This window comes from Pseudomonas sp. PA15(2017) (assembly GCF_001945395.1).
GTDB lineage: Bacteria > Pseudomonadota > Gammaproteobacteria > Pseudomonadales > Pseudomonadaceae > Aquipseudomonas.
Genome location: NZ_MSXV01000053.1, coordinates 1 through 113,722, shown reverse-complemented (window position 1 = coordinate 113,722; position 113,722 = coordinate 1). Strand labels below are relative to the sequence as shown.

106 protein-coding genes and 1 pseudogene (1 of these 107 cut by a window edge) are annotated in these 113,722 nt (G+C 63.1%); 55 read left to right on the top strand and 52 right to left on the bottom strand.

Features of this window, described 5'->3' with window-relative positions:
* The 6 genes from BVH03_RS19250 to BVH03_RS19225 form a co-directional block, all read right to left on the bottom strand.
* A protein-coding gene (locus BVH03_RS19250; RefSeq protein ID WP_075962685.1) for an EamA family transporter crosses the window boundary here: on the bottom strand, positions 1–520 show its 5' portion. 398 nt of this gene lie to the left of the window's left edge; only the first 520 of its 918 coding nucleotides appear in the window; the start codon lies at positions 518–520; its stop codon lies beyond the left edge, outside the window.
* 117 nt (positions 521–637) lie between these two features.
* Positions 638–1,918, bottom strand: a complete 1,281-nt coding sequence (locus tag BVH03_RS19245) for a TRAP transporter large permease (protein WP_075962684.1) — start codon at positions 1,916–1,918, stop codon at positions 638–640.
* Entirely contained in the window at positions 1,918–2,445 is a 528-nt protein-coding gene (locus BVH03_RS19240; RefSeq protein ID WP_075962683.1) for a TRAP transporter small permease, read from the bottom strand. Before BVH03_RS19240 ends, BVH03_RS19245 begins: the two co-directional genes overlap by 1 nt.
* A gap of 62 nt (positions 2,446–2,507) precedes the next feature.
* A complete protein-coding gene (locus BVH03_RS19235) occupies positions 2,508–3,482 on the bottom strand; it encodes a TRAP transporter substrate-binding protein (RefSeq protein WP_075962682.1) in 975 nt (324 codons plus the stop codon).
* A gap of 82 nt (positions 3,483–3,564) precedes the next feature.
* Positions 3,565–4,458, bottom strand: a complete 894-nt coding sequence (locus tag BVH03_RS19230) for an SMP-30/gluconolactonase/LRE family protein (protein WP_075962681.1) — start codon at positions 4,456–4,458, stop codon at positions 3,565–3,567.
* A gap of 39 nt (positions 4,459–4,497) precedes the next feature.
* Positions 4,498–5,325 (bottom strand): NAD(P)-dependent oxidoreductase, encoded by an 828-nt coding sequence (locus BVH03_RS19225; RefSeq protein ID WP_075962680.1) that lies wholly within the window; start codon positions 5,323–5,325, stop codon positions 4,498–4,500.
* Positions 5,326–5,696: 371 nt separating this feature from the next.
* Here BVH03_RS19225 and kdgD (BVH03_RS19220) point away from each other — a divergent pair, with 371 nt between their 5' ends.
* Positions 5,697–6,608, top strand: a complete 912-nt coding sequence (kdgD, locus tag BVH03_RS19220) for a 5-dehydro-4-deoxyglucarate dehydratase (protein WP_075962679.1) — start codon at positions 5,697–5,699, stop codon at positions 6,606–6,608.
* A gap of 521 nt (positions 6,609–7,129) precedes the next feature.
* Here kdgD (BVH03_RS19220) and BVH03_RS19215 read toward each other — a convergent pair.
* From BVH03_RS19215 to BVH03_RS19205, 3 genes are all read right to left on the bottom strand, one after another.
* Positions 7,130–8,635 (bottom strand): tripartite tricarboxylate transporter permease, encoded by a 1,506-nt coding sequence (locus BVH03_RS19215; protein ID WP_075962678.1) that lies wholly within the window; start codon positions 8,633–8,635, stop codon positions 7,130–7,132.
* A 21-nt stretch (positions 8,636–8,656) separates the two neighbouring features.
* The gene (locus BVH03_RS19210) at positions 8,657–9,154 is read right to left on the bottom strand and encodes a tripartite tricarboxylate transporter TctB family protein (RefSeq protein ID WP_075962677.1); all 498 of its coding nucleotides are present in this window, start codon (positions 9,152–9,154) and stop codon (positions 8,657–8,659) included.
* Between the two features lie 94 nt (positions 9,155–9,248).
* On the bottom strand, positions 9,249–10,217 hold the full coding sequence (locus tag BVH03_RS19205) for a tripartite tricarboxylate transporter substrate binding protein (RefSeq protein WP_075962676.1): 969 nt from the start codon (positions 10,215–10,217) through the stop codon (positions 9,249–9,251).
* 593 nt (positions 10,218–10,810) lie between these two features.
* Between BVH03_RS19205 and kdgD (BVH03_RS19200) the strand changes: the two genes are divergently transcribed.
* The 5 genes from kdgD (BVH03_RS19200) (at position 10,811) to BVH03_RS19175 (ending at position 17,542) form a co-directional block, all read left to right on the top strand.
* A complete protein-coding gene (gene kdgD / locus BVH03_RS19200; protein WP_075962675.1) occupies positions 10,811–11,722 on the top strand; it encodes a 5-dehydro-4-deoxyglucarate dehydratase in 912 nt (303 codons plus the stop codon).
* Positions 11,723–11,872: 150 nt separating this feature from the next.
* Complete coding sequence (locus BVH03_RS19195) at positions 11,873–12,913, top strand: LacI family DNA-binding transcriptional regulator (protein ID WP_075962674.1); 1,041 nt, start codon at positions 11,873–11,875, stop codon at positions 12,911–12,913.
* A 416-nt stretch (positions 12,914–13,329) separates the two neighbouring features.
* Entirely contained in the window at positions 13,330–14,682 is a 1,353-nt protein-coding gene (locus tag BVH03_RS19185; RefSeq protein ID WP_075962672.1) for an MFS transporter, read from the top strand.
* A 74-nt stretch (positions 14,683–14,756) separates the two neighbouring features.
* A complete protein-coding gene (gene garD / locus BVH03_RS19180; RefSeq protein WP_075962671.1) occupies positions 14,757–16,313 on the top strand; it encodes a galactarate dehydratase in 1,557 nt (518 codons plus the stop codon).
* Positions 16,314–16,612: 299 nt separating this feature from the next.
* Positions 16,613–17,542 (top strand): 2-hydroxyacid dehydrogenase, encoded by a 930-nt coding sequence (locus BVH03_RS19175; protein ID WP_075962670.1) that lies wholly within the window; start codon positions 16,613–16,615, stop codon positions 17,540–17,542.
* 252 nt (positions 17,543–17,794) lie between these two features.
* Here the strand turns inward: BVH03_RS19175 and BVH03_RS19170 are convergent, their stop codons facing one another.
* The gene (locus BVH03_RS19170; RefSeq protein ID WP_075962669.1) at positions 17,795–18,472 is read right to left on the bottom strand and encodes a GntR family transcriptional regulator; all 678 of its coding nucleotides are present in this window, start codon (positions 18,470–18,472) and stop codon (positions 17,795–17,797) included.
* Between the two features lie 48 nt (positions 18,473–18,520).
* Positions 18,521–19,255 (bottom strand): SDR family NAD(P)-dependent oxidoreductase, encoded by a 735-nt coding sequence (locus BVH03_RS19165; protein WP_075962668.1) that lies wholly within the window; start codon positions 19,253–19,255, stop codon positions 18,521–18,523.
* A 262-nt stretch (positions 19,256–19,517) separates the two neighbouring features.
* On the opposite strand from BVH03_RS19165, the gene BVH03_RS19160 reads away from it, so the two are divergent.
* The 3 genes from BVH03_RS19160 (at position 19,518) to BVH03_RS19150 (ending at position 23,069) form a co-directional block, all read left to right on the top strand.
* On the top strand, positions 19,518–20,549 hold the full coding sequence (locus tag BVH03_RS19160) for an ABC transporter substrate-binding protein (protein ID WP_075962667.1): 1,032 nt from the start codon (positions 19,518–19,520) through the stop codon (positions 20,547–20,549).
* A 139-nt stretch (positions 20,550–20,688) separates the two neighbouring features.
* A complete protein-coding gene (locus BVH03_RS19155) occupies positions 20,689–21,756 on the top strand; it encodes a phosphotransferase (protein WP_083640120.1) in 1,068 nt (355 codons plus the stop codon).
* Positions 21,753–23,069: an aspartate aminotransferase family protein gene (locus tag BVH03_RS19150; RefSeq protein ID WP_075962665.1), complete on the top strand. Its 1,317-nt coding sequence runs from the start codon at positions 21,753–21,755 to the stop codon at positions 23,067–23,069. Before BVH03_RS19155 ends, BVH03_RS19150 begins: the two co-directional genes overlap by 4 nt.
* A 5-nt stretch (positions 23,070–23,074) precedes the next feature.
* On the opposite strand, the gene BVH03_RS19145 is transcribed toward BVH03_RS19150, so the two are convergent.
* A complete protein-coding gene (locus BVH03_RS19145) occupies positions 23,075–23,614 on the bottom strand; it encodes an RNA 2'-phosphotransferase (RefSeq protein WP_075962664.1) in 540 nt (179 codons plus the stop codon).
* Positions 23,615–23,646: 32 nt separating this feature from the next.
* A complete protein-coding gene (locus tag BVH03_RS19140; protein WP_075962663.1) occupies positions 23,647–24,204 on the bottom strand; it encodes a tetratricopeptide repeat protein in 558 nt (185 codons plus the stop codon).
* A 179-nt stretch (positions 24,205–24,383) separates the two neighbouring features.
* Between BVH03_RS19140 and BVH03_RS19135 the strand changes: the two genes are divergently transcribed.
* The 3 genes from BVH03_RS19135 to BVH03_RS19125 are packed head-to-tail and all read left to right on the top strand — an operon-like array spanning position 24,384 to position 27,606.
* On the top strand, positions 24,384–25,673 hold the full coding sequence (locus tag BVH03_RS19135; RefSeq protein WP_075962662.1) for an FAD-binding oxidoreductase: 1,290 nt from the start codon (positions 24,384–24,386) through the stop codon (positions 25,671–25,673).
* Between the two features lie 14 nt (positions 25,674–25,687).
* The gene (locus BVH03_RS19130; RefSeq protein ID WP_075962692.1) at positions 25,688–26,245 is read left to right on the top strand and encodes a helix-turn-helix domain-containing protein; all 558 of its coding nucleotides are present in this window, start codon (positions 25,688–25,690) and stop codon (positions 26,243–26,245) included.
* 20 nt (positions 26,246–26,265) lie between these two features.
* Positions 26,266–27,606, top strand: coding sequence for a glutamine synthetase family protein (locus BVH03_RS19125; protein WP_075962661.1), 1,341 nt, complete (start codon positions 26,266–26,268; stop codon positions 27,604–27,606).
* 62 nt (positions 27,607–27,668) lie between these two features.
* Here BVH03_RS19125 and BVH03_RS19120 read toward each other — a convergent pair whose 3' ends face one another.
* Positions 27,669–28,280 (bottom strand): Yip1 family protein, encoded by a 612-nt coding sequence (locus BVH03_RS19120; protein ID WP_075962660.1) that lies wholly within the window; start codon positions 28,278–28,280, stop codon positions 27,669–27,671.
* A gap of 432 nt (positions 28,281–28,712) precedes the next feature.
* Here BVH03_RS19120 and BVH03_RS19115 point away from each other — a divergent pair, with 432 nt between their 5' ends.
* From BVH03_RS19115 to BVH03_RS19080, 8 genes are all read left to right on the top strand, one after another.
* A complete protein-coding gene (locus BVH03_RS19115; RefSeq protein ID WP_075962659.1) occupies positions 28,713–29,015 on the top strand; it encodes a hypothetical protein in 303 nt (100 codons plus the stop codon).
* Positions 29,015–29,626 carry a DUF6436 domain-containing protein gene (locus BVH03_RS19110; protein WP_075962658.1) on the top strand — a complete coding sequence of 204 codons (612 nt, stop codon included), beginning with the start codon at positions 29,015–29,017 and terminating at the stop codon, positions 29,624–29,626. The genes BVH03_RS19115 and BVH03_RS19110 overlap by 1 nt, the downstream gene beginning before the upstream one ends.
* 451 nt (positions 29,627–30,077) lie before the next feature.
* On the top strand, positions 30,078–30,974 hold the full coding sequence (cyoA, locus tag BVH03_RS19105) for a ubiquinol oxidase subunit II (protein ID WP_075931744.1): 897 nt from the start codon (positions 30,078–30,080) through the stop codon (positions 30,972–30,974).
* Between the two features lie 3 nt (positions 30,975–30,977).
* Complete coding sequence (cyoB, locus tag BVH03_RS19100; RefSeq protein WP_075962657.1) at positions 30,978–32,951, top strand: cytochrome o ubiquinol oxidase subunit I; 1,974 nt, start codon at positions 30,978–30,980, stop codon at positions 32,949–32,951.
* 3 nt (positions 32,952–32,954) lie between these two features.
* Entirely contained in the window at positions 32,955–33,578 is a 624-nt protein-coding gene (gene cyoC / locus BVH03_RS19095) for a cytochrome o ubiquinol oxidase subunit III (RefSeq protein ID WP_075931742.1), read from the top strand.
* Complete coding sequence (gene cyoD / locus BVH03_RS19090; RefSeq protein ID WP_075962656.1) at positions 33,578–33,910, top strand: cytochrome o ubiquinol oxidase subunit IV; 333 nt, start codon at positions 33,578–33,580, stop codon at positions 33,908–33,910. The genes cyoC and cyoD overlap by 1 nt, the downstream gene beginning before the upstream one ends.
* A gap of 11 nt (positions 33,911–33,921) precedes the next feature.
* Positions 33,922–34,866 carry a heme o synthase gene (gene cyoE, locus BVH03_RS19085; RefSeq protein ID WP_218189553.1) on the top strand — a complete coding sequence of 315 codons (945 nt, stop codon included), beginning with the start codon at positions 33,922–33,924 and terminating at the stop codon, positions 34,864–34,866.
* A 98-nt stretch (positions 34,867–34,964) separates the two neighbouring features.
* Complete coding sequence (locus BVH03_RS19080; protein WP_256574756.1) at positions 34,965–35,351, top strand: 3-phosphoshikimate 1-carboxyvinyltransferase; 387 nt, start codon at positions 34,965–34,967, stop codon at positions 35,349–35,351.
* On the opposite strand, the gene BVH03_RS19075 is transcribed toward BVH03_RS19080, so the two are convergent.
* Both BVH03_RS19075 and BVH03_RS19070 read right to left on the bottom strand, forming a co-directional pair.
* On the bottom strand, positions 35,338–36,276 hold the full coding sequence (locus BVH03_RS19075; RefSeq protein ID WP_075962653.1) for a class I SAM-dependent methyltransferase: 939 nt from the start codon (positions 36,274–36,276) through the stop codon (positions 35,338–35,340). The genes BVH03_RS19080 and BVH03_RS19075 overlap by 14 nt on opposite strands.
* A gap of 146 nt (positions 36,277–36,422) precedes the next feature.
* A complete protein-coding gene (locus BVH03_RS19070) occupies positions 36,423–37,691 on the bottom strand; it encodes an OprD family porin (RefSeq protein WP_075962652.1) in 1,269 nt (422 codons plus the stop codon).
* 532 nt (positions 37,692–38,223) lie between these two features.
* Here BVH03_RS19070 and BVH03_RS19065 point away from each other — a divergent pair.
* Positions 38,224–38,580, top strand: coding sequence for a 5-carboxymethyl-2-hydroxymuconate Delta-isomerase (locus tag BVH03_RS19065; protein ID WP_075962651.1), 357 nt, complete (start codon positions 38,224–38,226; stop codon positions 38,578–38,580).
* Between the two features lie 37 nt (positions 38,581–38,617).
* Here BVH03_RS19065 and gcvT read toward each other — a convergent pair whose 3' ends face one another.
* The 5 genes from gcvT to BVH03_RS19040 all read right to left on the bottom strand — a co-directional run bounded on the left by gcvT (position 38,618) and on the right by BVH03_RS19040 (position 44,522).
* Positions 38,618–39,739: a glycine cleavage system aminomethyltransferase GcvT gene (gene gcvT, locus BVH03_RS19060; RefSeq protein WP_075962650.1), complete on the bottom strand. Its 1,122-nt coding sequence runs from the start codon at positions 39,737–39,739 to the stop codon at positions 38,618–38,620.
* Positions 39,740–39,836: 97 nt separating this feature from the next.
* Positions 39,837–42,689, bottom strand: coding sequence for an aminomethyl-transferring glycine dehydrogenase (gcvP, locus tag BVH03_RS19055; RefSeq protein ID WP_075962649.1), 2,853 nt, complete (start codon positions 42,687–42,689; stop codon positions 39,837–39,839).
* A 9-nt stretch (positions 42,690–42,698) separates the two neighbouring features.
* A complete protein-coding gene (gcvH, locus tag BVH03_RS19050) occupies positions 42,699–43,082 on the bottom strand; it encodes a glycine cleavage system protein GcvH (RefSeq protein WP_075962648.1) in 384 nt (127 codons plus the stop codon).
* 278 nt (positions 43,083–43,360) lie between these two features.
* Positions 43,361–44,164 carry a SirB1 family protein gene (locus tag BVH03_RS19045; protein ID WP_075962647.1) on the bottom strand — a complete coding sequence of 268 codons (804 nt, stop codon included), beginning with the start codon at positions 44,162–44,164 and terminating at the stop codon, positions 43,361–43,363.
* 94 nt (positions 44,165–44,258) lie between these two features.
* Positions 44,259–44,522, bottom strand: coding sequence for a YebG family protein (locus tag BVH03_RS19040; RefSeq protein ID WP_075962646.1), 264 nt, complete (start codon positions 44,520–44,522; stop codon positions 44,259–44,261).
* A gap of 278 nt (positions 44,523–44,800) precedes the next feature.
* On the opposite strand from BVH03_RS19040, the gene BVH03_RS19035 reads away from it, so the two are divergent.
* Positions 44,801–45,274, top strand: coding sequence for a phosphate-starvation-inducible protein PsiE (locus BVH03_RS19035; RefSeq protein WP_075962645.1), 474 nt, complete (start codon positions 44,801–44,803; stop codon positions 45,272–45,274).
* 271 nt (positions 45,275–45,545) lie between these two features.
* Here the strand turns inward: BVH03_RS19035 and BVH03_RS19030 are convergent, their stop codons facing one another.
* The 7 genes from BVH03_RS19030 to yaaA all read right to left on the bottom strand — a co-directional run bounded on the left by BVH03_RS19030 (position 45,546) and on the right by yaaA (position 52,781).
* The gene (locus BVH03_RS19030; protein WP_075962644.1) at positions 45,546–48,179 is read right to left on the bottom strand and encodes a DEAD/DEAH box helicase; all 2,634 of its coding nucleotides are present in this window, start codon (positions 48,177–48,179) and stop codon (positions 45,546–45,548) included.
* Between the two features lie 108 nt (positions 48,180–48,287).
* On the bottom strand, positions 48,288–48,533 hold the full coding sequence (locus tag BVH03_RS19025; RefSeq protein WP_075962643.1) for a hypothetical protein: 246 nt from the start codon (positions 48,531–48,533) through the stop codon (positions 48,288–48,290).
* A gap of 64 nt (positions 48,534–48,597) precedes the next feature.
* The gene (locus BVH03_RS19020; RefSeq protein ID WP_075962642.1) at positions 48,598–50,010 is read right to left on the bottom strand and encodes a diguanylate cyclase; all 1,413 of its coding nucleotides are present in this window, start codon (positions 50,008–50,010) and stop codon (positions 48,598–48,600) included.
* 65 nt (positions 50,011–50,075) lie between these two features.
* Complete coding sequence (locus tag BVH03_RS19015; protein ID WP_075962641.1) at positions 50,076–50,462, bottom strand: ABZJ_00895 family protein; 387 nt, start codon at positions 50,460–50,462, stop codon at positions 50,076–50,078.
* A gap of 63 nt (positions 50,463–50,525) precedes the next feature.
* Entirely contained in the window at positions 50,526–51,356 is an 831-nt protein-coding gene (locus BVH03_RS19010; RefSeq protein ID WP_075962640.1) for an SDR family oxidoreductase, read from the bottom strand.
* Between the two features lie 44 nt (positions 51,357–51,400).
* Complete coding sequence (locus BVH03_RS19005; protein WP_075962639.1) at positions 51,401–51,865, bottom strand: multidrug transporter; 465 nt, start codon at positions 51,863–51,865, stop codon at positions 51,401–51,403.
* Between the two features lie 136 nt (positions 51,866–52,001).
* On the bottom strand, positions 52,002–52,781 hold the full coding sequence (gene yaaA, locus BVH03_RS19000; RefSeq protein ID WP_075962638.1) for a peroxide stress protein YaaA: 780 nt from the start codon (positions 52,779–52,781) through the stop codon (positions 52,002–52,004).
* 386 nt (positions 52,782–53,167) lie between these two features.
* On the opposite strand from yaaA, the gene BVH03_RS18995 reads away from it, so the two are divergent.
* From BVH03_RS18995 to moaE, 4 genes are all read left to right on the top strand, one after another.
* A complete protein-coding gene (locus BVH03_RS18995) occupies positions 53,168–54,559 on the top strand; it encodes a PhoH family protein (RefSeq protein ID WP_075962637.1) in 1,392 nt (463 codons plus the stop codon).
* Positions 54,560–54,670: 111 nt separating this feature from the next.
* Positions 54,671–55,150 (top strand): cyclic pyranopterin monophosphate synthase MoaC, encoded by a 480-nt coding sequence (gene moaC / locus BVH03_RS18990; RefSeq protein WP_075962636.1) that lies wholly within the window; start codon positions 54,671–54,673, stop codon positions 55,148–55,150.
* Entirely contained in the window at positions 55,147–55,389 is a 243-nt protein-coding gene (locus BVH03_RS18985; RefSeq protein WP_075962635.1) for a MoaD/ThiS family protein, read from the top strand. The genes moaC and BVH03_RS18985 overlap by 4 nt, the downstream gene beginning before the upstream one ends.
* Position 55,390: 1 nt before the next feature.
* Complete coding sequence (moaE, locus tag BVH03_RS18980; protein WP_075962634.1) at positions 55,391–55,849, top strand: molybdopterin synthase catalytic subunit MoaE; 459 nt, start codon at positions 55,391–55,393, stop codon at positions 55,847–55,849.
* A gap of 8 nt (positions 55,850–55,857) precedes the next feature.
* Here moaE and BVH03_RS26465 read toward each other — a convergent pair whose 3' ends face one another.
* Positions 55,858–56,022, bottom strand: a complete 165-nt coding sequence (locus tag BVH03_RS26465; protein WP_013790147.1) for a hypothetical protein — start codon at positions 56,020–56,022, stop codon at positions 55,858–55,860.
* Positions 56,023–56,293: 271 nt separating this feature from the next.
* On the opposite strand from BVH03_RS26465, the gene purT reads away from it, so the two are divergent.
* A complete protein-coding gene (gene purT, locus BVH03_RS18975; protein ID WP_075962633.1) occupies positions 56,294–57,475 on the top strand; it encodes a formate-dependent phosphoribosylglycinamide formyltransferase in 1,182 nt (393 codons plus the stop codon).
* Between the two features lie 221 nt (positions 57,476–57,696).
* On the opposite strand, the gene BVH03_RS18970 is transcribed toward purT, so the two are convergent.
* Complete coding sequence (locus tag BVH03_RS18970) at positions 57,697–58,950, bottom strand: CNNM domain-containing protein (RefSeq protein ID WP_075962632.1); 1,254 nt, start codon at positions 58,948–58,950, stop codon at positions 57,697–57,699.
* A 3-nt stretch (positions 58,951–58,953) separates the two neighbouring features.
* Complete coding sequence (locus tag BVH03_RS18965) at positions 58,954–59,754, bottom strand: inner membrane protein YpjD (RefSeq protein WP_075962631.1); 801 nt, start codon at positions 59,752–59,754, stop codon at positions 58,954–58,956.
* Positions 59,755–60,293: 539 nt separating this feature from the next.
* Between BVH03_RS18965 and ffh the strand changes: the two genes are divergently transcribed.
* The 9 genes from ffh (at position 60,294) to thrC (ending at position 68,582) form a co-directional block, all read left to right on the top strand.
* Positions 60,294–61,670, top strand: coding sequence for a signal recognition particle protein (gene ffh, locus BVH03_RS18960; RefSeq protein WP_075962630.1), 1,377 nt, complete (start codon positions 60,294–60,296; stop codon positions 61,668–61,670).
* A gap of 143 nt (positions 61,671–61,813) precedes the next feature.
* Positions 61,814–62,065, top strand: a complete 252-nt coding sequence (gene rpsP, locus BVH03_RS18955; RefSeq protein WP_009403592.1) for a 30S ribosomal protein S16 — start codon at positions 61,814–61,816, stop codon at positions 62,063–62,065.
* Positions 62,066–62,073: 8 nt separating this feature from the next.
* Positions 62,074–62,610, top strand: coding sequence for a ribosome maturation factor RimM (gene rimM / locus BVH03_RS18950; RefSeq protein ID WP_075962629.1), 537 nt, complete (start codon positions 62,074–62,076; stop codon positions 62,608–62,610).
* A gap of 4 nt (positions 62,611–62,614) precedes the next feature.
* The gene (gene trmD / locus BVH03_RS18945) at positions 62,615–63,367 is read left to right on the top strand and encodes a tRNA (guanosine(37)-N1)-methyltransferase TrmD (protein ID WP_075934932.1); all 753 of its coding nucleotides are present in this window, start codon (positions 62,615–62,617) and stop codon (positions 63,365–63,367) included.
* 40 nt (positions 63,368–63,407) lie between these two features.
* Positions 63,408–63,758, top strand: a complete 351-nt coding sequence (gene rplS, locus BVH03_RS18940; protein WP_075931714.1) for a 50S ribosomal protein L19 — start codon at positions 63,408–63,410, stop codon at positions 63,756–63,758.
* 183 nt (positions 63,759–63,941) lie between these two features.
* Positions 63,942–64,838 (top strand): site-specific tyrosine recombinase XerD, encoded by an 897-nt coding sequence (gene xerD / locus BVH03_RS18935; RefSeq protein ID WP_075962628.1) that lies wholly within the window; start codon positions 63,942–63,944, stop codon positions 64,836–64,838.
* 108 nt (positions 64,839–64,946) lie between these two features.
* A complete protein-coding gene (locus tag BVH03_RS18930; RefSeq protein ID WP_075962627.1) occupies positions 64,947–65,672 on the top strand; it encodes a DsbC family protein in 726 nt (241 codons plus the stop codon).
* A gap of 104 nt (positions 65,673–65,776) precedes the next feature.
* Positions 65,777–67,081 carry a homoserine dehydrogenase gene (locus tag BVH03_RS18925; protein WP_075962626.1) on the top strand — a complete coding sequence of 435 codons (1,305 nt, stop codon included), beginning with the start codon at positions 65,777–65,779 and terminating at the stop codon, positions 67,079–67,081.
* Between the two features lie 91 nt (positions 67,082–67,172).
* Positions 67,173–68,582 (top strand): threonine synthase, encoded by a 1,410-nt coding sequence (gene thrC, locus BVH03_RS18920; protein WP_075962625.1) that lies wholly within the window; start codon positions 67,173–67,175, stop codon positions 68,580–68,582.
* A 423-nt stretch (positions 68,583–69,005) separates the two neighbouring features.
* Here thrC and BVH03_RS18915 read toward each other — a convergent pair whose 3' ends face one another.
* A complete protein-coding gene (locus tag BVH03_RS18915; protein ID WP_075962624.1) occupies positions 69,006–69,728 on the bottom strand; it encodes an endonuclease in 723 nt (240 codons plus the stop codon).
* Positions 69,729–70,044: 316 nt separating this feature from the next.
* Here BVH03_RS18915 and BVH03_RS18910 point away from each other — a divergent pair, with 316 nt between their 5' ends.
* The 8 genes from BVH03_RS18910 (at position 70,045) to BVH03_RS18875 (ending at position 81,082) form a co-directional block, all read left to right on the top strand.
* On the top strand, positions 70,045–70,659 hold the full coding sequence (locus tag BVH03_RS18910) for a YjfI family protein (protein WP_075962623.1): 615 nt from the start codon (positions 70,045–70,047) through the stop codon (positions 70,657–70,659).
* 13 nt (positions 70,660–70,672) lie between these two features.
* A complete protein-coding gene (locus tag BVH03_RS18905) occupies positions 70,673–71,368 on the top strand; it encodes a PspA/IM30 family protein (RefSeq protein ID WP_075962622.1) in 696 nt (231 codons plus the stop codon).
* Positions 71,369–71,440: 72 nt separating this feature from the next.
* Complete coding sequence (locus BVH03_RS18900) at positions 71,441–72,067, top strand: OB-fold-containig protein (protein WP_075962621.1); 627 nt, start codon at positions 71,441–71,443, stop codon at positions 72,065–72,067.
* 38 nt (positions 72,068–72,105) lie between these two features.
* On the top strand, positions 72,106–74,157 hold the full coding sequence (locus BVH03_RS18895; protein ID WP_075962620.1) for a flotillin family protein: 2,052 nt from the start codon (positions 72,106–72,108) through the stop codon (positions 74,155–74,157).
* Positions 74,158–74,268: 111 nt separating this feature from the next.
* Complete coding sequence (locus BVH03_RS18890) at positions 74,269–74,508, top strand: hypothetical protein (protein WP_075962619.1); 240 nt, start codon at positions 74,269–74,271, stop codon at positions 74,506–74,508.
* 75 nt (positions 74,509–74,583) lie between these two features.
* A complete protein-coding gene (locus BVH03_RS18885; RefSeq protein ID WP_075962618.1) occupies positions 74,584–79,818 on the top strand; it encodes a DNA repair ATPase in 5,235 nt (1,744 codons plus the stop codon).
* Entirely contained in the window at positions 79,815–80,393 is a 579-nt protein-coding gene (locus BVH03_RS18880) for a rhomboid family intramembrane serine protease (protein WP_256574753.1), read from the top strand. The genes BVH03_RS18885 and BVH03_RS18880 overlap by 4 nt, the downstream gene beginning before the upstream one ends.
* A 2-nt stretch (positions 80,394–80,395) precedes the next feature.
* Complete coding sequence (locus BVH03_RS18875; RefSeq protein ID WP_075962617.1) at positions 80,396–81,082, top strand: phospholipase D-like domain-containing protein; 687 nt, start codon at positions 80,396–80,398, stop codon at positions 81,080–81,082.
* Between the two features lie 349 nt (positions 81,083–81,431).
* Here BVH03_RS18875 and BVH03_RS18870 read toward each other — a convergent pair whose 3' ends face one another.
* The 5 genes from BVH03_RS18870 to BVH03_RS18850 form a co-directional block, all read right to left on the bottom strand.
* Positions 81,432–82,472, bottom strand: coding sequence for a DUF2157 domain-containing protein (locus BVH03_RS18870; RefSeq protein WP_075962616.1), 1,041 nt, complete (start codon positions 82,470–82,472; stop codon positions 81,432–81,434).
* A gap of 77 nt (positions 82,473–82,549) precedes the next feature.
* Positions 82,550–83,974, bottom strand: coding sequence for an ATP-dependent RNA helicase RhlB (gene rhlB, locus BVH03_RS18865; protein ID WP_075962690.1), 1,425 nt, complete (start codon positions 83,972–83,974; stop codon positions 82,550–82,552).
* A 101-nt stretch (positions 83,975–84,075) separates the two neighbouring features.
* Positions 84,076–85,239: a dipeptidase gene (locus BVH03_RS18860; RefSeq protein WP_075962615.1), complete on the bottom strand. Its 1,164-nt coding sequence runs from the start codon at positions 85,237–85,239 to the stop codon at positions 84,076–84,078.
* Positions 85,240–85,342: 103 nt separating this feature from the next.
* Positions 85,343–86,281, bottom strand: coding sequence for a GGDEF domain-containing protein (locus tag BVH03_RS18855; protein WP_075962614.1), 939 nt, complete (start codon positions 86,279–86,281; stop codon positions 85,343–85,345).
* Between the two features lie 207 nt (positions 86,282–86,488).
* Complete coding sequence (locus BVH03_RS18850; protein ID WP_075962613.1) at positions 86,489–87,142, bottom strand: alpha/beta hydrolase; 654 nt, start codon at positions 87,140–87,142, stop codon at positions 86,489–86,491.
* Positions 87,143–87,623: 481 nt separating this feature from the next.
* On the opposite strand from BVH03_RS18850, the gene BVH03_RS18845 reads away from it, so the two are divergent.
* The 4 genes from BVH03_RS18845 (at position 87,624) to BVH03_RS18830 (ending at position 91,777) form a co-directional block, all read left to right on the top strand.
* Positions 87,624–88,652: an amino acid ABC transporter substrate-binding protein gene (locus BVH03_RS18845; protein WP_075962612.1), complete on the top strand. Its 1,029-nt coding sequence runs from the start codon at positions 87,624–87,626 to the stop codon at positions 88,650–88,652.
* Between the two features lie 64 nt (positions 88,653–88,716).
* Complete coding sequence (locus BVH03_RS18840) at positions 88,717–89,895, top strand: amino acid ABC transporter permease (protein WP_075962611.1); 1,179 nt, start codon at positions 88,717–88,719, stop codon at positions 89,893–89,895.
* An 11-nt stretch (positions 89,896–89,906) separates the two neighbouring features.
* Positions 89,907–91,004 carry an amino acid ABC transporter permease gene (locus tag BVH03_RS18835; RefSeq protein WP_075962610.1) on the top strand — a complete coding sequence of 366 codons (1,098 nt, stop codon included), beginning with the start codon at positions 89,907–89,909 and terminating at the stop codon, positions 91,002–91,004.
* A gap of 11 nt (positions 91,005–91,015) precedes the next feature.
* The gene (locus BVH03_RS18830) at positions 91,016–91,777 is read left to right on the top strand and encodes an amino acid ABC transporter ATP-binding protein (RefSeq protein WP_075962609.1); all 762 of its coding nucleotides are present in this window, start codon (positions 91,016–91,018) and stop codon (positions 91,775–91,777) included.
* Between the two features lie 771 nt (positions 91,778–92,548).
* Here BVH03_RS18830 and mmsB read toward each other — a convergent pair.
* Genes mmsB through BVH03_RS18815 form a run of 3 tightly spaced genes read right to left on the bottom strand, consistent with a single transcriptional unit; the run spans position 92,549 to position 96,335 of the window.
* Positions 92,549–93,442: a 3-hydroxyisobutyrate dehydrogenase gene (mmsB, locus tag BVH03_RS18825; RefSeq protein WP_075962608.1), complete on the bottom strand. Its 894-nt coding sequence runs from the start codon at positions 93,440–93,442 to the stop codon at positions 92,549–92,551.
* A gap of 10 nt (positions 93,443–93,452) precedes the next feature.
* Positions 93,453–94,949 carry a CoA-acylating methylmalonate-semialdehyde dehydrogenase gene (locus BVH03_RS18820; protein WP_075962607.1) on the bottom strand — a complete coding sequence of 499 codons (1,497 nt, stop codon included), beginning with the start codon at positions 94,947–94,949 and terminating at the stop codon, positions 93,453–93,455.
* Positions 94,950–94,982: 33 nt separating this feature from the next.
* Positions 94,983–96,335: an MFS transporter gene (locus tag BVH03_RS18815; protein ID WP_075962606.1), complete on the bottom strand. Its 1,353-nt coding sequence runs from the start codon at positions 96,333–96,335 to the stop codon at positions 94,983–94,985.
* 121 nt (positions 96,336–96,456) lie between these two features.
* Between BVH03_RS18815 and BVH03_RS18810 the strand changes: the two genes are divergently transcribed.
* From BVH03_RS18810 to BVH03_RS18790, 5 genes are all read left to right on the top strand, one after another.
* Positions 96,457–97,401 (top strand): LysR family transcriptional regulator, encoded by a 945-nt coding sequence (locus tag BVH03_RS18810; RefSeq protein ID WP_075962605.1) that lies wholly within the window; start codon positions 96,457–96,459, stop codon positions 97,399–97,401.
* Between the two features lie 67 nt (positions 97,402–97,468).
* Positions 97,469–97,975, top strand: coding sequence for a nuclear transport factor 2 family protein (locus BVH03_RS18805; protein WP_075962604.1), 507 nt, complete (start codon positions 97,469–97,471; stop codon positions 97,973–97,975).
* Between the two features lie 104 nt (positions 97,976–98,079).
* Positions 98,080–98,790: a phosphatidylcholine synthase gene (gene pcsA, locus BVH03_RS18800; protein WP_070887523.1), complete on the top strand. Its 711-nt coding sequence runs from the start codon at positions 98,080–98,082 to the stop codon at positions 98,788–98,790.
* 9 nt (positions 98,791–98,799) lie between these two features.
* Positions 98,800–99,114: a GIY-YIG nuclease family protein gene (locus BVH03_RS18795; RefSeq protein WP_075962603.1), complete on the top strand. Its 315-nt coding sequence runs from the start codon at positions 98,800–98,802 to the stop codon at positions 99,112–99,114.
* A gap of 213 nt (positions 99,115–99,327) precedes the next feature.
* Entirely contained in the window at positions 99,328–100,263 is a 936-nt protein-coding gene (locus BVH03_RS18790; RefSeq protein WP_075962602.1) for a glutathione S-transferase family protein, read from the top strand.
* A 164-nt stretch (positions 100,264–100,427) separates the two neighbouring features.
* Here the strand turns inward: BVH03_RS18790 and eutC are convergent, their stop codons facing one another.
* The 4 genes from eutC to BVH03_RS18770 all read right to left on the bottom strand — a co-directional run bounded on the left by eutC (position 100,428) and on the right by BVH03_RS18770 (position 105,735).
* The gene (gene eutC, locus BVH03_RS18785) at positions 100,428–101,237 is read right to left on the bottom strand and encodes an ethanolamine ammonia-lyase subunit EutC (protein WP_075962601.1); all 810 of its coding nucleotides are present in this window, start codon (positions 101,235–101,237) and stop codon (positions 100,428–100,430) included.
* 9 nt (positions 101,238–101,246) lie between these two features.
* Complete coding sequence (locus BVH03_RS18780; RefSeq protein WP_075962600.1) at positions 101,247–102,641, bottom strand: ethanolamine ammonia-lyase subunit EutB; 1,395 nt, start codon at positions 102,639–102,641, stop codon at positions 101,247–101,249.
* A 48-nt stretch (positions 102,642–102,689) separates the two neighbouring features.
* Positions 102,690–104,135: an ethanolamine permease gene (gene eat / locus BVH03_RS18775; RefSeq protein ID WP_075962599.1), complete on the bottom strand. Its 1,446-nt coding sequence runs from the start codon at positions 104,133–104,135 to the stop codon at positions 102,690–102,692.
* Positions 104,136–104,214: 79 nt separating this feature from the next.
* The gene (locus tag BVH03_RS18770) at positions 104,215–105,735 is read right to left on the bottom strand and encodes an aldehyde dehydrogenase family protein (RefSeq protein WP_075962598.1); all 1,521 of its coding nucleotides are present in this window, start codon (positions 105,733–105,735) and stop codon (positions 104,215–104,217) included.
* Between the two features lie 348 nt (positions 105,736–106,083).
* On the opposite strand from BVH03_RS18770, the gene BVH03_RS18765 reads away from it, so the two are divergent.
* On the top strand, positions 106,084–107,175 hold the full coding sequence (locus tag BVH03_RS18765; protein WP_075962597.1) for an AraC family transcriptional regulator: 1,092 nt from the start codon (positions 106,084–106,086) through the stop codon (positions 107,173–107,175).
* Between the two features lie 363 nt (positions 107,176–107,538).
* On the opposite strand, the gene BVH03_RS18760 is transcribed toward BVH03_RS18765, so the two are convergent.
* The 7 genes from BVH03_RS18760 to BVH03_RS18730 form a co-directional block, all read right to left on the bottom strand.
* Positions 107,539–107,841: a LasR-specific antiactivator QslA gene (locus BVH03_RS18760; RefSeq protein ID WP_075962596.1), complete on the bottom strand. Its 303-nt coding sequence runs from the start codon at positions 107,839–107,841 to the stop codon at positions 107,539–107,541.
* The gene (locus BVH03_RS18755; protein ID WP_075962595.1) at positions 107,834–108,076 is read right to left on the bottom strand and encodes a hypothetical protein; all 243 of its coding nucleotides are present in this window, start codon (positions 108,074–108,076) and stop codon (positions 107,834–107,836) included. Before BVH03_RS18755 ends, BVH03_RS18760 begins: the two co-directional genes overlap by 8 nt.
* A 531-nt stretch (positions 108,077–108,607) precedes the next feature.
* Positions 108,608–108,967 (bottom strand): hypothetical protein, encoded by a 360-nt coding sequence (locus BVH03_RS18750; protein ID WP_075962594.1) that lies wholly within the window; start codon positions 108,965–108,967, stop codon positions 108,608–108,610.
* Between the two features lie 3 nt (positions 108,968–108,970).
* Positions 108,971–109,411: a roadblock/LC7 domain-containing protein gene (locus BVH03_RS18745; protein WP_075962593.1), complete on the bottom strand. Its 441-nt coding sequence runs from the start codon at positions 109,409–109,411 to the stop codon at positions 108,971–108,973.
* A 2-nt stretch (positions 109,412–109,413) separates the two neighbouring features.
* Entirely contained in the window at positions 109,414–109,950 is a 537-nt protein-coding gene (locus BVH03_RS18740) for an ATP/GTP-binding protein (RefSeq protein WP_075962592.1), read from the bottom strand.
* Complete coding sequence (locus BVH03_RS18735; protein WP_143486011.1) at positions 109,947–110,834, bottom strand: hypothetical protein; 888 nt, start codon at positions 110,832–110,834, stop codon at positions 109,947–109,949. The genes BVH03_RS18740 and BVH03_RS18735 overlap by 4 nt, the downstream gene beginning before the upstream one ends.
* 560 nt (positions 110,835–111,394) lie before the next feature.
* A complete protein-coding gene (locus tag BVH03_RS18730) occupies positions 111,395–112,165 on the bottom strand; it encodes an SDR family NAD(P)-dependent oxidoreductase (RefSeq protein WP_075962590.1) in 771 nt (256 codons plus the stop codon).
* Between the two features lie 311 nt (positions 112,166–112,476).
* Here BVH03_RS18730 and BVH03_RS18725 point away from each other — a divergent pair, with 311 nt between their 5' ends.
* Entirely contained in the window at positions 112,477–113,094 is a 618-nt protein-coding gene (locus BVH03_RS18725; RefSeq protein ID WP_075962589.1) for a TetR/AcrR family transcriptional regulator, read from the top strand.
* Positions 113,095–113,254: 160 nt separating this feature from the next.
* Here BVH03_RS18725 and BVH03_RS18720 read toward each other — a convergent pair.
* Positions 113,255–113,722: pseudogene (locus tag BVH03_RS18720) on the bottom strand (DDE-type integrase/transposase/recombinase); the annotation flags it as partial.

Below are 113,722 nucleotides of genomic sequence, written 5' to 3'. Positions count from 1 at the left end.
AGGCAGCGAGGAACGACGCGCTCACGCCGACGATCCACTCGGGGCCGACCTGCTCGCTGGCGCCCAGGCGCGCTGGCAAGTCCAGGGCGAAGACCAGGCCCAGCAGAATCAGGCCCATCAGCATTACCGTGCGGCGCGTCGGTGCCGAGCCGCCCAGTGCCCAGGTGAGCAAGGCGAGGAGGATCGGGAAGGTGTTACCGATCAGCAGCGCCAGCGCCACGGGAATGCGCGCCACGGCCGAGTACAGGCAGATGCTCTGGGTGGCGATCAGCAAACCCAGCAACAGTTGCCAGCGCCAGGCACCAGGCGGCATCTGCAGGGCCTGGCGTTGCCACAGCACGATGCCGAGCAGCACCAGCATGGTCACGCCGGAGCGGCAGAGGATGGCCAGCAGCAGGCCGGTCTCGTTGTCGAAGGCGATACGCGCGGCAATGTGGTTGCCGGCAAAGGAGCAGGCCAGCAACGCCAGGAGCATGACGGCGATGTGGCGGGGAAACAGGGCGGGGGCAGGGGACGTCATAAGGTAATTTCCATATCGAGTTGAGCCTCGAGCGCCTGACGGTTGAGCACCGTTCTGGTTGCGCTAAAAAAACGGCGGGTCGCGTCATGAACGCGACCCGCCGCGGGTGGAGCGGTATCAGAGTACGACGCTAGGCAGCCACAGCGAGATTGCCGGGATGTAGGTCACGGCCATCAGTACCATGAACAGGGCCAGGTAGAACGGCAGCAGCGCCTTGACGGTGGCTTCGATGGTCACCTTGCCGATGGCGGCGCCGACGAACAGCACCGCGCCCACCGGCGGGGTGATCAGGCCGATGCCCAGGTTGACCAGCATGATCATGCCGAAGTGCACCGGGTCGACTCCGAAGGAGGTCACTACCGGCAGCAGGATCGGGGTGAGGATCAGGATCAGCGGCGCCATGTCCATGATGGTGCCCAGGGCCAGCAGCATGATGTTCACGCACATCAGAATCACGTAGCGGTTATCCGACAGGGTCAGGAACGCGGTGGTGATCTTCGACGGAATCTGCATCAGGGTCATGATGTAGCCGAACGCGGCGGCGAAGGCGATGAGGATCATCACGATCGACAGCGTGCGCACGGTGCGGTGCATCATCTTCGGCAGTTCACGCCACTTGTAGTCGCGGTAGATGAACATGGTCACGAAGAAGGCCCAGATCACCGCCACGGCAGCCGACTCGGTGGCGGTGAACACGCCGGAGAGAATGCCGCCGAGGATGATGACCATGGTCATCAGGCCCCACAGGGCTTCGACGCAGATCTTGATGGCCTGGCGCAGCGGGATAACGTCGCCTTTCGGGTAGTTGCGCTTCTTGGCGAACCACAGGCACAGCGTGGCCATGGTGGCGCTCATCAGCAGCCCCGGGCCGATACCGGCCATGAACAGCGCGGCGATGGACACCGTGCCGCCGGCAGCCAGGGAGTAGATCACCGAGTTGTGGCTGGGCGGAGTGAGCAGCGCCTGCACCGAACCGGAAACGGTCACGGCGGTGGCGAATTCACGGGGGTAGCCCTTCTTTTCCATCTCCGGGATCAGCACCGAACCCACCGAGGCGGTGTCGGCCAGGGACGAACCGGAGATCGCGCCGAAGAAGGTGGAGGCGGTGATGTTCACCAGCGACAGGCCGCCGCGCACGAAGCCCACCAGCACGCCGGCGAACGCCACCAGGCGGCGCGCCATGCCGCCTTCGGCCATGATCGCGCCAGCCAGCACGAAGAACGGAATGGCCAGCAGGGAGAACTTGTTGACGCCACCGGCGACCTGGATCATCACGGCATGCAGGGGGATCTCGATCCACCAGGCGCCGATCAGCGCCGCGATGCCAAGCGAATAGGCCACGGGGACGCGCAGCATGATCAGGGCAATGAAGCTGCCCACCAGAATGAGGGCATCCATTACACGGCCTCCTTGGCTTCTTCAGCGGCTTCGAAGTTGACGGCGCGGCGTTTGTACTGGTCGCCGTAGAGGATCTGTTCGATCACGAACAGCAGGGTGATGAAACCACCGACCGGAATCGGCATGTAGCTGATGCCGACGCGAACCGAAGGCAGGGTGCTCAGGAACTGGTTCCAGGTCGCCATGCACAGTTTGTAGCCCCAGATCAGCATGAACAGAGCGACGGCGCCCATCATCAGGCGTACGAACAGGGTGATGACGGGCTGCGCGCCCTGCGGCATGCGGTCGGTCAGCGAAGTCACGGCCATGTGAGCCCCGGCACGGTAGCTGGCAGCGGCACCGATAAAGGTGAACACCACCATCAACATGACGGAGATGGGCTCGGGCCAGCCCAATCCTTGCCCCAGCACGTACCGGCTGAAGACGCCCCAGGGGATGATCGTGGCCATGATCACGATCGCGAGACCTGTGACGATGATGCAGGCACGATAAATGGCGTCATTGACGCCCAGAACCAGATTTTTCATGAGACTTCACCGGAAGGTGTGGAGCCGGCAGAGCGCCGGCTCCTTACGCTTGCGCGAGGGGGTTACTTGACGGCTTCGATGCGCTTGATCAGGTCGGCGTACTGCGCGCCGTACTTCTCACGTACCGGAGCGGTCGCGTCGTAGAAAGGCTTGGTGTCGATTTCGATGAACTCGACGCCTTCGGCCTTGAGCTTCTCGTTGGACGCGTTTTCCTTGGCGACCCACAGATCACGCTCTTCCAGCTGCGCTTCCTTGGCCAGTTTCTTGACCAGGGTCTGCTGTTCCGGGGTCAGCTTCTCCCAGGTGGTCTTGGACATCAGCAGCGGCTCGGGCAGGATCAGGTGGTGCGTCTGGGTGTAGTACTTGGCTTCGCGGAAGTGGTTGTGCTCGAGCAGGGTCGGCGAGTTGTTCTCGGCGCCGTCGATCACGCCGCTCTGCAGGGCGCTGAAGATTTCACCGGTGTCCATGGCGATGCCGTTGCCGCCCATGGCGTTGAGGGTGTCGATGAACAGCGGGTTGCCGATCACGCGGATCTTCATGCCTTTGAGGTCTTCGATCTTGCGCACCGGCTTCTTGGTGTAGAGGCTGCGGCTGCCGGCTTCCATCCACGCCAGACCGACCATGTTGAAGTTGGAGTTGGTGATGGCGTCGAGGATTTCCTGGCCGATTTCACCGTCCACCACCTTGCGCATGTGGTCCACGTCGCGGAACACGAACGGCATGTTGAAGACGTTGGTGGCCGGCACCACCGAGCCGACCGAGCCGAGGCTGACGCGGGTCAGCTGTACGGCGCCGATCTGGGTCTGTTCGATCACTTCCTTCTCGGAGCCCAGTACGCCACCGGCGAACATGCGCGACTTGATCTCGCCATTGGTAGCGGTATCGAGTTTCTTGCCGAGGTTTTCCATGGCCACCACGGTCGGGTAACCGGCCGGGTGGATTTCCGCGATCTTCAGGGTGATGTCCGCCTGAGCGAGGCTGGAGAGACCGAATGCCAGCGGGAGTGCGGCGATGAGCAACTTGCGCTTGAAGTTCATGTGAAGCTCCGTTTTGTTGTTGTTGGTTTGCAGCGTTGTGTAGCGGCTGGCGCCCCGCGAATCGCCGGGGCCAGGGTTGTTATCAGTACCCGAACGGGGTTTCTGCCAGGCCACTGACGCCCGGTTGCAGGGCAAAAACGCCCCCGGCCAGTGGTTGATCGTCCAGGTTGCCGCCCGGGCGAATCGAGGTAACGAACAGGGTGTCGAGGTTGGGGCCGCCAAAGGCGCACATGGTCGGCTTCTTCACCGGTACTTCCAGCGAGCGGTCGAGGCGCCCGGCCGGGGTGAAACGGTGAATCAGGCCGGCATCGTTGCCGCAGATCCAATAGCAGCCATCAGCGTCCACCGCGGCGCCATCGGGGCGGCCGGGGTAATCGTTCATGTCGACGAACAAGCGGCGGTTGTGCGGGGTGCCGCTGTCGATGTCGTAGTCGAACGCCCAGATGGCCTGTACCGAAGGGTGCGAGTCGGAGAGGTACATGACGCGGCCGTCCGGGCTGAAACCCAGGCCGTTGGGCACGATCAGGTCGTCGAGCAGCACCGGCAGGCTGGCCTGGCCGGCGCCGTCGTAACGGTACAGCACGCCGACGTTGGCGCCCGCGGCCATGTCCATCAGCATGCTGCCGGCCCAGAAGCGCCCCTGGCGGTCGCAGCGGCCGTCATTGAAGCGCATCTGCTCGCGAGCATGGCTGACCTCGACCAGACGCTCGCCGCTCAGGCGACCGTCGTTGCCGGCAGTCAACTGGAAGATACCGCTCTGCATGCCAGCGACCCAGCTGCCATCGGCACGCTGGGCGATGCAGGCGAGCATTTCGTCGGCTTCCCAGCTTTGCGTGCTGGCGTCCTTGAGGTTCCAGCGGTACAGGCGCTTATTGGGGATGTCGGCCCAGTACAGGGCCTTGTCGCGCTCGCTCCACACCGGGCTTTCGCCCACGGCGTTGCGAGCGTCGAGAATCAGTTCGGCTTGCTTGGGCATGTCCGACCTCTTGTTATTGTTATCGAGGGGCGCGCGGTCTCAGTCGTCGCCGAACGGACCGGCTGCCGTGAAGGCACCGCCGTGATAGAGCGCATTAGGGTCATCCGCCGGCACTGGAGGCTGGGCCTCGACCTTGTCACGGAAAACTTCGGAGGTGTCTTTGGGCTCGAAACCAAGGTGGGCGGCCTTGCTGTTGTCCCACCACAAGGTCTTGTTCGCCGAGGCGCCGTAAACCACGGTGTGCCCGACGTCAGGCGTGGCGAGGCTGCGTTCGATCAACTGCACTAGGTCGTCGTAGCTGAGCCAGGTGCTCATCATGCGGCGGTTCAGCGGCTCGGTGAACGAGGAGCCGATGCGGATGCTGACGGTCTCGATGCCGTAGCGATCGAAGTAGAAGCTGGCCATGTCCTCGCCGTAGGACTTCGACAGGCCATAGTAACCATCCGGGCGCCGCCGGGCGTCGGCATCGATGGTGTCGGTCTGCTTGTGGAAGCCGATGACATGGTTGGAGCTGGCGAAGATCACGCGTTTGACGCCATGGCGACGCGCCGCTTCGTAGATGTGGAACACGCCGCTGATGTTCGGACCGAGGATTTCCTCGAACGGACGCTCCACCGATACGCCACCGAAGTGCAGGATGGCGTCGACGCCTTCGACCAACTGGTGAACGGCTTGTTTGTCGGCCAGATCGCAGATCTGCACCTCGATGTGCGGGCCTTCGGCCGGCGCCATTTCGGCGATGTCGGAAAGACGCAGGATCTCGGTCAGTGGCTGCAGGCGCTCGCGCAGCACCTTGCCCAATCCGCCTGCCGCGCCAGTGAGCAGCAGGCGATGGAAGGGCGGTTGCGCATTGGAAGAGGTAGTCATGGCGGAAGCGGTCTCTGGTTTGTTTTTATGGAGAGCTTGTTATCGGTTGTCGTATGACGTGAGAGGATTATCAACAGCCTCGGATTGTGCTGTCAACGCGACACCAGAAAAAACCTCGGTAATCCATCTGGTATGCCAGAAACCGCAGTAGCGGTGCGTTTGCGCATGGTTTCTCGCCATGCCGATAGCAAGGAAATGACTGTTCGGTCACGGTAATTTCTTGCCCGCTAGCTGCGTCTTCAGCAACGACTTTTGCAGACCCTTGGCGCATAAAAGGTCGCAGAGGGGATGGTTTTAGTTATTGTCGTACGATAACGTATCTCTACAGCCAGCGGCTGCCTCTTTCCACATGCGCTACAGGTGTTCGAAGAATGACCCCACAAGAATTAAAATCCGTCCTCTCCTCCGGTCTGCTGTCTTTCCCGCTGACCGATTTCGATGCCCAAGGCGAATTCAATCCTGAAGGCTACGTGCGCCGCCTCGAGTGGCTGGCCCCGTACGGCGCCACCGCACTGTTCGCCGCCGGCGGCACCGGTGAGTTCTTCTCCCTGGCCGCTGACGAGTATTCGTCGGTGATCAAGACCGCCGTCGACACCTGCGCGGGCAGCGTGCCGATTCTCGCCGGTGTCGGTGGCTCCACCCGCCAAGCCATCCAGTACGCACAGGAAGCCGAGCGCCTGGGCGCCAAGGGTCTGCTGCTGCTGCCGCACTACCTGACCGAAGCGTCCCAGGAAGGCGTTGCCGCTCACGTCGAGCAGGTGTGCAAATCGGTGAAGATCGGTGTGGTGGTCTACAACCGTAACGTCTGCCGCCTGAACGCCGATCTGCTCGAGCAACTGGCCGAGCGTTGCCCGAACCTGATCGGCTACAAGGACGGCCTGGGCGACATCGAGCTGATGGTTTCCATCCGTCGTCGTCTGGGTGATCGCTTCAGCTACCTGGGCGGCCTGCCGACCGCCGAAGTCTACGCTGCGGCCTACAAGGCTCTGGGCGTGCCTGTCTATTCCTCGGCGGTGTTCAACTTCATCCCGAAAACCGCGATGGACTTCTACCACGCCATTGCCAAGGATGATCACGCCACCGTCGCCAAGATCATCGACGACTTCTTCCTGCCGTACCTGGACATCCGTAACCGCAAGGCGGGCTACGCGGTGAGCATCGTCAAGGCGGGCGCCAAAATCTCCGGCTACGACGCCGGCCCGGTCCGCGCCCCGCTGACCGACCTGCTGCCGGACGAGTACGAGAAGCTGGCCGCGCTGATCAAGAAGCAGGGCGCTCAGTAAGCTTCACCTTCGAGCGGCAATACGGAAAGCCCAGGCCTCGTGCCTGGGCTTTTGCGTTTTGGGGTGGCTGTTGCAAGGCAGCAGCCATTGATGCAGTACCTGTGGGAGCGGGCGGGGACGCCCAGTCCATGCCCGCGATTTTTCGCGCGCATGGCGCGCTCCTACAGTGGATCGGTGAACGATCGCTACCGCCACTTGGCGGCCAAAATCGGCGAACCTGAGCCGAAAGATTATGAACAGGTTTCTAGCGCCTGTGCAAAGTCTTGCATGCGCATAAAGCGGCAATCACGAGGCAGAAGCGGACATCGTTGTTTTACCTGTGGGAGCGGGCCATGCCCGCAAAAAAATCACGGGCATGGCCCGTTCCCACAATGGATCGGCGAACGTCCGCTTGCGCCACATTGCAGCCATCGATCCGGCAATTACAGAACGCTTGCCCGCCTGCCGAGCAACAGATTTTCGCGCCCACAAAAAAGCCGCTGCACCCTTGAGGGCGCAGCGGCTTGGTGTTTCCTTGTCGCTTAGCTGCTGGTGATCACCTGCCCGTGCGGCCGGCGGATTTTCGTCCATTCCTTGTAGGCGGTCAGGATCACCACGATCACGGTGGCGACCAGTACCGTGCCGGAGATCGGTTCGGTGATGAAGGGCATGAAGTCGCCCTGGCTGCTCATCAGGCCACGGCGCAGGTTGGTCTCGATGATCGGGCCGAGAATGAAGCCCAGCAGCAGTGGGGTGATCGGCAGCGAGGCCTTTTTCATCAGCCAGCCGAGGACGCCGAACACCAGCATGCAGCCGACGTCGAACAGGCGGTTGTTGATGCCGTAGGCACCGATCACGCAGAGCAGCATGATGATCGGCAGGAGGATGTGCTTGGGCACCGACAGGATGTGCACGAAGCCGCGCATCAGGCCGAACAGGGCGATGATCATCGCCAGGTTGGAGACCACCAGCGCCGCGAAGATGCCGTACACCAGCAGGCTCTGGGTTTCGAACAGCATGGGGCCAGGGGTGATGCCGTGGATCATGAAGCCGGCCAGCAGGATCACCGAGGTGTTGTCGCCGGGAATGCCCAGGGTCAGCAGCGGCACCATGCCGCCGCCGGTGGAGGCGTTGCCCGAGGATTCGCTGGCGATCACGCCGTCACTGACGCCGGTGCCGAACTTTTCCGGGTGCTTGGAGCGCTTCTTCGCCGCGCCGTAGGCGAGGATGTTGCACACCGCGGCGCCCAGGCCCGGCAGTACGCCGATGCCGGTGCCGATCAGCGAGGAGCGCAGCCAGTTGGGAAAGTGGGCGATGGTGGCCTTCACCGAAAAGCCCAGGTTGCTCAACTTGTAGCTGAGTACCTTTAGCTTCTTCTGCGGTTTGCGTGATTCGGCTTCTTCGAGGATCTGCGACACCGCGAACAAGCCGATGAGTGCCGGCAGCAGGGTGATGCCGGCGTCCAGCTCGTGCCAGTCGAAGGTGAAACGTGGAAATGCGGTGATCGGCGCCATGCCGACGAAGGAGACGGTCAGGCCGATACCTGCCGCCGCCATGCCCCGCGCCAGGGAGCCGCCACTCAGGCCGGCGACCAGGGTCAGGGAGAACAGCGCCACGGCGAAATATTCGTAGGGGCCGAACTTGAGCGCGACTTCGGCCAGGATCGGCGACACCGCAAACAACACCAGCAGGCTGAACACACCGCCCAGGAACGACGAGATGATCGCCACCGACAGCGCCTTGCCGGCTTCACCGCGCACCGCCATGGGATAGCCATCGAAGGTCGTCGCCACCGAAGCCGGGGTGCCGGGAATGTTCAGCAGGATGGACGGAATCAGCCCGCCCGATGTGCCGCCGATATACAGGCCCATGAGCAGCGACAGGCCGTCTACCGGGCTCATGGCGAAGGTTACCGGCAGGAACAGGGCCACGCCCATGGTCACCGTCAGACCGGGAATGGCGCCGATGATGATGCCCAGCACCGTGCCGCCGATGATCAGAAACAGGGTCTGGAAATTGAGAATCGACAGAATGCCTTCGATTAACATGATGAAGCTCCTCTCAGCGCGCTAGCCCAACAGCCCGGCGGGCAGGCTGATGTCGAACACATTGACGAACAGGTAATAGGCGGCGATGGCCGTGAGCACGGCGCAGAGGCCGAACAGCCCGTAGCGGCGGTTACCGTCCTTGGTCAGCACGATCATCTGGGCGAAGGCGTAGAGCACCGACGACAGCAGAAAGCCCAGCGGGTCGAGCAACGCCAGGTAGATGAACATCAGCACGATGCTCAGCAGCACCGCCGGCAGGCCGCCAAACACACCCGGCTCTGCGGCGTCGGCCTTGAGCGGCTCGCGGTTGCGGCCACCAGTGCGCCAGGTGGACGCGGCGATCACCAGGCCGACGATGAACAGCAGCAGGGCGGTCAGGCGCGGCATGAACGAGGCGCCCACGCCAATGGCGGCGAAGTCCTTGAGGTTGGCGGAGGCGACGAACATCGCTACGGCGCCGAGCATCACTGCCGAGCCAGTGACCAGGTCGCGGTAATCACGAAGGGTAAATTGAGGCATGCAGACTCTCCCGCGCCGCTCAGCAACGCCGCGCGGCGGATGGAAATAGGCGAGGGCGCCGCCTGGCGACGCCATGGTTGCCGAGCAGGCAGGCCTACTGGCCGCGCAGCAGGCTCTGGTACTGCTGCAGGGTTTGTTGCTGGGCCTTGGCGAACGCGGCACCTTCTTCGGGGCCGAGGTAGGTCGGGGTCACCAGCATCTTTCTGGCTTCTGCCTGGTACTCGGGGTTGTCGACCACCCGCTTGACCGCTGCGGAGAACTTCTCGACCACATCGGGCGGTGTTTGCTTGGGCATGGCGAAGAAGAAGAACTTGCTGAAGCTGGCCGGGAAGCCTTGTTCGGCGGTGGTCGGCTCGTCGGCGATCAATGGGTTGCGCTCATCGGCGAGCAGCCCGAGGCTGACGAAGCTGCCCGCCTTCAGGTAGTCGCGCACCAGGTTGTACTGGACGTTGACCAGGTCCACGCGGCCGCCGCGCAGGGCGACAATCTTCGCGGTGTTGCCGCCCACGTCGATCAGATTCATCTTCACGCCCAGTTCCTCTTCCAGCGCCACGCCCACCAGGTGCGGGTAGCCGCCGGTGAGCATGCCGAAGCGGGTTTTGCCGGGGTTGGCTTTGGCGTAGTCGACGAAGGATTTCATGTCTTTATAGGGCGCATCCTTGCCGGTCACCAGAATGGTGGTGTCGTCTTCCATGGCCACGGCGACCATCTGAAAATCGTCGATATCGATGTCCGACAGGCCGGCCAGCTTCGGCACCATGGCTTCGCCGTGGAAGAACAGCGCGGTGTAACCATCGGGCTTGGCCGACATCACGCGGCGCATGCCGATGGTGCCGCCGCCACCATCGACGTTCACCGCTACCAGCGGTTTGCCCAGCTCCTTTTCCAGGTAGCGGTTGAAGACCCGGGCGTTGACGTCGGTGTCTCCGCCTGGGGCGATGGGCAGTACCATCTGAATGGCCTTGTTCGGGTAGCTGTCATCAGCTTGGACGTGAGTGGCAGCGGCGCTCATGCAAAGCGCGGCGACCAGGCCGAGTGCGGTGCGTAGGGAGGTTTGTGGCATGCAGTGATTCCTTCTCTTGTTGTTGTGCATGATGGAGTTCGGCGCGCAATGAGCTGCCGATTTCGACGCAGCCGGTCAGGGCCGCGTCGGTGCGGGATATCGCGACGAAGAAGGGCGCAGGCTCAGCCGTATGCTGGCGGCGACCTGGCGCAGAGCGCTGGGCTGAACGAGGCGGGCATCCGCAAATGCGTCGCGCCTGCGGGAGAGGGCCGTGGCCGGATGGGGCGGGTAGTGGGTGTCGTCATGTAGCGCACCTTTGTCATTGTTCGAATGTCGACGCCTTTCCAGTGATGTCATCGTACGACTTGGCTGCCAGCCATTCGAGGCAGATTCCTATCCGCGGCAATCTCTCCGGCAGGCTGGAAAGCGAATTTTCTTCAATCTAAAGCATGGAATTAGCCCTGTAATTGGAGAATTATTGAGGTTTTGGCTAATTTTTGGACAATTCGGGGCTTTGTACCCCGAGCCAGCCGCTGGCATCGGTCACGAAGAAAAATACCTCGAGATGCTTGGATTTTTTATAGTTGTACGATAACGTATGACTTCAGTTGCCGATAACGGCCTCCATGTCCTCATCCAAGGGTGTAAGAAGAATGACTCCACAAGAACTAAAAACCGTCCTCTCCTCCGGCCTTCTGTCGTTCCCGCTGACCGACTTCGACGCTGCCGGTGAATTCAACCCGGCAGGTTACGTCCGTCGCCTCGAGTGGCTGGCCCCGTACGGCGCCACCGCACTGTTCGCCGCCGGCGGCACCGGTGAGTTCTTCTCCCTGGCCGCTGACGAGTATTCGTCGGTGATCAAGACCGCCGTCGACACCTGCGCGGGCAGCGTGCCGATTCTGGCTGGCGTCGGTGGCTCCACCCGCCAGGCCATCCAGTACGCACAGGAAGCCGAGCGCCTGGGCGCCAAGGGTCTGCTGCTGCTGCCGCACTACCTGACCGAAGCGTCCCAGGAAGGTGTCGCGGCTCACGTCGAGCAGGTGTGCAAATCGGTGAAGATCGGTGTGGTGGTCTACAACCGCAACGTTTGCCGTCTGAACGCCGATCTGCTTGAGCAACTGGCCGAGCGTTGCCCGAACCTGATCGGCTACAAGGACGGCCTGGGCGATATCGAGCTGATGGTGTCCATCCGCCGCCGTCTGGGCGAGCGCCTGACCTACCTGGGTGGCCTGCCGACCGCCGAAGTCTACGCCGCGGCCTACAAGGCCCTGGGCGTACCGGTCTACTCGTCGGCGGTGTTCAACTTCATCCCGAAAACCGCGATGGACTTCTACCACGCCATTGCCCGCGAAGATCACGCCACCGTCGCCAAGATCATCGACGACTTCTTCCTGCCGTACCTGGACATCCGTAACCGTAAATCCGGCTACGCGGTGAGCATCGTCAAGGCGGGCGCCAAGATCGCCGGCTACGACGCCGGCCCGGTTCGCGCACCACTGACCGAGCTGCTGCCAGGCGAGTACGAGCAACTGGCCGCGCTGATCAAGAAGCAAGGCGCCCAGTAAACGCTTCGCCTTCTCAAGGCATTCAGAAAGCCCGGGCCTCGCGCCTGGGCTTTTTCGTCTGTCGGGCAACACGCGATTACAGCTGTGTCTCCAGTTACCGCCCGGCCGGCTGGTAAGATGCGTGATCCTTCACGCAGCCAGCGGCCCGTCATGGCAAAGAAATCTCGCGCTTCATCTTCTTCCACGCCTGCGAACAAGGGCGCGAGCGTGACGCTGATCGACGTGGCCAAGGTGGCCGGCGTTTCGCCGATTACCGTGTCCCGCGCCCTGCACCGGCCCGACGTGGTCAGCGAAAGTGCCCGCAAGAAGGTGCTCGAAGCCGTGCGGGTGACCGGCTACGTGCCGAACATGCTGGCTGGCGGCCTGGCCTCGAACAAGAGTCGTTTGGTAGCCATTTTTGTGCCGACCATTGCCCACTCGATCTTCGCCGAAACCGTGCAATCGCTGATGGATCACCTGACCACCGCGGGCTACCAGACCATGATCGGCCTGACCGGCTACTCGGCCGAGCAGGAAGAGCGGCTGCTTGGCGCGGTGCTCGGTCGGCGCCCCGATGGCATCGTGCTGACCGGCACCCTGCACACCGAGGAAAGCCGGCTGCGTTTGCAGGCGGCGGGCATTCCGGTGGTCGAAGCCTGGGACCTGGGCGCATCGCCCATCGACATGCAGGTAGGGTTCTCCCACGAGAAGGTCGGCCAGGCGATTGCCGATCATCTGCATGGCAAGGGCTATCGCCGCTTCGCCATCGTTTCGGTCGATGACTCCCGGGCGCTCAAGCGTGGCAGTAGCGTGATCGACCAGCTCAAGGCGCTGGGCATCGACGAGGTGCCCATGGCGGTGCTTGCCGCGCCAGCCACCCTGCAGAGCGGCAGGGAAGGGCTGCGCCAATTGCTTGCCGACGGTCACGCGCCGCAGGTGATCGTCTGCAGTTCGGACACCGTGGCCCAGGGCATCCTGGCAGAGGCAGCGAGCCGGGGTATCGAGGTGCCCGGTCAACTGGCCGTCATGGGCTTCGGGGATCTGTCCAGCGCCGCCCATCTCCATCCTGCGTTGTCGACGGTAAGCATCGATGGTCGGCGCATGGGCAAGCACGTCGCCAGTGCTCTGCTGCAGCGTTTTCGCGACGGTGACGAGCAGCAGCCGGTGCGTCTGGACACCGGCTTCACGCTGATCGACCGCGAAACCACCTGACCCGAACCGGCCTCTCATCAGACAACTGACAACTCAACAAGAAATTGCTTGAATGATTGCGCAATCATAGTAAAGTCGGCCGTGTAGCGAACTGCGTAGTGCCACATCGAATGCTGCATTGATTGCGCAATCATCAATTGCCGATCTGTCAGCCAGGCGCCGTCAGCCAATAAGGATAATAAAACCGTGAAAAACAGTATCCGCACGTCCTCTCCATGCCCCAACACGGGCAGTTTCCGTTCGTCCCTGTCTGCGTCCAACGCCTCGAGACCCTATCCGGGTGTCGCGACGGCTCCTGCCACGAGCTAGCCGGCCAGATACCACTCCGTTTTCAGACTTCACGACCCCGCCCCTGGGCGGCTGGCGTGTCCGCACGCGCCTGTCAGCAATAAAAATAACATTGAGGTGAGATCTCCATGGGAGACAAAAAGAAAACCCACGTCCGTTACCTGATACTGCTGATGCTGTTTCTGGTAACCACCATCAACTACGCCGACCGCGCCACCATTTCCATCGCAGGCTCCAGCATGCAAAAGGATCTGGGTATCGATGCGGTAACCCTCGGCTACATCTTTTCCGCCTTCGGCTGGGCCTACGTGATCGGGCAGATCCCGGGTGGCTGGCTGCTCGACCGCTTCGGCTCCAAGCGCGTGTATGCCGCGGGCATCTTCATCTGGTCGCTGTTCACCCTGCTGCAGGGCTTCGTCGGCATGATGCCGGTGGCCTGGGCCGTGGTGACCCTGTTCGTGCTGCGCTTCATGGTCGGCTTCGCCGAAGCGCCGTCGTTCCCGGGTAATGCCCGTATCGTCGCGGCCTGGTTCCCGACGGGCGAGCGTGGTACCGCCTCGGCGATCTTCAACTCGGCGCAGTATTTCGCCACCGCGCTGTTCGCGCCGCTGATGGGCTGGATCGTCTACTCATTCGGCTGGGAGCACGTGTTCGTGGTCATGGGCGTGCTGGGCATTGTCTTCGCCGGCATCTGGATGAAGACCATCTACAACCCCAAGGAGCACCCGCGCATCAGTGCCGCCGAGGTCGAACACATCGCCAGCAACGGCGGCCTGGTCGACATGGATCAGACCAAGGGCAGCGGCGGGCCGAAGTGGCATTACATCACCCAATTGCTGACCAACCGCATGATGGTCGGCGTTTATCTGGGCCAGTACTGCATCAACGCCATCACCTACTTCTTCCTCACCTGGTTCCCGGTCTACCTGGTGCAGGAGCGTGGCATGACCATCCTCAAGGCCGGCTTCATCGCCTCCTTGCCGGCGATCATGGGGTTCGTCGGCGGCGTGCTCGGCGGGGTGATCTCCGACTGGCTGCTGCGCCGTGGCAACAGCCTGACCCTGGCGCGCAAGCTGCCCATCGTCTGCGGTCTGCTGCTGTCGACCAGCATGGTGCTGTGCAACTACGTGTCGGCCGAATGGATGGTGGTCGGCTTCATGACCCTGGCCTTCTTTGGCAAAGGTCTCGGCGCCCTCGGCTGGGCCGTGGTCTCGGACACCTCGCCCAAGCAGATCGCGGGCCTGTCCGGCGGCCTGTTCAACACCTTCGGCAACATCGCCTCGATCACCACGCCCATCGTCATCGGCTACATCATCAGCGCCACCGGCTCGTTCAAATGGGCGCTGGTGTACGTTGGCGCCAACGCCCTGGTCGCGGTATTCAGCTACCTGTTCATCGTCGGTCGCATTCAGCGCGTGGTGCTGAAGGATGAAAACGGCCAGGCGCTCGGCGAACAGGCTTCGCCCGCTCCGGCAACCTGACCGCTCGCGGCCTCGCCTGGCACCGGCAGGCGAGGCCATGACCGTGCTTCTACAACAAGAAAAGGATTAGCCCCATGGATCTCATTCAACATCAGGACTCCCCGCGATACATCCGCCTGCATCCCGATGACAACGTCGGCGTGGTGGTCAACGAACAGGGGGTGGCGGCCGGTGGCCGTTTCGCCGACGGCCTGGAGGCGCTGGAGGGCATTCCCCAGAGCCACAAGGTGTCGCTGGTGGCGATTGCCGAAGGCGGCAACGTGGTGCGCTACGGGGAAGTCATCGGCTATGCCCTGAATCCTATTGCTGCCGGCACCTGGGTGACCGAGGCGCTGTTGCGCATGCCCGAGCCACCGGTGCTGGACAACCTGCCCAAGGCGACCATCAAGGCTCCGACACCCGAACCGCTGGACGGCTACACTTTCGAAGGCTTCCGCAATGCCGACGGCACCGTCGGCACACGCAACATCCTTGGCGTGACCACCACGGTGCAGTGCGTGGTCGGCGTGCTCGACCACTGCGTCGAGCGCGTGCGCAAGGAAATCCTCCCCAGGTACCCGAACGTCGACGACGTGGTGCCGCTGTCGCACAGCTACGGCTGTGGCGTGGCGATCAACGCACCGGACGCCGTGGTGCCGATCCGCACGCTCTACAACATCAGCCGCAACCCTAACCTGGGCGGCCAGGCGCTGGTGATCAGCCTGGGCTGCGAGAAACTGCAGGCCAACCAGCTGATGGACGGTGACGCCCTGACTTGCGGCCAGGACGAGGAAGAGTGGCTGTTCCGCCTGCAGGATTCGGGCACCGGTTTCGCCGGCATGATCGAGCAGATCATGGGCATGATCGAAGATCGCCTGAAGGTGCTCGATCAGCGTCGCCGCGAAACCGTGCCGGCTTCCGAGCTGGTGGTGGGCATGCAGTGCGGCGGCAGCGACGCCTTCTCCGGTATCACCGCCAACCCCGCGCTGGGCGTGGCGGCCGACCTGCTGGTACGGGCCGGCGCCACCGTGATGTTCTCCGAGAACACCGAGGTGCGTGACGGTATCCATCTGCTGACCCCGCGTGCCTCGACCGTTGAGGTGGCCGATGCGCTGATCCGCGAAATGGACTGGTACGACCGCTATCTCGAGCGTGGCATGGCCGATCGCAGTGCCAACACCACGCCGGGCAACAAGAAAGGCGGCCTCAACAACATCGTCGAGAAGGCCATGGGCTCCATCGCCAAGTCCGGCAACAGCCCGATCGTCGGTGTGGTCTCGCCCGGCGAGCGGATTCGCGGCAAGGGCCTGTGGTTCTGCGCCACCCCGGCCAGCGACTTCATCTGCGGCACCCTGCAACTGGCCGCCGGCATGAACCTGCACATCTTCACCACCGGCCGCGGCACGCCCTACGGTCTGTCCATGGTGCCGGTGATCAAGGTGGCCACCCGCACCCAGCTGGCCGAGCGCTGGCCGGACCTGATCGACGTCGACGCCGGGCAGATCACCTCGGGGCGCATGTCCCTCGAGGAAATGGGCTGGCACATCTTCCAGCTCTATCTGGACATCGCCAGCGGCAAGCAGCAGACCTGGGCCGAGAAGCATCGCCTGCATAATGATCTGGTGCTGTTCAATCCCGCCCCAGTCACCTGAGAACCCGCCCCAAGTCAGCTGCGCGTCGGCCCTGCGGCGTTAAAAACAGGCTCGGAGGCCGCTTGCGGCTAACGCGCTTTAGCGCGGCTCTGAAGGAGCGAGCGGAGCGAGTCATGCTCATGTACACCAGTACAGTCGGCCGCGACCCCGGCCGCTTCCTCGCCTGTTTTTGCCTTGCAGGGCTCTAGCTCGCAAGACTTGAAGCGGGTTCTTTTCTGAAGAGATCCCGAGCCGCGGTGCGCTCGCCCGTGCCGCGGCAGGTATCATCCACACTTCGATATCCACGACAGGAGAGCTGCATGAGTCGTCCCACCGTGCTTCAGGTCGGTCGTTTTCCGCCACGTTTCAATGAGCGCCTGCAGCGCGACTATCAACTGATCCGCCTCTGGGAACAGCAGGAGTTTCTCGCCGAGCGCGGTGCCGAGATCGACATCGTCGTGACCTCCGCGCGCTACGGCTGCTCGGCCGAGCAATTGGCGCAGATGCCCAACCTCAAGGCCATCTGCAGTTTCGGCGTTGGCCATGATTCGATTGCCGTCGATGAGGCCAAGGCCCGTGGCATCGTCATCAGCACCACGCCGGACGTGCTCAACGAATGCGTGGCCGACACGGCCATTGGCCTGGTGATCGACACCGCCCGGCAGTTCGCCGCCTCCGACCAGCACGTGCGCCAGGGTAAATGGCTCAAGGGCCAGTACCCACTGACCCGCAAGGTCAGTGGCAAGAAGCTCGGCATCGTCGGCTTCGGGCGGATCGGCAAGGAAATCGCCAAGCGCGCCGCGGGCTTCGACCTGAACGTCCGCTACCACAACCGCCGGCCTGACCCGAGCACCGATTACGCTTACGAGGCCGACCTCAAGGCACTGGCAAGCTGGGCCGACTTTCTGGTACTGGCCTGCCCGGGCGGTGCGTCCACCCATCACCTGATCGACGCCGAAGTACTCGCCGCTCTGGGCGCTGACGGCATTCTGGTCAACATCTCCCGCGGTAGCGTGGTGGACGAGCAGGCGCTGGTCGCCGCGTTGCAGGCCGGCACGCTCGGCGGCGCAGGGCTGGACGTTTTCGAGGACGAGCCGCGGGTGCCCGAGACGCTGTTCGCCATGCCCAATGTGGTGCTGTTGCCCCACGTGGGCAGCGCCACCGAGGAAACCCGGCTGGCCATGGAGAACCTGGTGTTCGATAATCTCGATGCCTTTATTGAACGCGGTGAGCTGATCACCCCGCTCTGAGAACATGTTCACGATCTAGCGAGCTAGAGCCCTGCAAGGCAAAAACAGGCGAGGAAGCGGAGTGTGCTGGTGTACATGAGCATTCTGAGCCTGTTTTTAACGCCGCAGGGCCGACGCGCAGCAGATCGTGAGCATGTTCGAACCGAATAGGCGAGCCGTGCAAGCGGCTTCGCTTATACGCGCCGGGCCACAAGCCCGAACGCGGTTTCTACCCTCGAGCGACACCCGGTGCGCCACAAGCGCACCGGTTCTCTAGGCCACCGTGGCCTCACGCCTTGCAATGAAAGCCGTCATCAGCTGGTTGCCATCGAGAATATCGGTGCAGATCGCCTGGCGTGCCGTCGCGCCATCACCCTTCTGCAGGGCATGGAAAACCTCCCAGTGATGCTCGATCGCCATGCGTTCGTTGAAGTCGCCATAGGCCCGGGCGATCAGCGGCCCGGTGCGCATCCACAGGCTGTCGAGCACATCGCGCAGCAGTGGCATGCCGGCGATATCGGCCAGGGCGAAGTGAAACGCCTGGTTGAGCTTCAGTGCCGCGATCAGGTCGCCGTCGTGCACCGCCTTCAGGTTGTCGCGGATATTGCGCTCGAGCATCTGCAACTGTTCGGCGCTCACCTTGCCGGCCGCGGTTTCGGCGGCCAGGCCCTCGAGCGCCAGGCGGATGCTGCGGATTTCCGTGTACTGCTCCAGGGTCAGCACCGGCACGCGGATGTCGCGTGGGGTCTTCAGGATCAGCGCCTTTTCCTTCGCCAACTGCAGGATCGCGTCGCGTACCGGGGTGACGCTGGTGCCTAACTGCTCGGCCAGGTCGCGGATGCGCAGGCGGTCGTCCGGCTGAAAACGGCCGGTGATCAAGGCCTCGCGCAGCAAGGCATAAACGCCACTACCCAGGTAGGTGTGGCTGAGACCGTCGATGGGGTATTTCATGGTGGTGACTTCCAGGGCGCAGGCCAGGCGATTCTACCTTGCGAGGCCTCATACGTGCTGGCCACCGTTGACGTGAATTTCTGCGCCATTGACGTAAGTTGCCCCGGACGTGCAGAGAAAATACACCAGCGAGGCGACTTCCTCGGGTTTGCCAAGGCGATGCATGGGAATGTCGCGCTCGACGATCTGCTCGGTACCCGACGACAGGATCGAGGTGTCGATTTCGCCCGGCGCGATGGCGTTGACGCGCACCCCGTGGCAACCGAATTCGTGGGCCATCTCGCGGGTCAGTGCTGCCAGCCCCGCCTTGGAGGCGGCATAGGCAGAGCCGGCGAAAGGATGCACCCGTGACCCGGCGATGGAGGTGACGTTGATGATGCTGCCCTGGGCCGCCTTCAGTTCCTCGAACAGCCCGCGGGCGAGCAGGGCGGTGGAGAACAGGTTGACGTTGAATACCTGGGTCCAGGTGGCGTAGTCACTGCCCAGCACGCCCAGGCGTTCGCCCTCGCTGCCTTTGGGCGACACGCCGGCGTTGTTGACCAGTGCATCCAGCCGCCCGCCGAGCTTCTCGCGGATCAGCGGCAGGCTCTCCTGCAAGTGCTCGATGTCCGCGAGGTCCAGATGAATATGGTTGAGCTGGCCCTCGGCCCAGGGACATTCGCTGACCCAGTCATGGCGCGAGGCAGTGAAGATGCGCCAGCCCGCCGCGTTGAAGTGTTTGACCGTCGCATGGCCGATGCCGCGGCTGGCGCCGGTCAGCAGCAGGGTTTTCTGATCGCTCATGGCATTTCTCCGCAGTGGTGGGGCTTGCGCAAGCACTGTAGCTGGGCAAATCATCGCTTAGTAAAAAATATGATGCATCATAAATTTCAGGGTGCTTTAATGATTCCGCCGTGCACGCCAATAACAACAAATAGATGGCCTGGTGGACCTGCTCAGCTCCTCAGCGCCGTGCCAGTGGTTCTTGTCGGTAAAGCACCGGTGTTTCTTCCTTGAAGCTGCCCTTACCCAACCAGAGCCTCGGCCCTGCCAGGAGCAACCCTCAATGTTCAAGAAAACCGCACTACTGATCGCACTCACCTGCAGCGCCGCCACGGCGCAAGCAGCTGAAAAACTCGCCGTGGTGTCCTTTGGCGGTGACAACAAGGTGGTTCAGGAAACCGCGTTCTACAAACCCTTCGAGGCGCGCGAGAAAGTGCGCATCGAAGCCTCCGCGTACAACGGCGAGATGGCCAAGATAAAGGTCATGGCCGATACCGGGCAGGTTTCCTGGGACGTCGTTGAAGTGGAGACCCCGGAACTGATCCGTGGTTGCAGTGAAGGGCTGTTCGAGCCGCTGGACTGGGCGAAGATCGGCAAACGCGAGGATTTCATTCCCGAGGCGGTGAGCGATTGCGGCGCCGGGATCTTCATCTGGTCGACGGTACTGACCTACGACAGCAGCACGCTCAAGGGTGCTCCGGCGGGCTGGGCGGATTTCTGGGATGTGCAGAAATTCCCGGGCAAGCGCGGCCTGCGCCGTGGCGCCAAGTTCACCCTGGAATTCGCCCTGCTTGCCGATGGCGTAGCGCAGGCCGATCTGTACAAGGTACTGGGCACAGAAGAAGGCGTCGAGCGGGCGTTTCGCAAGCTCGATCAGCTCAAGCCCAACATCCAGTGGTGGGAAGCCGGCGCGCAGCCGCTGCAATGGCTGGCCGCCGGTGACGTGGTGATGACCTCGGCCTACAACGGCCGCGTGACCACGGCGCAGAAGGAAGGCCGCGACTTCGTCATGCAATGGAACGGCAGCCTTTACGACCTCGATCACTGGGCCATCGTCAAAGGCAGCCAGAACAAGGAACCGGCCGAGAAGTTCATCGCCATGGCCAGCACGCCCGAGTTGCAGAAGGTCTATGCCGAGGGTATTCCCTATGGCCCGACCAACACCCACACCATGGCGCTGATCGACCCGGCCATACAGGGCAGCCTGCCGACGGCGCCGCAGAACCTCGAGAACGCCCGCGCCATGGATATCGAGTTCTGGATCGACCATGGCGAAGACCTGGAGCAGCGTTTCAACGCCTGGGCCAGTAAGTAGCCGACAACCCAGAGCCCGGCAGTGGGAGCGGGCCATGCCCGCGAAGTCTTCGGCATGGCCCGTTTGTACTAGATGAGTTGCGGCAGCAGGCAGTAACGCGAATTGAACGATAAGCAGATTCTTGGCGGAGTGTATGGATGTGTCGCTGAATACCCAGGTTGTGCATGACCCCTTACTGCAGGCGCAGCCGGCGCAGGTCAGCGCGGTGCGCGCCGGTATCATCGCCAGCGAGTGCTTTGGCGTGCTGGGCGGCGTTCGCCCGTTGGCCGGTGAACGCGACCTGAATTTCCAGCTCGCCTGCGCGGACGGTACGTCCTATCTGCTGAAGATTTCCCATCCGCTGGAAAACCCTCAGGTGGTGGATTTCCAGAACCAGGCGCTGCTGCAGATCCAGCGTGCCGATCCCGAGCTGCCGGTGCAGCGTGTGTGTGCCGCGCGTGACGGTCGCTATCAGGCCGCGGTCGATATCGATGGCCAGACCATGCTGGTGCGTCTGCTGTCGTTCGTCGAAGGGCTGCCTTTGCATCAGGTCAGCGCGCGTAGCGCCGGATTGCGCCAGAACCTGGGCAGCGCCATGGCGCGGCTCGACAGGGCGCTGGCCGACTTCCGACATCCGGCATCTGAACACGAGCTGCTCTGGGATATGCAGCAAGCCGCCCGGCTGCGGCCGCTTTTGGCGCATATCGATGACCAGCCGTTGCGTGCGCTGGTGGTCGAGGCACTGGACGCCTTCGAGGCGCATGCCTTGCCGCGTTATCCGACCCTGCGCCGTCAGGTGATCCACAACGACCTCAACCCGCATAACGTCATCGTCGACCCCCAGCGGCCCGAGCGCGTGCTGAACATCCTCGATTTCGGCGATATGGTCGAGGCGCCGCTGATCAACGAGGTCGGCGTCGCGGCGGCCTACCAGCTTGGCCGCGGGACAGACGTGCTGGCGCCGGCCCTGGATTTCGTGGCCGCCTATCACCGCCGTAACCCGCTGCGTGACGAAGAGCTGGATATTCTTGGTGAGCTGATCGCCACGCGGCTGGTGATGACCATCGCCATCACCGCCTGGCGCGCCAGCCTGCACCCGGAAAATCGCGACTACATTCTGCGCAACGTGCCCCAGGCCAGCGCCAGCCTGCGCGGTCTGGCGGCCATCGAACCGGCGCAGGTGCGCCAACGAATCCATCAAGCCTGCCAGGGAGCCTTGCAGCCATGAGCATGATCAACGGGTTCAGCGCGGCGGATGCCGAACGGCTGAGTGAACGGGAGCGCAGCCTCATCGAGCGTCGTGACCGGCTGCTCGGCCCGGCCTACCGGTTGTTCTACGAGCGCCCGCTGCACACCGTGCGCGGCGAGGGCGTATGGCTCTACGACGCTGCGGGGCGGCGCTACCTGGATGCCTACAACAACGTGGCCTCCATCGGCCATTGCCACCCGCGGGTGGTGCAGGCGATTGCCGAGCAGGCGGCGCTGCTCAATACCCACACCCGTTATCTGCAGGAAGGCATTCTCGATTATGCCGAGCAACTGCTGGCGACCTTCCCGGCCGGGCTCGAACAAGTGATGTTCACCTGCACCGGCAGCGAGGCCAATGACCTGGCGTTGCGCATCGCTCGCCACTACACTGGCGGCACCGGAGTGATCATCACCCGTTTCGCCTACCACGGGGTGACCGGCGATATATCCGCGCTGTCTCCATCGCTCGGCGCCAGCATCCAGCTTCCCGGCCATGCCTGTACCGTGCGCGCCCCGGATGTCTATCGCCTCGGGCCAGAAGCGGGGAGGCTGTTCGCCGAAGACGTGCGCGCCGCCATCGCCGATCTGCGCGCCCACGGCATCAAGCCGGCGGCGCTGCTGATCGACGGCATCTTCGCCAGCGATGGCATCTTCGCAGGGCCCGAAGGCTGTATTGCCGAAGCGGTCGCGGTCGCCCAGGCAGAGGGGCTGCTGTACATCGCCGATGAAGTGCAGTGCGGCTTCGCTCGCACTGGTTCGCACATGTGGGGTTTCCAGCGCCATGGCGTGCAACCGGACCTGGTCAGCCTCGGCAAACCCATGGGCAACGGCCAGCCGATCGCCGGCGTGGTCGTGCGCCCCGCGGTGCTCGAACCCTTTGGTCGCAGCATGCGCTACTTCAATACCTTTGGCGGCAACCCGGTGTCCTGCGCCGCTGGCCAGGCCGTACTCGACGTGATCCGCGACGAGAGCCTGCTGCAGCGCTCGGCGCAGATCGGCGATTACCTGCTGGCCGGTATATGCCGCCTGGCCGAGCGCCACGAACTGATCGGCGATGTGCGCGGGGCGGGGATGTTCATCGGCGTCGAGCTGGTCAGTGATCGCGCCAGCAAGGCGCCGGCGGCCGAGCAGGCCAAGCGGGTGGTCAACGGCATGCGCGAGCGCGGCGTGCTGATCAGCGCGGCCGGGCCGTTGGAGAACATCCTGAAGATTCGGCCCTTGCTGGCATTTGAGCAGGCCCATGCGGATTTGCTGATCGATGCATTGGAAAAGGCCCTGCGGGCCTTGGTGTAAGCCGCTCAGGCCCGCTGAAGAAATTTGGCGGGCACCGCTTCGGTCAGCCAGACGCCGTTGTCGGCCTGGAAGAACATGAAGCCCTGTTCGTGCATGCGTAGCGCGTCGACCTCGAGGATCACCGGGCTGCCGTAACGCTTACCGACCTGCAAGGCAGTTTCTTTATCCCTAGACAGGTGTACATGATGCCGCGCCCCGGCGATCAGGCCCTGGCGTTCGATGGATTCCAGAAAGCGACTGGCGGTGCCGTGGTAGAGACGCTCGGGTGGCTGTTTCCGTACGTGCTGGAGCTGCACCTGGGAGGTCGAATGACCTTGCGCAGCGCGGATTCTGCGGCCATCGGCCGATAGGCTGAAACGCTTCTTGTCGCTGCTGGCAACCACGTCATGGATGGTTGCGAGGTCGAGTTGACGACCACTGCGGGCGGCACCCTCGATCAGCGCGTCGAGGCTGGCCCAGCCGTCGCTGTCCAACTGCAGGCCAATGGCCTGCGGTTCGTGGCGCAGTACGTAGCTGAGGAATTTGCTGGTTTCGTCGCGGCTCATCTTTCAATTACATCCATGTCATGAAATGGGGCTCAGGCGCCCGGTTTGCTGTCCAACGCCTTGCAGCTGGCGGCATAGTTCTGTTTGCAGGCGCTCTGGAACAGGCGGCGGGCCTGGTTCGGGTCGCGCTGAACGCCGTCGATGCCGCGCATATAAAGGTTGCCGAGAATATGCTGCGCCATGGGGTTGCCGCTACTGGCGGACTGGTTCAGGTACTTGAGCATGGCGGGCGGGTTGCGAAATTCCGGGTTGTCCCGACCGGTGTAGAGGTAAGCCAGACTGACGGCGGCCTCGGCGTGGCCGCGGTCGGCTGCCTGTTTCCACCAGTATTCGGCCTGTTTGAGGTCCTTCTGCGGCTTGCCGACGAAATAGAAACTGCCCAGCTTGAACTGGCTGTCCAGATCGCCACGTTGTGCCAGGGCGGTCAGGCGCTGGAAGTCACCCTCAGCGGCCTGCTGTTCAGGGGACGCCGTGCCTGTCGCGTTCTGGTTCGCAGGCGCCTGAGTTTCATCGCGGTTGGCGCAACCGGCGAGCAGGGCGAGAACGCTGGTGATCAACAATGGCGTGGTGAGTGCGGACAGTCGGGTCATGCTTGGGCTCCGGGAAGGACGGCTTGCGCCTCATGTCGAGAGCCGTCGGTGCTGCGATTATTGTCGAGGTTCGACCTGCTGGCCGGCGAACCGTTCGCCTGCAGGCGAACGAAGTTGCTTGGTTATGTGAAATTAATCGTGTATTTTTTCATGAAATAATCACCTGATAATTTCACTCCATGTTTCGGCAGTCCCCTCGGCATCTGTCCACCTACTATGCAGGCTGTTATCCCGGCCCCATCCCCGAGCGTGCTCGTCTCGAAGAGGACTTGAACTGCGACGTGGTGATCGTCGGAGGCGGCTTCAGTGGTTTGCATTGTGCTCTGCGCCTGGCCCAGGCCGGCAAGCGCGTGGTGGTACTGGAAGCCAGCCAGGTGGCCTGGGCGGCTTCGGGGCGCAACGGTGGGCAGGCGCTGCTGGGCTGGTCGTGCGATATGCCGCCGTTGGAAAAGGCCCTTGGTCTCGATGGTGCCCGCCAGCTGTGGGACAGCATGTGCTGGGCCGCCGATGAGCTTCGCGAGTTGCCGGCGCGCCATGGTTTCGAGGTGGATTACCGTATTGGCAGCCTGTGGACGGCGGTACTACCGCGCCGGGTCGGGCAGCTTCGCGAGGCGCAGCATGAGGCGCTGCACAAATGGGGCTATCACGACCTGCGGCTGATCGAGGGCGCCAAGCTGCGCGAGTGGATCGACAGCCCGCGTTACGTGGCGGCGCTGCATGACGCCAGGGGCGCTCACCTCGACCCGCTCAGGCTGGCTCAGGGATTGGCGGCTGCTATCGAGAAGGCCGGCGGCCGCATCTACGAACAGACCCGCGCTCTGGCCTGCGAAACCCTACCGGAAGGCCATCGCGTGCGCACCGCGCATGGCGACGTGTGTGGCGACGTACTGGTACTGGCCTGCAACGCCTACCTCGACGAGCTGGACGAGTCGCTATCCCGGCGTGTGCTGCCGGTCGGCTCCTATCAGGTGGCCACCCAAGCGCTCGACCCACAATTGGCGCACTCGCTGCTGCCGCACAACAGCTGCGTGATCGACAACCAGTTCGTCCCCGATTACTTCCGCCTGACCCCGGACAACCGCCTGTTGTTCGGCGGTGGCTGCACCTACCTCGGCGGCTTGCCGAAAGACGTGCCCGCGGCGACCCGCCCTTATCTGGAACGTGTATTTCCCCAGCTCGAAGGGGTGGCCATCGAGTACGGCTGGGGCGGGCATATCGACGTCACCATGAAGCGCACCCCGGATGTCGGGCGCAGCGGCCAGCGCTACTGGCTGCAAGGATTCTCCGGCCACGGTGTGCTGCCGACCCTGGCCGCGGCGCGGGCGGTGACCGATGCGATTCTTGGCAACGACCAATTGCTGGCGCTCTACCAGCGTATCGGTAATCCGCGCTTTCCCGGCGGCAGCTGGCTGGCGGCGCCGCTGGAGGCCGCAGGCAAAGCCTGGTATCGGCTGCGTGACTTTTTATGAAGGGCTCGACCGGCATGGACATGCAGGAAGAAATCGAAGGTCTCGCGATCCTGATCCGCGACCTGCGCAAGCACAAGAACCTCACGCTCGGCGAGCTGGCCGCGCGCATCGGGCGCTCGGTGGGCTTCCTGTCCCAGGTCGAGCGTGGCCTGTCCAGACCGACCGTGGCGGACCTGACCGCCATCAGCGAAACCCTGGGCGTATCGACCACCTATTTCTACAGCCTGGAAAAACCCAGGGCGGTGCCATGGGTGACCCGCCCGGGCGAGCGTCGCACCCTTTATTACGCCGGCGGCATCACCGACGTGCTGGCCTCGCCAAGCATGTCAGCCGGCTTCTCCATGCTGGAAAGTCACCTGGCGCCTGGCGCCACCAGCGGCGAGGGCCACCTGACCGACAGCTCGGAGCAGGGCGGCTTCGTGCTCGAAGGCCAGTTGAGCATCTGGCTGGACGATCAGCCTGAGCCGGTGATCCTCGGCCCCAACGACAGCTTCCAGCTACCGCCGCACAGCCAGTTTCGCTACGCCAACCTTACCGACCAGCCCGCACGGGTACTCTGGGTGTTCCGCTAGCCGGACACGGGAAAACACACATGACCTTCACCAGCCTGTCCGACGAAGTCCGCGCCTTTCGCGCCGCTCACCCCGACGTGCGTTATGTCGACCTGATCTGTCTGGACATCCCCGGGCATTTCTACGGTAAGCGCTACCCCATCGATATGCTGGAGAAGGTCGCCGCTGGCAGCCTGCTCAAGCTGCCGCAAAACTGCGTGTTGCTGGGTGCCCAGGGCGGTCTGCACGAGATCGGCGACTATTGCTTCAATGATGGTGATCCGGATGCCACGCGGCGGCTGATTCCCGGCACGCTGAAACCCGTGCGGTGGGAGCAGCAGCCACTGGGGCAGATGCTGATCAGCTCGGATGGCACCGAATCGCCCATCGAATTCGAGCCCCGGGAGGTGCTGGCCCGCGTGCTGGCGCGCCTGGCGGCCAAGGGCATTCATCCGGTGGTGGCCTTCGAGCTGGAGTTCTATCTGTTCGACCGGGCGCTGAATGACGGTTTGCCGCAATTCCCCCGCGACCCCTTGTGCGACGACGAGGACGACCAGCCCAACCTGCATATCGAGCGTTTGTCGCGGTTCTCCCCGGTGCTGCACGAGATCGTCGATGTGGCCAATGAGCAGGGCATCGACGCCAACGTGATCACCGCGGAGATCGGTCCAGGACAGTTCGAGATCAACTTTGGTCACTGCAAGGACGGCCTGCAGGCGGCCGACTGGGCGGCACTGTTCAGCCGTTTGACCCGCGGCGTGGCGCTCAAGCACGGTCACCGGGCGAGCTTCATGAGCAAGCCTTACCTGGATGCGCCGGGCAGTGGCATGCACGTGCACGTCAGCCTGTACGATGAACAGGGCAACAATCTGCTGGCATCGGACGGCGGCAAGCCGCTTCGTCACGCCGTGGCCGGTTGCCTGGACTGGCTGCCGCACTGCATGCCGATTTTCGCACCGCATCACAATGCCTATCGCCGCTACGGTTCGCGAGTGAACGCCGCCAGCCGCGCCAGCTGGGGATTCGAAGATCGCGATGCCTGCGTGCGAATTCCCGACTCCGACGCCAGTAACCTGCGCATCGAGCATCGCCTGGCCGGCGCCGATGCCAACCCGTACCTGGTGCTGGCAGCGATCCTGGCAGCCATGGACGATGGCCTGCAACAGCGCGCCGAACCCATCGCCCCGCTGAACGAGAATCGCCAGAGCGGCATCGACTTTCCCATGGACATGCTCGGTGCCGTGGCGCAGATGCGCCACCACCCGGCGCTCAATGCCGGGCTGGGCGAGGAGTTCGTGATGGTCTATTGCGAAAACAAGCGCCAGGATCACCTGGCGTTCATGGAGCACATCAACGCCCGTGAGTACCGTTGGTTTCTTTGACTATCTTTGCGCACCAAATGGAAAACCCGCCAAAAGGCGGGTTTTCTCCATGCTGTGCAGGATCAGCGGAACAGCGACCAGCTCACCGCATAGTCGTTGAAGCCCAGGCCCCACAGCGCGACGGTCAGCGCCAGCAGCAACTCCAGCACCAGCACGCCGATGGCCAGCGTACCGCCTGAGATGGTCAGCCCCTCGTTGACCGGGATGCGCAGGAAGGCCGGCATGCCCACGTAAAGCAGACGCGCACTGTAGGCCAGCGCAACGAGGCCGACGACCAGCAGCAGCCAGGCCTTCGGATAGAGCAGGGCGATACCGGCGATGAACAGCGGCGTGGCCACGTAACCGGCGAAGACGATGCAGCGGCGACGGCTAGGGCGGCTGGCGAAGGAGTCGGACATCCAGTGGATGACGTTACCCATGATGGCCACCCCGATCAGCATCAGGATGTAGAACACGATGCCCAGCGCCGCGGCCGTCGGCACCGCGACCTTGTAGGCTTCGCCGCCCAGGTGCCAGCCGATCTGGGTAGTACCGATGAAAGCGCTGACGACGGGGATGAGCGCCATCAGCAGAACGTGACGAGCATAAAGGTTGGTGATGCTTTCCTTTTCCCGGTCGATGTTGCGCCACTCGCGGCCCGGATTGGCCAGCAGCCCCCAAATGTGATTGATCATGACTCTTCTCCTCTGGCTCCAGCATCGCGCCGGCATGAGATACCCGAGAGCTGATCAGCCTGGATTGTGCGGCAAGTGCCATTCAATTCAGCCCTCACAGGTATGAGTGAAGTTCACCGCAATAGGTTTGACCAGAAATTCGCCGCCGGCGCGCGCGCGGCCTTTTCATGGTTGCCAGCGTGCCGCCCCGTGCCGCGGCTGACGGGCTGCAGCGGTGTTCGTGAGAAGGCTGCCAGGGCTCGTAACCGGGTATGTCCAGCGCGGTCGGAAAAACGCCTACCGCTGCCATGCAGCGCCCAGCAGCTACGGCTTCTGGAGGGGCGGCGGGGGAGGGCAGGGCGTATATCCCTAGATTTTTTGTGTGCTCTTTGGCCCCTGCCTCGGGTGGGGTAAAAGTGCTATGTTGCGCACCCTCTCAGGCAGGGCCAGAACATGAGCGACGACAAGGCACTTAATCGATCCCTCGAGCAACCGGACGACGGCAAGCGCGGCGGTTGTCTATGGCTAACCCTGCTGGGGCTCGGCTTCATCGTCCTGGTATTCGGCATCATCATCTTCGCCATCACCCGTGAACAGACCGCCGACGTACAGGCCAACGAGCAGCGCGCCATCCAGGCCTGCTGGGTCAAGGCCAACGATCCGTCCGCCACGCCCACGTCGCGTGCCTTCGCCACCGACAGCTGCAAGGAGATGGAGAAACAGTTCCGCATCAAGTACGACCGGGATCCCCAGTGATGAGCCAGGAACAGGCCGCGCCGTCCAAGCGCTTTCTGCTGATCCTCTGCCTGCTGGTGCTGGTCATCGTGGTAGCCACGGCCGCCTGGGCGTGGAGCCGCTTCGGGGTGTCTTACCTGCGGCCGTTCGGCGACCAGGAGCAGCAGGCGGTGTTCTTCCAGGGCGGCGGCCTCAAGCTGCCTGACGAACTGGCCGGGCCGGGCAAGATTCGCGTGGTACATTTCTGGGACCCGCAGTGCCCATGCCACAAGGAAACCGACGCGCACCTCAATTACCTGATCGGTCTCTATCGTTATTCCGGCGTCGAGTTCTACAGCGTGCAGAAGCCGGGCAGTACCGGCGAAATGCTGCCGTTCTTGCGAGGCAAACTGACGGAGCTGGAATCGATCGAGGGCATCGAGTCGATTCCGGCCAGCCCGGCTATCGCCATTTGGGATCAGAAAGGCAACCTGGCCTATGCCGGTCCCTATAGCGAGGGGTTGGTATGCAACTCCTCGAACAGCTTCGTCGAGCCGATTCTCGACGCGCTGTCGGCCAACCGCAGCGTCTCGGCCGCCAACACCATGGCGGTGGGCTGCTACTGTGACTGGCAAGCGGACAAGGGGCGCTGATTCACCGCGGTAATCCATGAGGTCTTTGAGGCTATTGCTGTGCGACATATTGCCGCGCAGCTGCGCGGATATGAGCCACTATTATGAGTCGCAACGCTCCCGGTGATTCGCGCTCTGCCTGCGAGCGATCCTTCGCTCTCGGGCTACAGCTGCGGTCAGGTGGGGCTTTGCGAGTTGAGCGAGCTGTCACCAGCTGCAGGGTAGCGGCTGGGTTGGCTGGGTCGGGGCAGGCCGGGGCGAGCAATACACCCCGACTATTTGTGGGCCCATCGTCGTTATGCGGTTGGTTTTTTTGGCCGCGTAACCGAAAATGTCGCCCCCTCCGTTTAGTAGTTTCGAAGCTGAAACGATTTCGGTGCCTCGGCGCATCGTTTTCCTGCATGCCTTGCGGTATCGGGCATCAGGCTGAACAGAACGCTATGTGGGATATCACTTTGCTGAAGGTCGTGAAATGAGAGAAGAGAAGTACCACCGCTTGTTCCGCACGCTTCTGACGATTGTCGTGGCCGTCTCCCTGAGTGGCTGCGACTGGGTTCTTTTCGATTCGAAAGGCCAAATCGGCATCGAGCAGCGCAACCTGATCATTACCGCCACTCTGCTGATGCTGATCGTGGTGGTACCCGTCATTTTCATGACCATTCTGTTCGCCTGGCGCTACCGCTCCTCGAACAAGGACGCGACCTACGCGCCTGAGTGGGCTCACTCGCACAAGATCGAGGCCATCGTCTGGGGCGTCCCTTGCGTGATCATCATCGTGCTGGCGGTGATCACCTGGAAGACCACCCACTCGCTCGACCCCTACAAGCCCATCGAGCACGAGAACAAGCCGCTGACCGTCGAAGTGGTTTCTCTGGACTGGAAATGGCTGTTCATCTACCCGGAGCAAGGCATCGCTTCGGTCAATGAACTGTACATCCCGGCCAATACGCCGATCAGCTTCCAGATCACTTCGCAGACCGTGATGAACACCTTCTTCATCCCGCAACTCGGCGGCATGGTCTACGCCATGGGCGGCATGCGCACCCAGCTGCACCTGATTGCCAACGAGCCGGGCGAGTTCTTCGGCGTCTCGGGCAACTACAGCGGCCATGGTTTCTCTGGCATGAAGTTCCAGACCCATGCCACCAGCCAGGAAGAGTTCGAGCAGTGGGTGGCCAAGGTCAAGCAGTCGCCTAACACGCTGGACTTCAACGGCAGCTACCAGATGCTCGCCAAACCGAGTGAAAACAACCCAGTCGAGTACTTCAATGCTCAGCCAGGTCTGTTCCGGCAGATCCTCGGCCAGTACATCGATTACAAGAGCAACCCTGTGAGCGAAGCCGCGCACGCTTCAGGTGCGGAGGAATAAACGATGTTCGGAAAGCTGACACTAGATGCAATACCCCTGCACGAGCCCATCCTCGTCGTCACGATGATTGCCGTCGTGCTGGGTGGTCTCGGGGTAATGGGTGCCCTGACCTACTTCAAGAAGTGGGGCTACCTGTGGACCGAATGGCTGACTTCGGTCGACCACAAGAAAATCGGCGTGATGTACATTCTCGTCGCCCTGGTCATGCTGCTGCGTGGCTTCGCTGACGCGATCATGATGCGTACCCAGCTGGCGATCGCCACGGGTGGCTCCGAAGGCTATCTGCCACCGCACCACTACGATCAGATCTTCACCGCTCACGGTACGATCATGATCTTCTTCGTGGCCATGCCACTGGTGGTCGGTCTGATGAACATCGTCACGCCGCTGCAGATCGGTGCGCGCGACGTTGCCTTCCCGTTCCTCAACTCCCTGAGCTTCTGGCTGTTCGTGGTTGGCGTGCTGCTGACCAACATCTCCCTGTTCGTGGGTGAGTTCGCCATGACCGGCTGGGTCGCGTATCCGCCATTGTCGGGCATCGAGTACAGTCCGGGGGTCGGGGTCGACTACTACATATGGGCGCTGCAGATATCCGGTATCGGTACGCTGCTCACTGGTGTCAACTTCTTCGTGACCATCATCAAGATGCGTGCCCCTGGCATGACCCTGATGAAAATGCCGATCTTCACCTGGACCATCCTGTGCACCAGCGTGATCATCTGCGGCGCGTTCCCGATCCTGACTGCCGTACTCGGCATGCTGACTCTGGACCGTTACCTGGATTTCCACTTCTTCACCAACGAAGCAGGTGGCAACCCGATGATGTACGTCAACCTCCTGTGGGCCTGGGGCCACCCTGAGGTGTACATCCTGATCCTGCCGGCCTTCGGCGTGTTCTCCGAAGTCACTGCGGTATTCGCTCGCAAGCGTCTGTTCGGTTACGCCTCGATGGTCTGGGCTACCGTGGCGATCACCGTCCTGTCGTTCGTGGTATGGCTGCACCACTTCTTCACCATGGGCTCTGGCGCCAGCGTCAACGCCTTCTTCGGTATCGCGACGATGATCATCGCCATTCCGACCGGTGTGAAGATCTTCACCTGGCTGTTCACCATGTACCGCGGTCGTCTGGAGTTCACTTCGCCGATCCTGTGGACCCTGGGCTTCATCATCACCTTCTCCATCGGTGGTATGACCGGCGTACTGCTGGCCGTTCCGGGTGCTGACTTCCTGCTGCACAACAGCCTGTTCCTGATCGCCCACTTCCACAACGTGATCATCGGCGGTGCGGTATTCGGCTACATGGCCGGTATCACCTTCTGGTTCCCGAAAGCGTTCGGCTTCAAGCTGCACGAAGGTTGGGGCAAGGCGTCCTTCTGGTTCTGGATCGTCGGCTTCTACTTCGCCTTCATGCCGCTGTACGTACTGGGCTTCATGGGCATGACCCGTCGTCTGAACAGCACCACCAACCCCGAGTGGGAACCGTGGCTGTACGTGGCCGTGGTCGGCGCCGTGATGATCGGTATCGGTATCCTGTGCACCCTGATCCAGTTCGCTGTATCGATCATCAAGCGCAAGGAACTGGCCGACGTGACTGGCGACCCATGGGATGCTCGCACCCTGGAGTGGTCGACTTCCTCGCCGCCTCCGTTCTACAACTTCGCCGTCACCCCGCGTGGTGATCGTATCGACGAGTTCCACGAGCAGAAGCGTGACGGCCTCCAGCCGGCGCCGAGCAAGTACTCGCCGATCCACATGCCGAAGAACACCGGTGTTGGCCTGATCATGTCCATTGGCGCTCTCGCCTTCGGTTTCGCCCTGATCTGGCACATCTGGTGGCTGGCTGCGGTGAGCTTCGTCGGTACGTTCCTGGTCCTGATCCGTAACAGCTACAACACGGATGTCGACTACTACGTGCAGCCCGACGAGATCGAGCGCATCGAAAAGGCACACATTCAAGCAAAGGCTAATCAGGCGTAAACCATGTCCAGTGAAGTTTTGAGCAACCACGCCGCTCATGACGATGATCATGAGCACGAGCATCACCACGACGCGGGTGAAATGAAGGTCTTCGGGTTCTGGATTTACCTGATGACCGACTGCATCCTGTTCGCGAGTATCTTCGCAGGCTTCGCGGTGCTCAGCACCGCGTACGCCGGCGGTCCTACTCCGAAGGATCTGATCGACCTGAAGCTGGTTCTGGTCGAAACCTTCGCCCTGCTGTTCTCCAGTATCACCTACGGCATGGCCATGCTGGCCATGTACCGTGGCGACAAGGGCAAAGTGCTGTCCTGGCTTGCCGCGACCTTCCTGTTCGGTGTGGTGTTCATCTCGATCGAGCTGTACGAGTTCCACCACCTGATCCACGAAGGTGCCGCGCCGCAGGTCAGCGCCTACTGGTCCGCGTTCTTCACCCTCGTCGGCACCCACGGTCTGCACGTCAGTGCCGGCCTGGTGTGGATGGCCGTGATGATGCACCAGGTCGCCAGCCGTGGCCTGACTCCGGTCACCCAGACTCGCCTGAGCTGCCTCAGCCTGTTCTGGCACTTCCTCGACGTGGTCTGGATCTGCGTGTTTACCGTTGTTTACCTGATGGGGGCTCTGTAATGGCTCATGATCACCACTCTGTCGCTGGCGAGAGCCATGGCAGCACCAAGGATTACGTCGTCGGCTTCGTGCTGTCGGTAATCCTCACCGTGATCCCGTTCGCGATCGTGATGAACCCCGTCATGTCGAAAGCGGCCACGTTGTTCACCATCGTCGCGTTCGCGGTCGTGCAGATCTACGTGCACCTGGTGTACTTCCTGCACATGAACACCTCGTCCGAGCAGCGTTGGAACACGGTTGCCTTCGTGTTCACCCTCCTGATCACCATCATCGTCGTAGCGCTCTCCATCTGGATCATCTGGAGCATGCACTACTACATGATGGCCAATTAAAAGAGAGCAGCCTGATGTTCAAGCAATACCTGCTCCTGACCAAGCCGGGCATCGTCTTCGGGAACATGATTTCCGTGGCCGGTGGCTTCTTCCTGGCTTCGAAGGGGGATATCGACCTGATGCTGTTCTTGGCAACAGCACTCGGCGTCGCTCTGGTGATTGCTTCCGGTTGCGTGTTCAACAACTACATCGATAGGGACATCGATGAAAAGATGGAGCGGACCAAGAACAGGGTGCTGGTAAAAGGCCTGGTTCCGCCGACTCATGCCATCGTTTACGCCTGCATCCTCGGGATTGCAGGCGTTGCCTTGCTCTATAAAGCCACGAATCTGCTTGCAGTCGCCTTGGTCCTGATGGGCTTCGTCGTCTACGTCGGGCTGTACAGCCTGTACCTCAAGCGTAATTCGGTTTATGGAACCCTGGTTGGCAGTCTGTCGGGCGCCGCTCCACCCGTTGTGGGCTATTGCGCTGTAAGCAACGAGTTCGACATGGGGGCAGCGATTCTGCTGCTGATCTTCAGCCTCTGGCAGATGCCCCACTCGTACGCTATCGCCATCTTCCGCTTCAATGACTACCAGGCCGCCAACATTCCGGTGTTGCCGGTGATCAAGGGCGTTCCTGCTGCCAAGCGCAGCATCGTCCTGTACATCGCCGCGTTCCTGGTCGCCACGCTGATGCTGACCATCAGCGGTTACGCCGGCTACAGCTACTTCGTGGTAGCGGCAGTCAGCGGCGCCTACTGGTTGTGGATGGGGGTGTCGGGTTACAAGGCCGTCGATGACAAGGTCTGGGCACGCAAGCTGTTCGTGTTCTCCATCGTCACCATCACCGCCCTGAGCGTGATGATGTCGGTGGACTTCCAGGCCACGCCGAGCCAGATGCTGATGACCTCGGTCAATCACATCTGCGGTGGCGATAACGTCAGTGGTTTCTGTGCGGCATTTGCCTCGCGCTGAGCCTTGACGAGCGAATCGAGCGGGCCCCGTCATCACTGATGACGGGGCCCGTTTTCGTTGTGGGGGCTATGAGGCTTCTAGCGATTTGGAGATATGACGTGAACGAGCAAGACGCCTTCATCACCGGCCTCAAGGATCGCCTACCCGAGGATCTCAAGGATTCCTTCACCACCGAGCAGCTCGCCGCGCTCAAGGTGGCCTTTGGTGCACGGCAGTGGGGCCGCCACCCGGTAGACCTGCGCGGCACGCTCAAGCTGTGGCGCTGGCGCTACTATTTCGTGTTCTTGGCCGGTCGCAACAAGCGCGATCTCAGTCGCGCCCAACAGGAGCTGTCGCTGACCGCCAAGGCGCTGGGGGTCAGTCTGTTCCTGATGATTTCCCTGGCGCTCGGCCTGCTGTTCCTCTACCTGATCAAGTCGGCACTGGGCATCAACCTGTTCTCCGGCTTCTCCCTGGGGCTATGGGACTGGTTCAACCGCGCCTGAACAGCAAGACCTTGAGCCCGCCTTCGGGATTGGCATCGGGGAATTCCGGCGGGTTGTCCAGGCGCCGCTCGAAGCGCAGCTCGGGTGCTTCGCTGGCCATACTGGCGATCAGGAAGTCACTGGCGGTATCCGGGTCGTTGACGCACGCCAGCACGCAGCCTTCGGCGCTGAGCAGTTCGGGAAGCCTGCGCAGAATCTTCCCGTAGTCGCGGGTCAGGGCGAAGCTGCCTTTCTGGAACGAGGGCGGGTCGATGATGATCAGGTCGTACGGGCCGTGGCGCTTGACCTTGCCCCATGACTTGAACAGCTCGTGGCCGAGAAAACTCACCCGGCTCAGATCGTGCTCGTTGAGGCGGTGGTTGTCGCGGCCGCGGCTCAGCGCGGCCTTGGCCATGTCCAGGTTGACCACGTGCTCGGCACCGCCGGCAAGCGCGGCCACCGAGAAGCCACAGGTGTAGGCGAACAGGTTGAGTACCCGCTGGCCTTTGGCCTGTTCGCGCATCCAGCGCCTTCCCAGGCGCATGTCGAGAAACAGGCCGGTGTTCTGTTTGCGGCCCAGGTCGAGCAGAAAGCGCAGGCCGTCTTCCTCGATGACCCACTCGTCCGGCAACTCGCCGACCAGGCACTGCATCGGGCTATCGAGCAGATAGCGCTGCTGCAGCAGCAGGCTGTGGGCGCCGCTGCCGCGCCACTGATCCGATTCGCTCAACTGCCGCAGCATGGCCTGCAGGGCTTGCAACTGATCGGCCTGGGGTTCGCGAAACAGGCACACCAGCACGATGCCTTGCAGCCAGTCGACCGTGATGTGCTCCAGCCCCTCCCAGCAGCGACCGCGCCCGTGGAACAGGCGGCGCGTTTCCCTTGGCGGGTTGAGCAGGGCGTCACTCAGATGTTGGCGGAGCAGGGCGAGGTGGCTGGCGTTCATGATGCGCAGTTATCGGCAGGCGGGGCGCGGCAGTGTAAAGCAAAGCTGTCGGTGACTCATGGGGAGGGCCGTTTCGTGGCCCATAAAAAAGCCCGTCACGAGGACGGGCCAACTATGCCACTGGAGTCAGCGATGTGATGTAGCTGTTACAGGATCGACAACGGGTAGTTGAAGATCAGGCGGTTTTCACTGGCGTCCTGGCCGACGTCACGGCGGACGCTGGAGTTACGCCAGCGGATGCTCAGGTTCTTGAAGGTGCCATCCTGCACGGTGTAGGCCAGCTCGGATTCGCGCGCCCATTCCTCGGCGTCGCTGCGGCCAGCGGTATGGATGTTCGAGCCGCTCATGTAGCGGTTCATCAGCACCAGCCCGGGGATGCCCACGCCTGCGAAGTTGTAGTCGTGACGAACCTGCCAAGAGCGCTCTTCAGGGCTGTCGAAGCTGGTGGTGAAACCATCGTTGACCAGCGTTCCGCCACTGGCACCGTCCACGCGCATGAACTTGGTATCGCCACCCATGCGCTGATAGCCCACGAGGAACGTATTGTTGCCGTGCTTGGCGGACAGAGCGGCCTGATAGACCTTGTTGTTCAGATCGCCGGCTTTGGCCGATCCCTCGTCCTTGCCGGTGACATAACCGAGGTTGGCGCCCAGTACCCAGTCGCCAACCGGCTGGCTGTGCGTCAGCTGCAGGTAGCTCTGCTTGTAGATGTCTTCCAGGCGAGCGTGCCACAGGCCGATCAGGGTGTTGTTGCCGTTGAACTTGAATTCGCCGCCGCCGAAGTTGAAGTCGTCACCGGAAATGCCGTTGTAGGACATGTCTTCACGGCTGGCGTCGTTGCGCTGGCTGTTCTTCCAGAACTGGCCGCCGAACAGCGTCAGGCCATCGATTTCAGCGGAAGTGATCTGCGCACCCTGGAAGGTCTGGGGCAGCGAGCGACCGTCGTCGGCACGCAGGATCGGCAGCACGGCGAACCACTCGCCGACCTTGAGTTCGGTCTTGGAGATCTTGGCCTTGGCGGCTACCGCGGTACGGCCGAAGTCGTCAGGGACATTGCGATTGCCAGCGGGGCCATGCTCTGGCAGCAGGCCGCTGTTGCTGGTGTTGGCATTGCCGTCCAGCTTGACCGAGTAGAGGCCCAGCACATCGATGCCGAAGCCCACGGTGCCGGCGGTGTAGCCGGAGCGAGCATCGAGAATGAAGCTCTGCGTCCAGCCCTCTGCCTGGCCTTGGCGCTCGCCATTGATCACCGGGTCGGTACCGTTGAGGTAGTTACGGTTGAAGTAGTAGTTACGCAGGTTCAGCGACACCTTGGCATCGTCCACGAAGCCTTCGGCATGGGCGGCGAACGGCACGGCCAGGGCCATGGTTCCGGCGCCGATCAGGCCCAGCGAGATGATTTTGCGTGCGGTCATTGTTGTTGTGCTCCCGATTTTTGAACAGCCCGCCCTCTGCCGATCGCTGATCGACATGCCGTGAGGTCGGTGTGGAATGCCCCTTACAGGGCGCAGACCTGCGCCATGGCGCAGGACTCTGCCTCAGGCCCTAGCCATCGGCGAATAAGTGGCGCGCAGGTATCGAGATGAATGCGACGGATCGGGCGCGGGTGCCCGGAAGACGGTATGCAGGTGACGTGAGGCTGGCTTCATGATGCGACCTTTTTTGTTTTTATAAGGCTTTGTTGTCATACAACATTGGCGGCGATTATCGACAGCTCCCAATCGGCTTGTCAACGCAAGCCGATGAAAAGATCACCTGATATTTCCATCTGAGCCCGGCCGATACTTGCTACCTATAGCAAAAGCCTTGTGGAAAGAGGCTTTCAGGTTATAGCGGCACGCTCTGGAAGGTTTTTCCACGTCGCTGCTCGGATGATCTACAGACGCCCTCGTCAGTGGAACAATGTTATGCGATAACTGATGACGACATCAAAACAAGAGAAGCGACATGCCACATTGCCTGATCGAAGGTTCCCGCTCCCTGCTGCAAAACGTGAGCGGTAGCGAATTGGTAACCAGGGTTCACGCGGCCGCCATGGGCAGCGGATTGTTCAAGGAGGGCGAGGTGAAGGTGCGACTAAGCCTTTACGATCACTTCACGGTTGGCGGTAGCGAGGAGGATTTCGTGCACGTGATCGTCTATCTGCTGGCCGGTCGTACCGACGAGCAGAAGAAAGCGCTGTCCATGGCCATCGTGCGTGCGCTGCTGGAATGCCTGCCGGCGGTTCAAAGCCTGTCGGTAGATGTACGCGACATGCGCCGCGAAGCGTTCAGCAACCGCCGCAGCTGCCTGGACGCTGGCTGAGCGTAAAAGGGCGGCAGGGATTGCCGCCCCGCATGGCTTAACCGCGGTAGTAGCGCTGGGCCACGAATGGTGTCTTGGCGACCTTCATGGCGACACGCTTGCCGCGCACCAGGGCCCAGACCTCGCTGTCCACGGCGACATGGCTACTCGGCACGTAACCCATGGCCAATGGAGCACCCAGGCTCGGGCCGAAGCCGCCACTGCATACCAGGCCGATGACTTCGCCCTCGGCGTTCACCAGCTCGGCACCTTCGCGTACCGGGGTACGCTCCTGGGGCAGCAGGCCCACGCGCTTGCGAGCGACGCCATCGCGCTGCTGGGCGAAGAGTCGTTCTGCGCCCGGAAAGCCGCCGGGGCGAGCGCCGTCGGCGCGGCGTGCCTTGGAAATGGCCCACAGCAGGCTGGCTTCGATGGGCGTGGTGTCGGCGCTCATGTCGTGCCCATACAGGCACAGGCCGGCTTCCAGGCGCAGGGAGTCACGGGCGCCAAGGCCGATGGGCTGCACTTCCGGCTCGGCCAGCAGGCTGCGCGCCAGTGCTTCGGCGTGACTGGCGGGTACGGAAATCTCGAAACCATCCTCGCCGGTGTAGCCGGAGCGGCTCACATAGCAATCGACGCCGAGCAGGCGCACGGGCTTGAACTGCATGAAGGTCATCTTGGCAACTTCCGGCGCCAGGCGGGTCAGCACCTCGACCGCCTTGGGGCCTTGCAGGGCGAGCAGGGCACGCTCGAAGCGCGACTCGATCTGGCATTGGTTGGCGATGCGCTGCTGCAGGTGCATCAGGTCCTGATGCTTGCAGGCGGCGTTGACCACCAGAAACAAGGTGTCATCGCCCAGGTTGGCGACCATCAGGTCATCGAGGATGCCGCCGTTTTCATCGGTGAACATGGCGTAGCGCTGCATGCCCACGGGCAGGTCGACGATATCCACCGGCACCAGGCTTTCCAGTGCCGCGGCCGCACCGGCGCCACGCAGGATGATCTGGCCCATGTGCGAAACGTCGAACAGGCCGGCGGCTTCACGGGTATGCAGGTGTTCCTTCATCACGCCGAGCGGGTACTGCACCGGCATCTCGTAACCGGCGAACGGCACCATGCGTGCACCCAGTTCCAGGTGCAGGGCATGGAGCGGGGTTTTCGCCAGGATTTCAGTGGTCATGGCGCTCTCCTGTAAGAGGCTGTGAGCGGCCCGCGCAAGCGCGCGGGCGTCGTGAAAGAGGAGGCGGCTGCCGGGCGAGCCGGCAGCCGGAGCGCGATCAGGCGTCCTGATAGGCTTCGATGGGCGGGCAGGCGCAGACCAGGTTGCGGTCGCCGAACACGTTGTCGATGCGACCCACGGGCGGCCAGTACTTGCCATCGATCAGGCTGCGGGTCGGGTAGACCGCCTGTTCACGGCTGTACGGATGCGTCCATTCACCCACCAGTTCGGCGGCGGTGTGCGGGGCATTCTTCAGCGGGTTGTCGTCGGCGTTCAGCTGGCCGCGCTCGACCGCGCGAATTTCCTCGCGGATGGCGATCATGGCGTCGCAGAAACGATCCAGCTCCTGCTTGGACTCGCTCTCGGTCGGCTCGATCATCAGCGTACCAGCCACCGGGAAGGACATGGTCGGAGCATGGAAGCCGAAGTCGATCAGGCGCTTGGCCACGTCGTCGACGCTGATGCCGCTGCTGTCCTTCAGCGGGCGCAGGTCGAGGATGCACTCGTGGGCCACCAGGCCGCCTTCGCCGCTGTACAGTACCGGGTAGTGCTCTTCCAGGCGGCGAGCGATGTAGTTGGCGTTGAGGATCGCCATCTGCGACGCCAGGCGCAGGCCGGTACCGCCCATCATGCGGATGTACATCCAGGTGATCGGCAGGATGCTGGCGCTGCCGAACGGCGCGGCGCTGACTGCACCTTCCTTGCGGGCCATGCGGCCATGGCCGGGCAGGAACGGCGCCAGGTGGGCCTTCACGCCGATCGGGCCGACGCCGGGGCCGCCGCCACCGTGGGGAATGCAGAAGGTCTTGTGCAGGTTCAGGTGCGAAACGTCGCCGCCGAATTTGCCCGGTGCGCAGAGGCCGACCATGGCGTTCATGTTGGCGCCGTCGATGTACACCTGGCCGCCGTTGTCGTGGACGATGGCGCAGATCTCGCGGATGCCTTCCTCGAACACGCCGTGGGTGGACGGGTAGGTGATCATGATCGCGGCCAACTGATCACGATGCTGCTCGGCCTTGGCGCGCAGATCCTCGATGTCGACGTTGCCGCGGGCGTCGCAGGCCGTCACCACCACGCGCATGCCGGCCATGTGGGCGGTGGCCGGGTTGGTGCCGTGGGCCGATTGCGGGATCAGGCAGATGTCGCGCTTGTCGTCGCCGCGGCTGTGGTGATAGGCGCGAATCGCCAGCAAACCGGCGTATTCACCCTGGGAGCCGGCGTTGGGCTGCAGCGACACGGCGTCGTAGCCGGTGGCGGCGCAGAGCATGGCTTCCAGTTCGTCGGTCAGTTGCTGATAACCGGCGCTCTGCTCGGCGGGGGCGAAGGGGTGCAGGTTGCCGAACTCGGCCCAGGTGACGGGGATCATCTCGCTGGCTGCGTTCAACTTCATGGTGCAGGAGCCCAGCGGAATCATGCTGCGATCCAGCGCCAGGTCCTTGTCGGCGAGCTTGCGCAGGTAGCGCATCAGCTCGGTTTCCGAGTGGTAGCGATTGAACACCGGGTGCTCGAGAATCGCCGACTGACGCAGTTGCCCGGCGGGCAGGCCGTTGTCGGCCTGAGTAGCCAACGCAGCGAAGTCCGGCGTCGGCTTACCGTCTGCGAGCAGCGACCAGAGTTGCTCGATATCCGCCTGGGTAGTGGTTTCGTCGAACGACAGGCCGAGGCGTTCGGCATCCACTTCACGCAGGTTGATGCCGGCGGCGCGGGCTTTGCTGTGCAGCGCTGCGGTCTGCGCGCCGGTACGCAAGGTGACGGTATCGAAAAACGCCTGCTGTTCGACAGCAAGGCCGAAGCTCTGCACGCCGCGGGCGAAAATCACGGTCAGCTGGTGGACGCGCTGGGCAATTCGCGTCAACCCCTGTGGGCCGTGGTACACGGCGTACATGGCGGCGATATTGGCGAGCAGCACCTGGGCGGTGCAGATGTTGCTGGTGGCCTTCTCGCGACGGATGTGCTGTTCGCGGGTCTGCATGGCCAGGCGCAGGGCCGGGTTGCCGAAGCGGTCTACCGACATGCCGACCAGGCGACCCGGCATGTCGCGCTTGAACGCATCACGGGTGGCGAAGTAGGCCGCATGGGGCCCACCGAAGCCCAGTGGCACGCCGAAGCGCTGGGCGCTGCCCAAGGCCACGTCGGCGTCAAACTCGCCCGGTGCCTGCAGCAGGGTCAGGGCCAGCAAGTCGGCGGCAACCGCCACCAGCGCATTGGCCGCGTGGAAGCGCTCGACCACTTCGCGGTAATCGAAGATGTCGCCATTGCTCGCCGGGTATTGCAGCAGGGCGCCGAAGAAGGCGCTGGCATCGTCAATGGCCGCTTCGTCGCCGACCACCACCTCGATGCCCAATGGCTCTGCACGGGTGCGCAGCACGTCGAGGGTCTGCGGGTGGCAATGCTGGGAGGCGAAGAAGGCGTTGGCGGCCTTGTTCTTCGACAGGCGCTTGCAGAAGGTCATGGCCTCGGCGGCGGCGGTGCCTTCGTCGAGCAGCGAAGCGTTGGCGATCGGCAGGCCGGTGAGGTCGCTGATCAGGGTCTGGAAGTTGAGCAGCGACTCCAGGCGGCCCTGGGATATTTCCGGCTGGTAAGGCGTGTAGGCGGTGTACCAGGCCGGGTTTTCCAGCAGGTTGCGCAGGATTGGCGAGGGCGTGTGGGTGGCGTAGTAACCCTGGCCAATGTAGTTGCGAAACAGCTTGTTCTTGGCGGCGATGGCCTTGATGGCGGCCAGGGCATCGGCTTCGCTCTGGCCGTCGCCGGCTGGCAGTACGCTGGTGCCCTTGATGCTGCCCGGAATGACGCTGGCGGTCAGTGCTTCCAGGTCGCTGTAACCCAGGGTTTCCAGCATCGCGGCGGTGTCTTGATCGCGGGGGCCGATATGGCGGGCGATGAATTCGTTGCGGGTGTTCAGATCAGTCATGGCTTTCTCTCAAGCGTCGGCTTTGGCGTTGAGCAGGCGCTCGTAGGCGTCCTGGTCGAGCAGGCCGGCCAGGGCGCTGGCATCGGCCGGGCGGAAGCGGAAGAACCAGCCCTGGCCCAACGGCTCGGCGTTGACCAGCTCGGGGCTGGCCTCGAGATCCGGGTTCACTTCGACCACTTCACCATCGAGTGGCATGCCGATGTTGCTGGCAGCCTTCACGGACTCCAGCACCGCCACCTCGGCACCGACGGCATAGGCCCGCAGCTCGGGCAGCTGCACGAACACCACATCGCCCAGTGCATCTTGAGCGTAGGCGGTGATCCCTACGGTGACCAGGCCATCGGCCTCCTGGCGCAGCCATTCGTGCTCGACGGTGAAACGCAATTCGCTCATGGGGGCTCCCTCATTGGCCGTAGTGCCCATCTGGGTGGGCGTGATTATCGGGAGCCAACTTGCAAACTCGATGCCATATAAAAATATCCAATAAAATCAATAATTTAATCTAAGTTAAGATTAAGATTCCTCGGGTTTGTATTGATTTCGATACGGATATTGCGTGCCGAGGGCGCTAATGCCTAGCGGGCCCCCATGTGTCGCCTTCGGCTACGAGTGTGTCGTATTGGATACGGTGTATTTAAATCAATACGGATGACCGAGGCCAGCAAGCGGCCTCAATGAAGGGCCGGCTGTGCGCTGGATTGGCGCAGGCGCTCACCGAGTTTCAAACGAAGTGCAGGGTCTTCGCACAACAGCAGGGCGCGCTGTATGTCGAAGCGCTCGGCATGGGAGCACTCCAGATGCCCGTATAGATCGGCCCTGGCGAGGTGGTCATTGACGTTGGGCGGCGCCAGTTGCAGCACGCGTTCGGCGTCCTTCAGTGCGCTCAGGTAATCCTCGGCCTGGGCGTGCAGGTGACGAAGATTGCGCGACAAGCGCACGATCATGCTGCGGGCGTCGCAGCTCAGCATGTGTTCGGCGCTCAATTGCGCATGGGGGCCAAGGTAGCGCACCAGCAGTTCTCGGCAATCGCGGGTATAAAGACGCCGCCCGCCGCAGGGGTCGAGCAGGTGATCGGCGCCAGGCACGCGCAGTAGAAAGTAGCCGGGAAAGCTGACGCCCTGCAGCGGAATTTGCAGCCGACGTGCCAGCTCCAGGGCGATCAGCGCGATGCTCAGCGGCTGGCCGCGGCGTCGCTGCAGCACCTTGTGCAGCAGCGCGGCTTGCGGGCGCAACGGGCTGTCGTCATCGTCATGAAAATGCAGATCACTGAGGTGCCGCAACAAGGGTTGCGCCAATTCCTGGGGCGGGAAGTTGGGCAGGCGGGCACTGACCTGATGCCTGAGGTTCTCAAGCTCGTGCATGACCTGCTCGGGCTGTACCGAGAAGTCGTGCTCGGCAGCGACCCAGAGCGCGGCTTCGAACAGCGCCGGCTGTTCGCCGTTCAGACAGGCAAGGCAGTGATCGCGCGCGTTCATGGTCACCTCCCGGAGGATGAGCCTGTTGTAACTGCGCGCGCGTCGGCCGTCCAGCCCGAAAGAGCGAAGAGATATTAATGGGCGTGCGGGGCGGTCACTCCGCTTCAGCCTGGGTGCTCAGTTCGCCGAGGGCATCGGGCTGGTTCTTGAACGCCTTGGCGAATACATCGCGATTTCTGGCCATGTAGATACCCAGCTCCTCGCCCTGATCCTCGCTGAGCGACGGTACCGCGTTGCGCAATACATCGCTGAGCAGTTCGGCCAGCTCCAGCATCTTGTCATGACGATCTGCTTCGGCCTTATCCATAAACAAACGCTCCGGGTCGCGACTGCTGCGGTACACCACTTCGACGGCCATTCATCACCTCTACGCCTTCGCTGATAATCAAAAATACTGTTCATGCATACAGTTTCGGCAAGCATAATCAACTGTGCTGCGTTTGAACAGCGTAAACCTGAGATGCCGACCGTGCGCGACATCCGGTCGCGATCACCCGGGTCCATGTGCCTTGTCCGCCTCGGCAGGCTTCTGTATGCCATCGCAGCCGGCTTGCTGGTCTCGTTCCTGCATGGGAATGTCATGCGGGCGCGTCATGATCACGGCGCCAGGCTGCATCAATCGGAAAGGGGAATGCCATGAAGTGGGTGGACGATAGCCGCAAGCGGATGCACAGGGGCGCGAATTCGATCGGTAATCTGTTCGTCGAAGGTTTTCATTATCTGGGGCTGTTCGCCATCGGCGCGGCGACCGCCTGGGCGTCGGTCGCCGCGTTTATCGGCATGGTGGAAAAGGGCAGTGCCAGCGTGGATGACATCCTGCTGCTGTTCATCTACCTGGAGCTGGGAGCGATGGTCGGCATCTATTTCAAGACCAACCACCTGCCGATCCGCTTTTTGCTATACATCGCCATCACTGCGCTGACCCGCTACCTGATTGGCGACGTATCCCACCACAAGGCGCCGGACATCGGCCTGCTGTACCTGTGCGGCGGCATCTTCTTCCTGGCGCTGTCGGTGCTGGCAGTGCGTTTCGCGTCCTACAGGTTCCCGTCCAGCAAGGCCATCGATTCCACCGGCGAGGTGGTGGGCGACAACTATTCCGAGCGTTAAGGGTGGTAGGGCCTGTTAACACTGCCGCGCAAGCCGCGTTACTGCGAAAAATCTTGCCAGGCTAGGCGGAGGACGCAGGGAATGGTTGTTCCCTTGCCAAGTCCTCCAACAACGCATGGCGAGATTTCTCGCGCAACCCGAAGGGCCGGGCCCGTTTTGCCGCAATGCGGCGTTTCTCGCCGGCTCATTTAGCCCGCTAAACTTCGCGGCTCGTGCCTTGCCTTGCGGCAAAACGGGCTCCGGCGCGGTCGTGCGGAAGTGTTAACAGGCCCTAATCAGCCAGTGGCGCGAACAGCGCCTGCAGGTCGTCTTCACTGAGCTGCCAGCTGCTCTGGCTGCCGCCTTCTTCGAGCAGGCCGTGGGCCAGGTTGGCCTTGGCCTGCTGCAAGTGCTGGATCTTTTCTTCCACGCTGCCGCGGGCGATCAGCTTGTAGACGAACACCGGCTTGTCCTGGCCGATGCGATAGGCGCGATCGCTGGCCTGGGCCTCGGCTGCCGGGTTCCACCAGGGGTCGAAGTGGATCACGGTATCGGCGGCGGTCAGGTTCAGGCCTGCGCCACCGGCCTTGAGGCTGATCAGGAAGACCGGAAACTGTCCGGCCTGGAACTGTTCCACGGGCGTGCGCCGGTCACGGGTGCTGCCGGTCAGTTTGGCGTAGCCGATGTTGCGCGTCTGCAGCTCGCTTTCTATCAGTGCCAGCATCGAGGTGAACTGGGAGAACAGCAGCACGCGGCGGCCTTCGCCGATCAGTGCTTCGAGCATGTCCAGGAGGCTGCTGAGCTTGCCGGAGTCGCTGCTGGTCAGTTCGGCTGGTGCCTCGTCGAGCAGGCGCAGGTCGCAGCACACCTGGCGCAGGCGCAGCAGCGCCTCGAGGATCACGATCTGGCTGCGGGCCAAGCCTTGGCGGGTGATCTCCTCGCGCACCTTGCGATCCATGGCCAGGCGCAAGATCTCGTAGCGGTCGCGCTGGGCGGGCGTCAGTTCCACCCACTGGGTGATTTCGGTCTTGGGCGGCAGCTCGCGGGCGACCTGTTCCTTCTTGCGGCGCAACACGAACGGTTTGATCCGCCCGCGCAGGTGCGCCAGACGCTGCTCGCTGCCGTGCTTCTCGATGGGAGTGCGATAGTCGCGGGTGAAGCGCTTGGCGTCACCGAGCCAGCCCGGCATCAGGAAGTTGAACAGCGACCACAGCTCGCCCAGGTTGTTTTCCAGCGGCGTGCCGCTCAGGCACAGGCGTTGTCGGGCGTTGATCTGGCCGGCGGCGAGGGCGGCCTTGCTGCGCGGATTCTTGATGCTCTGGGCCTCATCGAGAATCAGCAGGTGGAAGCGTTGGGCGATGAGCGTCTTGAGGTCGCGCGGCAGCAGCGCATAGGTGGTGAGCACTATATCGTGCTCGGCGATCAGCTTGAACTGGCTACGCCGTTTGCTGCCGTGCAGGGCCAGCACCTTGAGGGTCGGCGCGAAACGCGCGGCCTCGTCCTGCCAATTGGGGATCAGGCTGGTGGGCATGACGATCAGCGCCGGCTGCTGCAGGCGACCGTTCTGCTTCTCCAGGAGAATGTGCGCCAAGGTCTGCAAGGTCTTGCCCAGGCCCATGTCGTCGGCCAGCACGCCGCCAACCTCCAGCTCCCGCAGCGCCTGCATCCAGCCCAGCCCCTGAAGTTGATAGGGGCGCAGCTGCGCGGCCAGGTCGTCGGGCGCGCTCACCGCCTGTTGGCTGGTGTGCTGCAGGCGCCTGGCGAACTCGCGCAGCTCGATACCGCCGTGCCAGATCAGCGCCGGCCCCTGCTGCAGGGCATTCAGGCGCGCGGCATCGGCACGCGCCAGGCGTACGCGCGTGCCAATCTCGTCGGCATTGCTGATGAACAGCTCGCCCAGTGCGGCCAGCAAGGGTTTCAGGCGTGCGTAGGGCAGGGCCACGCGGCGCTGGCTGTGGGGCAGGCTGACCAGCAGCAATTCTTCGTCCTGGCGCTGCGCCAGGACGTCACCGGAAAGCAGCCAGGGCGAGCGGCGGATGGCCTGCAGCAACACCGGCAGCAGGCTGATGCGCTGGCCTTCCACCTCGATGCCCAGCTCCAGATCGAACCAGCCCTGTTCGGGCAGCTCGTCGACATCGGCGTACCAGTCGTCGATCTCGGCCAGGTTGTACTGGAAGTCGGGCTGGATCTCGACGCGCCAGCCTTCGGCGCGTAGCGCCGGTACCTGCTGCTGCATGAAACTCAGCCAGGCAGCATCGCCCTGCAGTTCGAAGTGCTCGCCAGGGTGCTGGGCCAGGGCTTCGCTCTGCCTCAGGGCGATGCGCAGGCCGGCGGCTTCCAGGCGACGCCGTAGCTCGGCTTCCCTGGCCGTGTCGCGGGTGATGCGCAACTGGCGATTGGGCCCCAGGCGTACCAGCAGATCCTTGGCCGTTTTACCCACCGCGCTGTGGCCCTGGTAGTCGAAGGCCAGGGCGGCACGGTGCTGGGTCTGTTCCAGCATGCGTCCCTTGCGCGCATCGAAATGCACGCGCACGTGGCTGCCCAGGGTCAGGATCGGCTGCGGCTGCACGTCGTCCAGCACGGTTTCGTCCACCGGTTTTTCGGTGACGATCAAGGTACCCAGGTCATCGCCAGCACGCTGCCGTGCCTCGAGGGTGAGCAGGGCGGCCACCACATGCTTGCAATTGAAGCCTACCGGGCAGCTGCAATGGCCGGTCACGCTCCAGCCCTTGCCGTAGGCGTGCAGGGTAATGCGCTGCTGGTAAGGGCGCTCGCCGCTGCCCAGGCAACTGGCGAGCAGGCTGTGACCCTTGAGGCTCAGCAGACGGCTCAACCCACGGGTGGCGTAGTCCTGGCCGCGGCGCAGCGCGCCTTCGTCGAAGTCGCCGCGCCAGTCGGCCTGCTGCAGGTGCAGGATGTCAGGCATCGGGCGGGCTCTCTGGCATCAGGGCGAGGTTTGGCATGGCTGTTGGAAAACGATGGCAAGCCGCCGATGGTCTCACAGCTCGCCCTTGAATGGCAGCACCGCGACCGCTCAGGCGCGTTCGGCTGGCGTCTCGGTCTTGATGGCACCGCGAATGTTCATCGCCCCCAGGCACAGTTGCAGCACGATCAGCGCGTAGGCGTGGCTGTAGAGGCCCCAGGCGATCCACAGCAGGTTGCTGGCCATAAATACCCAGAAGCCCAGGTTACGGCGGCGGCGCTGCTTGGAAGCGACCAGCCAGGCGGCGATGACGGTGATCAGCATGGCTGGCCATTGCAGCCAGTCGAGGTACTCCATAAGGTATCCGGAAACTGGAAATGACTGAGTAGCGACCGGCATCCTGGTGCGGACGTTCGACCTTTCAGACCGGATTGCTTTCGCGCTGCGCCTTGTCGGCATACATCTCGGTGTCGGCCATGCGCAGCAGTTCGCTGGCGGTACTGCCGTCCTCCGGCGCGATGGCGATACCGATGCTGATGCCCACCTGCAAACTCTGCCCACTGAAGGCGATAGGCTCGCTCAGCTCGTCCTCGATGCGCTGGCCCAGGCGAATGGCCGCAGCCCTGTCGAGACCGGGCAGTAGGGCGGCGAATTCGTCGCCGCCCAGGCGCGCCGGCATGTCGATACTGCGCAACAGGCCGCGCAGTCGACGGGCGCTCACCTTGAGTACCTCGTCGCCGGCAGCATGGCCGTAGCGATCGTTGATCTGCTTGAAGTGGTCCAGATCGATCATCATCAATGCCAGCGGCGCCGAACGGCTCTTGGCCAAGGCGCTGGCGACGCTGTGGTCGAACACGCGACGGTTCGGCAGTTCGGTCAGCGGGTCCTGGTGGGCCAGGGTGTTGAGCGGTCGCAGCAGATGCCGGCCGATCAGTACCACCACCAGCGCCGACAGCCCCAGGCTGGCCAGCAGCAGATAGCGCTGGAAGCGTTCGATGCGCTCGTAAGCGGCCATGTTCTGGCTCAGCGACTTGCCGGCGATCAGTAGCACTTCGCTGGCCTCCTGGGCGTTGAAGTTGCTCAGCGCCACCGAATGCATCAGGTATTCGTCGCGCTCGTCCTGCAGCGTCCATTCGGCACCGTCGACCAACGCCGCCGGGTTGCCCAGCAAGCGCTCGAAGCTGCTGCTCAAGGTATTGCCGTGCAATTGCCAGGCGCCATTCTGGCCCCGGGACAGGAACACGAAATCGGTGTCGGTGACTTGCTTGAGGGCTTCGGCGAGTTCGTCATCGATGGCGAAACCGAGCGTCAGCTCGGCCTGGGGCGTGGGCATGCTCACCACGCTGTGGATGAGCTGATAGAGCACGCCGCTCTGGCTGCGCAGCAGGCTGACCGGCTGGGCGTCGGGTCTGGCGGACTGCGCGGCCGCCTTGAGCAGCGGCGCGATATCGGCTTGCTGCAGCTCCCGCGGTACGCTGGCGATCAACTGCCGGTCGAGGGTGTTGAGCAGCGCGATGTCGGCCTTCAGCCGCTTACCGTGATTGCCCAGCATGGATTCGATGGTCGAGCGCTCGCCCGTGGCGATGGCCTCCTTGAGGCCGTAGTCGGCGGCCAGCACCGCAGCGCCCTGGGCCAGTTGCCGCTGGCGCAGTTCGAGCAGTTCGTCGACCACCTGAGTGGTGGTCTGCAGGCTGCTGCTGATGGTTTCCTCGACGATGCTGCGGTTGGTGCGGGTACTGACCAGGTAGATCACCACCTGCACGCTCAGCAACGCCACGAGCAGCACCACGATGATGCGTCGCTCCTGGGTCTTGATGTGCCGGCTGCTTCTCATCGAGGTTCCAAATCGTTCTCTGTCATCGAGTGTAGAGCAGCGATCGGCCGGCAAGTGCCAGCCGATCAGGGCGTGCGCTTGAAGATGCGCTCCGAGAACAGCAATTGGGCGAGTAGCGGATAGGCGAGGTAATGCAGGATGAAGATCACTATGCCCATGGGGCTGGGCTCGTCCTGCAGGGTCATCATGGTCAGCAGCCCGGCGTACAGCAGCGCCAGCATGCCGCCGTACAGCCACACCAGGCGGCGTCGCTCACCACGCGTGGGCGGGCGGCGTTGCTGCCAGGCGAACAGCAACGCCATCAGCGCCGCGATGCTGGCAGCGATCACCAGGGTGGCCAGCACGCCGCCGAGTTTGACGAAGCTGCGCAGCAGTACGTTGAGTAGCACCGCCGCCGCCACACCGAAGAGGGCATAGCGCAGCATGGCGACAGGCTGATGGGAAGGCGACATGGCGACAGGGCTCGGCGATGGCGATGGCGATGAAGCTTGGAGTCTCGCCCGTGACGTCAGGTTCTACAAACGGCGATCCAGGCCGAAGCGGCGGCTCAGCACGCGGTCGAGCAAGGCGCCGGGCAACAGCGCCGAAAGCAGCGGCAAGGCCCGGCTGCCGTTGCCCAGGCGCAGCACCCGCGGGCGCTTGGGGCTGGCTACGGCGGCAAATACGTTGCGTGCGACGTGGCTGGCAGGGGTCGGGTTATCCTGGGAGGCGATGGCGCGGGCGCGGATGCCGTCGCGCACCGGCCACCATGGTGAATGCTCGCCAATCAATTGCTCGGCCTGGCGGCTGGCGTGGGTGCCGAAGCTGGATTCGATGGCGCCCGGCTGCACTTCCATCACGCCGACGCCGAATGGCGCAAGTTCCAGGCGCAGGGCGTCGCTGACGGCGTGTACCGCGGCCTTGGAGGCACAGTAAGCGCCCGCGAACGGAGTTGCCAGCACGGCCGATACGCTGCCGATATTGATCACCAGGCCCTTGTTCTGGCGCAGCAGCGGAAACAGCGCACGGGTCACGTTGACCAGGGAGAACACGTTGGTCTCGAACTGCTTGCGCATCGCCGTGGCGCCGCCATCGAGCAGCGGGCCCATGGCGCCGTAACCGGCATTGTTGATCAGCACATCGAGCCCGCCGCAGCGTTCCTTGAGCGTGGCGGCCAGTTGCTCGACCGCGGCAGCGTCATTCACGTCCAGTTGCACGGCATGAAAACCGGCTTCGCTCAGGCGTGCCACGTCTTCGCTTTTGCGGGCGCTTGCCCAGACCTGATAACCCTGCTGCGCGAAGGTGTCGGCCAATGCCCGGCCGATGCCACTGGAGCAGCCGGTGATCAGAACCGTAGGGTGGCTCATGGATAATCCTTGTGATTGTTGTTGTGTGGATCGTGAAACAGCGCCTAGCGACTGAAGGTGCCTTGCAGTTGTTCGGCACGGAATTCCAGGGTGCTGGCGCGATAGCCGCTACGCAGGGTAGGCAGCGGCAGGCAGGTTTGCCAATCGGCACCGGGCAACAATTCGCCGGGGCCGCTGTAGCGCGGTGCCTCGTACAGGCGCTGCGCCAGATTGACGCTGTCGCCCGGCCGATAGGCGGTGATCTGCCAGCGCAGCTCCTGCAGGGCAGCCTCGCTGCCATTGTGCAGGTGCAGGCTCAGCGGGCGATCGGCTGGGCAGCTCTGCGGGGCATGGGTGATGCGCAATTCCAGATGAGCAAGGTCGCGGTTCTCGCGGCTTTCCTGCCACAGCACCCAGCTCGTCACCAGGCCCAGCCCGGCCAGTGCGGCCAGGGAAATGGGCAGGGCCTTGGCCGGGTAGCGGATCAGCAGGATAAACCAGCTGAGAACCAGAATCGCGCCAAAAATCATGACTGGACCTTGAATGTCGAGTGTCCGCCAATCCTACACAAGGCCGACGGCCTCGGCACCCGCTCAGGGATTGGCGAATGTTTCGCAAGGGCCCGTTTCTCGCCGCGACGCGGCTCGCGCCGAAGCGCCTGAGCCCTTACTCAGGCGCGTGATCGCGCAGGAACACCAGTTTGTCGGCGCTCGAGTCCTTTGCCGAGAAGCGGTAGCCCTGGTCGTCGAAGTCCTTGAGGTGCTGCGGGTCCGTCACCCGCTCGCGGATCACGTGGCGGGCCATCAGGCCGCGGGCCTTCTTGGCGTAGAAGCTGATGATCTTGTACTGGCCGTTCTTCAGGTCCTTGAATTCGGTGTCGATGATTCGCGCCTTCAGCACCTTGCGCTTGACCGCCCCGAAATATTCGTTGGACGCCAGGTTGAGCAGCACATCGTCGCCCTGGGCGGCCAGCGCCTGGTTCAGCCACTCGCTGATGTGCTCGCCCCAGAATGCGTAGAGATCCTTGCCGCGGGCGTTGGCCAGCTTGGTACCCATCTCCAGGCGGTAGGGCATCATCAGGTCCAGCGGGCGCAGCAGCCCGTACAGGCCGGAGAGCATGCGCAGGTGCTGCTGGGCGAAATCGAAGTCGGCCTCGGTGAAGCTTTCCGCGTCCAGCCCGGTGTACACGTCGCCCTTGAAGGCCAGCAGCGCCTGCTTGGCGTTCTGCGTGTCGAATACCGGAGTCCAGCTACCGAAACGTGCAGCGTTCAGTCCGGCCAGCTTGTCGGACAGGTGCATCAGTTCGGCGATCTGCGCAGGTGTGAAGTCGCGCAGCTGGGCGACCAGCTCCCGGGAGTGATCGAGGAATTCGGGTTGGGTGAAGCGCGAAGTCACCGGTGCGCTTTCGTAGTCCAGGGTCTTGGCAGGTGAAATCACCATCAGCATGAGTCGTCTCCTTCGGCGGAGCAGCGATTCTAGCCGATTCGGCAGGGCCCGCGTGTTACACGGCAGGGGGCTGGACTCATGACTCTAGTGCCCGGCGAGCGCCGCTGCCAAGGTCATTCGTCCAACCGAAAAATAAAAATAAAAAAACTGAAAAGATCATTTGCCTGTCACATTTTTTGGAGTATCAACGAACTGTGGTTTGCGACGAACCGGGCATGATGACCGGCACGCGCAGACCACGCTTTGAAAGACCGCCGAACCCTGCAGACAGGTGGCGGCCCTCGGCCCTCACCCGTTTGCGGCGCTCCTGATCGGGAGTCGGTGGTCCTGTGTGGCGGAGCGCCGTCCTGGCATTCCGTCGCTGGATCCGACAAGAGGTGACGAGTATGGATGACCACGGACGCATCAAGCCCACCGCCCCAACCTTGTACGCCCTCGACACCAATGTCCTGATTCACGATCCCAACGCGCTGCTCAATTTCCAGGAACACCACGTCGCCATCCCGATGACGGTGCTCGAGGAACTCGACAAGCTGAAAACCGGCAAGCAGGGCGTCGCCGCCGAATGCCGGCAAGCGATCCGCCTGATCGACAAGATTCTCGGTGGCGCCACCCCCGAGGAGGTCGAGCACGGGGTGCCGATCCAGCGGGACAAGAGCGGCCCTTGCGGTTTTCTGTCGATTCTCATGAGCAAGAGTGCGGCGCCGGTCACCTGGCTACCGGAAGACCTCAACGACAACAAGATCATCAACCAACTGGTGGAATTGAAGTCGCGACGCCCGGGCATGTCCGTGGTGCTGGTGACCAAGGACATCAACATGCGCCTGAAGGCGCGTGGTTGCGGGCTGGATTCCGAGGACTATCACACCGACCAACTGGTCGACGACGTCTCGCTGCTTTCCAAGGGTTACCACGACGTCAACGGTGCCTTCTGGGACCGCGTCGCCAAGGTCGATACCCGCCAGGGCCATGGGCGCACCTGGCACCGCGTGCAGCTCAGCGAAGACTTGCCGGCGGTCAACGTCAACGAATTCATCATCGACGAGCAGGGCTTCGTTGGTTGGGTCAAGGAGGTCGAAGGCAACGAGCTGCTGATTCTCGATCTGCACCAGGAGCCGCTGCTGCATCAGGAGGCCTGGGGGCTCAAACCAAGGGACATCCACCAGGCGCTGGCGCTCTACGCGCTGCTCGACCCGGACATCCATCTGGTCAACCTGACTGGCGCCGCCGGCTCGGGCAAGACCATCCTGGCGCTGGCCGCGGCCATCGAGCAAACCATGGTCAGCAAGCGCTACCGGCGCATCATCGCCACCCGCAGTGTGCAGGGCCTGGATCAGGAAATCGGCTTTCTGCCCGGCACCGAGGCCGAGAAGATGGAGCCCTGGCTGGGCGCCATCACCGACAACCTCGAAGCCCTGCACATGGATGACGAGAACACCCACGGCAGCGTCGACTACATCCTGCAGAAGGTGCCGTTGCAGTTCAAATCCCTGAACTACATTCGTGGGCGCAGCTTCCAGCAGAGCCTGATCCTGATCGACGAATGCCAGAACCTCACCCCGCACCAGATGAAGACCATCATCACCCGTGCCGGCAATGGCTCCAAGGTGATCTGCCTGGGCAACCTGGCGCAGATCGATACCCCTTATCTTTCGGCGCCCAGCTCGGGGCTGACCTACCTCACCGAGCGCTTCAAGGGCTTCGAGCACGGTGTGCACATCACCCTGCAGGGCGTGCCGCGCTCGATCCTCGCCGAGTACGCCGAAAGCCACATGTAACCCATCGCCACGGAGCCGCCTGGCGGCTCCAGGCATGCATTGCGGCGCCCATGGTTTGCAGGGGGCGGTGCGGGGCCTACAATCCCCAGGTTTTCTACTTGGAGATTGCCCGTGCTGACCCATCTCGACTCCCAGGGGCGCGCCAATATGGTCGACGTCAGCGACAAGGCGCAGACCGTGCGCGAAGCCGTGGCCGAGGCCCGGGTACGCATGCTGCCCACCACGTTGCAGATGATCGTCGACGGTGAGCACCCCAAAGGCGACGTCTTCGCCGTGGCGCGTATCGCCGGCATCCAGGCTGCGAAAAAGACCTCCGATCTGATTCCGTTGTGTCATCCGCTGATGCTCACCAGCGCCAAGGTCGAGCTTCAGGCTGATGGCGACGACGCCGTGCTGATCCGCGCGCGCTGCAAACTCACCGGCCAGACCGGCGTGGAGATGGAAGCGCTGACCGCCGCCAGTGTCGCGGCGCTGACCATTTATGACATGTGCAAGGCGGTGGATCGCGGCATGGTCATCGAGCAGGTGCGCCTGCTGGAAAAGCTCGGTGGTAAGAGCGGCCACTTCCTGGCCGGCGAGGACGAGCGATGATCCGCGTGCAGTACTTCGCCCGTTATCGCGAAACCCTGGGCCTGGATGCCGAGGAGCTGCCGGGCGATTTCGCGACCCTCGATGAACTGCGCCTTCGCCTGCTGGCCCGCGGCGGCGCCTGGGAGGTGCTCGCCGAGCGCGGCCTGATGTGCGCCCGCAACGAAGAGCTCTGCGCGTTGAGTGAGCCGCTGGTCGACGGTGATGCGGTGGCGTTCTTCCCCACGGTCACCGGAGGCTGAGATGGCAGTTCGCGTCCAGCAGGCCGTTTTCGATCCCGGCTCTGAAACCAACGCCGTGCATGCCGCCAACACCGGCGTCGGCGCCGTGGCGTGCTTCGTCGGCTACGTGCGTGATTTCAATGACGGCCAGGACGTGGCCGGCATGTTTCTCGAGCATTTCCCGGGCATGACCGAAAAGGCCCTGGCAGGCATCGAGAGTCAGGCTCGCGAGCGCTGGCCATTGCTGGGCGTCGAGGTGATTCACCGCGTCGGGCGGCTGGAGCCGGGCGAGCCGATCGTCTTCGTCGGCGTGGCCAGCGCCCACCGCCAGGCAGCCTTTCAGGCCTGCGAGTTCATCATGGACTACCTGAAAACCCGCGCGCCGTTCTGGAAGAAGGAAGACACCGCCAGCGGCCCGCGCTGGGTCGAGGGCCGGGAAAGCGACCAGGCGTCCGCCAGGCGCTGGCAAGCCGATAGCTGAAAAGCCTATCAGCCGAACTCGATGAATACCTTGAAGAACAGCGGGGCGAACATCGACAGCGCGCCCAGCCCGGTCAGCCAGATGCCCCATTCCTGTTCGCGGTTGTTGAAGCCGATGCCCAGCAGCAGAAAGCCGCTGATCAGCAGCACGATCATGATGTGGAAAGCGTCCATGGCGAAGCCTCCTCGCAAGTGTCGCGTGCCATGAGCTGCGCCGCTGCCCTGGTTGCGGAGCAGCGGTGGCCTACACCTTCAGCGTAGTCCAGTGGTGGGGCGTCGGGGCTGATCCAGGGCAATTCGCGGGATCAATAATGGCCTCGCGGGAAGCCATTCGGATAACGGCGAAAGCACTGCACGTCGGCCGGTCTGCCGATTTTGGTCGCGGTCGCGGCCGGGCGTGATTAAAATCGCCGCCTGAATTCTCCTGCTACCCAAGGATCCTGTTATGCCCCGTATCGGAACCCCCCTGTCGCCCAGCGCGACCCGTGTGTTGCTGTGTGGCTCGGGCGAGCTCGGCAAGGAAGTGGTCATCGAGCTGCAGCGCCTCGGTGTGGAAGTGATCGCCGTGGATCGCTATGCCAACGCACCGGCCATGCAGGTGGCGCATCGCAGCCATGTGATCAACATGCTCGACGGCGCGGCGCTGCGTGCCGTGATCGAGCAGGAGAAGCCGCACTACATCGTGCCGGAGATCGAAGCGATCGCCACCGCCACGCTGGTCGAGCTGGAAAACCAAGGCTACACCGTGATTCCCAGCGCTCGCGCCGCGCAGCTGACCATGAACCGGGAAGGCATCCGTCGCCTGGCCGCCGAAGAACTCGGCCTGCCGACCTCGCCCTACCAGTTCGCCGATTCCTTCGAAGAGTTCCAGGCGGCCGTGGGCGCCATTGGCTTCCCGTGCGTGGTCAAGCCGATCATGAGTTCGTCGGGCAAGGGCCAGTCGGTGCTCAAGGGCGCCGACGACGTACAGAAAGCCTGGGACTACGCCCAAGCGGGTGGCCGTGCCGGCAAGGGCCGGGTGATCGTCGAGGGCTTCATCGACTTCGACTACGAAATCACCCTGCTGACCGTACGCCACGTCGGTGGCACCACCTTCTGTGCGCCGGTTGGCCATCGCCAGGAGAAGGGCGATTATCAGGAGTCCTGGCAGCCCCAGGCGATGAGCGAGGCCGCCCGCGCCGAGGCCGAGCGTATCGCCCTGGCCGTTACCGGCTCGCTCGGTGGTCGCGGCCTGTTCGGCGTCGAGTTGTTCGTCAAGGGTGATCAGGTGTGGTTCTGCGAAATCTCGCCGCGCCCGCACGACACCGGCCTGGTGACCCTGATCTCTCAGGATCTGTCCGAATTCGCCCTGCATGCCCGCGCCATTCTCGGCTTGCCGATCCCGGCGATCCGCCAGTTCGGCCCGTCTGCCTCGGCAGTGATTCTGGTCGAGGGCGAGTCCAGTCAGGTCAGCTTCGGCAGCCTCGGCGCCGCGCTCACCGAGCCGGACACCGCCCTGCGTCTGTTCGGCAAGCCGCAAGTCAGCGGTCAGCGCCGCATGGGTGTTGCACTGGCCCGCGACGAGTCGCTGGAAGCAGCCCGCGCCAAGGCGCTGCGGTCGGCACAGGCGGTCAAGGTCGAGCTGTAACGCTTCGATTCAACGGCCGCAGATTGGCCGGCCTTCGGCGCCGCATCTGTGGGAGCGGGCCATGCCCGCGACTTTTCGCGCGCATGGCCCGCTCCCACAGTGGATAGGCGGGCGGCTGCTTTTGCCTTCTTCCCGTCGCGCCGTGAGGAGTGCGAACTATTGGTTACGGGCGCCCGTGAATCGCTTCTTGGCACCAGCCGCATCTTGTCGCTGGTCATGCTTCAGTGCTGCTGGGCCTCCCAGGCCCGCACTTCCAACACCCGGCTACCGCTGGCCTGGACGATTTCCAACCGGTAGCGGCCTACCTGCAAACAAACCGCGCAGTCTGGAATGTTCTCCAGCACTTCGGTCACCAGGCCGTTGACCGTCTTCGGCCCGTCGACCGGTAACTGCCAGCCCAGTGCCCGGTTCACCTCACGCAGATAGGCGCTGCCCTGGATCGACCAGGTGCCGTCGCCCATTGCGTGAAACTCACGAGGGTGCGCTGTTTCCACGGAACTCAGGTCGCCGACGATCTCTTCGAGGATGTCTTCCAAGGTGACGATGCCCATGGCCTCGCCATACTCGTCGACCACTACGGCCGTGCGGTACCTGTGCTGTTGGAAGGTCACCAGCTGGTTCGCCAGCGTGGTGCCTTGCGGTACGAAGTACGCCGCATCGCACGCTTGCAGTACCGCCGCTTCGTCCAGCTCGCTGTGACCCGCCAGGCGGCGCATGTGCAGGATGCCCTCGGTCTGGTTGAGGCCGTTGCGGTACACCGGCAGGCGGGTGTGCGAGGCGGCGCGTACCTGTTCGAGCAGCGGCGTGCTGCCGAGCAGGTCGATACCGTTGATTTCGTGGCGCGGAATCATCACGTCCTCGACGCTGACCTTGTCCAGCTCAAGCACGCCCACCAGCATGGCGCGTCGTTCGGCGGGCAGCGGCAGGTCATCGGCTTGCAGCGCGTCGCGCAGCTCGGTGAGGTTGGGCGCAGCAGCGGGCTCGGTGCTCTGGTCGGCCTTGCCGATGCGTCGGCGCAGCCCCTGGCCGATGGTCATCAGCAGTCGGGTAAGCGGAGACAGCGCCAGGCTGACCAGCGTCAGCGGCGCGCTGGCCGGATAGGCGAACAGCGGCGGCGGCAGGATGGCCAGCAGGCGACCGAACGGATGGGCCAGCATCAGCACGGCCAGCGTGAGGATGAACGGCGATGGTGCCAGGTCGCCGGGCGCGCCGTGGCGCAAGGCCAACAAGGTGGCGGCCACCGAGGCGGCCATGGTGCTGCAGATGGTGCCGATGCGCAGGGTGGCCGATAGCCGCTGTGGCTGGTCGAGCAGGGCGATCAGCCGGGCGGCGGCGCGGTGGCCCTGGCGTGCCCGGTAGCGCAGCCGGTAGCGGTTGAGGCCGAACAGCACGGTGCGCGCGCAGATGAAGAAGGTCGCGCAGCCCAGCAGGGTCAGTAGCAGGGCCAGCTGGAAAAGTGGCGAGGGCGTGTCCACGGCTCAGATATGCAGGATGAATTCACGAACCAGCTTGCTGCCGAAAAAGGCCAGCATCAGCAGGCAGAACCCGGCCAGCGTCCAGCGGATCGCCTTGTGGCCACGCCAGCCGAGCTGGTGGCGGCCCCACAGCAGCACGGCGAACACTACCCAGGCGAAGCACGACAGGATGGTCTTGTGCACCAGGTGCTGGGTGAACAGATTGTCGATGAACACCGCGCCGGACAACAGCGACAGCGAGAGCAGCGCCCAGCCGCTCCACAGAAAGCCGAACAGCAGGCTTTCCATGGTCTGCAACGGTGGGAAGTTGCGGATCAGCCCGGAGGGGTGCTTGTGCTTGAGCTGGTGATCCTGCACCAGCAGGAGCAGCGACTGGAACATGGCGATGGTCAGCATGCCGTAGGCGGCGATCGACAGCAGAATATGGGCGAGAATGCCGGGGCCTTCCTCTATCGGCTGGCTGGTGCCGCTGGGCATGAACTGCGCGCACAGCACCGTCAGCCCGCCGAGCGGAAACAGGAACAGCAGCAGGTTGTGCACCGGCATGCGCTGGCAGGCCAGCAGGATCAGCGCGATTACCGTGAAGGCAATCAGGCTGGCGGTGTTGAAGAAGTCCAGGTTCAGCCCGGTGCTGCCACGCATCTGCATGAACAGGCTGCCGCCGTGGAACAGTAGAGCGATGCAGCCTGCCAGCAGCAACACCGGTTGGCTGGGCGTGCTGCGGCGGGCCAGATGCAGGCCTTGATAGCTGGCGGCGCCAAGATAAAGGATGGCGGCGGCGAGACTGGGCAACAGAGGGTGCATAGATCCTGGATACACGGGCTCAAAGGCGCTGAGTGTGGCACACAACCGTTGTCGCAAAAAGACTGCAAGTGCTATCCGCTCTCACTAGGGTCTGTTGACGGTTCACGCGCGGCCGCGCCGGCGCCCGTTTTTTCGCGAGGCAAGGGCCGCGCCCGCTCCCTGCGGGCTTGCGGCATTTCCCACATCCATGTGGGTCACACCGCCGCGAAGTTTAGCTGGCTAAATGAGCCGGCGAGAAACGCTGCATCGCGAAAAAACGGGCCCGGCCCTGCGGGTTGCGCGAGAAATCTCGCCATGCGTCGTTGGAGGACTTGGCAAGGGAAGACGCGGACGGCTAGTCCATTCCCTGCGTCCTCCGCCTAGCGGATCGCCGCCCGGCCTGGCGAGATTTCTCGCGGCAACGCGGCTCGCGATGAGCCGTCAACAGACCCTGGGTCGCAGCGACGCCGACAAAGAAGCCTCGAAAGCGTCGCGGTCTTCGTTATAATCCGCGGTTTGCTGCCAGCCCATCCCGGCCAGACGGCCCGAAAGGAACGCGCATGTTCGAAAACTTAACCGATCGCCTCTCGCAGACTCTGCGCAGCGTCACTGGCAAGGCCAAGCTGACCGAGGACAACATCAAGGACACCCTGCGCGAAGTGCGCATGGCGTTGCTCGAGGCCGACGTGGCGCTGCCCGTGGTCAAGGATTTCGTCGCCCGCGTCAAGGAACGCGCGGTCGGCACCGAGGTGTCCAAGAGCCTGACCCCGGGCCAGGCGTTCGTGAAGATCGTGCGTCTGGAGCTGGAAAGCCTCATGGGCGCCGCCAACGAAGACCTCGACCTGAGCACCACGCCGCCGGCGGTGGTGTTGATGGCCGGTCTGCAGGGCGCCGGTAAGACCACCACCGTGGGCAAGCTGGCGCGCCTGCTCAAGGAGCACAAGAAGAAGAGCGTGATGGTGGTGTCCGCGGACGTCTACCGTCCCGCGGCGATCAAGCAGCTGGAAACCCTGGCGAGCGACATCGGCGTGACCTTCTTCCCGTCCGATATCACCCAGAAGCCGGTGGCTATCGCCGAAGCGGCGATCCGCGAAGCCAGGCTCAAGTACATCGACGTGGTGCTGGTGGATACCGCCGGCCGACTGGCCGTCGATGCCGAGATGATGGCCGAGATCCAGGCGCTGCACGCTGCGGTGAAGCCGGTGGAGACCCTGTTCGTGGTCGACGCCATGACCGGTCAGGACGCCGCCAACACCGCCAAGGCCTTCAACGATGCGCTGCCGCTCACCGGCGTGGTGCTCACCAAGGTCGACGGTGACGCCCGTGGCGGTGCTGCGCTGTCGGTGCGCGCCATCACCGGCAAGCCGATCAAGTTCATCGGCATGGGCGAGAAGAGCGAAGCGCTCGAGCCGTTCCACCCCGAGCGTATCGCCTCGCGTATCCTCGGCATGGGCGACGTGCTCAGCCTGATCGAGCAGGCCGAACAGACTCTCGATCGCGAGAAGGCCGAGAAGCTCACCAAGAAGCTCAAGAAGGGCAAGGGTTTCGACCTCGAGGACTTCCGCGACCAGCTCGTGCAGATGAAGAGCATGGGTGGTCTTGGCGGCCTGATGGACAAGCTGCCGCAGATGGGCGGCGTCAATCTGTCGCAAATGGGCGGCGCTCAGGGGGCTGCGGAGAAGCAGTTCAAGCAGATGGAGGCGATCATCAACTCGATGACGCCCGCCGAGCGCCGCGACCCCGACGTCATCAGCGGCTCGCGCAAGCGCCGTATCGCCATGGGTTCCGGTACCCAGGTGCAGGACATCGGCCGGTTGATCAAGCAGCACAAGCAGATGCAGAAGATGATGAAGAAATTCAGTGCCAAAGGCGGTATGGCCAAGATGATGCGTGGCATGGGCAACATGATGCCGGGCGGCGGCATGCCGAAGTTCTGATGGCTCTGGCAGGCCGCCTGGCGGGCTGTGGAAAAAGAGATTTGCAAACAGCCGCATAATCCTTAGAATATGCGGCCTTTCGGGCCTAGGCCCATTTTTGATGTGTGCCTCAAGTTAGCACCGACTACAGGAACGATGTTCACATGGTAACTATTCGTCTCGCTCGTGGCGGCTCCAAAAAGCGCCCCTTCTACCACCTCACCGTGACCAACAGCCGCAATGCGCGCGACGGTCGCTTCGTAGAGCGCATCGGTTTCTTCAACCCGATCGCCTCGGGTGCTGAAGTCAAGCTGTCCGTGAATCAAGAGCGCGCCACTTACTGGCTGAGCCAGGGTGCCCAGCCGTCTGAGCGCGTTGCTCAGCTGCTGAAAGAAGCTGCCAAGGCTGCTGCCTAAGCACTTCTATGAGCACGACGCCGGCCCCCGCCGAGGATCTTCTGGTTCTTGGCAAGATCGTTTCGGTGCATGGCGTCAAGGGTGAGATAAAGGTGTACTCCTTTACCGATCCGCTGGATAACGTGCTCGATTACCCTCGCTGGACGCTACGGCGCGACGGTGAGGTGAAACAGGTTGAACTGGCTGGTGGACGCTTGCAGGGCAAGGTTCTGGTCGCCAGGCTGAAAGGGCTCGATGATCGTGAAGTGGCGCGTACCTACGCGGGCTTCGAGATCTGCGTTCCTCGCAGCCAACTGCCGGAGCTCGATGACGGCGAGTTCTACTGGTATCAGCTGGAAGGTCTGAAGGTCATCGATCAGGCAGGGCAACTGCTCGGCAAGATCGATCATCTGTTTGAGACCGGTGCCAATGACGTGATGGTGGTCAAGCCCTGCGCTGACAGCCTCGATGATCGTGAGCGTCTGTTGCCTTATACGCAGCAGTGCGTGTTGTCGATCAGTCTCGAGGCTGGCGAGATGCGGGTCGATTGGGATGCGGATTTCTGACGCCATGGCGAGCCTGCGCGTCGATGTCATTACGCTGTTCCCGGAGATGTTCGCCGCCATCGGCGATTACGGCATCACCAGTCGTGCGGTGAGGCAGGAGCTGTTGCAGCTGACCTGCTGGAACCCACGCAGCTACACCACGGATCGTCATCACACCGTTGACGACCGCCCCTTCGGTGGTGGTCCCGGCATGGTGATGAAGATCAAGCCGCTGGAAGATGCCCTGGCCGATGCCAGGCAGGCCAGCGACGTTGCGGCGAAGGTGATCTACCTGTCGCCGCAGGGCCGCCCGCTGACGCAGGCGGCGGTACGCGAGCTGGCGAAGGAGGAGCGTTTGATCCTCATCGCCGGCCGCTACGAAGGCGTCGACGAGCGTTTCATCGAAACGCACGTCGACGAGGAATGGTCGATCGGCGACTACGTCCTGTCTGGCGGTGAGCTGCCAGCCATGGTGCTGATCGATGCGGTAACGCGCCTTTTGCCTGGTGCATTGGGTCATGCAGATTCGGCCGAGGAAGACTCCTTCACGGATGGCTTGCTCGACTGCCCGCACTACACCCGTCCGGAGGTGTATGCGGATAAGCGTGTTCCGGAGGTGCTGCTTGGCGGCAACCACGAACACATCCGGCGCTGGCGTTTGCAGCAGTCCCTGGGGCGCACCTGGGAACGCCGTGTCGATCTTCTGGATAGCCGCTCGCTTTCTGGAGAAGAGAAGAAGCTGCTGGAGGAATACATCCGCCAGCGGGACGATAACTAATATCGATGGCCGGCCTGACGGCCCGTCTTAGGAGCGCAGCATGACCAACAAAATCATTCAGCAAATCGAAGCTGAGCAGATGAGCAAAGAGATCCCGACCTTTGCCCCGGGCGACACCGTAGTCGTTCAGGTGAAAGTGAAGGAAGGTGACCGTCAGCGTCTGCAGGCGTTCGAAGGTGTGGTAATCGCCAAGCGTAACCGTGGTCTGAACAGCGCCTTCACCGTGCGCAAGATCTCCAGCGGCGTAGGCGTTGAGCGTACTTTCCAGACCTACAGCCCGCTGGTCGACAGCCTGGCAGTCAAGCGTCGTGGTGACGTTCGCAAGGCCAAGCTGTACTACCTCCGCGACCTGTCCGGCAAGGCAGCACGCATCAAGGAAAAACTGGTTTAATCCAGTTTTCCCCACGAAAAAAGCAGCCTCGGCTGCTTTTTTCGTTTCTGACGTGTGGTGGGCTGGCAGCCGTTTCGCAAGCCACCTGTGGGGGCGGGCATGGCCCGCTTCCAGAAAAGCAGTGCAGTGTCTGCTTTCGAATGTGTTGATAATGAATTTTTTGCGTAGTGCAGATCTGACCCCATGGCCGCTGTCGACCATCCATTGATCGAGCGTTTCATCGAGGCTTTGTGGCTGGAAAAGGGCCTGTCCGCCCATACCCAGTCGGCCTATCGCAGCGATCTGGCGCTGCTCAACGGCTGGCTGCAGGCCCGTGGCGTGGAGCTGCAAGCGGTGGGGCGCGAGGTGCTGCTCGATCACCTGGCCTGGCGCATGAACGAGGGCTACAAGGCGCGCTCCACGGCGCGGCTGATCTCCGGCATGCGCGGTTTCTACCGCTTCCTGCTGCGCGAAGGAATCATCGATGCCGATCCTACCCTGCAGGTCGACATGCCCCAGCTTGGACGGCCGCTGCCCAAGTCGTTGTCCGAGGCGGATGTCGAAGCGCTGCTGGCCGCGCCGGATCTGGACGATCCCATCGGCCTGCGTGATCGCGCCATGCTCGAGGTGTTGTACGCCTGCGGGTTGCGGGTCAGTGAGCTAGTCGGGCTGACCCTCGAGCAGGTCAATCTGCGCCAGGGCGTGCTGCGGGTGTTCGGCAAGGGCAGCAAGGAGCGCCTGGTGCCCATGGGTGAGGAAGCCATCGGTTGGGTCGAGCGCTATTGTCGCGAGGCGCGGCCTGCGCTGCTGGCTGGTCGCCCCGCGGACGTGCTGTTCCCCAGCCTGCGTGGTGAGCAGATGACCCGGCAAACCTTCTGGCACCGCATCAAGCATCAGGCCCAGGTGGCGGGCATCAGCAAGTCGCTGTCGCCGCACACCCTGCGCCATGCGTTCGCGACCCATTTGCTCAATCACGGCGCGGATTTGCGCGTCGTGCAGATGCTGCTGGGTCACAGTGATCTGTCCACCACGCAGATCTACACCCATATCGCCCGCGCCCGCTTGCAGGCATTGCATGCCCAGCACCATCCGCGTGGCTGAATCGGTTGTCGCCAGTTCGCGCTTTGCGTCTGCTGCCCGCAGCCTGGGGCCCTGGTTATGGTAGGCTCTGCTCTTTCTCTGTCACCCCGTCGCTCGATAGGAGTATTCATGCGTGTGACCCGCATCGTCGCGGCCATGGCTCTCGGCCTGGTCAGCACCCTCGGCCATGCCGCCGACCCGGATCAGGCGATCCGCAAGAACCTGCTTTCCATCCAGCCCGATCTGCCGATCGAGGCCGTTGCCGAGAGCCCGATGCCTGGCGTTTACCAGGTGCAGCTCAAGGGTGGTCGCCAGCTGTATGCCAGCGCCGACGGGCAGTTCGTGATGCAGGGCTACCTGTTCCAGTTCAAGGATGGCCAGGCCATCAACCTGACCGAAGCGGAAGAAAGCAAGGCCATCGCCAAGCAGATCAACGGCATTCCCGCCAAGGACATGGTGGTCTTCGCGCCGAAAGAGCCGAAGACGCACATCACCGTGTTCACCGATACCGATTGCGGCTACTGCCAGAAGCTGCACAGCGAAGTGGGCGAACTGAACAAGCTGGGCGTCGAAGTGCGCTACCTGGCCTTCCCGCGCCAGGGCCTGGGCAGCAAAGGTGCCAAGGATCTGGCCAGCGTGTGGTGTGCCAAGGATCGCCAGGCGGCCATGAACAAGGCCAAATCGCGCGAGTCGGTACCCGCAGCCACCTGCGACAACCCGGTCGCCCAGCAGTACCAGCTGGGGCAGATGATCGGCGTCAACGGCACGCCGGCGATCATTCTTGAAAACGGCAAGATGATCCCCGGTTACCAGCCTGCCGCGCAGCTGGCGAAGTTGGCGCTGGAAGCCAAGTGATCCGGCTCGATTGACTATCAGACAGCCGCTTCGTAATGTGCGGCTCTTTTTCCACGGCTGGCGCCCGCGTCGGCCGTTTTATGCAGTGCAGTTGGGAGTCTAGTGTGAATCCGGTCAAAGTAGGCATCTGTGGGCTGGGTACCGTCGGTGGCGGTACCGTGAATGTGCTCAAGCGCAACGCCGAGGAAATCGCGCGTCGTGCCGGGCGTGGCATCGAGGTGGCGCAGATCGCCACCCGCACACCCAAGCCCCAGTACCAGTCGACCGGCATTACCATGACCGACGATGTCTTCGCGGTGGCCTGCAACCCCGAGATCGATATCGTCGTGGAACTCATCGGCGGCTACAGCGTTGCCCGTGAACTGGTCCTCAAGGCCATCGACAACGGCAAGCATGTGGTCACCGCCAACAAGGCGCTGATCGCCGTGCATGGCAACGAGATCTTCGCGCGCGCCCGCGAGAAGGGCGTGATCGTCGCGTTCGAGGCGGCGGTGGCTGGTGGCATCCCGGTGATCAAGGCGATCCGCGAAGGCCTGTCGGCCAATCGTATCAATTGGCTGGCCGGTATCATCAACGGCACCGGCAACTTCATCCTCAGCGAGATGCGCGAGAAGGCTCGCACCTTCGAAGACGTGCTGGCCGAGGCCCAGGCCCTGGGTTACGCCGAGGCCGATCCCACCTTCGACGTCGAAGGCATCGACGCGGCCCACAAGCTGACCATTCTGGCGTCCATCGCCTTCGGCATTCCGCTGCAGTTCGACAAGGCCTATACCGAAGGCATCACCAAGCTGACCACCTCCGACGTGAACTACGCCGAGGCACTGGGCTACCGCATCAAGCACCTGGGTGTGGCACGGCGTACCGATACCGGCATCGAACTGCGTGTGCACCCGACGCTGATTCCGGCCGACCGCCTGATCGCCAACGTCAATGGCGTGATGAACGCCGTGATGGTCAATGGTGACGCCGCCGGCAGCACCCTGTTCTATGGTGCTGGCGCGGGCATGGAAGCGACCGCCTCGGCCGTGGTGGCCGACCTGGTCGACGTGGTGCGTGCGCTAACCACCGATCCGACCAACCGCGTGCCGCACCTGGCCTTCCAGCCGGATTCGCTGTCCGACCACCCGATCCTGCCGATCACCGCCTGCGAAAGCGCCTATTACCTGCGCATCCAGGCCAAGGATCGCCCGGGCGTGCTGGCCCAGGTGGCGAGCATTCTGTCGGGGCGCGGCATCAACATCGAATCGATCATGCAGAAGGAAGTCGAGGAGCAGGACGGCCTGGTACCGATGATCCTGGTTACTCATCGCGTTGCCGAGCAGCGCATGAACGACGCCATTTCTGCCCTGGAAGCGCTGGCCGACGTCGTCGGCAACGTGGTGCGCATCCGCGTCGAACAACTGAATTAACCCGGGCGGCAGGCGGCAGGCGAAGGCTGCAGGCGAAAAAGCCTGAGGCCTGAAGCCTGAGGCCTGAGGCCAAAACCGAAGGTTTTGATCAATGCGCTATATCAGCACTCGCGGCCAGGCACCGGCCCTGAATTTCGAAGACGTCCTGCTGGCCGGTCTGGCCACCGATGGCGGCTTGTACGTGCCGGAAAACCTGCCACGCTTCAGCCAGGAAGAAATCGCCTCCTGGGCGGGCCTGCCGTACCACGAGTTGGCCTTCCGGGTGATGCGTCCGTTCGTGACCGGTAGCATCCCGGATGCCGATTTCAAGAAGATTCTCGAAGACACCTATGGCGTGTTCGAGCACTCGGCCGTGGCGCCGCTGCGTCAGCTGAACGGCAACGAGTGGGTGCTCGAGCTGTTCCATGGGCCGACCCTGGCGTTCAAGGATTTCGCCCTGCAGCTGCTCGGTCGCCTGCTCGACTACGTGCTGGCCAAGCGCAACGAGCGCGTGGTGATCATGGGCGCCACCAGTGGTGACACCGGCTCGGCCGCCATCGAGGGCTGCAAGGCTTGCGATAACGTCGATATCTTCATCATGCACCCGCACAACCGTGTGTCCGAGGTGCAGCGCCGGCAGATGACCACCATTCTCGGCGACAACATCCATAACGTCGCCATCGAAGGCAACTTCGACGACTGCCAGGAGATGGTCAAGGCCAGCTTCGCCGACCAGGGTTTCCTCAAGGGCACGCGCCTGGTGGCGGTCAACTCGATCAACTGGGCGCGGATCATGGCCCAGATCGTCTACTACTTCCACGCGGCCCTGCAGCTCGGCGGCCCGGCGCGCTCGGTGGCCTTCTCGGTGCCGACCGGCAACTTCGGCGATATTTTCGCCGGCTATCTCGCCCGCAACATGGGTTTGCCGGTCAGTCAGCTGATCGTCGCCACCAACCGCAACGATATCCTGCATCGCTTCATGAGTGGCAATCAGTACGCCAAGGGCGAGCTGTACCCGACCCTGTCGCCGTCGATGGACATCATGGTCTCGTCGAACTTCGAGCGTCTGCTGTTCGACCTGCACGGGCGCAACGGCCCGTCGATCGCCGCACTGATGACCGAATTCCGCCAGACCGGCGGCTTCACCGTCGAAGACGATCGCTGGACCGAGGCGCGCAAGTTGTTCGATTCCCTCGCCGTGAGCGATGAGCAGACCTGCCAGACCATCGCCGAAGTTCATGCCGCCACCGGTGAGCTGCTCGATCCGCATACCGCCATCGGTGTACGTGCCGCCCGCGAGTGCCGCCGCAGTCTGTCCGTGCCAATGGTGGTACTGGGCACCGCTCATCCGGTCAAGTTTCCGGAAGCCATCGAGAAGTCCGCCGTGGATCTGTCACCAGCGTTGCCGGCGCACCTGGCCGATCTGTTCGAGCGCGAAGAGCGCTGCACCGTGTTGGCCAACGACTTGGCCACCGTGCAGCAGTTCGTCGCCGCGCACGGCAATCGCGGCAAGCCGCTGTAAGCGGCAACGCTGCAAGGCGAAAGGCCGGTCACCGAGAGGTGCCGGCCTTTTGTATTTTCAGGCTGGCTGCACAGCGCGTTGTCGTAGCCTGGGTGGGGCGGAACGATCCCCAGGTTCTATTCGGCGCGGAGCGATCTTTCGTGGATTGCACCCGGGTTTCGCTTCGCTCTAAGAACCTGTTCATAATCTTTGAGCCCAGCTTCGGCGACTTTGGCGGCTAAGTGGCGGGAGCGGCCTTTCCCCGATCCATTGTGGGAGCGCGCCATGCGCGCGAAAAATCGCGGGCATGGCCCGCTCCTACAGGTACTTCATCAATGGCCGCTTCTGCCTTGTAGTTGCCGCTTCATGCGCAGATAAGGCTTTGAACAGGCTCCAAGCCGGCTACGACATGCTGATCGGCTCCAGCGGGTGCGCTGTCGGGATCTACCGCCGATTGGCCGCCGCCACCGGCGCCTGCTGGCAAAGTCGCTTGTCCAACTGGCCGACATAGGGGTTGCCCCAGCCCATCACGCAGCCGACCAGTTGGTTGCGTTGGCGCTCCCACTGCTCGGCGGGGTAGGTCTTGTTCCAGGCGTTGAATAGCTGGCGGTTCTGTTTCGACAGGCGCAGCTGGTAGCGGTCGCTCATGTACAGATAGGTGCGAGCGATCATGCCGCGTACCTGCTGGCGCGGCATCACCTTGCGCGCCTTGAAGTCGACCACCGTAGGGCAGGCGCCATACTGGCTCGGCTTCTGTGGTAGCCAGCCGAAGTCGTAGTTGCTGCGGTCGCCATTGACCTCGCCAATCGCCGGCACCAGGTTGTGCAGGTCGGCCTCGGCGCGGCGGAATACGCTGTCGTTCTTGCTGCAATTGTTGCGCCCGCCATGCTGCCAGCACTGGCGCTGATGGCCGATCTGCCAGGCCGGGACGATGTGTTCCCACTCGATGCGCGCTGCGCGGTTGGCATTCTTGCGTGGCGTGTAGCCGCAGCTTTTCAGGTCGACGCGGTTGCCCTTGAAACTGCAGCCGCAATAGAACTCCACCGACTGGCGTTCGTAGAGCGTCCAGCCGATCTTTTTGGCCTGGCTGAAACTCTGAGGTGGAGCGGCTTGGAGGGAGGTGCAGAGGGTGAGGCACAGTAGGGCGAGGATGCTGCGAAACGGCATGCGGCTTTCCTAAAAAGTGCCGCATCATACCGGCTCGTTGCGCTTTGCCAAGGCTGGCCCATTGATGGCGTCTATCCAAAGCCGTTCCGTCCCGCTCGGCAATGCGGCTTACGCCCGGTCAGGGCCGCACCCAGGTCGCATTCACGTTCTCTGCGATGCAGTTGGCGAACTATCGTTAGTTTCTAGGCTAAAGTTGCTCGGCTGAATTCGCTCCCGAGAGGCTTCCTGCGCCTTGCGATTGAACCCGCTCACACCTCCCGAATAAATCACATGTGATGTATTGAGTTATCACATGTGATGTTCTAGTCTGCATTTCATGGAAAACAAATCATCTGCCCACTACCAGCGTCTTTTCCGTCAGCGGCTGCGCGAGCAGGGGCTGGTGAAGAAGGAGGTCTGGATTCTGCCCGAGCATGCCCAACGGCTCTCGGCGGTCGAAAGGAAACTGCGCCAGCCCCAGCCGGAGCTGGCTTCAATGGAGGAGGGGGTGAGCATGCCTCAGGTTTGGACTGCACAAACGTTGTTCGACGCGCTGGCGGCGACAGCGCCGTTTGCCGATGGCCGCGCGGCGGTCGAGCTGATCCAGGGTGCCGACGCCAGTCTGCACGTGACCATGAAGGAGTACGGCGATCTGCCGCTGTTCATCGCCGTGTTCGGTGATCAGATCGTGGTCGAGGCGCTGCTCTGGCCGGCCAGCGACGTGCGCGACACCGCTGCCTTCAACCAGGAAGTGCTGCGCAGCCACAAGCTGTTCCCGCTGTCTTGCGTGGGGCTCGAAACCCTGCCGGACGGTCAGGCCTGCTACACCATGTTCGGTGCGCTCAGCGCCTCGTCGATCCTGCCCAACGTGGTGCTCGAGATCGAGACGCTGGCGGACAACGTCATCAAGGCGACCGAAGCCTACGAAGACTTCCTCAAGGCCAGTGCATAAAGGAGACATGCCCATGAACGTCTGGAGCAAATTGCTGACGGCGCTGCGCGGCGGTGCCAACGAGATGGGTGAGGCGCTGGTCGATGGCCAGGCGCTGCGTATCCTCGATCAGGAAATCCGCGAGGCTGACGTCGAGCTGCGCAAATCCAAGGAAGCGTTGGCCGAAATCATGGCCAAGCAGAAGCTGGCCGCCGAGCGCGCCAGCAAGTCCGCCGCCAAGATCGCCGAGTACGAGCAGTACGCGGTAAAGGCGCTGGAAACCGGCAAGGAAGACCTGGCCGCCGAAGTGGCCGGCAAGATCGCCAACCTGGAAATCGAACTGGGCAGCGAGCGCGAGCAGGCCGATGCCTACGCCGCCAGCGTGGCCCAGCTGCGTGCGGCGGTGAGCCAGGCGGAAGCCAACATCAAGCGCCTGAAACAGCAGGTCGATACCGTCAAGGCCACCGAAAGCGTGCAGAAGGCGCAGATGGCCGTGGCCCAGCGCTACGGCGGCTCCCAGGCCAAGCTGCACACCGCGGTCGAGTCGCTGGAGCGCATCAAGCAGCAGCAGGCCGAGCGTGCGGCGAAGATGGAAGCGGCGGCCGAGCTGGCCGAGGCCTCCAACCCTGACGAATCGTTGGACGCCAAGCTGCGCGCCGCCGGTATCGTCGCCGACAAGAGCAGCGCCGACAGCGTGCTGGCGCGCCTCAAGGACAAGGCCAAGCCCTGATCACGGGCTGGCTGGTAGCAGCATCGATGGTGGGGCCAGCAGGCTCCGCCATGTTTTCAGGGATAGGAAACCATGGAAATCTTCCTGCAGGTCTCGTTGGCGTTCCCGACGGTCATCTTCAGCTTCCTGCTGTGTCTGGCGGTGGTGTACTGGGTCATCGTCGCGTTCGGCCTGATCGAGATCGACGTGCTCGACGTCGAGGCCGATTCCGCTCTGGAAGGCCCGGCAGCAGCGCTCCTGTCCAAACTCAAGCTGCGTGACGTACCGCTGACCCTGGTGCTGACGCTGCTGTCTTTCTTCGCCTGGTTCATCAGCTATTTCGCCGACCTCTGGCTGCTCGGCCTGTTGCCGCTGGACTGGCTGCGTTATCCGCTCGGCGTCGTGGTCGCCGTACTGGCGCTGCTGCTCGCCGTGGCGCCCACCCGCCTGCTGTGCGCGCCGCTGCGCCCGCTGTTTCTCAAGCTGGAAGTGACCAGCAGCAAGAGCGTGCTCGGCCAGACCGCCGTGGTACGCAGCGGACGGGTGACCGCCAACCATGGCGAGGCCGTGCTGGAGGATGGCGGCGCCGGGCTGATCCTGCGCGTGCGCGCTGACGAGCAACTGGGTTTCAAGCGCGGTGACCGCGTGGTTCTACTGGAGTATCTGGAGGCGCAGCACGCCTACCGGGTGATAACCGAGGATGAGTTCCGAGGCGTCTGAGCCGTCGGTTCCGTTTGTCTCAAAGGAGATTGAGTGCAATGTACAACCTTCCCCCGTCGCTGATCCCCGTGCTGGTCGGGGTCGGCCTGGTCGCCCTGCTGATCATCGGCCTGCTGGCGCTGTTCAAGGCCTTCTACATCAAGGTTCCGCAGGGTACTGCGCTGATCGTCAACGACATGTCGTCGACGCCCAAGGTGCATTTCACCGGTGCGCTGGTGTACCCGGTCATCCACCTCAAGGAGTTCATGAAGATCTCCCTGATCACCCTGGAAGTCGACCGCCGCGCCAAGGACGGGCTGATCTGCCGCGACAACATGCGCGCCGACATCACCGTGGCCTTCTACCTGCGCGTCAACGAGACCCAGGAAGACGTGCTCAAGGTGGCCAAGGCCATCGGTGTGGAGCGTGCCTCCGATCGTGCGGCGGTCAACGAGCTGTTCAACGCCAAGTTCTCCGAAGCCCTGAAGACCGTCGGCAAGCAGTTCGACTTCGTCCAGCTGTTCGAGAACCGCCAGGAGTTTCGCGACCGCATCGTCGAGGTGATCGGCAACGACCTCAATGGTTACGTGCTCGAAGACGTGGCCATCGACTATCTGGAGCAGACCGCCAAGAGCTCTCTGGACCCGAGCAACATTCTCGACGCCGAAGGCATCCGCAAGATCACCGAGCTGACCGCTGCGCAGAACGTCATCACCAATGACCTTGAGCGCAACGAAGAGCTGGCGATCAAGAAGAAGAACGTCGAAACCCGCGAGGCGACCCTGGCCCTCGAGCGTCAGCAGGCCGACGCCGAGGCGCGCCAGAAACGCGAGGTGGAAACCATTCGTGCCCGCGAGGAAGCGGAAACCCTCAAGGTGCGCGAAGAAGAGCGCCTGAAGGCCGAGCAGGCGCGCATCCAGACCCAGCAGGAGCTGGACATCCGCGCCGAGAACCACCAGCGCGAAGTGGAAGTGGCCCAGCAGAATCGCCAGCGCGCCGTGGTCATCGAGGTCGAAAAGGTCACCCGCGCCAAGGATCTGGAAGTGGTCGCCCGCGAGCGCGAGGTCGAGCTGCAGCGCATCGAGAAGGAAAAGGCGCTGGAGGAAGAGCGCAAGAACATCGCCAGCGTGGTGCGCGAGCGCGTGGCGGTGGAAAAGACCGTCGCCCAGGAAGAGGAACGCATCAAGGAAGTACGCGAAGTCTCCGAAGCCGAGCGCCTCAAGCAGGTCACCGTGCTCAATGCCCAGGCCGAAGCCGAGCAGGAGCTGGTACGCCAGGTCAAACAGGCCGAAGCCGACGAAACCCGCTCCAAGCACAAGGCGGTGGAAATCAACAACCTCGCCCAGGCCGAACTGGAAGCCGCGGCCAAGGGTGCCGAGGCCAAGAAGAAATTCGCCGAGGGCATCGAAGCCGAGCGCGCCGCGCCTGGCCTGGCCGATGCGCGAGTGCGTGAGGTCACTGCGGCGGCCAAGGAGAAGGAAGGTCTGGCCGAAGCCCGCGTGCAGGCCGAGCGTCTGATCGCCGAAGCCAAGGGTGAGCAGGAGAAAGGCCTGGCCCAGGCCCGCGTGACCGAAGCGCAGGCCGCCGCCAAGGAAAAAGACGGCCTGGCCGACGCCAAGGTGCTGGAAGAGAAGCTCGGCGCCCAGGCGCGCGGCGAGGAGCAGCTCGGTGTGGCCAAGGCCAAGGCGACCCAGGATCTGGGCATGGCCGAAGCTCAGGTATTGCTGGAGCGCCTGAACGCCGAAGCCGAGGGTCTGGGCAAGAAATTCGGTGCCCTGGATGCGCTCAGCGACAACGCCCGCCAGCACGAAGAATTCCGCATGCAGCTGGAGAAGAGCTTCGAGGAAGCCATGGCCGCCATCGCCGCCAACAAGGACATCGCCAAGGATCAGGCCGAGGTACTGGCCACCGCGCTGGCCAAGGCGAAGATCGAGATCGTCGGCGGCGAAGGCGACTTCTTCAACTCGTTCGCCAAGTCCCTGTCGGTGGGCAAGGCCATCGAAGGCGTGGTCGGCAAGAGCCCGGTGGTGCAGGACGTGCTCGCTCGCCTGCTGCAGGGCCGCGCCGGCGAAGCCAAACCGGCGCCGGTAGGCGACGCCGACGCGGTGTAAGCCTGGGTGCCGGCGCCAGCCTTTCCGGGCTGGCGCCTGTTGCGCGATTCGACGCGGGCCAGCCCCGTGCTTGCAGGCCGCCAGGCCTGCTTCAACGACAGGGAAAGTGGCATGTCGCAATCAAGAGATCACCTGGAAATGACCTTTCGCAGCATCCAGTGCTTTGCCGATGACGGCCGCCTGGACGCCGCCGAACTGGGCGCGCTGTTGACCATCGCCGAGCGCGACGGTGTGATCGATGACGACGAGATCCGCGTGCTGACGCGCATCATCGCCCGTATCAAACCCGAAGAACTCGACCCCGCGATGCGCGAGAAACTCGCCGAGATCGCCCGCAAGATCGGTGCCTGAGCACCGCCTCATCCGTTTCGGCCCCGCCCATGACGGGGCCTTGCTTGCAGATCGCGCAGATTCAGGAAGACCATGATGTCGGACGCCCAAGCCGAAAACACCCAGCAGGACATTCTCGACAAGGCCGTGGCCGAAGGCGGTGCCTACGAGGTGCTGCACAAGCGCCTGCAGGAGCAGGGGTTGCGCCTGCGCCAGCGCACCGAAGCGCTCAACGATCAGCGCCTGCTGGAGTTCGGCAGCAGCCAGATGGAAGTGATCGGGCGGGTGCGTATCCGGACCGAGAACAACTGCATCGCCCGCGATATCGTGCAGGTCGGCGACTGGCTGCTGTTCGGCTACAACGTGTTCATGGGTCTGAAGAAGGAAACCGCGGTCGCCGACGTGTTCTCCCTCTATCGCCTGGTCGAGGGCAGCGAGGGTTATGAAGCCGAAGCGGTCGCCCTGGACGGCACTTTCCTGAGCCAGAGCGGCTTCGTCAACGACTTCAACGAGCTGTACACCTATTACAAGAACACCCGGCTGCTGCAGTTGGCGATTCGCGACGGCAAGCTGCTGGCCAGCTTCCAGATCGGCGAGCGAATCACCGACATTCGCGTGTTCCGCTGGTCGCTGTCGCTCGATGGCAAGGACGTGCGTTACATCGACAACCGCGGCGAGCGCGATATCGCGCTGCCGGCGCCGTTCGATTTCGAGTGGCAGAAAACCACCCGCGAGATGACGGTCAACGGCCGCCATCCGCACCTGAACATCCTCGACACGGTATTCGTCGAGACGGTCGGCGGCGACCTGACCATCAAGGTCGAGAACAATACCGAAAGCGGCCAGGGCATCTACCGTGAAGAGGTGATGGACAAGACCCAGTCGCTGGACGATGCGCAGATCGAATACGCCGCCCTGGGCAGCCTGATCCTGCTCAAGGTGCTGCCGTATCGCGAGGAGCAGTGGCGCTACCTGGTGTTCAACCGCCTGACCCGCAAGGTCGAGCGTATCGACGCCATCGGCCTGGCCTGTGTGCAGCTGCCCGAAGACCACGGCATCATCTTTCCCGGCGGCTACTACCTGCAGAACGGCGAACACAAGACCTTCGAGCAGTCGATGGCCGGCATGCGCTTCAAGCGCTCGGTACGCTCACCCAACGGCGAGGACGTGCAATACATCTTCTACCACCCCGGCGAAGGCCGTGCGGTGCTGCTGACCTACAACATGGTCACCCGCCAGTTGCAGAACCCGATCTTCGGCCACGGCTACGCGCGCCTGGAAGACGGGCGCATGGTGATCTTCTCCGCCGAGGGTGACGAGCCCACGCGCATCCACCCCATGCAGGTCTGGCAGACGCCGTTCGAGAGCGAGGAGTTCGCCGCCCGCCAGCCGGCGCGCAGCGGCTTCTTCGGGCGCATCGGCAACGCCGAACTGGTGCGTGGGGTGTCCGATCTGTTCAACCTCAGCCGCGAGATCGACAGCCGCGAAGTGTCGGTGGCGCGTTACAGCCTGCTGTGCCACAACACCCGTCGGCTGTTCGATATCTATCACTGGCTGAGCGACCCGCAGTGCGCCGAGCTTGCGCCGTTGCTGCGCGAGATCGCCGCCACCGGCGAGCTGGTGCTCGACGAATTCGAGAAGGTCGAGAGCATTCGCCAGCAGTCCGCCGCGGCCATGGCCGACGCCGAAAGCCGCCAGAAGTCGCTGCTCGAGAGCGTGAGGTCGGATACCTGGGACAAGGTCGAGCAATACGTCGACGCCCTCAATGCGATTACCGCTCAGCGCGGCCAGTTGCTGACCATTCGTGACTACCGCTATATCGACGTGGCACGCATCGATGCCATGGAAACCGCGCTGCTCGAAGCCCGCGACCAGACTGCCGCGGCCACCTCGCGCTTTCTGGCTGGCGATGCTGCGCTGCAGCCCTATCACCATGATCTGCAGGGGTTCGACGAGCAGGCGCAGAAGGCCGAGAGCGTCGCCCAGCTGGCCGAGCCGCTGGCCGGCCTTAACGAGATGGCCGGCAACCTGGACATGCTGTCCGGGCTGATGGCCTCGTTGCAGATCGACGACGCCACCGAGCGCACGCGCATCGTCGATGCCATTTCCGAGGTATACGCCAAGCTCAACCAGGCCAAGGCCCGCGCCGAGCAGCGCCGCAAGGGCCTGGGGTCGGCCGAGACCGTGGCGCAGTTCGGCGCGCAATTCAAACTGTTCAGCCAGAGCATCACCAACGCCCTGGCGCTGGCCCAGGACCCGGAGAAGTGCGGCGAACAGCTGTCGCGCCTGTTGGTGCAGCTCGAGGAGCTGGAAAGCCAGTTCGGCGATCACGAACAGTTTCTCGGTGACATTCTCGCCAAGCGCGAGGAGCTGCTGGAAACCTTCGAGGCGCACAAGCAGAGCCTGCTCGACGAGCGTCAACGCAAGGCCCAGGGCCTGCTCGACGCTGCGCGGCGGATTCTCGACAGCCTCGGCCGGCGTACCGCCAAGTTCTCCGAGGCCCAGGAACTCAACGCCTTCTTCGCCGCCGACCCGCTGATCCTCAAGCTGCGCGAACTGGCCGAGCGCCTGCGTGAGCTCAAGGACAGCGTCAAGGCCGACGACGTCGAGGCGCGTCTAAAGGCCGCTCGCGACCAGGCCGTGCGCGCGCTGCGCGACAAGAGCGAACTGTTCGAGGCCGGCGGCGACGTCATCAAGCTGGGGCCGCGCCACCGTTTCGCGGTCAACACCCAGGAACTCGACCTGACCCTGCTGCCGCGTGGCGACGGGCTGTTCCTGCACCTGACCGGCACCGACTTCCTCGAACCGTTGCACGACGCCGAACTCGATGGCCTGCGCGATTACTGGCAGGTCAGCCTGGAGTCCGAGTCGGCCGCTCTGTACCGCGGTGAATACCTGGCCGGCCTGGTGCTCGACGCTGCGGTGCGCCATAGCGATGGCCAGAGCCTGGATCAGCTCAAGGCGCACATGAGCCAGCCCGACGAGTTGCTCAAGCGCATCCGCGAGTTCGCCGCGCCGCGTTACAAGGAGGGTTACCAGAAGGGCATCCACGACCAGGACGCCATGGCCATCCTGCTGCGTCTGCTGGCGCTGCGCGAGGCGGCTGGCCTGCTCACCTATTCACCGAGGGCGCGCGGTTTCGCGCTGTTCTTCTGGAACCGCTGGCGCGAAGACGTGGAGGCCGCCCACTGGCCCGAGCGTGCCCGAACCTGCGCCAACATCCGCCAGCTGTTCGGCCGCGACGACGGCATCCGCCAGCTACGCGAGGAAGTGCTCAAGGCGCTGCACGCTTTTCTCGTCCGCCACCCGATGCCGTTCGACGCCGTGCTGCAGCGCGAGGCGGCCGACTACCTGGTCGAGGAACTGGCCGCGTCGCGCATCGAATTCGTGGTCAGCAAGTATGCCCGCGACCTGTTCGATGGCCTGCGCCAGCACCTGCAGGCCGCCCATATGTGGGATGGCTACCTGCAGGCCCAGGAGCGTCTGCGTGGGCGTCCGGATCAGCGCTGGGCGCTGGCCGAGAACTGGTTGCAGGCCTACTGCGAGCAGCAAGGCCAGACACATCTGCAGGCCTACGTGGCGGAGGCCGTGGCCCTGGGGTTGATCGACAGCGACCTGCCGCAGCGCGTCACCGAGGCCGACCTGCAAGTGCGCGTCGACGGGCTGCTGGGCGACCACCCACGCATCCAGGACGGTACCCTGAGTTTCGCCCTGCACGATTTCTTCCAGCGCGTGCGCCACCACCGCGAGACCTTCCTGCCCGAGTTGCAGCGTTATCAGAACCTGCGCCAGGCGGTGGTCAACCGTGAACGCACGGCACTGCGCCTGAGCGAGTTCAAGCCGCGGCCGCTGTCGTCGTTCGTGCGTAACAAGCTGATCAACGACGTGTACCTGGGCTTCATAGGCGACAATCTGGCCAAGCAGATGGGCACCGCCGGGGAGAACAAACGCACCGACCTGATGGGCCTGCTGATGCTCATCTCGCCGCCCGGCTACGGCAAGACCACCCTGATGGAGTACGTGGCCCACCGCCTCGGGCTGATCTTCATGAAAATCAACGGCCCTGCCCTCGGCCACGAGGTGCGCTCCATCGACCCGGCCCAGGCGCCGGACGCCACCTCGCGCCAGGAGCTGGAAAAGCTCAACCTGGCGCTGGAAATGGGCAATAACGTGATGCTCTATGTCGATGACATCCAGCACACCCACCCCGAATTCCTGCAGAAATTCATCTCCCTGTGCGACGGCACGCGGCGCATCGAAGGCGTGTGGAAGGGCAAGACCAAGACCTACGACATGCGCGGCAAGAAGTTCTGCGTGGTGATGAGCGGCAACCCGTACACCGAGTCCGGCGACGTGTTCAAGATCCCCGACATGCTCGCCAACCGCGCCGACATCTACAACCTGGGCGACACCCTGGGCGGCATGCAGGAAGCCTTCGCGCTGTCCTATATCGAGAACGGCCTGACTTCCAACCCGGTGCTGGCGCCCCTGGCCACCCGCGACATGGCCGATGTCTACCGTTTCGTCGCCAAGGCCGAGGGCAAGCCGTTCTCCGCCAACGAGCTGTCGCACAGCTACAGCGGTGCCGAGATCAACGAGATCGTCGCCACTCTGCAGCGCCTGATGCAGGTGCGTGACGTGGTCGGCCGGGTCAACCAGCAGTACATCGTCAGCGCCGCTCAGGCTGACCAGTACCGCACCGAGCCGCCGTTCAAGCTGCAGGGCAGTTACCGCAACATGAACAAGATGGCCGAGAAGATCAGCGCGGTGATGAACGACGCCGAGTTGCTGCAATTGATCGCCGACCACTACCAGGGCGAGTCGCAGCTGCTCACCACAGGTGCCGAGGAAAACCTGCTCAAGCTCGCCGAACTGCGCGGTAACCAGACGCCCGAGCAGTTGGAGCGGTGGACGCAGATCAAGCGCGACTTCATGCGCAACAAGGCCATGGGCGGCAGCGACTCGGATGTCGGCGCCCGTGTGGTGGCGCAGCTCAACGACCTGGTCGAGGGTGTGCGCGGCCTGGCCCGCAGCGAGCCGACGGCGCCGGCGGCTGTCGCCGTGCCCTGGCAGGAGTTGCTGGCCGGCCTGGAACGGCTGCGCGAAGTGCCGCCGCGGGTCGAGGTGGCCGTGCAGGCTGTGCCGCAGCCTGGCATCCAGGCGCTGCTCGAGCGCCTGGCCGATAGCCTGCAGGACGGCGTGCTGCCGCTGATCAACGCCATGGACAAGAAGATCGACATCGACCTGGGGACGCACAAGCGCATGGGCGACATGGCCCAGCAACTGCGTGAGATCGCCCGGATGATGGGGCAGGGCGGCGAGGCGCCGTGACGCTCTGGCTGTTGCCGCGCCTAAAACTGCTGTTCGGCATCGCTGCGGTGATGGTCGTGCTGCAACTCATCAACAGCCTGGACGGCTACAGCCTCAACCGCTTCGGGCTGATCCCGCGCGAGGTGCAGGCGTTGCCGGGCATCGCCCTGGCGCCCTGGTTGCACGGCAGCTGGCTGCATCTGTTCGGCAACCTCAGCGGCTTCATGGTGCTGGGCGCCCTGGCGCTGCTGGAGTCACGGGCCGAGTTCATCCGCGCCAGCCTGTTCATCATCGTCGTCAGTGGCGTGCTGGTCTGGCTGTTCGGGCGCACCGGCATCCATGTCGGCTCCAGCGGCTGGCTGTTCGGTTTGTGGGGGCTGTTGCTGGGCCGCGCCTGGTTTCGCCGCAGCTTCGCCGACCTGCTGCTGGCGGCCCTGGCTCTGGTGCTGTACGGCGGTTTTTTCTACGGCCTGCTGCCCCAGCAGGGCGTTTCGTTCGAATACCACCTGGCTGGCGCACTGTGCGGCGGCCTGTACGCCTCATGGCAACGCGGCGGCCAGAAACGTCGCACTCGAAAACGGACTCGACAAGGTTAAAAATGGATTTCAATCGCCTCGACCAACACCTGCGTGACAGCCTCGTCGACCTCAGGCTCAGCAACGAGGAGCGCGACGAACTGCGCGAACTGGGCAACGACCTGACGCCCGACCAGGTGCGCTACATGCGCAACCGCGCCTTCGATCTGGTGCGCGAACTGATCACCGACCCGGACAACGCCGTGTCGGCCCTGAAATGGCTGGAGCAGGTGATCAAGACGTTGGAGGTGCGCTGCTCACCGATACGTGGCCGGAGCAGTGCGCATTTCAGCCCCGGTGAAAGCTGCCGCCAGCGCATCCGCGACCTGTGCCGCAACGCCCGGGAGTCGGTGGATGTCTGCGTATTCACCATCTCCGACGACCAGCTCAGCGACGAGCTGATCGCCGTGCATCGCCGCGGGCTGACCGTGCGCATCATCAGCGACAGCGAAAAGCGCTTCGACGTCGGTAGCGACATCCAGCAACTGATCGATGCCGGCGTGCCGCTGCGCATCGACAACAGCCCGTTTCACATGCACCACAAGTTCGCTTTATTCGACGGTCGCCTGCTGCTCAACGGCAGCTTCAACTGGACGCGCAGCGCCAGTACCAGCAACGAGGAGAACCTGTTGGTGACCGACGATCCGCATCTGGTCGCCGAGTACCGCCGCGAGTTCGAGATGCTTTGGGCGCGCTACCGACCGAATTGACGGCCTAGGGTCTGTTCCCGTTTCACGCACGGCCGCGCCGGAGCCAGTTTTTGTGCGAGGCAAGGGCCGCGCCCGCTCCCGGCGGGCTTGCGGCATTTCCCACATCTATGTGGGTCACACAGATGCGAAGTTTGGCGGGCCAAATGAGCCATCGAGTAACGCCGCATCGCACAAAAACTGGCCCGGCCCTTCGGGTGGGGCCGCCTAGGTTGCGCGGGAAATGGCCCCCGCTGTCGTTGCAGGACTTGGCAAGGGAGAACGCGCACGGCTAGTCCATTCCCTGCGTCCTGCGCCTAACCGGAGGCCATTTCTCGCGGCAACGCGGCTCGCGCTGAAACGGGAACAGACCCTAGCGCCGCAGCGCCGGCAGAAATGCCAGGAGACTCGCTGGTAGCTGCTGGCGCAACGCCTCGCTCATCGCCTCGCGGCGTTTCTGGTAGAGCAGGCCGAGGCCCATCACGCCAAGGCCGATCAGGCTGACCACCACCGGGAACAGCAGCGAATCCTCGAACACGTCGTGGGCCAGGTAGCCGAGATAGCCGGCCACGCCCAGGGCGCCGAAGACCATGAACAGCGGGCGGCGCAGCAATATCGACAGACCGATCAGGCCCAGGTTGATCAGGCAGTACAGCGCCTTGCCCAGTTCGCTGCCGCTGTCCATCAGGCTCAGGCCGCCCCAGAACGCCGTCAACCCGGCCAGGTAACCCCAGAAGGCGTAATCGCGCCTGCTGCGGCCGTCCACCAGCAGGCTGGCGAGCAGAATCACCAGGCCGAACCACAGCGACACCTCGCGGCGCTGTTCCCAGCTGAAGTACTCGCCATGCAGCAGCTCGCTGAGGTCCATGGACATGAACCACAGCGCCACGGCAATCGGCATGACGATGAACGGGAAGGGCAGCAGGCGCAGCACCAGCAGGCCGACCAGCACCGTCGCCACCTCCATGACCAGCCAGCCACCCTGCACGTAGCGGTAGTAGTCGACGTAGTCCGCCTGCGCGTCATCCAGGGGCCACAGGCCCAGCAGCCTTTGTGCGGCGAACACCACCAGCGGCGTCAGGCTTACCGCTACGGCGCCGAGCAGGCCGCCGGGAATCGGCTGGCCGCGGCGCCACAGGCTGCGCCCGCCGAGCAGGAACAGCAGCAGGTAAGCCGTGCTGATCACCAGCAGCGCCAGGTCGCCGATGTTCATCCAGGCTTCGGTGAGCAGCCAGCCCATGGCGCCCATGATCAGCAGGGCGCCGAAGTAATAGGCAATATGGGAGAGCTGGAAGCTGGGGCGCTCAGTGGGCGTCTGTTGCAGAAAGGCCAGCAGGGTCTGGTCCTGGCCGGGCTGCAGGACGCCGGCCTGTACGGCGCGGCTGAGGTCACTGGAATCTATGGTCAGCTTCATGGGGTGGACGTCCTGTCTTGGTGCCGCTGCTTGAAGTTGCCGCGGCGTGCCCAGGCGTTGCGCCTGGGCGTAGTCGATCAATGCTTGCGCGGTACGGCCTTGAGCAGCTCGTCCGGTGGCATCTCGCACTGGATCTTGCGGCCGATCAGCTCTTCGATCGGTGGCACGGCGAAGGCATCGTCCTCGCCGGCAAAGCTGATCGAGGTGCCGCTGGTGCCGGCGCGGCCGGTACGGCCAATGCGGTGCACGTAGTCGTCCGGGTCTTCCGGCAGGGTGAAGTTGATCACGTGGCTGATGCCGTCGACATGGATGCCGCGGCCGGCCACGTCGGTGGCGACCATGACGCGGATCTTGCCTTCGCGGAAACCTTCCAGGGCACGAATGCGCTTGTGCTGGGGGATGTCGCCGGACATCTGCACCGCACTGATGCCGTCACGGGTCAGGCGTTCTTCGATACGGCGCACTTCGTCCTTGCGGTTGGCGAACACCATCACGCGAGTCCAGTCGTTCTGGGTCACCAGGTTGTAGAGCAGCTTGTACTTGTCCGCCGAGGCGACGGCGTAGACGTGCTGTTCGACGGTGTCGCTGGCGACGTTCTCCGGCTCGATCTCGACGATGGCCGGGTCGGTGGTCCACTGCTTGGCCAGGTTCATCACGTCTTCGGTGAAGGTGGCGGAGAACAGCAGGGTCTGGCGTTCGCCCTTCATCGGGGTCTGGCGGATGATCTGCCGGACCTGGGGGATGAAGCCCATGTCGAGCATGCGGTCGGCTTCGTCGAGCACCATCACCTCGACCATGTCCAGGTGCACTTCACCGCGCTGGTTGAAGTCCAGCAGGCGGCCCGGCGTGGCCACCAGGATGTCGCAAAAGCGTGATTCCAGCTGCTTGAGCTGCTTGTCGAAGTCCATGCCGCCGACGAAGCTCATCACGTTGAGGCCGCTGTACTTGGTCAGTTCCTTGGCGTCGTTGGCGATCTGCACCACCAGCTCGCGGGTCGGCGCGATGATCAGCGCGCGCGGCTCGCCCATGTAGCGATCCTTGGGCGGCGGGGTCTGCTGCAACTGGGTGATGATCGAGATCAGGAAGGCCGCAGTCTTGCCGGTGCCGGTCTGAGCGCGGCCGATGGCATCCTGACCCTTGAGCGTGTAACCGAGAATGCCGGCCTGGATCGGCGTGCAGTACGGAAAGCCCAGGTCGTGAATGGCGTGCATCAATTCCGGCGACAGCTTGAAGTCGTGGAAGCGTGTCTTGCCAGGGGCGGGTTCGACCTTGAAATCCTCGAGTTTCCAGGTGTCGACCGGCTTGGGCGCACGTTCACGACGCGGCTTGGCGGGCTTGCTCTGGGGCTTCTGCTCGGCGCTGGCGGCTTCTTTCGGCGGGCGCGGCTGGCGCTCCTCGCGGGGCGCTGCGGCGGGAGGCGAAGTGGCTTCGAGGGTCGGGGAGACTGAGCTGTGTGGCTCATTTTCGGCTTTGCCGAATATTTTTTTGAGTGCTTTGAGCACGGTCATCTCGTCGATTGATTAAGGAATGAACGCCAGCCAGTGTAAAGCAAGACGCGGGCAGGGCGAAGTACCCTGCTGCCGCCGTCGTGGGTGGCCGTCGATCAGTCCGCAGGCAGGCTGGCGAGCAGCAGACGCTGGACGTTGCCGCCCATGATCGCAGCGATGTCGGCGTGGCTGAAACCGGCGCCAAGCAGGCCTTCGGTCAGCTGGGCCAGGCCGGTGACGTCGAAGGGCGCATGAATGGTGCCGTTGAAGTCCGACCCCAGGGCCACGTGCTCGACGCCTACCAGGTCAGCCGTATAGCGAATCGCCTTGACGATGGCCGCCACCGAAGTGGCGCACACCGCCGTGTCCCAGTAGCCGATGCCGATCACCCCACCGGTCGCGGCGATAGCGCGAATATGCCGGTCGCTGAGGTTGCGGGTGCCGGGGCAGGTGCCTTCGACGCCGCCGTGGGACACCAGTACCGGGCGCGTGGCCATGGCCAGCACGTCGTCCATCAGCGGGCGCGAGGCGTGGGCCAGGTCGATGAGCATGGATTTCTCTTCCAGGCGCGCGACGACCTGGCGGCCCAGGGCTGTCAGGCCCCCTTTGTTCAGGCCATGGGCCGAGCCGCCGACTTCGTTATCGAAGAAGTGGGTCAGGCCGGCCATGCGAAAACCGGCGTCGTAAAGGCGGTCGAGGTTTTCCAGGCGGCCTTCCAGTGGGTGCAGGCCTTCGGTGGCCAACAGTGTGGCGACGCGGCGTGGATCCTGATTCCAGGCCTCAAGAAAGGTGCTCAGGTCGGCGCGGGTCTTGATCAGTATCATCCGGCCTTCGCTGCCGGCAGCGGCGCTGCGCAGTTTCTCGGCCTGGTACAGCGCGCGCTCGAGCAGGCTGTTCCAGGTCGCTCGTGGCCAGCGCTGGGCCATGGCGAGCAGGGTGATGGTGTCGCTGTCGGCGCCGTTGCTTTCGTAGTTCAGCCCGCGGGGCGATTTGGTGACGGTGGAAAACACCTGCAACCCGACGCGCCCGTCGAGCATGCGCGGCAGGTCAGAGTGGCCATAGCTGTAGCGCTTGAGCAGGTCGCGCTCCCAGAGCAGGGCATCATCGTGCAGGTCGGCGATGAACAGCGTGTCATGCAGGCGCGTGGCCGCCTGGCCTGCCGGATAGGGGGCGGGGGATTCGACGCTGTTCATGCGCCGGTCGAGCACGCTGGGCAGGGTGAAGAACACCCCGGCAGCCACGCACAGGACGATGGGGATGACCAGCAGGCGCTTACGCATGACGAGTTCCAGGGGGCAGGGGAGGGCTAGGTTCTGTTGCCGTTTCGGCGCGGCCGTGCGTGAAACGGCAACAGACCCTAGCCTTCCATAGGCTCACGGCAATTCAATGACAGAGTCGGTTACGGCCGCTGTTCTTGGCCTTGTACAGGGCCTTGTCGGCCCGGGCGATCAGACCGGCCAGGCCGTCGCGGGCGGCCATCTGGGCCAGGCCCAGGGAGACGGTCACGCCCGGCTGGGCGCCCAGCGGTGAATAGAAGGAGCCGATCCGCTCCAGGCTCTCGCGCAGACGCTCGGCCACATCGGCAGCCTGCTGCAGCGCCAGTTCGGGCAACAGCACCACGAACTCCTCGCCGCCGAAACGCACCAGACTATCCCGTGCCCTGAGCTGCCGGCGCAGGGTATGGGCGACCAAGCACAGCGCGTAATCACCGGCCAGGTGACCGTGCTGGTCGTTGTAGTCCTTGAAGTGATCGACATCGAGCATCAGCAGGCACAGCGGCTGCTTGTCGATCAGGCAGCGCGCACGTTCACGCTCGAATACGTGCTCCAGCCAGCGGCGATTGAAGGCGCCGGTGAGCTTGTCGACATTGGCGTTCTGCTCGCTGTTGATCAGCTTCCGGTTGCCTTGGCGAACGCGACCACAGAGCACCTTGAGCAGGTTGTGCATCATCTGCGGGGACTGCTGGAACAGCGAGGTGACCGCGTCACGGTGCAGGCGCAGTACGCTGCTGGGCTCGGTGGCCACTACGTAGGCGCTGGGGTGCTCGTTGTCGAGGAAACTGATCTCGCCGGCGCAATCGCCCGGGCCCAGGGTGGTGACCGGCTGGTTGTCGAGCGAGCCCAGGTACACCTTGAGGCTACCGGTGACGACTATATAAAGGTACTGGTTGCGATCGAACGGCGAGAGCAATACTTCGGCCGCCTCCAGCTCGCAGGGGCGAAAGGCATCGAGCAATCGGTTCAGGCTACCGAGCGCGACGTTGTCGAACAGGCGCAGCCGGCGAAGCTGCTGCAGGTCGGTTTGCCAGTGGGCCGCCTTCATGGCATGTGCGTCCTTGCTTGAAAACGCTCAACGATCGGCATCGCCAACGCTCCCATGGATCGATGACCGCGTTCGTGATCGACGAACGAGCCTCATTACCCTGACAGTATCCGCCGTCAGGCGGGCTGACAATCGTCTTGCGTAGTGCCGACGACCGGCGGCGCGGGGACTGTGAAGGCCATCACAGGCGCGCCGCCAAAAGCCGCATTACAGACGGCTTGCGAGCCAGGCGCCGATATCGGCGATTTCTTGCGGTAACACTTCATGAGCCATCGGGTATTCCTGCCAGGTCACCGCAACACCACGGCTTTGCAGCCAGTCGTGGGCAGTGCGGCCCATGCTTGGCAGCACCACGGCATCCTGATTGCCATGCAGGCAGTAGACCGCAACGGCGCGCTGGGAGTCGCTCAACTGCAGCTCGTCCGCAAAGCTCGGCGCGTAGGTCGACAGTGCCAGCACGCCGCCCAACGGGCCTTGCCAGCGCAGGAAGGCGGTATGCAGCACCACGGCGCCACCCTGAGAAAAGCCGGCCAGGAAGATGCGCGCCGGATCGATGCCGTCATCGCGCTGCGCCTCGATCACGTCGATGACCTGCTGGGCCGACTGTTCGAGCTGCGCGCGGTCGATGGCGCGGGCCGGGCTCATGGCCAGAATGTCGTACCAGCTGGGCATTTCCCAGCCACCGTTGATGGTCACCGGCCGAGTGGGCGCCTGGGGCAGCACGAAGCGGGTGCTGCGCAATGATTGCTGCAGCGCCTCGGCGACCGGCTGGAAATCGAAACGGTCTGCACCCAGACCGTGCAGCCAGATCACGCATGAGTCGGCGGGAAGTGGGGGCTGCAGTAGCAAAGTGGTATCCATTTATTGCTCCAATTTGGGGCTTGCGCGTTACTTTGGTGCGTGACTGTTTTCCGTCACTGTACTGATCCCTGAACAAGATGTCGCAAGATTACAAGTTTGCCCCCTTGACCGCTCTCACTCACGGCTAAAAACAGAGTGTGGTATGGCCTTTGCTATAGACCTTGTGACTGATGTCGTCGGGCCAGCGTGGTAACACCGCGCCGGGCCGCGGAGCAGACGGGAAAGCCGATTTGATGGGGTTTCCAAAAGGTTCGCCGGGCGCTGCATGCCCGTCGATATACAAATTCGCGATCCGTCTCGGGCCTGTTCACCAACGGGCTGGTACGAATTTCGATGACCTGCTCTCGAATGGGTCACGGCGCACGTACCGAGGTCTGGTCACCGGTCTACACTGTTGCTGCCAATAGTGACGACATGCCCCAAAAGGGTACGGCGATCGGGCTGAGACTCCAACACAACAAAAGCAACCGGAGAATGTTCAATGAAGATGGTTAAAACCACCCTGGCGATGTTGACCGCCGCCGCCGTTCTGGGCGCCGCTGGCATGGCTCACGCGGGTGCAACCCTGGACGCCGTAAAGAAGAAAGGCTTTGTACAGTGTGGCGTCAGTGACGGCTTGCCGGGTTTCTCGGTGCCGGATGCGAAGGGCAACTACCAGGGCATCGACGTCGACATCTGCCGCGGTGTGGCCGCTGCAGTGCTGGGCGACGCGACCAAGGTCAAGTACAGCCCGCTGACCGCCAAAGAGCGTTTCACCGCCATTCAGTCTGGTGAAGTCGACGTGCTGTCGCGCAACACCACCTGGACCAGCTCGCGCGACGGCGGCATGGGCCTGGTGTTCACCGGCGTGACCTACTACGACGGCATCGGCTTCCTAGTTAACAAGAAGCTGGGCGTTGCCAGCGCCAAGGAACTGGATGGCGCGACCATCTGTATCCAGGCGGGCACCACCACCGAGCTGAACGTCTCCGACTACTTCCGCTCGAACGGCCTGAAATACACCCCGATCACCTTCGACACCTCCGACGAGAGCGCCAAGTCGCTGGAAGCCGGCCGTTGCGACGTGCTGACCTCCGACCAGTCGCAGCTGTACGCACAGCGCATCAAGCTGGGCGCGCCGGATGACTGGGTGGTCCTGCCGGAAGTGATCTCCAAGGAGCCGCTGGGCCCGCTGGTTCGTCGTGGCGACGAAGACTGGATGGCTATCGTCAAGTGGACCCTGTTCGCCATGCTCAACGCCGAAGAGCTGGGCGTCGACTCCAAGAACGTCGAAGCTCTGGCCAAGGAAACCAAGAACCCTGACGTCGCCCGTATGCTGGGTGCCGACGGCGAGTACGGTAAAGACCTGAAGCTGCCGAAGGACTGGGTCGTCCAGATCGTCAAGCAGGTCGGTAACTACGGCGAAGTGTTCGAGCGCAACATCGGCAAGGGCAGCGAGCTGAAGATCGAGCGTGGCCTCAACGCTCTGTGGAACAAAGGCGGTCTGCACTACGCTCCTCCAGTGCGTTGATTGACCTGTCGCCCGGCAGTGCACTGCCGGGCGATTTTCGTTCCGTTATACCTGGGGCATTCCCATGCAGAAAAACATTGGCGCACCGCAGGGGTTCTCCCTTAGCGATCCACGTGTGCGCGCCTGGCTATTCCAGATCATTACCGTTGTGGCCGTGGTCGCAATGGGCTGGTTCCTGTTCAGCAATACGCAGACCAACCTGCAACACCGGGGTATCACCTCGGGCTTCGACTTCCTCGAGCGCAGTGCCGGTTTCGGCATCGCCCAACACCTGATCAGCTACACCGAAGCGGACAGCTATGCCCGCGTCTTCGTCATCGGCCTGCTCAACACCCTGCTGGTTTCATTCATCGGCATCGTGCTGGCCACCATCCTCGGCTTCGTCATCGGTGTCGCGCGCCTGTCGCCGAACTGGATGATCAGCAAGCTGGCGACCGTCTACATCGAAGTCTTCCGCAACATTCCGCCGTTGCTGCAGATTCTCTTCTGGTACTTCGCCGTGCTGCTGCCGCTGCCCGGCCCGCGTGCCAGCATCAGCCTGGGTGACAGCTTCTTCCTCAGCAACCGCGGCCTGAACATGCCGGCTGCCGAGGCGACCGGTGCATTCTGGCCGTTCGCGATCGGTGTGGCAGTCACCATCGTCGCCATCGTGATGATGACCCGCTGGGCCAACAAGCGCTTCGAGGCCACCGGCCAGCCGTTCCACAAGTTCTGGGTCGGCCTGGGCATGGCCATCGTCATCCCCACCCTGGTCGCGCTGATCTTCGGCAGCCCGCTGCACTGGTCGGTACCGGAGCTCAAGGGCTTCAACTTCGTCGGCGGCTGGGTGATGATCCCTGAACTGCTGGCGCTGACCGTCGCACTGACCGTATACACCGCGGCGTTCATCGCCGAAAACGTGCGCTCCGGGATCAACTCGGTCAGCCACGGCCAGACCGAAGCCGCCCGCTCCCTGGGCCTGCGCCCCGGCCCGACGCTGCGCAAGGTGATCATTCCGCAAGCCATGCGCGTGATCATTCCGCCGCTGACCAGCCAGTACCTGAACCTGGCGAAGAACTCGTCCCTGGCCGCCGGTATCGGCTACCCGGACATGGTCTCGCTGTTTGCCGGTACCGTACTCAACCAGACAGGCCAGGCCATCGAGGTGATCGCCATCACCATGAGCGTCTACCTGGTGATCAGTATCAGCATTTCCCTGCTGATGAACTGGTACAACAAGCGCATCGCGCTGATCGAGCGGTGAGGACCTAGCGCATGAGCACTCATACTTTCAAACCGGATCTGCCGCCACCCAGCGCCAGCGTTGGCGTGGTCGCCTGGATGCGCAGCAATCTGTTCTCTAGCTGGCTCAACACGCTGCTGACGTTGTTCGCCATCTACCTCATCTGGTTGATGGTGCCGCCGCTGCTCAAGTGGGCGATCTTCGACGCCAACTGGGTGGGCACCACTCGCGCGGACTGCACCAAGGAGGGCGCCTGCTGGGTGTTCATCCAGTCGCGCTTCAGCCAGTTCATGTATGGCTTCTACCCCAGCGAGCTGCGCTGGCGCGTGGACCTGACCGCCGTGCTGGCCATCGTCGGTGCCGCGCCGCTGTTCATCTCCAAGTTTCCGCGCAAGGCCATCTACGGCATCGCGTTTCTGCTGATCTATCCGGTCGTGGCCTGGTGCCTGCTGCACGGCGGCGTGTTCGGCCTGGAAACCGTGCCGACCAGCCGTTGGGGCGGCCTGATGCTGACCCTGGTGATCGCTGCCGTCGGTATCGCCGGCGCGTTGCCGCTGGGCATCCTGCTGGCGTTGGGGCGGCGTTCCAACCTGCCGGCGGTGAAGGTGGTCTGCGTGACCTTCATCGAGTTCTGGCGTGGTGTGCCGCTGATCACCGTACTGTTCATGTCCTCGGTGATGCTGCCGCTGTTCCTGCCCGAGGGCATGAGCTTCGACAAGCTGATGCGTGCCCTGATCGGCGTCATCCTGTTCCAGTCGGCCTACATCGCCGAAGTGGTGCGTGGTGGCCTGCAGGCGATTCCCAAGGGGCAATACGAAGCAGCCGGCGCCATGGGCCTGGGCTACTGGCGGATGATGGGCCTGGTGATCCTGCCGCAGGCGCTCAAGCTGGTGATCCCGGGCATCGTCAACACCTTCATCGCCCTGTTCAAGGACACCAGCCTGGTGATCATCATCGGCCTGTTCGACCTGCTCAATAGCGTCAAGCAGGCGGCTGCCGACCCGGCGTGGCTGGGCATGGCGACCGAGGGCTACGTGTTCGCCGCCCTGATTTTCTGGATTTTCTGTTTCGGTATGTCGCGCTATTCCCTCCATCTGGAGCGGAAGCTCGACACTGGCCACAAGCGTTAGGAGTCACTTAAATGAGCGAAGCAAGCAAGCAACCCAGCGCCGAGCCGATCATTCAGCTGCAGGGCGTGAACAAGTGGTACGGCCAGTTCCACGTTCTCAAGGACATCAACCTGGACGTGCGTCAGGGCGAGCGTATCGTGCTGTGCGGCCCGTCGGGCTCGGGCAAGTCGACCACCATCCGCTGCATCAACCGCCTGGAAGAACACCAGGCCGGTCGCATCGTGGTCGATGGCACCGAGCTGACCCGTGACCTCAAGGACATCGAAACCGTGCGCCGCGAAGTGGGCATGGTGTTCCAGCACTTCAACCTGTTCCCGCACCTGACCGTACTGCAGAACTGCATCCTGGCGCCGATGTGGGTGCGCAAGATGCCCAAGCGTAAGGCCGAGGAAATCGCCATGCACTACCTGGAGCGCGTACGCATTCCAGAGCAGGCGCACAAGTACCCGGGGCAGTTGTCCGGTGGCCAGCAGCAGCGTGTGGCCATCGCCCGCGCCCTGTGCATGAAGCCCAAGATCATGCTGTTCGACGAGCCGACCTCGGCCCTCGACCCGGAAATGGTCAAGGAAGTACTCGACACCATGATCGGCCTGGCGCAGGACGGCATGACCATGCTCTGCGTGACCCACGAAATGGGCTTCGCGCGCACCGTGGCCGACCGCGTGATCTTCATGGACAAGGGCGAGATCGTCGAGCAGGCCGAGCCGAACGCCTTCTTCGACAACCCGCAGAACGAGCGTACCAAGCTGTTCCTGGGGCAGATTCTGCACTGAGGTCGGGCGGGCAGGGCGCGGACATCCGTCTGCGCAGTGACCGAGACGCCGATAAAAAACGCCGGGGCATCAGTCCCGGCGTTTTTTTGGTTATTGCCATTGTTTGGACAGCGGGCGGGTTAACACCAGACTAGCAAAAGTGTTCGCTGTTGATGACCTGGCACTCTCCATTAACCAGCCGCCTGGCATGATGGGTTTCGCCCCTTACGGGCGAGTCACTTGATTCGCTGCGCTCACCCTTCGGGCCAGCCTACGGCTGTTACTTCGCTGTGCTTCGTTGCTCTTGCTTGCCCAAGAGAAAGTAACCAAAGAGAAGGGCACCCCACCATCCGGGCTAGGCGCCCCCGCCCTGCTGCGCCGGGGTTCCCTCGCTCCATCACTGTTCCAGGGGCGCGACCGGATGCGGCCCACTGACGAAGGGCCATCCCTGGCCCATCGCAGCTCTCGCGGCATCCATGCCGCTCAACCCCTTACACAGCGATTCCACTCGGCCTCCTGAAGGGGACTTGGGCGTCGCCTGTGCGATCGCAGCCCAAGAGCAAAATCAGGCGTTTTCGAGCTGAGCTTTTGGGAATTTTGCAGGTTCGCGCCTTGTTCCCATCAGAAATGTTGCGCCCGGAGGGGTTGCAACACAAAGGTGCAGGAGGCGCGATATTGGATAGTCCTAAGTCAGTGCGCCATATGTACCTCGGTGCCGAGCGCATTCACCCCGCGAAAATTCGAAGAGTCTTTTCGGGCGAGAAGCAGATTCGGCCTGTCGGCCCCTGAGCCTCACGGCTTGTCGGGCTTCAGATAGCTGGTGATGATCGCCGAGAAATCCAGCCCGCCGTGCCCGTCGCAGCTGAAGCGTTGATAGAGCTGCTGGGCGAGGGCGCCGAGTATCACCGGTTGTTTGATCTGCCGCGCTGCCTCGGTGGCCAGGCCCAGGTCCTTGAGCATCAGGTCGGTGCCGAACCCGCCACTGTAGCCGCGCGAAGCCGGCACGTTGTCGAGCACGCCGGGGTATGGGTTGTTGGTGTCCGAGCTCCAGCAACGCCCGCTGGAGGTATTGATGATGTTCGCCAGCACCTTGGCGTCGATGCCCAGTGACACCCCCAGCGCCATGGCCTCGGCGACGCCGATCATGGAGATGCCGAGCAGCATGTTGTTGGCCACCTTGGCGACCTGACCGTTACCGCTATCGCCGCAATGCACGATATTGCGGCCCATGGCTGCGAGGATCGGCTGCGCCTTGGCGAAGTCCGCCTGCGCACCGCCGACCATGAAGGTCAGGGTGCCGGCAGTCGCGCCACCCGTGCCGCCAGACACCGGCGCATCGAGCATCGGGTTGCCGTGGGCGCTGGCCGCCCTGGCGACCTCCCGTGCAGACAGCGGGTCGATGGTCGAGGAGTCGATCAGCAGCACCCCGGGCTTCACCTTGGCCAGCAGACCGTCATCGCCGAGGTAGACCGCCTTCACATGGGCCGAGGCCGGCAGCATGGTGATGACGATCTCGGCATCCTGCAGTACGCCGCAGGCGCTGTCGGCACCCTTGGCACCTGCGTCCACCAGGGCCGCGACGGCGCCTGTGGACAAGTCGAAGACGCGCAGCGCGTGGCCTGCCTTGAGCAGGTTGTGGGCCATGGGCGCGCCCATGTTGCCCAGGCCGATGAATCCGATATGCATGGTCGTCGCCTCACTTCAGGGTGATGGTGGTGTTCACCGCGCCGCCGACGTCGCTCTCCTCGAACCAGCGTTGCGTCACGGTCTTGGTCTGGGTGTAGAACTGCACCACCTGCTTGCCGTACGGGCCCAGGTCGCCGAGCTTGGAGGCCCGCGAGCCGGTGAACGAGAACATCGGCACTGGCACCGGAATCGGCACGTTGATGCCCACCTGACCAACGTCGATTTCCTCCTGGAAATGCCGGGCGGCGGCGCCGGAGCGGGTGAAGATCGCCGTGCCGTTGCCATTGGGGTTGGCATTGATCAGTGCGATGGCTTCATCCAGGGTCGCGGCGTGCATCACGCACAGCACCGGGCCGAAGATCTCCTCGCGGTAGATGCTCATCTGCGGGGTCACGGCGTCGAACACGGTCGGGCCGACGAAGTTGCCGCGCTCGAAGCCCGTCACTGCCGGGTTGCGGCCATCGAGCACCAGGCGTGCGCCTTCGCTGGCGCCGCGCTCGATCAGGCTGCTGACCCGGTCCAACGCCGCGCAGGAGATCAGCGGGCCGACATCGGTGCCGTTTTCCACGCCGCTGCCGACCTTGAGCGTTTCGGCCTTGGCCACCAGGTCCGGCAGCCAGCCCTGCGCCTCGCCGACCAGAATCACCACCGACAGGGCCATGCAGCGTTGCCCGGCGGCGCCGAACGCGGCGCCGGCTAGGTTGTTGAGGGTCTGTTCCTTGTGCGCATCAGGCAGCACGATGGCGTGGTTCTTGGCGCCCATCATGCACTGCACGCGCTTGCCGGCCTGACTGGAGCGGTTATAGACGTGGGTGCCGACATGGGTCGAGCCGACGAAGGACACCGCCTTGATGTCCGGGTGATCGCAAATCGCGTTCACCGCGTCTGCGGCGCCGTGCACCACGTTGAGTACGCCCGGCGGCATGCCAGCTTCGAGGGCCAGTTCGCACAGGCGCATGGTCACCATCGGGTCCTGCTCGGAGGGCTTGAGCACGAAGGTGTTACCGGTGGCGATGGCCATCGGGAACATCCACAGCGGGATCATCGCCGGGAAGTTGAACGGGGTGATGCCGGCGCACACGCCCAGCGGCTGCAGCAGGGTGTAGGTATCGACGCCACCGGCCACGTTGTTGGCCAGCTCGCCGAGTTGCAGGTTGCCGATGCCGGCGGCGTGCTCGACCACCTCCAGGCCGCGGAACACGTCGCCTTCGGCGTCGGCGAGGGTCTTGCCCTGTTCGGCGGTGAGAATGGCCGCCAGCTCTTTCATGTTTTCGCGGATCAACTGCTGGTACTTGAGGAAGATCCGCGCGCGGGCACCGACCGGCGTCTTGCGCCAGGTCTTGAAAGCCTGGCTGGCGCTGGCCACCGCGGCGTCGATTTCCTCGGCAGTGGCCAGGGGCACCCGAGCCAGCACTTCCTGGGTGGCCGGGTTGACGACGTCGCGCCACTGCTGGGTGCGTGACTCGACGAATTCGCCGTTGATGAGCAGTTTCACGGTAGCGGTCATGGTTCGGTCCTTTCTGAATTCGACTGTCTGGAATCAACGGGCGCGCAGAGGCGCGGGACGTGCGGTATCCAGCGCGGCGCTGGCGCTAGGCTGGCGGGGCGGGTCGCTGCGCATCAGCGCGGTACAGCCCAGCGCAACCAGGCCCATGCCGATCAGGTAGGCGATCACGTAACGCGGGCTGCCATCGGCAGCGGCGAGCAGGCTGGTGGCGATCATCGGCGCGAAGCCGCCGCCGAGCACGCCGGCTAATTGCACCGACAGGGAGATGCCGCTGTAGCGAATCTCTGCCGGAAACTGACGAGCGAACAGCAGGGATTCCGGCGCATAGAGGATCGGGAACACCACGCCCACCGCCAGCACCATCGCCCACCACACCAGCAGCGGCTCGCGGGTGCCGAGCATGGCGAAGAACGGGTAGACGAAGGCACAGAGCAACAGCAGGCCGGTGAAGTACAGACGCTTCTGGCCGACGCGATCGGACAACCAGCCGCAGAACGGCATGGTCGCCAGCGACAGCGCGGCGCCTGCGGTGATGGCGTGCAGCACGTCGGCGCGGGGGATCTGCAGCTGGTTGGCGGCGTAGGCGAGGGCGAAGGTGACCGCCATGTAGAACCAGGCGTTCTCGGCCGTGCGCGCGCCGATGATGGTCAGGGTGGCGCGCGGGTGGTTACGCACCACCTCCATCAGCGGCAGACGTACGCGGCGGTTCTGTTGCTTGAGCTTTTCGAAGTCCGGCGACTCGGCGACCTTGACGCGAATCAGCCAGCCGACTGCCAGCAGCACCACGCTGGCTAGGAACGGCAGGCGCCAGCCCCAGGCGAGCATCTGCTCTTCGGGCAGCGTGGCGACAGCACCCATGGCCAGGGTGGAGAGTACCAGGCCCGCGCCGACGCCGGTCTGCGGCAGGCTGCCGTAGAAGCCCTTCTTGCCTTCCGGCGCATGCTCGACGGCCATCAGCACCGCGCCGCCCCATTCGCCACCCACGGCCATGCCCTGCAGAAAACGCATGACCACCAGCAGCGCCGCGGCCCAGTAGCCGATCTGCTCGTAGGTGGGCAAGAGGCCGATGGCGATGGTCGGAATGCCCATCATCATCAGGGTGAGCATGAGCATCGACTTGCGGCCGATGCGGTCACCGAAGTGGCCGAACAGAATGCCGCCCAGGGGCCGGCCGATGAAGCCGACGGCATAGGTGGCGAAAGCCGCCAGTACACCGGTGATCGGGTCGAGGGTGGGAAAGAACAGCTTGTTGAAGACCAGCGCGGCGGCGGTGCCGTAGAGAAAGAAGTCGTACCACTCGATGGTGGTACCCGCCATGCTGGCCAGGCCAGCGATACGGTAGTGCTTGCGGCCGGCAGCCGGCCCTTGAGCGTGTGAGTCGTTCATGAGTTGCCTGCTTTTGTTTTTGTCGTAGGAACTTGGAACTGTAGGCCGCTGGAATGAGCGGCCTTGGAGGAGTATAGGTATGCAAACTTTCTGTTCCAGCACCTAAAAAGACAGGTTCGTTATGCAAAAAAGCATGATGTCGGCCGGCCAGATGAACTGGGACGACCTCAAGTTCTTTCTCGAAGTCGCCCGCACCCGAACTGCCAGCAGCGCCGCCCGCCGCCTGGGCGTGGACTACACCACGGTGTCGCGGCGTATCGGCGCGTTGGAAAAAGCCCTCGGCACCCTGTTGTTCGAGCGCTCGCGGGCCAGCGGCTTCGTGCTGACCAGCGAGGGGCAGCACTTGCTGGGCTATGCCGAGGCCCTGGAAAGCACCCTGCAGACGGCTTGCGAACAGGTGTCGGGGGCCAGTCTGGCGCTCTCGGGCCACGTGCGCATCGGCTCCACCGAGGGCTTCGGCAGCTATTTCGTGGCGCCGCAGCTCGGCGGCTTTCAGGACATCTACCCGAACATCGCCATCGACCTGCTGCCAGTGCCGCACTTCATCAGCCTGTCGCGCCGTGAGGCGGATATCGCCATCACCCTGGAGCGCCCCGAACGCGGGCCCTACGTCTGCTCCCGGCTGTGCGACTACGCCCTGAAGCTCTACGCGACGCCCGAATACCTGCAGCGCCACCCGCCGATCCGCCAGGTGGAGGATCTGGGCCAGCATTCGTTCATCACCTATGTCGATGACCTGGCATTCAGCCCGGAGCTGCTGTACCTGGAAGGCATCGTGCCCAATGCCAGCAGCACGCTGCGTAGCACCAGTGTCGTGGCCCAGTACCAGGCCACCTTGCAAGGGCGGGCGCTGGCGATCCTGCCGTGCTTCTTGGCAGGCCCGGATACCCGGCTGGTCGAAGTGCTGCTGGGTGAGGTGAAGGTGATCCGTCAGTTCTGGCTGTATTACCGGGAAGACCTGCGCAAGCTCAAACGCATCACCCTGGTGGCCGATTACCTGCGTGCCTGTGCCGAGCGCAACCGGGCTTTTCTGCTCGGTGAAGCGGCCGCAATGGCGTTTGCGTGACTTATTTGCCCATGGCGGTCACGCGCGGCTCAGGCGATACTGCGGCCCATTGCCAGGAGGCCATGCCATGTCCACAGAAAACGCCCAGCTGATCACCCGTTTCTACGGGGCTTTCCAGCGTCTCGACGCCGAAGAGATGGCGCGTTGCTACGCGCCGGACGTGCGTTTCAGCGACCCGGCCTTCGGCGAGTTGAACGGTGACGATGCTCGCGATATGTGGCGCATGCTGACCTCCCGTGCCAAACAGTTTTCACTGACCTTTGCCAACGTGCAGGCCGATGCCACCGGCGGCAGTGCCAAATGGGTGGCCACCTACCTGTTCACCCAGACCGGGCGCACCGTGGTAAATCGCATCGACGCTTCGTTCGTGATCCGCAATGGGCTGATCGTCGAGCACCGCGACGACTTCGACATGTGGCGCTGGGCCGCCCAGGCGCTGGGCTTTCAGGGCATGCTGATCGGCTGGACGCCACTGCTCAAGAGCACCGTGCGCAAGCAGGCGCGAAGCGGCCTGCGCCAGTTCCAGGCAGCCCGTGCGTCCGACCGGCTGCACGGTGGAGAAGCGCGCGGCTGAACGGAGTGGTACGCTCTCCGGTCAGAACTTCAGCGATGAATGGCCGGGTGCATGTAACGGCCCCATCCATCGTGTGAAAGCCCGTCCGCCAGAGTATTTCGATCATGAGTGTTATGTCCCTATCCCCCCGTAAAGCCAAGGCCTGGAGCGTGCACGCGGTAACCGCGAGCGGAGTCATCCTCGGTATGCTGGCGTTGCTTGCTCTGATCGAGGGGCGGGCGGAAAGCTGCCTGCTGTGGCTGGGGCTGGCGCTGCTGGTCGACGGTCTGGACGGCACCCTGGCGCGCAAGTACGACGTGAAGGTGGTGCTGCCGCATTTCGATGGTTCCACCCTCGACCTGGTGATCGACTACCTCACCTACGTATTCATCCCGGCGATCTTCGTCTACCGCTTCATCCCGCTGCCCGAGTACACGCTGCTGCTGTCGGTGGGCGTGATCCTGCTGTCGTCGTTGTTCTGCTTCTGCAACGTCAACATGAAGAGCAAGGACAACTACTTCGTCGGCTTCCCCGCCGCCTGGAACGTGGTGGTTGTTTATCTCTACCTGCTGGACTTCGAGCCCTGGGTCACCTTTGCGGTGATCATGGTGCTGGCCGGCCTGACCCTGACCCGCATGAAGTTCCTGCACCCGTTCCGGGTCAAGCAGTTCATGCCGATCAACATTGCCGTGACCATGGTCTGGATGTTCGCCTGCGCCGGCCTGATCCTGCAGTTCCCGGCGCAGCCGGTGTGGCTGCTGGTGCTGTGGGGGCTGTCCTCGGCCTACTTCGTGGGCATGTGCGTGTGGCGTTCGGCCCGCGAGTGGTTCGCCTGATCGCCAGCGATGAGCGTCACAGCGGCTAAACCCTGGTTCGTCTACCTCGTGCGCGCCGCCAACGGCGCGCTCTACTGCGGCATCAGCGATGATCCGCAGCGGCGCTTCGCCCAGCACCAGAGTGGCAAGGGCGCGCGATTCTTCTTCTCCAGCCCGGCGGTGGCCCTGGTCTACAGCGAAAGTTGCCCGGGCAAGGGCGACGCCCTGCGCCGCGAACGGGCGATCAAACGCCTCGGCAAAGGTGCCAAGGAGGCCCTGGTGGCCACCGGCAGCCTGATGCATGTGCTTGATGAGCTGCCATCAGTGCCACTGGAATCTACCTAACAGGCTGTTGAAAAACTATCTACGTTGCCATTTCTGCGTTAAAAACAGGCTCGATTGCGAGCCCAGTCAAAATGCTCATTTACAGCTCGTAAACTCCGCTTTTTCGCCTGTTTTTGCCTTGCACTGGCTGCCTCGCCTACGTTTTTCAACGGCCTGCTAACGCTGTCGGGAAGCTGAGTTAAGCTGGGAGCTCGTCCGTCTCCGGAGGCTTCCATGTCTGATCTGATCCTGCACCATTACCCCACCTCGCCCTTCGCCGAGAAGGCGCGTCTGCTGATGGGCTTCAAGAACCTCGCCTGGCGTTCGGTGCAGATTCCACCCGTGATGCCCAAGCCGGATCTCACCGCCCTCACTGGCGGCTACCGCAAGACGCCGGTACTGCAGATCGGCGCCGATATCTACTGTGACACCGCCCTGATCGCCCGCCGCCTGGAGGCGCACCAGCCGCAGCCGGCGTTGCTGCCGGGCAGCCAGGCGTTCGCCATCGCCGCCTTCGCCCAGTGGGCCGACTCGGTGGTGTTCCAGCATGCGGTGAGCCTGGTGTTCCAGCCCGAATCCATGGCCCTGCGTTTCGCCAAGGCACCGCCGGAGTTCGTGCAGGCCTTTATCGCCGACCGCAGCAAGCTGTTCTCGGGCGGCCAGGCCAGCCGCCTGCCGGCCGAGCAGGCCAAGCACCAGTGGCCGAGCTTCGTGACCCGCCTGCAGGCACAGCTCGATGCCAGCGGCGGTGATTTTCTGTTTGGCGCGGCGAGCCTGGCCGATATCGCCATGGCGCATCCGCTGTGGTTCCTGCGCGCCACCCCGGTGACTTCGCCGCTGGTCGATGGCTATCCGGCCGTGGCGGCCTGGCTGGATCGCGTGCTGGCGTTCGGGCACGGCAGGTCCGAAGAAATCAGGGGTGAAGTGGCCATCGAGGTAGCGCGCGCCGCTACGCCAGCGCCGCTGCCGGTGGAGGTGTTCAGCGAGCCGAATGGCTTCACGGCCGGCCAGCGGGTGGCGATTTCGGCTATCGACTATGGCGTGGAGGCCGTGGAGGGCGAGCTGCTCTTCGCGGGCGCCGAGGAGCTGATCCTGCGTCGTGAAGATGACCGCGCCGGCGTCGTGCATGTGCACTTTCCGCGTCTGGGGTTCCGCATCGAGGCGCGTTGAGCTCGATAATATCGCGGCTAAAGCCGCTCCCACAAAGGCACCAACCGTGGGAGCGGCTTTAGCCGCGAGGCCGTAGTATGGAGCGGGCCGCGCAGGCAAAACCCATCAATGGCCGATGGGGTTCACCCATCCTACGCCCGTTCCCACAGGTGCTGCGCGATGGTCTAACGCTTATCCGGTAGCAGAAAATTCCCCGGCCCTGCGTCTTCCAGGGTCGGCACTTCGGCTTCGTCTTTCAGATCCACACCCGACAGCTGGCGGCGGCAGGCTTCGCGCATCAGGTACAGCAATCGGAAGGTCGCCATGCCGTAGCTCAGGCCCTCCAGCCGCACGTTGGAGATGCAGTTGCGGTAGGCGTCATTGAGGCCGACCCGCGGTGCGTAGGTAAAGTACAGGCCCAGGCTGTCCGGTGAGCTGAGGCCTGGGCGTTCGCCGATCAGGATCACCGTCATCTTGGCGCCCAGCCGTTCGCCCACCTCGTCGGCGACGGCGACCCGGCCCTGTTGTACCAGGCTGATGGGCGCCAGTTTCCAGCCTTCCTCGGTGATCTGCTCCAGCAGCTTTTCCAGAAATGGCAGGCTGTGACGGCGCACGGCCAGGGAAGACAGGCCATCGGCGATGACGATGGCCAGGTCGTAGCCACGGCCGTTTTCCTTGGCGTAGTCGTCCAGCGCACTGGCGGATTCTTCGTCCAGGCGCCGGCCCAGGTCCGGGCGCTGCAGGTAGGTGTGCCGGTCGGCGGCAGCGCTGTGCAGCAGCAGGGTATCCAGGCCGCGGCCCTGCAGTTCTTCGCACAGGCCTTGATGGTCGAAGGGCAGGTGCACGGCATCGCGGGCCTGGGCGTGGGCGAACTGGAAATCCAGCTGCGCGGCGGTGGGCAGGCTGACCCCGGCGCGGCCCAGGGCGATACGCGCCGGGGTCAGCTGACGCAGGTGCTGCCAGGGGTTGGGCGTAGCGGGGGATTTATCGGACATGGCGACCTCTCAAGCCAGTTGCGCCAGGGCCTGGCGAAATGCCGGCGGCAGCTCGTTACCCATATGCAGGCGGCCGCCCTGTTGCTGGAAGATGCCCATGCGCGCCAGCCAGGCTTCGAACTCCGGCGCCGCATGCAGGCCGAGCACCTTGCGCGCGTACAGGGCATCGTGAAACGACGTGGTCTGGTAGTTGAGCATCACGTCGTCGGAGCCGGGGATGCCCATGATGAAGTTGATGCCCGCCGTGCCGAGCAGGGTCAGCAAGGTGTCCATGTCGTCCTGGTCGGCCTCGGCGTGGTTGGTGTAGCAGATGTCGCAGCCCATGGGCACGCCGAGCAGCTTGCCGCAGAAGTGATCTTCCAGGCCGGCGCGGATGATCTGCTTGCCGTTGTAGAGGTATTCCGGGCCGATGAAGCCGACCACGGTGTTGACCAGAAACGGCTTGAAGTGCCGGGCCACGGCGTAGGCGCGGGTTTCGCAGGTCTGTTGGTCGACGCCATGGTTGGCGTTGGCCGACAGCGCGCTGCCCTGGCCGGTCTCGAAATACATGAGGTTGTTGCCCAGGGTGCCGCGCTTGAGGCTCAGGCCGGCTTCGTAGCCTTCCTGCAGCACCTTGAGGGTCACGCCGAAGCTGGCGTTGGCCGCCTCGGTGCCGGCGATCGACTGGAACACCAGATCCAGCGGAGCACCGCGCTCGATGGCGGCGATGGAGCTGGTGACGTGGGTCAGCACGCAGGATTGGGTGGGGATCTCGTAGCGCTGGATGATCGCGTCGAGCATGTCCACCAGGGCGCGGATCGAGCTGGCGCTGTCGGTGGCCGGGTTGATGCCGATCATCGCATCGCCGTTACCGTACAGCAGGCCGTCGAGGATGCTGGCGGCGATGCCTGCCGGATCGTCGGTCGGGTGGTTGGGCTGCAGGCGCGTGGACATTCGCCCGCGCAGGCCCATGGTGTTGCGGAATTGGGTGACCACGCGGGTCTTCTGGGCAACCAGCACCAGATCCTGCACGCGCATGATCTTCGACACCGCCGCGGCCATTTCCGGCGTCAACCCCGGTGCCAGGGCGGTCAGGCTGGTTTCGTCGGCGGCATCGCTGAGCAGCCAGTCGCGCAGCCCGCCGACCGTCAGGTGGCTGACCGGGGCGAAGGCGTCGGCATCATGGGTGTCGACGATCAGCCGGGTGACTTCGTCCTGTTCATAGGGAATCACCGCTTCCTGCAGGAAGTGCTCCAGCGGCACGTCGGCCAGGGCCATCTGCGCCGCGGCGCGCTCGGCGTCGCTCTGCGCGGCGACCTCGGCCAGGTAATCACCGGAGCGGGCCGGGCTGGCCTTGGCCATCAGCTCGCGCAGGCTGTCGAAGCGCCAGGTCATGTGGGCGATGGTGTGAGTGAATCCAGCCATGAATCATGTCTCCTGTCGCGGCCGCCTTTCAGCGGCCGCTGCAAGGGGTTAACGCAGTGACTGCTCGGCAGCCTGAATCGCCGCGAACTCTTCCTCCGGCGTGCCGGACACCAGGTGGTGACGGCTGTACAGCGCGAAGTAGGCAATGAACAGAGCGTAGATGACTGCCGCGCCGATCACGACCCGCAGGTCGACCAGGAAGCAGGCCACCAGCGCTACCGCTGCCAGCACCAGAGCCACCGACGAGGTCAGTACGCCACCGGGGGTGCGATAGGGGCGCGGCATGTCTGGACGACGGCTGCGCAGGGTGATGTGCGCCGCCATCATCAGTACGTAGGACAGCGTGGCGCCGAATACCGCGACCAGAATCAGCAGGTCACCCTGGCCGGTCAGCGACAGGCCGAAGCCGATGATGCCCGGGACGATCAGGGCCATGACCGGCGCCTTGTTGCGGTTGGTCAGCGACAGGCTGCGTGGCAGGTAGCCGGCACGCGACAGGGCGAAGATCTGCCGCGAGTAGGCGTAGATGATCGAGAAGAAACTGGCGATCAGACCGGCCAGGCCGACCAGGTTGACGAACTGGCTCATCCACGTGGAACCGCCGTAAACCTTGACCAGCGATTCGACCAGCGGGTTACCCGATGCCACCAGCGACTGGGCACCGGCGGCGCCTGGGCCGACCAGCAGAATCAGCCCGGCGAACACCAGCAGCACCAGCACCGCGCCGATCAGGCCGCGTGGCAGGTCGCGCTTCGGATCCTTGGTTTCCTCGGCGGCCAGCGGCACGCCTTCCACTGCCAGGAAGAACCAGATGCCATAGGGCAGGGCGGCCCAGATGCCCAGGTAGCCGAAGGGCAGGAAGCTGCTGGCGCCATTGGCGTCGGTGGTGGGAATGTCGAACAGGTTGGCGACCTGGAAGTGCGACGCCATGGAGACGATGTACACGCCCAGGGCGATGGCGGCGACGGCGGTGATGGCGAACATCAGCTTCAGCGCTTCCCCGGCACCGAGGATGTGGATGCCGATGAACACCACGTAGAACACCAGGTAGATGATCCAGCCGCCGACGCCGAACAGCGACTCGCAGTAGGCACCGATAAAACAGGCGATGGCCGCCGGCGCGATGGCGTATTCGATGAGGATCGCCGTGCCGGTCAGGAAGCCGCCCCAGGGCCCGAACGCGGTGCGGGTGAAACCGTAGCCGCCGCCGGCGGTGGGGATCATCGACGACAGTTCGGCCAGCGAGAAGCACATGCACAGGTACATGGTCGCCATCAGTAGCGTGGCGATGAACATGCCGCCCCAGCCGCCCTGGGCCAGGCCGAAGTTCCAGCCGGCGTAGTCGCCGGAAATCACGTAGGCCACGCCGAGGCCGATCAACAGGATCCAGCCGGCGGCGCCTTGTTTCAATTGCCGGTTGGCGAAGTAGTCGGCGCTGACCGCTTCGGTTTCCACACCGCCTTGCGAGGGTGTGGCGATTGTCTCTTTGGACATTTTTGGGACTCCTGCACGCCCCGCCGTCAGAAGGCGGGGCGTCGCTTTAGTTGGCTGCGTTCGATGGCATTCGGCAGTTTCAGAAGAAGCCCAGCGGGTTGATGTCGTAGCTTATCAGCAGGTTCTTGGTCTGCTGATAATGGTCGAGCATCATCTTGTGGGTTTCGCGCCCGACCCCGGACTTTTTGTAGCCGCCAAAGGCAGCGTGCGCCGGGTACAGGTGGTAGCAGTTGGTCCAGACACGTCCGGCCTTGATGCCGCGGCCCATGCGGTAGGCGCGACTGATGTCGCGCGTCCACACGCCGGCGCCCAGGCCGAACTCGGTGTCGTTGGCGATGGCCAGGGCTTCGGCTTCGTCCTTGAAGGTGGTCACGCCGACCACCGGGCCGAAGATTTCTTCCTGGAACACACGCATCTTGTTGGTGCCCTTGAGCAGGGTCGGCTGGATGTAATAACCGCCGGCCAGGTCGCCCTCCAGCTTCTCGGTCGCGCCGCCGGTGAGCAGCTCGGCGCCTTCCTGCTGGGCGATCTCCAGGTAGCTGAGGATCTTGTCGTACTGCTGCTGCGAGGCCTGGGCGCCGACCATGGTGTCGGTGTCCAGCGGGTTGCCGCGCTTGATCGATTTGATCTTCTTCATCACCTCGTTCATGAACGGCTCGAAGATCGACTCCTGCACCAGTGCCCGCGACGGGCAGGTGCACACCTCGCCCTGGTTGAAGAACGCCAGCACCAGGCCTTCGGCCGCCTTCTCGATGAACGCCGGCTCGGCCTGCATGATGTCTTCGAAGAACAGGTTCGGGCTCTTGCCGCCCAGCTCTACGGTGCTTGGGATGATGTTCGCGGCGGCGCATTTCATGATGTGCGAGCCGACTGGGGTGGAGCCGGTAAAGGCGATCTTGGCGATGCGCGTGCTGGTGGCCAGGGCTTCGCCAGCTTCACGGCCGAAGCCCTGGACGATATTGAGCACGCCTGGGGGCAGCAGGTCGCCGATGATCTCGGCCAGCAGGGTGATCGACAGCGGCGTCTGCTCGGCTGGTTTCAATACCACGCAGTTGCCGGCGGCCAGCGCGGGAGCGAGTTTCCAGGCGGCCATCAGCAGCGGGAAGTTCCAGGGGATGATCTGCCCGACCACGCCCAGCGGCTCGTGGAAGTGGTAGGACGCGGTGTGCTCGTTGATCTCCGCCGAGGTGCCTTCCTGGGCGCGGATGCAGCCGGCGAAGTAGCGGAAATGATCGGCGGCCAGGGGCACGTCGGCGTTCAGGGTTTCGCGCACGGCCTTGCCATTGTCCCAGGTTTCGGCCACGGCCAGCAGCTCGAGGTTGGCTTCGATGCGGTCGGCGATCTTCAGCAGCACCAGCGCGCGGTCCTGCACGGAGGTCTTGCCCCAGGCATCGGCGCCAGCGTGGGCGGCGTCCAGGGCCTTGTCGATGTCCTTGGCGTCCGAGCGCGGGAATTCGCCGATGGCCGAGGCATCCACCGGGCTGGTATTGGTAAAGTACTGACCGCCCACCGGCGCGACGAACTCGCCGCCGATGTAGTTGCCGTAGCGCGGTTTGAGGGTGACAACGGCGCCTGCGGTACCGGGTTTGGCATAGATCATTGACGTTCTCCCATTACGAGTTCTTGTAGTTTTCAGGGGCGGGTCGCGAGCACGACCGGGGCTCGTGATGAACTATGAGACGAATTCATGTGGCCGACTTGACGCTAGGCGAGGCTGGCTGTTCTGCAAAGTCAAATTTCGACGGTGGCCTATGGCGTGTCGCGTCGGGTCAACTGGGAGCGCTCGATTTCGGTGCGAGTGTTTCCGGATGACCCGTTTCAGGGCTTTTGCAGCAGGGCTTTTGAATGGCGTGAGACGAGGAGCCTGACAAGGAGCGGTTGTTGGTGGTGCATTCAACAACCGGCGTGTTTCTTGCTTCCAGACACAAATTGTCACCAAGGAGGCGCCATGAGCCCCGTTCTCGTCCAGCCCGACCTGTCTGCCGGCTTGCCGCTGTCGTCCGGCAGCCCCTCCAATACCGGCGTTCTGGCTGCAGCGGCCAGCGGCTTGTGCGGCTTCATCGAAAAACACGGCGGTGATCCGGATCGTATCCTTGGCGTATCCGGCATCGACCCCGAATCCCTGCGCCATCCCACCCTGAGCCTGGCCTTGCCCAATTATTGCCAGGTGCTGGAGGAGGCGTCGCGCCAGTCTGGCTGCGACAACTTCGGGCTTTACTACGGGCAGCAGTTCAAGCCCCAGGCGTTGGGGCTGCTTGGCTATATCGGCCTTTGCTCGGCGACCGTCGAACAGGCGCTGATCAACTTCGCCCGTGCCTTTCCGCTGCACCAGCGCAACAGCCTGATCCGCCTGGTGGACGAGGGCGAGTGCTACCGCTTCGACTACCAGGTGCGTCACGGTGCGATTCTCTGCCGTCGGCAGGATGCCGAGTTGACCCTGGGCATGGCCCTCAACCTGGTGCGCCACGTGCTCGGCCCACAGTGGGCACCGCGCGCGGTGCACTTCGAACACCCACGCCCGGAACACTGGCACGAGCACTGCAAAGTCTTCGACGCGCCGGTGTACTTCGAGCAGCCGTTCAATTCGCTGCTCATCCCCAAGCGCGGCCTCGAGCGCGCCATGCCGCAGGGCGACCCCATCCTGCTGCTGGTGATGCAGGATTCGCTCAGCCAACTCAGTGCCCTGAACGGCCGAGGCGAGCGCGACCTGACCGATGACGTGCGCGAGCAGATTCGCCAGCAATTGCTGATGGGCGAGCCGGTACTGGAATTGGCCGCCGAGCAACTGGGCATGAGCAGTTGGTCGCTACAGCGCCGTCTGCGCGACCAGGGACTTACCTTCACCGCGATGGTCGACAAGGTGCGTTGCGAACTCGCCACCCACTACCTGCGCCAGCACCAACTGCCCATCTCCAACCTGGCGCCACTGCTCGGCTACTCCGAAGTCAGCGCCTTCTCCCGCGCCTTCCGCCGCTGGTTCGGCGTCAGCCCACGGCAGTGGCGGCACGAGAGTGATGGGGTAGGTGGGCGGCGGCACTAGGTGACTGGCTACGTGATCGTCCAGTGACCGTTGTGCAAGGTACTACGCTGGTTTTGGCTGCTGTTGGTCGAAGGCCAATACGCAGGCCCTCTATTGCACTCATCACAAGCGGTGCACCTGAACAGGCTCCACCAGGCCGGAAAACGGAGTTTCCATGCTCTCGGGTCTGAAGCCCTAATAGGGTGAGTGTCGGCAGCAGGTCTTGACTGAGGTGCACGGTTGTACATCGGGCTCTAGCGACGCAGTGTCCGTTTCAAGCCGATCATTTGCAATACCCCACACACCGTGCATCGATACCCCGGTGCGCTGCACGTGAACGAGCAACAAGCGATGGGCTACCTACTGCAGCCCATCGCCCTTGGCTTACAACTGCAGCTCCGTCCGTCTGGCCAAGTGCCCGCCACCCAAGGGCGAGCACAGGCGTTGGTGAATACGGCTGAGAAAGCCCAGCTCGAAGGCGTGGCGCTGCGCACCGGGCGGGAACTGCTGGCGTTCCAGCAGCAGGCCCGTCCATAGCCAGCCGCTGTTGCCGTCGTCCAGCCAGGCCTGCGCCTGTTGGGCGCCATGGGTGAAGCTCGCCTGGCAGTTCTCGCTCAAGCCGAAGGTGGCCGCCCCGTGCCCGTCATGGGCTGGCAGGTAGGCGAGGTGCTGTTGGCCTTCACTCATGTCTGGCCCTCCCCTGTGCCTGGTTGATGGCCTTTCGGTACAGCACCACCAGCTCGCTGAGCATCGCGTTGCTGATATCCGCTAGCTCCTGCTCTGGCATACGCCTGAGCAACTTTGCCAGCAACGCAGCCTGATACTCGGCGGCGGCCAGCACCGAATAATCATCGGCCACCTGGCTGAGCAGTGGGTTTGGCGGAGTAGGGAAGGGGATAACGACGGATTCAGATCGGTTCATGCGGCACCTCCAGAATGGAAGCGGACAAGACGGCTTGCAGCCCAGGGCGGTGCCCTCGGGTAAAAGGGGGATAGTGCATTTTCCTTATGCTCCTTCGTGAATTTAAGGAGCCGCGTTCCATTCGCTACCACACGATATGGAGGCGGACCGTGCAAGGGTGGTAGACCGACTCACGAAGGAAGGCCGGCCAGGCCGAAGCCTGCCTCACACGGCCCGCCATAACTGCACGAGAAAGCAACAGACACAAAAAAGCGCCTGCTCTCGGCTATGGCGCTACCGCGCCTTCGTGTGAATCGGGCTACCACACCCGGTCACGGGATTTACCGTGACGGGCGGGACTTTAGCGCGAGGTAAGGGTGACGGCAAGTTCGGGAACAGCAAGGCGGGTTAGCGGCCGATCCAGTCCATAGATAACTTGCAGACCCTGCTGCATATTGACGGACAGGGAATCGGCAGAATTGGATAGATCTATGGCCGCTGCGTCTAGCCTACGACAGCTCAATCCAAATTCTCGTATTTGATAATTCTCGGTTAAATGGCGATTTGACTTTCAACTAATTGCAGTTTGCGCCGAGCCAAAGCCAGGTTAGCTTTTGAGCGATCCAGCACGTAATACATGAACAGTTCCTTAGTGCTCGTGAGTGGACGGATCAGATGGTACTGCGTGCCGAGGGTGATCAGGATATCCTCAATGTTCTCGTCGAGGCCCAACATCTTCATGGTCTTCAACTTGGCACGAACGACTTCAGTGTTACCGCCTGCAGCAATATCCAAGTCGATGCCCTGCCCCACCGAACCCAGTAGCATGCCGCTGGAGTAGTCAACAACGGCCGCAGCTAGCGCACCATCGACTTCGAGCAACTGGTTGAGATTTTCAGTAATGGTAGCCACAAATCATTCCTTAACATTGGTAAATGTAGGTACGGCGCCAACTTCAATGGACGCCTGCAGTGAGGTAGCCAGGGCTCTGGCCGCATTTTTTATTGCCCAAAGAGCATGTCCGTAGGTTACGTCCTTGCTCATGATAATTATCAGCACCAGATTGCGCTTGGGTGTGTGCACCTGTCGGCATAACACCAGGCCAAACTCGCATTCCAGCACTGTGCCTTCGATACCGCCGAGGGCGAACTCCCTGGCAATCGATTTGCTTAGGCCATCAAGTGCCGCCGCCATAGCCGTCGCCTTGCGCCCCAACTGGGGCTCTGCATCGAGCAATGCGATGGGGAAGCCGTCGGACGAAGACACTGCGGCCATGACCAAGTGTTCGGTGCCATCTTTCAGCTCCTGAAGGTGCTGCACGCAAAGGCTTCGCAGCGTGGCAGTGGCCTGAGACATGACTAGAGGTTCTCCATTATTTGGTTGACTTCGGCATTGGCAATCAGCGACTCGATAAGCAGAAGTACGTTGGAGCGCTTGCGCACATCCGTATGAAACAGAGGCAGTGCTAAGTCGCGTTGGCGTAAGACCTCCTGATAAGGTGCTAATACCTGTGCTGCGGGTAGGCAGGTATGACCTATACCGATGACCAGCGCACCACGGCTCACCAATTCAGGGAAGGCGTCGAGATAGATCGCCAGTTGACCGCATGCATCCCTGTCGCCGTGATCGAGCAATAGCACAGCGCCCATAGCACCTTCGGCCAGGATCGACCACATGAAATCAAAACGCACCTGTCCGGGGATGCCGTATAGGGCAACGATCTCCCCGTCGCTCAGGTGAATCTCGCCATAGTCCATGGCCACCGTAGTCATCGCCTTGCCATTGAGTTCCAGGTCGTTGTTCTCGGCCTCGGTAGAAACCGCATCGATGTCGCTCACCGCATTGATGGCCGTTGTCTTGCCCGAGCCCATGGGGCCGATGAAAAGAATCTTCATACCTGTCTCGATTTTCCATAGCTCAAGCCAAGGCGCATACGTAAACGCTGCAACAGTGTTAGTTCAGAGGGAGCGGCGACCGTCGCTTGCTGCTCTACGCGCGCTTCCAGCCCAATGCCGCAACACTTGCAGGCAAATAGGAAAGACTGCACCTGCTCGCAGCTTGCGCCTGAAAATGCCATGCCGCGCTCAATACTGGCGAACCTACGGGTATATAGGGCCGCGAGCCGAAGCAGCGGGGGGGAGCTCTGCCATTCGCCGAGCAGCGGCCAGGCTTTTAAGCGAAAGGTCGTGTTGGCAGCGCGCAACTCGCTGTCAACACGGGTTCCGCCCCCCAGTGCTAGTGACCAAAGCAGCTTTTTGAAGGAATGCCGTATAGGAAACTGAGACAACTCGCTAATCGGAACAAGCCCTTCGGGAGCAGATACCTTCACAAGGCCAGAGAAGCGCTGCAAGGTGGCCTCGAAATCATCATGGCGGGTTAGCACCAGATCAGCACCAGGTGCGATGATCAGGTCATCACTAAGTCGGTATAGACTGCCTGCGGATAAACCTGCTAACTGCTCACAAAGCCCTAGGACGGGGGGCTCCTCAGGATGCGGCCGTTTTTCGAATTCAACCAGTAACTCAAGAAGGCCGAACAAGCGTAATGGCCACTCTATGGCGCATGCCGGGTATAGTTGGCCGTCGACAAGGTTCTGCACCTGCGCGCGGCCGCCAAGCTCGTCAGGACGACGCAGGATCCTGAGTTCAGCCTGCTCGCTCTCCCCTACATAGTCCCATCTGTACGCTGTGCGACCTTTGAGCATTTTCAGTTGCTGAGAAAGCAGTCCCTGCTCATGAGAGGTCAATCCTTTGCAAGCGATACGCAATACAAGATTCATGGTTTTATCTGATGTGAGATTCGAGGCTACCTAGTAAAACGGCCAGGATATTGAAAGCCACTAGCGAAATTCCGAATCCATAGCTGATGGGTAAACGATTAGATCTTCAGTCCACCCATAAGTGCGAACCGATTATAGGCAGGCGAAATCGCGCCAAGCGCGCCGCTGGTCGGTATGAAGGGCGCTTATGGAAACTACCTCACGTTTTCGATAAAAAAACCAACACGGTGAAACAGTTGGCTACAAAAGCAAAGAGTTGTTCTTTGCGAACAGCGTGAAGTGTTGTGTACCGCAAGCAAACATGGGTTGGGGCTAGCAAGGCTTAAGTATCGGGATATTCGGGACGATTATGAAGATGCTAGCTGGCGGCTGGCGGAGCTGGAGGATGCACCCCAGCAACTTTGCATGACTGCTGTGCTTTCGACCAGACAACAGATGTCGCACCGAATGCGCATCTTTCTCGACGTGTTGGAAGCATCCCTGAACAATTCACAATGACCGCCTTTGGCCGCCGAATAACCGCTCGTGAAATATTCGCTTATATCCCCGAGTAAATCCAATCACCAAACAATCGGCTTGTTGTCCCAGGCCCAAAAACTCCCGCTGTCGTCCGGTCCATGGGCAGCTATCAATTCGATGATGCGATCTGCCGAGAACGCCGGTTCGAATAGTTGTCCCTCGGGCACGTTCGCCTGAAACGGCTGAGACAACTGCGTGTCAGTCGTACCAGGGTGGATCGCCAGGACAGTAGAGGCCGGGTTGAGGCGTTTCAGTTCGATGCTGGCCGTGTGCAGCAGTTGGTTGAGCGCCGCTTTGCTGGCCCGGTAGCTGTACCAGCCGCCCAGGCGATTGTCGCCGATGGAGCCGACCCTGGCGGAGAGCGCTGCGAAGGTGGCGGGTTGTTTGCGCAGTAACGGCAGCAGGCGCTTGAGCAGCAGGATCGGCGCGAAGGTGTTGGTCGCGAAGGTTGCCTGCAGGCTCGCCAGGTTCAGCTGAGACAGGGCCTTTTCGGCTTTGGCACCGTCATGCTGAAGGATGCCCAGGGTGCTGATGACAAGGTGCAGGTGGTCGCATTCTCCACGCACGTCGCTTGCCAGTGCTTCAAGGGATTGCTCATCACGCGCGTCGCAATCGACCCGCTTCAGGCGCTGCCCGTACCGCTCGGCCAGTTCGGCCAGCTCCTCGCACGTGCTGGCTTGCCGGGCAACGGCCCACAGCTGGGTTACATCATCGCGGGCCAGCAATGCGGTGCACAGGGCCAGGCCGATACCTCGGCTGGCGCCGGCTATCAGCACGCATGCATCGGTAGTCAATCCGGGTATCAAACGCATCATCTACCTCGAGGACTGGCCGGGTGCTCGTATGACTGCGATTCAGAGCAGCACGTTCAGTGAGCTTGTCGACGATCACTCGGGTACGCTCCAGAGTCATCGGCGTCGGTATTGCCAGCAGGGTAGTGGCGTTCGCGGCGGGGACTGGCGGTGTAATGATCTCAAGGAAAGACCTTCTCGATCTGGTTCCGGCGCGCAATCCCCAAGTTCTGGGTGCAGATCCGGCGCTACGGTGTAGCCAGGTAAAATATTTTATCGAGCATAAGATAATATGGGTTTGTTTTTACGATTAGGGCTTGGTGGGGAGAAATATGGCCGGATTGAGAGAAAAGCAAAGGGAGCAGCGTCGAGAAGCCATTCTCGGCGCGGCCCTGGTGCTGTTCGACAGCAACGGATTTAGTACCACCACCGTTGAGCAAGTTGCCAAGGCTGCAGGCGTCTCCACACCTACTGTATTCAACTATTTCGGCAACAAGCAGGAGATTCTCTTAGCCTTGGTCGACCGAGCGGATCGTGCCGCCATCAGTGATATCCGACAGCAACTGGCACATTTCGATAATGCTGTCGACGCTTTGTGCAGTCTTCAGGCGGCAGTGATGAGACGGGAACTCGAAGCCCTTCCACTATCGATCTGGAGAGAAATCCTGGCGTTTGGGTTCACGCCTGGCATGAATGCAGTGAGCCAGCGTTTAGCTTCGCAGGTTGCTGATCTGCTCCGCGAACTGCAGGGCCGTGGCATGCTCAACCAGGATTTTGACGCGGGCTTCGTCGCTGATTTCCTGAATGATTACTGCGGGTTTCTATTCGCCAAACTCATTCAGCAAACGTCTCCCGACCTTGACGCACATGCCAGGCAAGTCCGTGGGGTAGCCGAGGTTCTATTTAAGGGTCTCAGCCCGTCGGCCCCCGCGACCGTTCCTGTTCACTAGGGTCTGTTCCTGAGGAATCCCCACAAATCTACTCCAACGCCTGAGCTTGCTGGTGTACCTCGTCACGCAGCAATAGCTCCATCCTGGCGAGTGCCGAACAAGATAAATCGCTGGCCGAGCGCCTGAGGTATTCAAGGCCTATCCGCCAGAGTGACGGGTTCTACCCCATTTCCACGGACGGTTTGAAAAGGGCTGAAAACTTCAGGTCTTGCCGGGCGACTCTACGACGCATTCGTGGGTTATGAAACCGTTCGATGTAGTCGAATAAATCTGCCCGTGCTTCATCACGAGTTTGATACGACTGATGGGCAACGCGCTCCCGCTTAAGCTGACCGAAGAGGCCTTCACAGGCAGCGTTGTCGCCGCAATGCCCGACGGCACTCATGCTGCAGACCAGCGTATTGCGATTCAGAAAACGCTGGTAGTCAGCGCTGGTGAATTGGCTGCCGCGATCCGAATGCAGGATCACCGACCAGTCACCCTGGCGCTGCCAGATCGCCATCTCCACCGCTCGAATCACCATCTGCCGATCCTGACGGTGATGCATCGATCAACCGATCACCAGCTTGCTGTACAGGTCAAGCACCACGCATAGGAAGAGCTTGCCTTCCAGTGTGGCTATTTCCGT

Coding starts and splice junctions, on each gene's coding strand:
- BVH03_RS19245 (WP_075962684.1), bottom strand. CDS start 1,918: ATGGATGCCCTCATTCTGGTGGGCAGCTTCATTGCCCTGATCATGCTG.
- BVH03_RS19240 (WP_075962683.1), bottom strand. CDS start 2,445: ATGAAAAATCTGGTTCTGGGCGTCAATGACGCCATTTATCGTGCCTGC.
- BVH03_RS19235 (WP_075962682.1), bottom strand. CDS start 3,482: ATGAACTTCAAGCGCAAGTTGCTCATCGCCGCACTCCCGCTGGCATTC.
- BVH03_RS19230 (WP_075962681.1), bottom strand. CDS start 4,458: ATGCCCAAGCAAGCCGAACTGATTCTCGACGCTCGCAACGCCGTGGGC.
- BVH03_RS19225 (WP_075962680.1), bottom strand. CDS start 5,325: ATGACTACCTCTTCCAATGCGCAACCGCCCTTCCATCGCCTGCTGCTC.
- kdgD (WP_075962679.1), top strand. CDS start 5,697: ATGACCCCACAAGAATTAAAATCCGTCCTCTCCTCCGGTCTGCTGTCT.
- BVH03_RS19215 (WP_075962678.1), bottom strand. CDS start 8,635: ATGTTAATCGAAGGCATTCTGTCGATTCTCAATTTCCAGACCCTGTTT.
- BVH03_RS19210 (WP_075962677.1), bottom strand. CDS start 9,154: ATGCCTCAATTTACCCTTCGTGATTACCGCGACCTGGTCACTGGCTCG.
- BVH03_RS19205 (WP_075962676.1), bottom strand. CDS start 10,217: ATGCCACAAACCTCCCTACGCACCGCACTCGGCCTGGTCGCCGCGCTT.
- kdgD (WP_075962675.1), top strand. CDS start 10,811: ATGACTCCACAAGAACTAAAAACCGTCCTCTCCTCCGGCCTTCTGTCG.
- BVH03_RS19195 (WP_075962674.1), top strand. CDS start 11,873: ATGGCAAAGAAATCTCGCGCTTCATCTTCTTCCACGCCTGCGAACAAG.
- BVH03_RS19185 (WP_075962672.1), top strand. CDS start 13,330: ATGGGAGACAAAAAGAAAACCCACGTCCGTTACCTGATACTGCTGATG.
- garD (WP_075962671.1), top strand. CDS start 14,757: ATGGATCTCATTCAACATCAGGACTCCCCGCGATACATCCGCCTGCAT.
- BVH03_RS19175 (WP_075962670.1), top strand. CDS start 16,613: ATGAGTCGTCCCACCGTGCTTCAGGTCGGTCGTTTTCCGCCACGTTTC.
- BVH03_RS19170 (WP_075962669.1), bottom strand. CDS start 18,472: ATGAAATACCCCATCGACGGTCTCAGCCACACCTACCTGGGTAGTGGC.
- BVH03_RS19165 (WP_075962668.1), bottom strand. CDS start 19,255: ATGAGCGATCAGAAAACCCTGCTGCTGACCGGCGCCAGCCGCGGCATC.
- BVH03_RS19160 (WP_075962667.1), top strand. CDS start 19,518: ATGTTCAAGAAAACCGCACTACTGATCGCACTCACCTGCAGCGCCGCC.
- BVH03_RS19150 (WP_075962665.1), top strand. CDS start 21,753: ATGAGCATGATCAACGGGTTCAGCGCGGCGGATGCCGAACGGCTGAGT.
- BVH03_RS19145 (WP_075962664.1), bottom strand. CDS start 23,614: ATGAGCCGCGACGAAACCAGCAAATTCCTCAGCTACGTACTGCGCCAC.
- BVH03_RS19140 (WP_075962663.1), bottom strand. CDS start 24,204: ATGACCCGACTGTCCGCACTCACCACGCCATTGTTGATCACCAGCGTT.
- BVH03_RS19135 (WP_075962662.1), top strand. CDS start 24,384: ATGTTTCGGCAGTCCCCTCGGCATCTGTCCACCTACTATGCAGGCTGT.
- BVH03_RS19130 (WP_075962692.1), top strand. CDS start 25,688: ATGGACATGCAGGAAGAAATCGAAGGTCTCGCGATCCTGATCCGCGAC.
- BVH03_RS19125 (WP_075962661.1), top strand. CDS start 26,266: ATGACCTTCACCAGCCTGTCCGACGAAGTCCGCGCCTTTCGCGCCGCT.
- BVH03_RS19120 (WP_075962660.1), bottom strand. CDS start 28,280: ATGATCAATCACATTTGGGGGCTGCTGGCCAATCCGGGCCGCGAGTGG.
- BVH03_RS19115 (WP_075962659.1), top strand. CDS start 28,713: ATGAGCGACGACAAGGCACTTAATCGATCCCTCGAGCAACCGGACGAC.
- BVH03_RS19110 (WP_075962658.1), top strand. CDS start 29,015: ATGAGCCAGGAACAGGCCGCGCCGTCCAAGCGCTTTCTGCTGATCCTC.
- cyoA (WP_075931744.1), top strand. CDS start 30,078: ATGAGAGAAGAGAAGTACCACCGCTTGTTCCGCACGCTTCTGACGATT.
- cyoB (WP_075962657.1), top strand. CDS start 30,978: ATGTTCGGAAAGCTGACACTAGATGCAATACCCCTGCACGAGCCCATC.
- cyoC (WP_075931742.1), top strand. CDS start 32,955: ATGTCCAGTGAAGTTTTGAGCAACCACGCCGCTCATGACGATGATCAT.
- cyoD (WP_075962656.1), top strand. CDS start 33,578: ATGGCTCATGATCACCACTCTGTCGCTGGCGAGAGCCATGGCAGCACC.
- BVH03_RS19075 (WP_075962653.1), bottom strand. CDS start 36,276: ATGAACGCCAGCCACCTCGCCCTGCTCCGCCAACATCTGAGTGACGCC.
- BVH03_RS19070 (WP_075962652.1), bottom strand. CDS start 37,691: ATGACCGCACGCAAAATCATCTCGCTGGGCCTGATCGGCGCCGGAACC.
- BVH03_RS19065 (WP_075962651.1), top strand. CDS start 38,224: ATGCCACATTGCCTGATCGAAGGTTCCCGCTCCCTGCTGCAAAACGTG.
- gcvT (WP_075962650.1), bottom strand. CDS start 39,739: ATGACCACTGAAATCCTGGCGAAAACCCCGCTCCATGCCCTGCACCTG.
- gcvP (WP_075962649.1), bottom strand. CDS start 42,689: ATGACTGATCTGAACACCCGCAACGAATTCATCGCCCGCCATATCGGC.
- gcvH (WP_075962648.1), bottom strand. CDS start 43,082: ATGAGCGAATTGCGTTTCACCGTCGAGCACGAATGGCTGCGCCAGGAG.
- BVH03_RS19045 (WP_075962647.1), bottom strand. CDS start 44,164: ATGAACGCGCGCGATCACTGCCTTGCCTGTCTGAACGGCGAACAGCCG.
- BVH03_RS19040 (WP_075962646.1), bottom strand. CDS start 44,522: ATGGCCGTCGAAGTGGTGTACCGCAGCAGTCGCGACCCGGAGCGTTTG.
- BVH03_RS19035 (WP_075962645.1), top strand. CDS start 44,801: ATGAAGTGGGTGGACGATAGCCGCAAGCGGATGCACAGGGGCGCGAAT.
- BVH03_RS19030 (WP_075962644.1), bottom strand. CDS start 48,179: ATGCCTGACATCCTGCACCTGCAGCAGGCCGACTGGCGCGGCGACTTC.
- BVH03_RS19025 (WP_075962643.1), bottom strand. CDS start 48,533: ATGGAGTACCTCGACTGGCTGCAATGGCCAGCCATGCTGATCACCGTC.
- BVH03_RS19020 (WP_075962642.1), bottom strand. CDS start 50,010: ATGAGAAGCAGCCGGCACATCAAGACCCAGGAGCGACGCATCATCGTG.
- BVH03_RS19015 (WP_075962641.1), bottom strand. CDS start 50,462: ATGTCGCCTTCCCATCAGCCTGTCGCCATGCTGCGCTATGCCCTCTTC.
- BVH03_RS19010 (WP_075962640.1), bottom strand. CDS start 51,356: ATGAGCCACCCTACGGTTCTGATCACCGGCTGCTCCAGTGGCATCGGC.
- BVH03_RS19005 (WP_075962639.1), bottom strand. CDS start 51,865: ATGATTTTTGGCGCGATTCTGGTTCTCAGCTGGTTTATCCTGCTGATC.
- yaaA (WP_075962638.1), bottom strand. CDS start 52,781: ATGCTGATGGTGATTTCACCTGCCAAGACCCTGGACTACGAAAGCGCA.
- BVH03_RS18995 (WP_075962637.1), top strand. CDS start 53,168: ATGGATGACCACGGACGCATCAAGCCCACCGCCCCAACCTTGTACGCC.
- BVH03_RS18985 (WP_075962635.1), top strand. CDS start 55,147: ATGATCCGCGTGCAGTACTTCGCCCGTTATCGCGAAACCCTGGGCCTG.
- moaE (WP_075962634.1), top strand. CDS start 55,391: ATGGCAGTTCGCGTCCAGCAGGCCGTTTTCGATCCCGGCTCTGAAACC.
- BVH03_RS26465 (WP_013790147.1), bottom strand. CDS start 56,022: ATGGACGCTTTCCACATCATGATCGTGCTGCTGATCAGCGGCTTTCTG.
- purT (WP_075962633.1), top strand. CDS start 56,294: ATGCCCCGTATCGGAACCCCCCTGTCGCCCAGCGCGACCCGTGTGTTG.
- BVH03_RS18965 (WP_075962631.1), bottom strand. CDS start 59,754: ATGCACCCTCTGTTGCCCAGTCTCGCCGCCGCCATCCTTTATCTTGGC.
- ffh (WP_075962630.1), top strand. CDS start 60,294: ATGTTCGAAAACTTAACCGATCGCCTCTCGCAGACTCTGCGCAGCGTC.
- rpsP (WP_009403592.1), top strand. CDS start 61,814: ATGGTAACTATTCGTCTCGCTCGTGGCGGCTCCAAAAAGCGCCCCTTC.
- rimM (WP_075962629.1), top strand. CDS start 62,074: ATGAGCACGACGCCGGCCCCCGCCGAGGATCTTCTGGTTCTTGGCAAG.
- trmD (WP_075934932.1), top strand. CDS start 62,615: ATGGCGAGCCTGCGCGTCGATGTCATTACGCTGTTCCCGGAGATGTTC.
- rplS (WP_075931714.1), top strand. CDS start 63,408: ATGACCAACAAAATCATTCAGCAAATCGAAGCTGAGCAGATGAGCAAA.
- xerD (WP_075962628.1), top strand. CDS start 63,942: ATGGCCGCTGTCGACCATCCATTGATCGAGCGTTTCATCGAGGCTTTG.
- BVH03_RS18930 (WP_075962627.1), top strand. CDS start 64,947: ATGCGTGTGACCCGCATCGTCGCGGCCATGGCTCTCGGCCTGGTCAGC.
- thrC (WP_075962625.1), top strand. CDS start 67,173: ATGCGCTATATCAGCACTCGCGGCCAGGCACCGGCCCTGAATTTCGAA.
- BVH03_RS18915 (WP_075962624.1), bottom strand. CDS start 69,728: ATGCCGTTTCGCAGCATCCTCGCCCTACTGTGCCTCACCCTCTGCACC.
- BVH03_RS18910 (WP_075962623.1), top strand. CDS start 70,045: ATGGAAAACAAATCATCTGCCCACTACCAGCGTCTTTTCCGTCAGCGG.
- BVH03_RS18905 (WP_075962622.1), top strand. CDS start 70,673: ATGAACGTCTGGAGCAAATTGCTGACGGCGCTGCGCGGCGGTGCCAAC.
- BVH03_RS18900 (WP_075962621.1), top strand. CDS start 71,441: ATGGAAATCTTCCTGCAGGTCTCGTTGGCGTTCCCGACGGTCATCTTC.
- BVH03_RS18895 (WP_075962620.1), top strand. CDS start 72,106: ATGTACAACCTTCCCCCGTCGCTGATCCCCGTGCTGGTCGGGGTCGGC.
- BVH03_RS18890 (WP_075962619.1), top strand. CDS start 74,269: ATGTCGCAATCAAGAGATCACCTGGAAATGACCTTTCGCAGCATCCAG.
- BVH03_RS18885 (WP_075962618.1), top strand. CDS start 74,584: ATGTCGGACGCCCAAGCCGAAAACACCCAGCAGGACATTCTCGACAAG.
- BVH03_RS18875 (WP_075962617.1), top strand. CDS start 80,396: ATGGATTTCAATCGCCTCGACCAACACCTGCGTGACAGCCTCGTCGAC.
- BVH03_RS18870 (WP_075962616.1), bottom strand. CDS start 82,472: ATGAAGCTGACCATAGATTCCAGTGACCTCAGCCGCGCCGTACAGGCC.
- BVH03_RS18860 (WP_075962615.1), bottom strand. CDS start 85,239: ATGCGTAAGCGCCTGCTGGTCATCCCCATCGTCCTGTGCGTGGCTGCC.
- BVH03_RS18855 (WP_075962614.1), bottom strand. CDS start 86,281: ATGAAGGCGGCCCACTGGCAAACCGACCTGCAGCAGCTTCGCCGGCTG.
- BVH03_RS18850 (WP_075962613.1), bottom strand. CDS start 87,142: ATGGATACCACTTTGCTACTGCAGCCCCCACTTCCCGCCGACTCATGC.
- BVH03_RS18845 (WP_075962612.1), top strand. CDS start 87,624: ATGAAGATGGTTAAAACCACCCTGGCGATGTTGACCGCCGCCGCCGTT.
- BVH03_RS18840 (WP_075962611.1), top strand. CDS start 88,717: ATGCAGAAAAACATTGGCGCACCGCAGGGGTTCTCCCTTAGCGATCCA.
- BVH03_RS18835 (WP_075962610.1), top strand. CDS start 89,907: ATGAGCACTCATACTTTCAAACCGGATCTGCCGCCACCCAGCGCCAGC.
- BVH03_RS18830 (WP_075962609.1), top strand. CDS start 91,016: ATGAGCGAAGCAAGCAAGCAACCCAGCGCCGAGCCGATCATTCAGCTG.
- mmsB (WP_075962608.1), bottom strand. CDS start 93,442: ATGCATATCGGATTCATCGGCCTGGGCAACATGGGCGCGCCCATGGCC.
- BVH03_RS18820 (WP_075962607.1), bottom strand. CDS start 94,949: ATGACCGCTACCGTGAAACTGCTCATCAACGGCGAATTCGTCGAGTCA.
- BVH03_RS18815 (WP_075962606.1), bottom strand. CDS start 96,335: ATGAACGACTCACACGCTCAAGGGCCGGCTGCCGGCCGCAAGCACTAC.
- BVH03_RS18810 (WP_075962605.1), top strand. CDS start 96,457: ATGCAAAAAAGCATGATGTCGGCCGGCCAGATGAACTGGGACGACCTC.
- BVH03_RS18805 (WP_075962604.1), top strand. CDS start 97,469: ATGTCCACAGAAAACGCCCAGCTGATCACCCGTTTCTACGGGGCTTTC.
- pcsA (WP_070887523.1), top strand. CDS start 98,080: ATGAGTGTTATGTCCCTATCCCCCCGTAAAGCCAAGGCCTGGAGCGTG.
- BVH03_RS18795 (WP_075962603.1), top strand. CDS start 98,800: ATGAGCGTCACAGCGGCTAAACCCTGGTTCGTCTACCTCGTGCGCGCC.
- BVH03_RS18790 (WP_075962602.1), top strand. CDS start 99,328: ATGTCTGATCTGATCCTGCACCATTACCCCACCTCGCCCTTCGCCGAG.
- eutC (WP_075962601.1), bottom strand. CDS start 101,237: ATGTCCGATAAATCCCCCGCTACGCCCAACCCCTGGCAGCACCTGCGT.
- BVH03_RS18780 (WP_075962600.1), bottom strand. CDS start 102,641: ATGGCTGGATTCACTCACACCATCGCCCACATGACCTGGCGCTTCGAC.
- eat (WP_075962599.1), bottom strand. CDS start 104,135: ATGTCCAAAGAGACAATCGCCACACCCTCGCAAGGCGGTGTGGAAACC.
- BVH03_RS18770 (WP_075962598.1), bottom strand. CDS start 105,735: ATGATCTATGCCAAACCCGGTACCGCAGGCGCCGTTGTCACCCTCAAA.
- BVH03_RS18765 (WP_075962597.1), top strand. CDS start 106,084: ATGAGCCCCGTTCTCGTCCAGCCCGACCTGTCTGCCGGCTTGCCGCTG.
- BVH03_RS18760 (WP_075962596.1), bottom strand. CDS start 107,841: ATGAGTGAAGGCCAACAGCACCTCGCCTACCTGCCAGCCCATGACGGG.
- BVH03_RS18755 (WP_075962595.1), bottom strand. CDS start 108,076: ATGAACCGATCTGAATCCGTCGTTATCCCCTTCCCTACTCCGCCAAAC.
- BVH03_RS18745 (WP_075962593.1), bottom strand. CDS start 109,411: ATGTCTCAGGCCACTGCCACGCTGCGAAGCCTTTGCGTGCAGCACCTT.
- BVH03_RS18740 (WP_075962592.1), bottom strand. CDS start 109,950: ATGAAGATTCTTTTCATCGGCCCCATGGGCTCGGGCAAGACAACGGCC.
- BVH03_RS18735 (WP_143486011.1), bottom strand. CDS start 110,834: ATGAATCTTGTATTGCGTATCGCTTGCAAAGGATTGACCTCTCATGAG.
- BVH03_RS18730 (WP_075962590.1), bottom strand. CDS start 112,165: ATGCGTTTGATACCCGGATTGACTACCGATGCATGCGTGCTGATAGCC.
- BVH03_RS18725 (WP_075962589.1), top strand. CDS start 112,477: ATGGCCGGATTGAGAGAAAAGCAAAGGGAGCAGCGTCGAGAAGCCATT.